Annotated in this window: 91 protein-coding genes, 4 pseudogenes and 1 riboswitch; of the genes and pseudogenes, 43 read left to right on the plus strand and 52 right to left on the minus strand. The window is 65.1% G+C overall.

The window, feature by feature from the left end; all coding sequences use genetic code 11:
- Positions 1-480: 480 nt before the first annotated feature.
- Positions 481-1005: a CAP family protein gene (locus AB0M74_RS28110; RefSeq protein ID WP_366529300.1), complete on the plus strand. Its 525-nt coding sequence runs from the start codon at positions 481-483 to the stop codon at positions 1003-1005.
- A gap of 221 nt (positions 1006-1226) precedes the next feature.
- Here the strand turns inward: AB0M74_RS28110 and AB0M74_RS28115 are convergent, their stop codons facing one another.
- Entirely contained in the window at positions 1227-1643 is a 417-nt protein-coding gene (locus AB0M74_RS28115; protein WP_366529301.1) for a helix-turn-helix domain-containing protein, read from the minus strand.
- Between the two features lie 97 nt (positions 1644-1740).
- Here AB0M74_RS28115 and AB0M74_RS28120 point away from each other — a divergent pair, with 97 nt between their 5' ends.
- Positions 1741-2610, plus strand: a complete 870-nt coding sequence (locus tag AB0M74_RS28120; RefSeq protein WP_366529302.1) for an alpha/beta hydrolase — start codon at positions 1741-1743, stop codon at positions 2608-2610.
- 144 nt (positions 2611-2754) lie between these two features.
- Here the strand turns inward: AB0M74_RS28120 and AB0M74_RS28125 are convergent, their stop codons facing one another.
- From AB0M74_RS28125 to AB0M74_RS28135, 3 genes are all read right to left on the minus strand, one after another.
- On the minus strand, positions 2755-4026 hold the full coding sequence (locus AB0M74_RS28125) for a hypothetical protein (protein ID WP_366529303.1): 1272 nt from the start codon (positions 4024-4026) through the stop codon (positions 2755-2757).
- A gap of 64 nt (positions 4027-4090) precedes the next feature.
- Positions 4091-4155, plus strand: a riboswitch (guanidine-III (ykkC-III) riboswitch).
- Positions 4156-4291: 136 nt separating this feature from the next.
- Positions 4292-4483 (minus strand): hypothetical protein, encoded by a 192-nt coding sequence (locus tag AB0M74_RS28130; protein WP_366529304.1) that lies wholly within the window; start codon positions 4481-4483, stop codon positions 4292-4294.
- A gap of 76 nt (positions 4484-4559) precedes the next feature.
- A complete protein-coding gene (locus AB0M74_RS28135) occupies positions 4560-5237 on the minus strand; it encodes a hypothetical protein (RefSeq protein ID WP_366529305.1) in 678 nt (225 codons plus the stop codon).
- Between the two features lie 1059 nt (positions 5238-6296).
- Here AB0M74_RS28135 and AB0M74_RS28140 point away from each other — a divergent pair.
- Positions 6297-6542 (plus strand): hypothetical protein, encoded by a 246-nt coding sequence (locus AB0M74_RS28140; RefSeq protein ID WP_366529306.1) that lies wholly within the window; start codon positions 6297-6299, stop codon positions 6540-6542.
- Positions 6543-7011: 469 nt separating this feature from the next.
- Here the strand turns inward: AB0M74_RS28140 and AB0M74_RS28145 are convergent, their stop codons facing one another.
- The 4 genes from AB0M74_RS28145 to AB0M74_RS28160 form a co-directional block, all read right to left on the minus strand.
- Positions 7012-7158, minus strand: a complete 147-nt coding sequence (locus tag AB0M74_RS28145; protein ID WP_366529307.1) for a hypothetical protein — start codon at positions 7156-7158, stop codon at positions 7012-7014.
- A 315-nt stretch (positions 7159-7473) separates the two neighbouring features.
- Positions 7474-8253 carry a WYL domain-containing protein gene (locus AB0M74_RS28150; protein ID WP_366529308.1) on the minus strand — a complete coding sequence of 260 codons (780 nt, stop codon included), beginning with the start codon at positions 8251-8253 and terminating at the stop codon, positions 7474-7476.
- 23 nt (positions 8254-8276) lie between these two features.
- Positions 8277-8534, minus strand: a complete 258-nt coding sequence (locus AB0M74_RS28155; protein ID WP_366529309.1) for a hypothetical protein — start codon at positions 8532-8534, stop codon at positions 8277-8279.
- Positions 8535-9170: 636 nt separating this feature from the next.
- Complete coding sequence (locus AB0M74_RS28160; RefSeq protein ID WP_366529310.1) at positions 9171-10073, minus strand: LysR family transcriptional regulator; 903 nt, start codon at positions 10071-10073, stop codon at positions 9171-9173.
- 150 nt (positions 10074-10223) lie between these two features.
- Here AB0M74_RS28160 and AB0M74_RS28165 point away from each other — a divergent pair, with 150 nt between their 5' ends.
- Positions 10224-10535 (plus strand): EthD family reductase, encoded by a 312-nt coding sequence (locus tag AB0M74_RS28165; RefSeq protein ID WP_366529311.1) that lies wholly within the window; start codon positions 10224-10226, stop codon positions 10533-10535.
- Positions 10536-10728: 193 nt separating this feature from the next.
- Here AB0M74_RS28165 and AB0M74_RS28170 read toward each other — a convergent pair whose 3' ends face one another.
- The 4 genes from AB0M74_RS28170 to AB0M74_RS28185 all read right to left on the minus strand — a co-directional run bounded on the left by AB0M74_RS28170 (position 10729) and on the right by AB0M74_RS28185 (position 13213).
- Positions 10729-11400, minus strand: a complete 672-nt coding sequence (locus tag AB0M74_RS28170; RefSeq protein ID WP_366529312.1) for an NAD(P)H-binding protein — start codon at positions 11398-11400, stop codon at positions 10729-10731.
- Positions 11400-11684, minus strand: a complete 285-nt coding sequence (locus AB0M74_RS28175; protein ID WP_366529313.1) for a hypothetical protein — start codon at positions 11682-11684, stop codon at positions 11400-11402. The genes AB0M74_RS28170 and AB0M74_RS28175 overlap by 1 nt, the downstream gene beginning before the upstream one ends.
- 171 nt (positions 11685-11855) lie before the next feature.
- Complete coding sequence (locus tag AB0M74_RS28180) at positions 11856-12563, minus strand: SDR family NAD(P)-dependent oxidoreductase (protein WP_366529314.1); 708 nt, start codon at positions 12561-12563, stop codon at positions 11856-11858.
- Positions 12564-12571: 8 nt separating this feature from the next.
- On the minus strand, positions 12572-13213 hold the full coding sequence (locus tag AB0M74_RS28185; RefSeq protein WP_366529315.1) for an SgcJ/EcaC family oxidoreductase: 642 nt from the start codon (positions 13211-13213) through the stop codon (positions 12572-12574).
- Positions 13214-13370: 157 nt separating this feature from the next.
- On the opposite strand from AB0M74_RS28185, the gene AB0M74_RS28190 reads away from it, so the two are divergent.
- Both AB0M74_RS28190 and AB0M74_RS28195 read left to right on the plus strand, forming a co-directional pair.
- On the plus strand, positions 13371-13628 hold the full coding sequence (locus tag AB0M74_RS28190) for a MarR family transcriptional regulator (RefSeq protein ID WP_366529316.1): 258 nt from the start codon (positions 13371-13373) through the stop codon (positions 13626-13628).
- On the plus strand, positions 13622-13750 hold the full coding sequence (locus AB0M74_RS28195; RefSeq protein WP_366529387.1) for a hypothetical protein: 129 nt from the start codon (positions 13622-13624) through the stop codon (positions 13748-13750). The genes AB0M74_RS28190 and AB0M74_RS28195 overlap by 7 nt, the downstream gene beginning before the upstream one ends.
- On the opposite strand, the pseudogene AB0M74_RS28200 reads toward AB0M74_RS28195, so the two are convergent.
- A pseudogene (locus tag AB0M74_RS28200) lies at positions 13737-13921 on the minus strand (IS256 family transposase); the annotation flags it as partial. The gene AB0M74_RS28195 and the pseudogene AB0M74_RS28200 overlap by 14 nt on opposite strands.
- 101 nt (positions 13922-14022) lie before the next feature.
- Here AB0M74_RS28200 and AB0M74_RS28205 point away from each other — a divergent pair.
- Entirely contained in the window at positions 14023-14757 is a 735-nt protein-coding gene (locus AB0M74_RS28205) for a hypothetical protein (protein ID WP_366529317.1), read from the plus strand.
- A 122-nt stretch (positions 14758-14879) separates the two neighbouring features.
- Here AB0M74_RS28205 and AB0M74_RS28210 read toward each other — a convergent pair whose 3' ends face one another.
- Complete coding sequence (locus tag AB0M74_RS28210; protein ID WP_366529388.1) at positions 14880-15020, minus strand: hypothetical protein; 141 nt, start codon at positions 15018-15020, stop codon at positions 14880-14882.
- Between the two features lie 133 nt (positions 15021-15153).
- On the opposite strand from AB0M74_RS28210, the gene AB0M74_RS28215 reads away from it, so the two are divergent.
- Positions 15154-15288, plus strand: coding sequence for a hypothetical protein (locus tag AB0M74_RS28215; RefSeq protein ID WP_366529389.1), 135 nt, complete (start codon positions 15154-15156; stop codon positions 15286-15288).
- 28 nt (positions 15289-15316) lie between these two features.
- Here AB0M74_RS28215 and AB0M74_RS28220 read toward each other — a convergent pair whose 3' ends face one another.
- Entirely contained in the window at positions 15317-16177 is an 861-nt protein-coding gene (locus tag AB0M74_RS28220) for a LysR substrate-binding domain-containing protein (RefSeq protein ID WP_366529318.1), read from the minus strand.
- Between the two features lie 108 nt (positions 16178-16285).
- Here AB0M74_RS28220 and AB0M74_RS28225 point away from each other — a divergent pair, with 108 nt between their 5' ends.
- From AB0M74_RS28225 to AB0M74_RS28250, 6 genes are all read left to right on the plus strand, one after another.
- Positions 16286-17203: an MBL fold metallo-hydrolase gene (locus AB0M74_RS28225; protein ID WP_366529319.1), complete on the plus strand. Its 918-nt coding sequence runs from the start codon at positions 16286-16288 to the stop codon at positions 17201-17203.
- A gap of 326 nt (positions 17204-17529) precedes the next feature.
- Positions 17530-18261 (plus strand): cutinase family protein, encoded by a 732-nt coding sequence (locus AB0M74_RS28230; protein WP_366529320.1) that lies wholly within the window; start codon positions 17530-17532, stop codon positions 18259-18261.
- 729 nt (positions 18262-18990) lie between these two features.
- Positions 18991-19395: a phosphopantetheine-binding protein gene (locus AB0M74_RS28235; RefSeq protein WP_366529321.1), complete on the plus strand. Its 405-nt coding sequence runs from the start codon at positions 18991-18993 to the stop codon at positions 19393-19395.
- A 613-nt stretch (positions 19396-20008) separates the two neighbouring features.
- Positions 20009-21064: a DUF4185 domain-containing protein gene (locus AB0M74_RS28240; RefSeq protein WP_366529322.1), complete on the plus strand. Its 1056-nt coding sequence runs from the start codon at positions 20009-20011 to the stop codon at positions 21062-21064.
- Positions 21065-21116: 52 nt separating this feature from the next.
- Entirely contained in the window at positions 21117-21836 is a 720-nt protein-coding gene (locus AB0M74_RS28245; RefSeq protein ID WP_366529323.1) for a PAS and ANTAR domain-containing protein, read from the plus strand.
- Between the two features lie 139 nt (positions 21837-21975).
- Positions 21976-23412 (plus strand): CYTH and CHAD domain-containing protein, encoded by a 1437-nt coding sequence (locus tag AB0M74_RS28250; protein ID WP_366529324.1) that lies wholly within the window; start codon positions 21976-21978, stop codon positions 23410-23412.
- A 186-nt stretch (positions 23413-23598) separates the two neighbouring features.
- Here the strand turns inward: AB0M74_RS28250 and AB0M74_RS28255 are convergent, their stop codons facing one another.
- A complete protein-coding gene (locus tag AB0M74_RS28255) occupies positions 23599-23772 on the minus strand; it encodes a hypothetical protein (protein WP_366529325.1) in 174 nt (57 codons plus the stop codon).
- Between AB0M74_RS28255 and AB0M74_RS28260 the strand changes: the two genes are divergently transcribed.
- Complete coding sequence (locus AB0M74_RS28260) at positions 23771-23977, plus strand: hypothetical protein (RefSeq protein ID WP_366529326.1); 207 nt, start codon at positions 23771-23773, stop codon at positions 23975-23977. The genes AB0M74_RS28255 and AB0M74_RS28260 overlap by 2 nt on opposite strands.
- 225 nt (positions 23978-24202) lie before the next feature.
- Here AB0M74_RS28260 and AB0M74_RS28265 read toward each other — a convergent pair whose 3' ends face one another.
- The 11 genes from AB0M74_RS28265 to AB0M74_RS28315 all read right to left on the minus strand — a co-directional run bounded on the left by AB0M74_RS28265 (position 24203) and on the right by AB0M74_RS28315 (position 30243).
- On the minus strand, positions 24203-24508 hold the full coding sequence (locus AB0M74_RS28265; RefSeq protein ID WP_366529327.1) for a gas vesicle protein K: 306 nt from the start codon (positions 24506-24508) through the stop codon (positions 24203-24205).
- Positions 24501-24731, minus strand: a complete 231-nt coding sequence (locus AB0M74_RS28270) for a gas vesicle protein (RefSeq protein ID WP_366529328.1) — start codon at positions 24729-24731, stop codon at positions 24501-24503. The genes AB0M74_RS28265 and AB0M74_RS28270 overlap by 8 nt, the downstream gene beginning before the upstream one ends.
- Positions 24728-25522, minus strand: coding sequence for a GvpL/GvpF family gas vesicle protein (locus AB0M74_RS28275; RefSeq protein WP_366529329.1), 795 nt, complete (start codon positions 25520-25522; stop codon positions 24728-24730). Before AB0M74_RS28275 ends, AB0M74_RS28270 begins: the two co-directional genes overlap by 4 nt.
- Positions 25519-25905: a gas vesicle protein gene (locus AB0M74_RS28280; RefSeq protein ID WP_366529330.1), complete on the minus strand. Its 387-nt coding sequence runs from the start codon at positions 25903-25905 to the stop codon at positions 25519-25521. Before AB0M74_RS28280 ends, AB0M74_RS28275 begins: the two co-directional genes overlap by 4 nt.
- Positions 25905-26237 (minus strand): gas vesicle protein, encoded by a 333-nt coding sequence (locus AB0M74_RS28285; RefSeq protein ID WP_366529331.1) that lies wholly within the window; start codon positions 26235-26237, stop codon positions 25905-25907. Before AB0M74_RS28285 ends, AB0M74_RS28280 begins: the two co-directional genes overlap by 1 nt.
- Positions 26238-26242: 5 nt before the next feature.
- Positions 26243-26497, minus strand: a complete 255-nt coding sequence (locus AB0M74_RS28290) for a gas vesicle protein GvpG (RefSeq protein WP_366529332.1) — start codon at positions 26495-26497, stop codon at positions 26243-26245.
- Between the two features lie 3 nt (positions 26498-26500).
- Positions 26501-27262 (minus strand): GvpL/GvpF family gas vesicle protein, encoded by a 762-nt coding sequence (locus AB0M74_RS28295; protein ID WP_366529333.1) that lies wholly within the window; start codon positions 27260-27262, stop codon positions 26501-26503.
- Positions 27262-27669 (minus strand): gas vesicle protein GvpJ, encoded by a 408-nt coding sequence (gene gvpJ / locus AB0M74_RS28300; protein WP_366529334.1) that lies wholly within the window; start codon positions 27667-27669, stop codon positions 27262-27264. The genes AB0M74_RS28295 and gvpJ overlap by 1 nt, the downstream gene beginning before the upstream one ends.
- Positions 27666-28826, minus strand: coding sequence for an SRPBCC family protein (locus AB0M74_RS28305; protein WP_366529335.1), 1161 nt, complete (start codon positions 28824-28826; stop codon positions 27666-27668). The genes gvpJ and AB0M74_RS28305 overlap by 4 nt, the downstream gene beginning before the upstream one ends.
- A 5-nt stretch (positions 28827-28831) precedes the next feature.
- A complete protein-coding gene (locus AB0M74_RS28310; RefSeq protein ID WP_366529336.1) occupies positions 28832-29479 on the minus strand; it encodes a hypothetical protein in 648 nt (215 codons plus the stop codon).
- Positions 29480-29736: 257 nt separating this feature from the next.
- Positions 29737-30243: a DUF6328 family protein gene (locus AB0M74_RS28315; RefSeq protein WP_366529337.1), complete on the minus strand. Its 507-nt coding sequence runs from the start codon at positions 30241-30243 to the stop codon at positions 29737-29739.
- A 758-nt stretch (positions 30244-31001) separates the two neighbouring features.
- Here AB0M74_RS28315 and AB0M74_RS28320 point away from each other — a divergent pair.
- On the plus strand, positions 31002-31571 hold the full coding sequence (locus AB0M74_RS28320; protein ID WP_366529338.1) for a hemerythrin domain-containing protein: 570 nt from the start codon (positions 31002-31004) through the stop codon (positions 31569-31571).
- A gap of 383 nt (positions 31572-31954) precedes the next feature.
- On the opposite strand, the gene AB0M74_RS28325 is transcribed toward AB0M74_RS28320, so the two are convergent.
- Together AB0M74_RS28325 and AB0M74_RS28330 are read right to left on the minus strand one after the other, a co-directional pair.
- Entirely contained in the window at positions 31955-32965 is a 1011-nt protein-coding gene (locus AB0M74_RS28325; RefSeq protein ID WP_366529339.1) for a hypothetical protein, read from the minus strand.
- Positions 32966-33076: 111 nt separating this feature from the next.
- On the minus strand, positions 33077-33844 hold the full coding sequence (locus AB0M74_RS28330) for an IPT/TIG domain-containing protein (RefSeq protein ID WP_366529381.1): 768 nt from the start codon (positions 33842-33844) through the stop codon (positions 33077-33079).
- Between the two features lie 733 nt (positions 33845-34577).
- Between AB0M74_RS28330 and AB0M74_RS28335 the strand changes: the two genes are divergently transcribed.
- From AB0M74_RS28335 to AB0M74_RS28365, 7 genes are all read left to right on the plus strand, one after another.
- Positions 34578-40061 (plus strand): IPT/TIG domain-containing protein, encoded by a 5484-nt coding sequence (locus AB0M74_RS28335; RefSeq protein ID WP_366529340.1) that lies wholly within the window; start codon positions 34578-34580, stop codon positions 40059-40061.
- Positions 40062-40330: 269 nt separating this feature from the next.
- A complete protein-coding gene (locus tag AB0M74_RS28340; RefSeq protein ID WP_366529341.1) occupies positions 40331-41191 on the plus strand; it encodes a LysR family transcriptional regulator in 861 nt (286 codons plus the stop codon).
- 69 nt (positions 41192-41260) lie between these two features.
- Positions 41261-41545, plus strand: a complete 285-nt coding sequence (locus tag AB0M74_RS28345; RefSeq protein ID WP_366529342.1) for a YciI family protein — start codon at positions 41261-41263, stop codon at positions 41543-41545.
- Positions 41546-41742: 197 nt separating this feature from the next.
- On the plus strand, positions 41743-42717 hold the full coding sequence (locus tag AB0M74_RS28350; protein WP_366529343.1) for a 4Fe-4S binding protein: 975 nt from the start codon (positions 41743-41745) through the stop codon (positions 42715-42717).
- Entirely contained in the window at positions 42714-43829 is a 1116-nt protein-coding gene (locus AB0M74_RS28355) for a 4Fe-4S binding protein (protein WP_366529344.1), read from the plus strand. Before AB0M74_RS28350 ends, AB0M74_RS28355 begins: the two co-directional genes overlap by 4 nt.
- On the plus strand, positions 43819-44415 hold the full coding sequence (locus AB0M74_RS28360) for a cupin domain-containing protein (protein ID WP_366529345.1): 597 nt from the start codon (positions 43819-43821) through the stop codon (positions 44413-44415). Before AB0M74_RS28355 ends, AB0M74_RS28360 begins: the two co-directional genes overlap by 11 nt.
- A gap of 475 nt (positions 44416-44890) precedes the next feature.
- Positions 44891-46324, plus strand: a complete 1434-nt coding sequence (locus AB0M74_RS28365; protein WP_366529346.1) for an alpha/beta fold hydrolase — start codon at positions 44891-44893, stop codon at positions 46322-46324.
- 333 nt (positions 46325-46657) lie between these two features.
- Here the strand turns inward: AB0M74_RS28365 and AB0M74_RS28370 are convergent, their stop codons facing one another.
- Positions 46658-47476 (minus strand): class I SAM-dependent methyltransferase, encoded by an 819-nt coding sequence (locus AB0M74_RS28370; protein WP_366529347.1) that lies wholly within the window; start codon positions 47474-47476, stop codon positions 46658-46660.
- A 219-nt stretch (positions 47477-47695) separates the two neighbouring features.
- Positions 47696-47875 carry a hypothetical protein gene (locus AB0M74_RS28375; protein WP_366529348.1) on the minus strand — a complete coding sequence of 60 codons (180 nt, stop codon included), beginning with the start codon at positions 47873-47875 and terminating at the stop codon, positions 47696-47698.
- Positions 47876-48344: 469 nt separating this feature from the next.
- Between AB0M74_RS28375 and AB0M74_RS28380 the strand changes: the two genes are divergently transcribed.
- Positions 48345-50159, plus strand: coding sequence for an ATP-binding cassette domain-containing protein (locus tag AB0M74_RS28380; protein ID WP_366529349.1), 1815 nt, complete (start codon positions 48345-48347; stop codon positions 50157-50159).
- Positions 50160-50236: 77 nt separating this feature from the next.
- Here the strand turns inward: AB0M74_RS28380 and AB0M74_RS28385 are convergent, their stop codons facing one another.
- Complete coding sequence (locus AB0M74_RS28385; RefSeq protein WP_366529382.1) at positions 50237-51829, minus strand: HD domain-containing phosphohydrolase; 1593 nt, start codon at positions 51827-51829, stop codon at positions 50237-50239.
- 703 nt (positions 51830-52532) lie between these two features.
- On the opposite strand from AB0M74_RS28385, the gene AB0M74_RS28390 reads away from it, so the two are divergent.
- The gene (locus AB0M74_RS28390) at positions 52533-52931 is read left to right on the plus strand and encodes a low affinity iron permease family protein (protein ID WP_366529350.1); all 399 of its coding nucleotides are present in this window, start codon (positions 52533-52535) and stop codon (positions 52929-52931) included.
- A gap of 1 nt (position 52932) precedes the next feature.
- Here the strand turns inward: AB0M74_RS28390 and AB0M74_RS28395 are convergent.
- A pseudogene (locus AB0M74_RS28395) lies at positions 52933-53335 on the minus strand (IS481 family transposase); the annotation flags it as partial.
- A gap of 337 nt (positions 53336-53672) precedes the next feature.
- Here AB0M74_RS28395 and idsB point away from each other — a divergent pair.
- The 6 genes from idsB (at position 53673) to AB0M74_RS28425 (ending at position 61000) form a co-directional block, all read left to right on the plus strand.
- Complete coding sequence (gene idsB, locus AB0M74_RS28400) at positions 53673-54725, plus strand: geranylgeranyl diphosphate synthase IdsB (protein ID WP_366529351.1); 1053 nt, start codon at positions 53673-53675, stop codon at positions 54723-54725.
- Between the two features lie 6 nt (positions 54726-54731).
- Positions 54732-55715 (plus strand): hypothetical protein, encoded by a 984-nt coding sequence (locus tag AB0M74_RS28405; protein WP_366529352.1) that lies wholly within the window; start codon positions 54732-54734, stop codon positions 55713-55715.
- A complete protein-coding gene (locus tag AB0M74_RS28410) occupies positions 55712-57091 on the plus strand; it encodes an FAD-dependent oxidoreductase (protein WP_366529353.1) in 1380 nt (459 codons plus the stop codon). Before AB0M74_RS28405 ends, AB0M74_RS28410 begins: the two co-directional genes overlap by 4 nt.
- Positions 57088-58689 (plus strand): prenyltransferase/squalene oxidase repeat-containing protein, encoded by a 1602-nt coding sequence (locus tag AB0M74_RS28415; protein WP_366529354.1) that lies wholly within the window; start codon positions 57088-57090, stop codon positions 58687-58689. Before AB0M74_RS28410 ends, AB0M74_RS28415 begins: the two co-directional genes overlap by 4 nt.
- Before the next feature lie 116 nt (positions 58690-58805).
- Positions 58806-60227 carry an aldehyde dehydrogenase family protein gene (locus tag AB0M74_RS28420; RefSeq protein WP_366529355.1) on the plus strand — a complete coding sequence of 474 codons (1422 nt, stop codon included), beginning with the start codon at positions 58806-58808 and terminating at the stop codon, positions 60225-60227.
- The gene (locus AB0M74_RS28425; RefSeq protein ID WP_366529356.1) at positions 60227-61000 is read left to right on the plus strand and encodes an SDR family oxidoreductase; all 774 of its coding nucleotides are present in this window, start codon (positions 60227-60229) and stop codon (positions 60998-61000) included. The genes AB0M74_RS28420 and AB0M74_RS28425 overlap by 1 nt, the downstream gene beginning before the upstream one ends.
- A gap of 244 nt (positions 61001-61244) precedes the next feature.
- Here AB0M74_RS28425 and AB0M74_RS28430 read toward each other — a convergent pair whose 3' ends face one another.
- Positions 61245-61631, minus strand: coding sequence for a hypothetical protein (locus AB0M74_RS28430; RefSeq protein ID WP_366529383.1), 387 nt, complete (start codon positions 61629-61631; stop codon positions 61245-61247).
- Positions 61632-61977: 346 nt separating this feature from the next.
- Between AB0M74_RS28430 and AB0M74_RS28435 the strand changes: the two genes are divergently transcribed.
- The gene (locus tag AB0M74_RS28435; protein WP_366529357.1) at positions 61978-62847 is read left to right on the plus strand and encodes a serine/threonine-protein kinase; all 870 of its coding nucleotides are present in this window, start codon (positions 61978-61980) and stop codon (positions 62845-62847) included.
- A gap of 678 nt (positions 62848-63525) precedes the next feature.
- On the opposite strand, the gene AB0M74_RS28440 is transcribed toward AB0M74_RS28435, so the two are convergent.
- From AB0M74_RS28440 to AB0M74_RS28470, 7 genes are read right to left on the minus strand one after another with little or no spacing between them, the layout of a single operon-like run.
- On the minus strand, positions 63526-64320 hold the full coding sequence (locus AB0M74_RS28440) for an acyltransferase domain-containing protein (RefSeq protein ID WP_366529358.1): 795 nt from the start codon (positions 64318-64320) through the stop codon (positions 63526-63528).
- Entirely contained in the window at positions 64314-65186 is an 873-nt protein-coding gene (locus AB0M74_RS28445; protein ID WP_366529359.1) for a class I SAM-dependent methyltransferase, read from the minus strand. The genes AB0M74_RS28440 and AB0M74_RS28445 overlap by 7 nt, the downstream gene beginning before the upstream one ends.
- Positions 65183-65443 carry an acyl carrier protein gene (locus AB0M74_RS28450; RefSeq protein WP_366529360.1) on the minus strand — a complete coding sequence of 87 codons (261 nt, stop codon included), beginning with the start codon at positions 65441-65443 and terminating at the stop codon, positions 65183-65185. The genes AB0M74_RS28445 and AB0M74_RS28450 overlap by 4 nt, the downstream gene beginning before the upstream one ends.
- A 22-nt stretch (positions 65444-65465) precedes the next feature.
- Positions 65466-66308 (minus strand): acyl-ACP desaturase, encoded by an 843-nt coding sequence (locus AB0M74_RS28455; protein WP_366529361.1) that lies wholly within the window; start codon positions 66306-66308, stop codon positions 65466-65468.
- A complete protein-coding gene (locus tag AB0M74_RS28460; protein ID WP_366529362.1) occupies positions 66305-68857 on the minus strand; it encodes an AMP-binding protein in 2553 nt (850 codons plus the stop codon). Before AB0M74_RS28460 ends, AB0M74_RS28455 begins: the two co-directional genes overlap by 4 nt.
- Entirely contained in the window at positions 68847-69605 is a 759-nt protein-coding gene (locus tag AB0M74_RS28465) for a DUF1365 domain-containing protein (protein WP_366529363.1), read from the minus strand. The genes AB0M74_RS28460 and AB0M74_RS28465 overlap by 11 nt, the downstream gene beginning before the upstream one ends.
- Before the next feature lie 6 nt (positions 69606-69611).
- Positions 69612-70865 carry an FAD-dependent oxidoreductase gene (locus AB0M74_RS28470; protein ID WP_366529364.1) on the minus strand — a complete coding sequence of 418 codons (1254 nt, stop codon included), beginning with the start codon at positions 70863-70865 and terminating at the stop codon, positions 69612-69614.
- Positions 70866-71376: 511 nt separating this feature from the next.
- On the opposite strand from AB0M74_RS28470, the pseudogene AB0M74_RS28475 reads away from it, so the two are divergent.
- The 5 genes and pseudogenes from AB0M74_RS28475 to AB0M74_RS28495 form a co-directional block, all read left to right on the plus strand.
- Positions 71377-71646 (plus strand): annotated as a pseudogene (locus AB0M74_RS28475) (SDR family NAD(P)-dependent oxidoreductase); the annotation flags it as partial.
- Between the two features lie 44 nt (positions 71647-71690).
- The gene (locus AB0M74_RS28480) at positions 71691-71813 is read left to right on the plus strand and encodes a hypothetical protein (protein ID WP_366529390.1); all 123 of its coding nucleotides are present in this window, start codon (positions 71691-71693) and stop codon (positions 71811-71813) included.
- 82 nt (positions 71814-71895) lie between these two features.
- Positions 71896-72180, plus strand: coding sequence for a hypothetical protein (locus AB0M74_RS28485; protein ID WP_366529365.1), 285 nt, complete (start codon positions 71896-71898; stop codon positions 72178-72180).
- 341 nt (positions 72181-72521) lie between these two features.
- Positions 72522-73064 (plus strand): hypothetical protein, encoded by a 543-nt coding sequence (locus AB0M74_RS28490; protein WP_366529384.1) that lies wholly within the window; start codon positions 72522-72524, stop codon positions 73062-73064.
- Positions 73061-74038 (plus strand): HAD family hydrolase, encoded by a 978-nt coding sequence (locus tag AB0M74_RS28495; RefSeq protein WP_366529366.1) that lies wholly within the window; start codon positions 73061-73063, stop codon positions 74036-74038. Before AB0M74_RS28490 ends, AB0M74_RS28495 begins: the two co-directional genes overlap by 4 nt.
- A gap of 242 nt (positions 74039-74280) precedes the next feature.
- Here AB0M74_RS28495 and AB0M74_RS28500 read toward each other — a convergent pair whose 3' ends face one another.
- From AB0M74_RS28500 to AB0M74_RS28525, 6 genes are all read right to left on the minus strand, one after another.
- A complete protein-coding gene (locus AB0M74_RS28500; RefSeq protein WP_366529367.1) occupies positions 74281-75576 on the minus strand; it encodes a hypothetical protein in 1296 nt (431 codons plus the stop codon).
- Positions 75577-75891: 315 nt separating this feature from the next.
- Positions 75892-77181 (minus strand): discoidin domain-containing protein, encoded by a 1290-nt coding sequence (locus tag AB0M74_RS28505; RefSeq protein ID WP_366529368.1) that lies wholly within the window; start codon positions 77179-77181, stop codon positions 75892-75894.
- A gap of 114 nt (positions 77182-77295) precedes the next feature.
- A complete protein-coding gene (locus AB0M74_RS28510; RefSeq protein WP_366529369.1) occupies positions 77296-80745 on the minus strand; it encodes a hypothetical protein in 3450 nt (1149 codons plus the stop codon).
- Between the two features lie 31 nt (positions 80746-80776).
- The gene (locus AB0M74_RS28515; RefSeq protein WP_366529370.1) at positions 80777-82891 is read right to left on the minus strand and encodes a hypothetical protein; all 2115 of its coding nucleotides are present in this window, start codon (positions 82889-82891) and stop codon (positions 80777-80779) included.
- Positions 82892-82936: 45 nt separating this feature from the next.
- Positions 82937-84739: a DUF6603 domain-containing protein gene (locus AB0M74_RS28520; protein WP_366529385.1), complete on the minus strand. Its 1803-nt coding sequence runs from the start codon at positions 84737-84739 to the stop codon at positions 82937-82939.
- Positions 84646-85746, minus strand: coding sequence for a hypothetical protein (locus AB0M74_RS28525; RefSeq protein ID WP_366529371.1), 1101 nt, complete (start codon positions 85744-85746; stop codon positions 84646-84648). Before AB0M74_RS28525 ends, AB0M74_RS28520 begins: the two co-directional genes overlap by 94 nt.
- Positions 85747-86283: 537 nt before the next feature.
- Between AB0M74_RS28525 and AB0M74_RS28530 the strand changes: the two genes are divergently transcribed.
- From AB0M74_RS28530 to AB0M74_RS28555, 6 genes are all read left to right on the plus strand, one after another.
- Positions 86284-86628, plus strand: a complete 345-nt coding sequence (locus AB0M74_RS28530) for a TetR-like C-terminal domain-containing protein (protein WP_366529386.1) — start codon at positions 86284-86286, stop codon at positions 86626-86628.
- 1645 nt (positions 86629-88273) lie between these two features.
- On the plus strand, positions 88274-89011 hold the full coding sequence (locus AB0M74_RS28535) for a hypothetical protein (RefSeq protein WP_366529372.1): 738 nt from the start codon (positions 88274-88276) through the stop codon (positions 89009-89011).
- Positions 89012-89026: 15 nt separating this feature from the next.
- Complete coding sequence (locus AB0M74_RS28540) at positions 89027-89491, plus strand: hypothetical protein (protein ID WP_366529373.1); 465 nt, start codon at positions 89027-89029, stop codon at positions 89489-89491.
- Between the two features lie 49 nt (positions 89492-89540).
- The gene (locus AB0M74_RS28545) at positions 89541-89801 is read left to right on the plus strand and encodes a hypothetical protein (protein ID WP_366529374.1); all 261 of its coding nucleotides are present in this window, start codon (positions 89541-89543) and stop codon (positions 89799-89801) included.
- Positions 89802-89856: 55 nt separating this feature from the next.
- Positions 89857-91251, plus strand: coding sequence for a HAMP domain-containing sensor histidine kinase (locus AB0M74_RS28550; RefSeq protein WP_366529375.1), 1395 nt, complete (start codon positions 89857-89859; stop codon positions 91249-91251).
- 225 nt (positions 91252-91476) lie between these two features.
- A complete protein-coding gene (locus tag AB0M74_RS28555; protein ID WP_366529376.1) occupies positions 91477-92112 on the plus strand; it encodes a histidine phosphatase family protein in 636 nt (211 codons plus the stop codon).
- A gap of 400 nt (positions 92113-92512) precedes the next feature.
- On the opposite strand, the pseudogene AB0M74_RS28560 reads toward AB0M74_RS28555, so the two are convergent.
- From AB0M74_RS28560 to AB0M74_RS28580, 5 genes and pseudogenes are all read right to left on the minus strand, one after another.
- Positions 92513-92761 (minus strand): annotated as a pseudogene (locus AB0M74_RS28560) (alanine dehydrogenase); the annotation flags it as partial.
- 749 nt (positions 92762-93510) lie between these two features.
- Complete coding sequence (locus AB0M74_RS28565) at positions 93511-94290, minus strand: enoyl-CoA hydratase-related protein (RefSeq protein WP_366529377.1); 780 nt, start codon at positions 94288-94290, stop codon at positions 93511-93513.
- Positions 94291-94456: 166 nt separating this feature from the next.
- Positions 94457-95059 carry an ABC transporter permease gene (locus AB0M74_RS28570; protein WP_366529378.1) on the minus strand — a complete coding sequence of 201 codons (603 nt, stop codon included), beginning with the start codon at positions 95057-95059 and terminating at the stop codon, positions 94457-94459.
- A 110-nt stretch (positions 95060-95169) separates the two neighbouring features.
- Complete coding sequence (locus AB0M74_RS28575; protein ID WP_366529379.1) at positions 95170-96204, minus strand: medium chain dehydrogenase/reductase family protein; 1035 nt, start codon at positions 96202-96204, stop codon at positions 95170-95172.
- Positions 96205-96281: 77 nt separating this feature from the next.
- Entirely contained in the window at positions 96282-96851 is a 570-nt protein-coding gene (locus AB0M74_RS28580) for a TetR/AcrR family transcriptional regulator (RefSeq protein ID WP_366529380.1), read from the minus strand.
- Positions 96852-97476 lie beyond the last annotated feature (625 nt).

The following is a 97476-nucleotide window of genomic DNA, read 5'->3' on the forward strand; positions in this document are numbered from 1 at the left end:
AAACTCACCCCGATCGAGTACGAGACAATAAACCGGCCCGCGCTCGCGGCCTGAAAGACCACACCCGCGAGTCAACCGAACTCGGGGCAGTCCCAGGCTTCATGCTGTACTGGCGCGCAATGGGCCATCTGAGCCCCTCGACTGCCGGTGCGGTCGGTTTGACCGAAGCGATCGTGGCATCGGTCATCGTCGGTGTAGTGGACAGTCACAGATCTCGTTGCCAATTCTGGTGGGCGGAGTCTTCGTTGCTGCAGCAGTCTTGCTCGACGCCGACAACCGGGCGTCCATCACGGAATCCAGGGTTGGCCATGGGGGAGTCCTCGCGCCGAAGCCAGCAGCGACGGTAGGTTGATCGCCGAACATCTCAGTGCCCCTGCCGGATTCACCGGTGGGGTCTCTGGTTCGTCGTTGGCTTCCTGCTCGTCTTGCCTACCCCCCTGGGAGATCGATATGCGTCGTGGACGGTTTTTGTCGGCTTGTGTGGCTGTGCTGATGGCCGCGGCCTTCGGCGGGGCGGGTGAGGCCACCGCCGGAGTGGACTCCACGTGTGGCGGGGCAACGTTCGCCCAGGACATGCTCGATGCCCACAACCAGTACCGGGCAAAACACGGCTCGCCGGAAATGGTGCTCGATCCGGCGGTGTCGGCTTCGGCCCAGAAGTGGGCCGATAATCTGGCCGACACCGAGAGTTTCGTTCACTCGAAGGGCTCGGGCAACGGCGAGAACCTCGCTGCTATATGGGGCGACCGGCACACCGGCTTCTCGGCGACGAAAGCGTGGTACGACGAGATCAAGGACTACAACTTCGACACACCGACCGGGTTCTCCAGCCAGACCGGGCATTTCACACAGGTGGTCTGGAAGGCAAGCACGAAGCTCGGGGTCGGGGTCGCCTGCAACACCGGCGGAAGAGGTGGGCAATACGTTGTTGCCCAGTACAACCCGGCGGGCAACATGATGGGCAACAACAACCAGTACTTCCGGGAGAACGTGCAGCGCGGGTAGCCGTCCGGCCCGGGCGGGGCCCGGCAGCGTTTCGGCCTCACCTCCAGCGCGGCTTCGGTTATCTGTTCTCTCGATGGCCAGAACGCTCGGACTATCGGCGGCGCTGGTTCGGGCTGTCTCGCTCGGATATCGCTCGCCTCGCGCACCAGTCACGGCGTTCGCCACAGACGCCCGTCCCGCGCGGGTCGCGGCATGAGCGTGCAATGGGAAACGGGCAGCGGCTATTCGCTGGCGACGGGGTCGGCTTGTGCGTCGTGGACGGCGTTGGCGTGGTCGATCTCGGCCATGTGGTCCTCCGCCCAGGTCCGCAGTGCCGCCAACGGAGCCTCCAGAGACAAGCCCAGTTCGGTGAGCCGGTAGTGCACTCGTGGTGGCACTGTCGGCTCCACTCGGCGGACGACCAGACCGTCCCGGACCAGGTTGTGCAGAGTCACTGACAGCATCTTCTGGGACACACCGGGCATTCGCCGTCGCAGCTCGGCGAACCGAACCTCATCCGGGCCGGCCTGTGCGAGGACCTTGACCGCCATCGACGTCCATTTCGTGCCGATGCGGTCCAGCAATTGACGTGTCGGGCATCGGCAATCGAACAGATCACCGCGATCGGCGGCCTTCGCGTGCGCTGATCGAGTAGTCACCTGGACCTCACCACCTGTAGCCAAAGTGCCGTCTTGGCAGCACAACTGCGGTTACCTAACGTTCTCTGGTAACAAATCGTAACTGCCAGGAGGTTCTATGTCCTGCACGCCGCCTCATGCCGCGCCGATCGAGCTGCGCCGGATCGAGACCAACGGCATCTGCGCCAATGTCGCCGTTGCCGGCGCCGGCCCGGCCGTCGTTCTGCTGCACGGATTTCCGCACACCTGGCGACTGTGGAGCGAGATCATCGGGCCGTTGTCCGCGCACTACCAGGTCATCGCCCCGGACCTCCGCGGAATCGGCGACACCACCCGTGCGCTGGACGGCTACGACGCCGGCACACTGGCCGCCGATACAGCCGGGATCCTCGATGCCCTCGGCGCACCCGCCGCGGACGTGATCGCGATCGATGCCGGTACTCCGGTCGCGGTCCTGCTTGCCCTGCAGCACCCCGACCGAGTGCGACGGTTGGTGGTCATGGAAGCAGTGCTGGGCACACTTCCCGGCGCCGAGGACTTCCTCGCCGCGGGCCGGCCGTGGTGGTTCGGATTCCATGCGGTCCCAGGCCTCGCCGAAACGGTCCTACTCGGCCAAGAGGCACGGTATATCGAATGGTTTCTGACCACCGGGACCCGCGGTCGGGGCGTGCGAGCCGATATCCACGACGCGTTCGTCGACGCCTACACCGGACACGAATCCCTACGCTGCGCCTTCTCCTATTACCGTGCGCTACCGACCAGCGCCCACCAGATCGACCACGCCGCGGCGACCGGCAGGCTCACCACACCCACCCTGGCGATCGGCGCCCACCCCGTCGGCAACGCGCTCGAGCGACAGCTACGCCCCATCGCCGAAGACCTCACCGCGCACGTCATTCCCGATTGCGGTCACATCATCCCGTTGGACCAGCCCCAGGAACTGCTCAACCTCATAATGCCCTTCCTCGCCGCCGAGCGACCCGCCTGATCATGCAATCGCAAAGCCCCGTCATACGACACCCCCGCTCGGCATTATGGTGTGCTCCGGGAGCTCGAGTGACCTCAGCCCGTTGACCTTCGACTGCACCAAGTCGACGGCTTCACACGAGATTGCGCGGCCCGGGGATCGTCCTTATCGCGACACCTCGAGTCCCGGATTCAGGGCGATCTCCTCCAGCACCGCGAACGGCAGAGGCTCATCGGAGGCATCGGTGGAGCTGACCTGGATCTTGACCCCGGACCGGCGAGTGACGGTGACGGTCCGCGACGGCGGGCCTCGCCGGTCGCTGGACTCGACCACCGCCCCGTCCGGCAGCCGCCGCGTCGCGTCGTCGTATGAGGAAGTAGCGTGCCCCTGCGGCAGGGGTTGGTCGGTGCTGATCACGACGGTCAACCGCGATTGCAGGCCGGGCGTGGTTACTCGAACCGCCTGGCACACGCCGCGGCCCAATTCCCCTGGCAGCAGCACCCCCAATGGCCGGTCCAGGGTCACACCGTCGAGCGGAATCTGCGCCAGCACCTCGTCCCATCGACGAGCTTGGGCCTGATCGATCACCGCGCCGGATTTCGAGAAGCGAAGGCAGAGCTCGGGCGGGTTGGGCGTTCCGGGCGGTACCGGCGCGCTGATGCGTAGTTCGGGGTCGGTCACGAGCGCGACGAGCTCGTCGATGGCCAGGGGGACGGCTCGGGTACGGTCGCCGCCGTCAGCGGTTTGATCAGTGGCGTTCGCGTAGGCGACGGATCCGTCGGGCAGATAAGCGGTGGCGTCGCGCGAAAGGGTGCGAACCCCATTCCTTTCCGACCAGGTGTCATCGGTATCGACGATTGTGCCGTCGGGGAGGTGCCGCCGTTCGTCGAGTTCGCCGGCGACGCACGGTGGAATCGGCTTGGTGGCTTTGTATACGGTCACCGCCAGCGCGCCCGCTCGATCACCGCGCAGCAGCGTGGCGTTCGCCCTGGTCCAACCGCCGAGTCCCTTGTTCTGCGTGGGATCGCCCAGGATCGGCTGGAACACCAGCGAGTCGCGCAGCGAGTCGAATGCGATCTCGATATCACCGGGTAGCGCATCCTGCAGTGCCTGCGTCATCGCGACGGCCTTGGGGCCGGAGAACCATGGATAGGACGGATTGTCGTATCTGTCCGTGTCGGAGTAAACCATCCCGAATGATTGCCCTTTCCGCGGAGGCTCTACGACATCACAACCCGGGATCCGCACCGGAAACGTGACCGGCGGGGTGACATAGGAGTTCTCGGCCCGAGCCGTGGGCTCCGACGGCTCCGGCTCGTGCACCAGCCAGGCGATGAGGTAGCCGGTCGCGACGATCGCGGCGCAGGTCAAGCCCACCGTCCATCTGTTCACAGCCGGGGAGGGCTGGGGCGTGTCCTTGTCATCACCGTTTTCCATGTTCTGCATTGTGTCTGCCGGTACCGACAAGCTGCCGCGGCATTCCTGAATTTGCTGTGATGGAGGTCGGTCTCTCGATGGGACTCCGGATGAGGGAGCTGTACCCGGTGCGCGACAAGACGGCCCTGGAATCGGTTTCGGCGTCCCGTGACCAGGCGCAGGTCGGGGCGTTGGTCGGGTTGGCCGAGGAGTTGGCGTAGGCGTTTGGGGCGCCAGCGTAGTTCTTTGGCGTCGCCGAAAACCAACGAAGTTCTCGTGTTCCTGGTCAGGCGCGGTGCTGCTTGGGGGTCGTCTTGTTCAGGTTGCGGTAGAGGCCTGGGCGGCGGTGGGTGCGGGGCTTGGCGCCTTTGGATTTCACCGGGGCACTGCGGCTGGTCAGGTTGAGGTCTTCGATGTTGATTTGCGGCAGTTCGTCTGTGCGGGAGCAGGTTTCGCAGAGTATCCGCCACAGGGTCATCTCGCGGATGTCGATGTCACGGCGGGCGATGTGTCAGTGGCCATCGCAGGCTGACTGGTTGACCATTGATGCGGGCCTACTGCATGAGTTGGATGTGGGGGTGATCGGGTGAGGTTGGGCAGACGCGAAGGATCAGTTTGTAACCACGAGCAATGGTGATGTCGGGTCCTACGGTCGTGCTGTAATCATTTGCGAGGGCCTGATCTTCGTAGGGTATCCAGCTGCGGGTTCCGGCGTCCCATTCGCACGAGGCGACGGTGAGCAGCGGTTCGGTCTCGGTACCGCAGGTGGGGCATGGCTGCGGAAACGGGTCCGTGGTGCCCCACCGGATATGGCCGCCGACCTTCCACCCAGGTGCAACGCATATGTTGTCGACGAACCAGACCTCGATGTCATCCGGATCGATCTCGGTTTGCCGCTGGCTCGCCCACTGTCGCATTTGTTCCAGCGGCTCGCTGCTGAGCTTTTCGAAATCGCTCGGGTATTCGATGATGCGTTCCGGCTCGACCGTGCACGGCAAGGGTATGTAGTTGTAGTCGTATTCCACCGCTGCCGGTATCGGTGGGGTATTCAGGATGTCGGTGACGTCGGCGGCGGTGCGCCACACCAGCGCGGTCTCGGGCATGGCGTCGGCGTTGTCCACCGGGCACCAGAGTATTTGCAGCAGATCCTTGCCCGGCGGCGGACGTAACCCGGGGACGTCCCGCGTATACAGTTGCGCCACCGGCAACATGGCATTCGGTACATCGGCCATCTGGTGCCACCGTGCGGGATTGTGTTGCGTCAGCTTGGCATCCACTAACGACTGTAGTGGGTTGAGCCCGTGGGGATTCCATGCTTCGGTTAAGAAGTCCCGGTTGTGAGGCCCGTGACAGTGTGGCCACGGTTCGTCGGCGGGCCATAGCAAAGGGCCGCCGATCGAACTGTCGTATACCGATGGTGTGCCGCTGCGTGGGTGTAGCCGGGTCGCGGGACGAGCCAGGGGCGCCAGTGCGGGACACGCGGCTGTGACATCGACAGATCGGGGTGGCGTGGTGCGGGTCATCGACAAACCTCTTCGGATTCGGGGTGTTCGAACTGTAGTTCTGAGTATGTCGAATCCCACGGTTGGGAAAGTCTGGCCGGACGTCCCTCCGCGCCCAAGAGCCGCAGGCACGCGACCACTGTGGGGTCGAGGAACATCGGCGCGAAATGTTCCGGTAGCGCACGATCGGTCGTCGGGGAGGAGCAACAATCGAGCCTGAATCGCACTACCGCGCATATTTTCGAGAGTCGATCCGTGGGCAGAGTCGGATTCGCCGGCACGGCAGCCGAATTGCCGCACATAGTGCGCGGCTAGCTGCGGCAACTCGCTACCGTGACTTTTCTCGTGGATGTTCCCCGACCCCCTAGGCGGCCAGTTGGTGCAGTCCGGCACTTTGCCAGCACCTACTGTGAATGCCCTGTAGCGCCGAGGTGTCTGCGTAGTACCTACCTGCGGCCGAACTCGGGGCGAGGGCTCCTCGCATTGATACGCATTGTGATTGTCCAACATCCGGTGATCTCGCTTCCGAGCGCGTGATGATTAGACCGGTGAATTTCGGGACCGGTTCCAGGTGAATTTGAGCGTCACCTGGTGCAGCGAGTGGCAGTTTGTGCAGACGAAAAATGACACCGCTTCGGGTGGTGGCTGAGCGGTCTGGTTGGGTCGTGCCGCTGGCCGGATGTGCTGCTGCCGGTTGTTGGAATCAGCTGTCCTGTGCCGGGTTCAGCTGTGTGTGTTTGGGGAATTAGTCGCTGTGGATAATGAACCTCCGTGATAGGAGGCGGACCCGTGAGCGAATACTCGTGGCCGGAGGACGGCCGGCAGCTTGGAGAACTGGCCCGTCAAGCATGGCCTGCGACGGTGCAGGCATTGCCTGTAGGAACTCGTGTGACAGGTGTGGTCATTTTCCGACAGCCCTTTGGGGTCTTCATCCGCATCGACGGCATACCCGATGCGGTGGGCTTGGCCGAGGTCACCGCAATGCCGCGGGATATGGCACTCCTGCGAACGGCGGCAGCATCGTCGGCGAGGTGATCTGGCACGCTGAGCACAATTACCAGGTCAAGATCCGACTCATTCCCGCGTGACTGCTCGGGTTGGAAGCTGTCATGGGACATCAGCAGTCGGGCTTGAGATCTGAGGCAAGCTCGGGCGCGGCGGGGCTGGCGAGGATGACGGCGGTGAAGCGGTAGAGGTCTGCGCGCAGGGGCTGGGCGGCGTAGGCGCGGCCGGCGAAGCGGTCCAGCGAGATGCGGGCGTTCTGGTCTGTAGCGAGCCAGTCGTTGATGAACTAGAGCAGTTCGGCGAGTTCGATGGTATCGGCATCGCCGATCTGGATGCTGTTGTCGGACATCTGGATAACCCCGAATCATGGTTTAACCAGGTAGTCCAGACGAATTCCGGCATCACCTGGGGGCCGGTAGGCGGTCAGGACTGGGGTTCGAGCGAAGATCCGCGGCACCGTATGCCGCTGCTTGCGTGGCGCATCCAGATCGGCCCGGAGTCACTCGTCGATGATCGGCTTGAACTCATCGAGCTTGGATGCCCGCAGCGGATACTTCGTGCGCTCGGCAGGCCACACCGAAGCCAGCGCCGCGCGGACCGTGCGATTGGAGACGTTGTAGTTGCCCTGCAGCTCCCGGCCCGACATACCGTCCGTGAATCCCGCAGGATCGCGGCACGCAGCTCCACCTTGGACTGACGAGGCGGCAACGACGGCTTCTACACGATAGGTCCTGGCCTGGTAGCGAGCACACAGAACGTTGCGCCACAACCTACCACCATCGAACCGTGATGGTGTCAAAATTCTTCTGCACCAATATCTTCAGATCACGACCGGTGCCGAGATTCCCCGGTAAGTGGTGTCACAGATGACCTGCACAACCACGCGTGACGACCGTTCGCTGATCGGTTCGCCGCTCAACGTCTTTGGAACCGAGTCTGGCGATGGGCGGATGTTGGTGGGTCAGATGGTCGCTGCGTCGGCGTAGCGCCGGGCCAGCCGTGTGCAGGCCCTTTTGAGTTCGGGTGGCCCGATGACCTCGATGTCGGCATCGAACCTGCCGATCGCGGAGGCCAGGCCGGGCCATGACCATGAGCCCAGGGTGAGTCGGCAGCGGTTCGGGCCGAGTTCCTGCACGATGCCATCGCGGCTGTAGGGGACCACCGCAGCTGCGAGGAGATCGAGGATCACCTCGCCGCGGCAGGGCCAGTCGCCGGAGCCGTCGGAGCCCCGGAACCTGCTGGTCACGAAGGCGGCCACATTCCCGCCGGGTAGGTCGCGTGGAGTGAAGCGGGGTCCGGTGGGGGTTCGCGGGGTGATCCGGTCGGCGCGGAAGGTGCGCCAGTCGTCGCGGTCGAGGTCCCAGGCGACGAGGTACCAGCGACCGCGCCACGTGACGAGGTGGTGTGGCTGCACCCGGCGCGGCGCGGTACCAGCGGAGTTATTATCGCCTGCTCCTGCCGGGGACGCGGGGGCATAGTCGAAGCGCAGCACTTCGTCGGCGTGGATGGCGGCGCTGAGTGTGATCAGGACGCTGCTGTCGGCTTGGGGGTTCGGCCGGGTCGTCGGCGGCTGGATGGCGGCGAGCTGGAGGGTGTCGATCCGGTGGCGCAGCCGTGCGGGCATGACCTGCCGGACGGTGGTCAGCGCACGCGCCGCCGCTTCCTCGATACCCGCACCGGTGGTGGTGGCGATCTGGAGTGCGACGGCCAGAGCGACGGCCTGCTCGTCGTCGAACAGCAACGGCGGCAGCTCAGTGCCGGCACCTAGTCGAGGTGACCGATGCGGACCGGTGTCGGGATCTGGATCTGCTGGGCACTCGCTGTCGACCCGGGCCGCGCTCCGGGCCTCAGCGCGAGCGCCGATTCGGCGCGCTCGATGATGTTCCGCCACCCGCGTCGGCTGTAGTGACGACGCAGGCGCTCGTCGATGCAGGAGTCCGAGAAGGCGTTCCGATCGGACGGGATGTTCAGTCGCTCAGCAGGATTCGTCTTGGACAAGGTCCGGTTTGCCCTACCGAACATCGGGTGCTTGATGATCTCGATGCGGTTGAGGTGCCCTCGACGGGGCCGCTACTCCAGGGCAGCGTCAAGCCCGCGGTGACCGCATCGAGGTCACGACGCAGGCCGCGGGGACCAACGGTCCAGGGGATCTACGCGATCGGTCTGAGCATTGATCGCCGGGACGTACACGGCGCGACGTGGGCGGGTGACCCGACCGGATCGGACGAGACCGGCAGGTGTGGACGTCGTCGTTCGGGAACGCGGTCTCGATACGTACTGCCGAGATTCCTTCGGGATGTCGACCGATCAGCTCAGCGACTTGCGACATGAGGCTGTCCGGCCGATAGTGCCGGGATCGACACGCCCCTCGGCTGGCATCCACTCGACCAGCCCATCATTATCGGCTTTCGTGATCTGGCGAAGTTGCTTGCCGCCGATCCGCCGCTGTCCGTTCGGGCGGTTCGCCGGGACCGCGGCATCGTAGAGGATGGCTACCTCCTCTGCTGTGGATGTCACCTTTGCCGGTGGCGACCTCGTGCTCCCCAACTCACCCACTCCCGCGGTGCCGGGCGACAGACGGGGCGTATCCGGACCTGGCCGACTTCACCATCGATGACACCGGGCGGCCGAGGTCCGTCTCGCGTGACCTGCTGCGTGTCAGTCCGGTAGCCAGTGCAGCTCGTGTGCCAGGGTTTTGGCGACGGTGCGGATGCGGCGGTGTAGTGGTGACTGCACGCGCGGCAGGACCAGGTGGATCGTCAAGGTGGGTGCGCCCCGCAGCGGTCGCCACGTGAGACCGGCCGGTTGTGTTGTGACCGCGGCTTCACCGGCCGGGGCGAGGGTGAGCCCGTCGCGTAGGTCGCGTTGAGACATGTCGAAAGAGACTGCGGGCGTGTGGAATCGGGGTCTTGGTTGGGTGTCGCGGAACAGTGCGGAGAGCTGATCGTGGATCACGGGGTTGGCCGTACGGTCGGGCAGTCGCAGCGGATACGCCGCCGCATCGGCGATCTCGATCTCCGGGTGTTCGGCCAGCGGATGATGCTGTGCCAATTGGACCCCGACGCGCTCGCGTCGCAGCAGGAACCGGCGCACGCCACGGCCCGGCTGTTCACCGCGGGTGATCCCCGCATCGATGCGGCCGTCGGCGACCGCGGGGGAGATCTCCGGTGTCGCCATGGGGACCGCGCCGACCTGGAGTCCTGGGCTGCTGTGCATGAGCCTGTCCACCAGGGTCGGTGCCGTCTCGGCTCCGGTGCTGAGGCTGTATCCGATGCGCAGTGTGCCCAGTTCACCGGCCCCCGCATTCCGGGCGGTGTCCCATGCCCGGTCCAGCGCCGCCAGCGCGGGCGGCGCGGACTCCGCCAAGGCAGCACCGGCTGTGGTCAATACGACGCTACGCGTGTTGCGAACAAGCAGGCTCGTACCGAGTTCCGCCTCCAATCGGCGCATCCTGGCGCTGAGTGCGGGCTGCGCGATCCCGATCCGTGCGGCCGCACGGGTGAAGTTCAACTCCTGCGCCAGCACCAGAAAGTAGCGCAGGCTCACCGTATCCGGCGCCACATGCCCTCCCTGTCGATTGATAACGATCCGTTCTGAGTCTATCGCGTCCCGGTCTTTCTCTCGACCACACATCAAGCCCTAACCTGCGCATATGACGATTCAACCGACCGCGGTACCGGACACCGCACTCACACACACCGCGAGGCAGTCATGCATAAGTTGCTAGTCCTGTATCCCGAGCCCGCCGACCCTGACCACTTCCGCGAGTACTACGTGACCAACCACCTACCACTGGTCATGAATTGGCCCGGCCTGCTTGCGTGCCGCTACAGCTTCGACGTGGCGGCGACCAACGCAGAAGCGCCGTATTTCGCGGTCTTCGAAGCCGACTTCGCCGACGCCGCCGCCATGGCCGCGGCGCGGTCGTCGCCGCAAGGCCGGCGGGTGTCCGCCGATGTCGTCAACTACGCCACCGGCGGTGTGGTCGTCATCGACTATCCGGTGCAGGACGGCACCAGCTGAGGCAGGACGGTACGCTCCGGGGCGCGTTCGGCCGGCCGTTGCGGTCAGGTCCGGCTATCGGCGGAACGCGGTTCCCAGTTGCCGTTTCGTAGATCGTCTTCCGTGACAACGTCACTCAGGAGTTGGACTACGCAGACCGGGAACAGCCTGGAGTTCGGTCAGGACCGCAGGAACCGGCTCAGACCAGCACCTCTCATCGACTCGTTGACCTGCAGACCGTCGTGGCGCTGCGGAGGGCCGGCCCCGACGAGACCGAAACCGCAACGTGGTGGGTGTGTGGGTCGTCGACGGCGTCGAGTAAGTAGGCGCCGAGGTCGGTGCGCGAGATCTGCGGACCGACTTTCGACATGGCGCCCAATGAGACTCGGGGGATGGTGGCGCCGGGTTTGTCGGTGAGCCGGGTCGGGCGTACAGCGGTCCAGCGCAGCGCACTCTCGGTGAGTAATTGCTCCATCCGCGCCATGTCGGCGTAGGTATGGCACATGATCCGGTGCAGTGCGGCGGCCAGCACTCTGCTCGCCGGCCCGGCATCGGCCGGAACATCCAGTCCTGCAGAGGAGATGACGAGGAGTCGACCGCCGGGCGGCATGGCGGCGATGATCTCGGTGATGCTCGCGGAGTAGACGAGGGTAGGGGAGCGGTCGGCGGCGCCGAGTGCGGAGATCACCGCATCGTGTCCGACAAGTAGTCCGTGGAGGGACCCCGGGATTGTCGGATCGGCGATGACCTCACGCAATCCCGTTGCGGGTGAGAAACTTCCGGGCCGCCGGACGATCGCGGTCACCCGATGCCCACGGGCCAGGGCCTGCTCGACGACGATCCGGCCGGTGCGCCCACTCGCGCCGATCACGGCGATGCTGGTCATCAGCGGGCGGCGGGACGAGTTGCGGGCTGGAACGTGAACGAAATGGCCTCCATCAAGGGCTTGTGCTGGGTCTTCTGGACGGCCGCGATGCGCCAGCCGCAGGTGTCCCGAACAACGATGTAGGTGGCCAGCTTTCCGAGCTTCTTCGGCTCGCCCTTGGAGGATTCGCCGCGAGTCAGCACGACGGCGGTGTCGGCGCCGTAGGCCGTGCCGTCGCCACGGTTCCAGGCGTCCTGGCTGCGTTCGATCAGGGCGCGGATGGCGGTGGTGTCGTCGGTGGTCATGGTGAGCTCCCTAAGTTTGTAGGTGTCTGGGGTTGATGCCCTGGATGCCTAGGACGGTGGGGTGTGGCTAATGGGCTTGCGGTGTTTGTGGCTCCGAAGGACTGTCCCGCCGTGCTGGACGCTCCGGCTACTGATTGAGATCTGATGCAGGAGTCGGTGATGGGTGGGGAATCAGTGCGCGAGGGCGGGCAGGGCGACCCGGCGCGGCAGCAGGCGCAGCACGGCAACGAACATCCGATTGGTCCGGCTGGTGAAGGTGACCGGACCGGTGTTGCCGGACAGAGCTTTCCGGGCAGCGTGCACGACCTGCTCGGGCGACTGGACCAGCCAGGACGGCACATCCTCGACGGAATTCGCGCCGGTCGCGGTGACACCGGGACACAGCGCGAGCACCTTGACGCCGCGCGATTTCTGTTCGTGCCACAGTGTTTCGGAGAAGGTGGTGACGAAAGCTTTCGATGCGCTGTAGACGCTCATGCCCGGCTTCGGGGTGTGTCCGAGGGTCGAAGAGACGTTCACCAGCGCGCTGCCGGGCGCCGCTTCGGCGAGGAAGGCGTGGGCCAGCACTACCACTGCTCGGCAGTTGAGATCCAGTGTGGTCAGCGCTGATTCGAGGGGAATGTCGGTGAAGCTGCCATGTGTGGCGGTGCCTGCGTTGTTCACCAGCAGTGTGTATTCGCCGGCGCGTAGTGCCGCCACAACGACCTGCAGCCCGTCCTCGGTCGCGAGGTCCGCGACCAGCTTGTTGTGTCCGTCGCCGAGTTCGGTCATCAGCTCCGCGAGCGCATCCTTCCCGCGCGCCACGGCTGTCACCGAGTACCCTGCGGCGGCCAGCGTGGTCGCGAATGCCCGCCCTATGCCTGCGCTCGCGCCGGTCACCAGCGCTTTCACCGCTCAGCCAGCGGCTTGGTCGCCGGGTCGAAGAGGAAGGAGACACGTTCCATCACGGGGTTGCGCTTGGTGTTCTGGAACGCCGCGATCCGCCATTGACCATCCTGTTCACGCACCAACGTGTAGGTCTGGGTCTTGGACAACTCGGCGGGTCTGTCGTCAGAGTATCGGTCGCCCCGGCTGGTGACGATGGCGACGGTGCCGCCGTAGAACCGGGCGTCGAGGTAGGAGTCCGCGAGCTTGGTGCCCTTCAGGAAACCGTCGAACAGTGCGCGGTGCGCCTCGGTCAGGTCGCCGCGGCCCTGGTAGTGGGTGCCGAGAAAGGTTGTGTAGGTGGCGTTCTCGGTGAAGGTCGCGCCGTAGGCGTCGGCGTCGTTGCGGCCCCAGGCCGCGGTCATCGTGCTCAGCGTGGTGCAGACCGCCCGCAGGTCGGTGTCGGAGCCGCCGTCGGGGACGACGCTGGTGCACTCGGTGACGCCGGTGTTGCGCACCTCGGAGGTGCGGTCCAGCCAAAGGTAGCCACCCGCGGCGATCACCCCGAGTGTGAGGGTGGTGGCGCCCAGTGCTCGCACGATGGTGCGGCGCCGCGACTTGATCGGGGCTGTTGGGGTGGCTGGGTCGGTGTCGATGGTCGTCATAGCGTGAGCCTCTCGTATATTCTTCTGCCTAGAAGATGTTTCTTCAGTGAAGATGTGTCTTCGTTGAGGAAGAGATTATGAGAAAGGCTGACCCTTGTCAACACCTCGGCACGGAAGCGATCCGGGCACGACTTTTCGCCGGTATCCGAGTTCCGCTGTGCTGCATGCTCAAGCGGGCGCCAAAGCCGTCGACCTCGGCGCGGCCGACCTCTATGCGCTCAACATCCTCGAGCTGACCGGACCGATGACGCCTGGCGAGCCTGGTGCACGCACCGGCCTGACCACCGGCCCGACCACGCGGCTCATCGACCGCCTCGAACACGCCGGCTATGTGCGCCGCAGCGGCGATCCCGGCGACCGGCGCAAGGTCATCGTCGAACCGTCAATCAGCCCGCCGACCTGGACGAGGTGCTGACTCCGGCCCGGCGTCGGATCGGCGACCTCATCGCGAGCTACACCCCGGAACAGCGCGAGGTGCTGTTCGACTACTTCGCCGCTGAGGCGTTCCAGCTACCACCAGAGCGAGCGAACGAGTGACCAGGTAGAGACATTTCAACGCGGCCTGCTCGGCCGGAAATGTCCTCGACCTTGATCGCACGCCGGTAGATGGCGGTGAGCGACCGTCGAGCACATGACCCGCCGGATCTCGATGTCACAGGCCAGGGACGAGATGGACTGCTCCCACGCGTTCTCCCAAAGCCGCTGGACGCGATCGAACGAGAAGATGATGCCCAGCTGAGAGAACTGGCAGAATTGCATACAGCACGCATCCGCCGCCTCGTTGCCCAACGTTTGGAGCTCCGTGATCGATGAAGGAGACCGATAGCTTTCCGGCCCCGGTGACCGTCGAGTCGCTCGCTTCTGCCGTCGCAAGACTGGCCGACGAGGTCTACCTGTCGCTGGCAACCATCGGGACCGCGCTGACGACCCTGTGGGATGGTCTGCCGGGGTCCGCTCCTCGGTCGACTGATCTAGCACCGCTGCGCGAGACCATTGTCGGAGAGCTCGAGCGGCGTGGGAATCTGTTCGACGGCGCAGGCGTTGTGCTGGCCGACGGCCTTCTCGTGGATCAGCCCCGGCATCTGGAATGGTGGCTTCTGGACGTGCAACGCGGACCGCGACGCCTGATGCTCGAATTGAATCCGCAGAGTGAATACTTCTACGACTACACCGGAATGGACTGGTTCGTGATCCCGCGCGACCAGGGTAAGCGGTGGGTGGACGGGCCGCACCGCGATTACGCGTGCACCAATCGGTGCGTGTGTACGTTCGCGATACCGGTCACGACCACATCGGGAGTCTTCCTCGGAATCGCCGGTGCCGATGTTTCGGCTGCCTCGATCGAGGAGGTCCTGCTTCCGCGTTTCCAGCTATTCGGTCAGCGGCTAGTGCTGGTTAACAGCGAAGGCTGCGTTATTATGGGGACCGATTCCGAATTCACGACCGGGTCCGAGACGAGCCGGACGAACCGATCTGCTGCGGCAGTGCCGATCGAGGCGATGCCCTGGTTGTTGCAGCCGCTGGGATCCATGCCGCCCCACTGACGCGCAGCACACTACCTACCGAGGTCGCGGCGATCTCGCCGCGACTGGCGCTGATGGTAGCCGGGGAAAGTCACTGTCGGAGCCCGCCGGCACCTGACCGCGGCACCGGAGACTTCGACCGGCTAGGGGCTCGACCGTGGGCGGACCGCGCGCACCTCGAACTGCTCGACCAGGGCGGACTTGCCGAGCTGTTCGATGAGGAGGAGAACGTCCGCCGACGTGACATCCGCCCGAAGCGCCCCTGCCTCGTGCGCGCGTGGCATCAGCGCGCATGCCGACCCCTCGGACCTGGTGAATTTTCGGCCAGTGTTGGAACAGTTCGTTTTCGGTGCGGTACCGCCGGTAGCGGCTGGCGATGCCGACTCCGGCGCGGGCCGCGATCGCCGCCACTGAGGTATGCGCGCCGTCCACGGCGAGGACCCGCTCGGCTGCCTCCAGGAGGGCGTGGTCATTGCCTTCCGCTTGGGCGTCGCGGCGCTCGATATACCCGACCACCTGATCGAGGTCACGGCTACCGCGATCCTGGACTGAAGCCGCGTTGCTCGGCTGGTGGTCCGGTTCATGTCGGCGCGGCTCGGCGGTAGAGCGCGGCCGCGGTGTGTGCGAGTGCTTCGGTCAATGGGTTGCGGTCGTTGGTTTTCCAGGCGAGGACGAGGTCGCAGCGAGGCGCATCGGCGAGGGGGACGGTGACCAGGCCTTCGGTCTGGGTGTGGCCGAGCGGGGTCAGGCCGACCGTGCCATTCCAGAGGACAGCCTGGAGGCATTCGCTCACGGTGCGCACCACCGGGCCCTCGGGCCCGGAATTCGGTGGCGTCCAGAATGACCGCCAGACCGGATCGGTGTCTTCCGGCAGGCGGAACCAGCGGCGGGTACGCAGGTCGTCGGTGCGCAGGACAGTGTGGCCGGCCAGTGGGTCGTCGGCGCGCAGCACTACTCCGAGCGGCTCGGACCGCAATACCCGCACGGTGAGACCCGTCAGGTCGAATGGCGACCGGGTGAGGGCCACGTCCACCATGCCGCGGCGCAGACCAGCGGTCGGGTCGGTGAAATCGGCTTCCCGGATCTGGATCCGTACACCGGAGTGCTGCCGGCGGTAGGCGTCAGCGAGGCTGCCGACCTCGCCGCTGTCGGCGAGGGTGCCGATGCTGAGCGTATGCGTGCCTGCCGCGGTCTGGGCTCTCGTGCGCGCCTGCTCGGCCGTGGCGAGCAGCTGCTTCGCATCGTCGTACAGCGACAATCCGGCGGTGGTCAGGACCGCTCCCGACGGCGATCGGCGCAGCAACTCGCAGCCGAGCTCGAGCTCGAGCTGTCTGATGGCCCGGCTCAGCGGCGGCTGGGTCATGTTCAGGCGTGCCGCCGCCCGGCCGAAATGCTGTTCCTCGGCTACCGCCACGAAGTAGCGCAGTGTCCGCAGCTCCACCACACGCACGATACCCAAAAGGCATGGGGCGCACAGGATTGGTCTTGGACCACCCGCCCCACCCGGCGCTGGAATGGACTCGACAGTTCCAACCGTGAAGGAGTCCACATGACCGACCCGCTACGTCTGCCCGATCCGGTGGTCGAGCTCACCGAAATCCATGAGCTCGCCGACGAATTGATTGTCATCGGCGACCGTCGGGTGGAGTTGGTGCCGAACGTGGGCATCATCGGCGGACGCGACGCGGTCCTGGTGATCGACACTGGCATGGGTCCGGCCAACGCCGAAACCGTGCTCGGGTTCGCCACCGAATTCGCCAACGGCCGTAAGCTTTACCTGACCACGACACATTTTCACCCCGAACACGCCTTCGGTGCCAACACCTTCCACGGCGCCGCGACATACCTGGTGAACCGCGCCCAGGCCGATGACCTGGAACACAAAGGCACCAGGTACCTCTCCTGGTTTCGCGAGTTCGGCAGCGCCGTTGCCGCGCGCCTCGACGGCGTCGTGCTCCCGGAACCGGACATGGTTTACCACGACAACTACGAACTCGACCTGGGTGGCCGGATCGTGCGGATGCGCGGCACCGGTCGCGCGCACAGCAAGGGCGACCAGGTCGTCGAAGTCCCCGACGCGGGCGTGCTGTTCACCGGCGACCTGGTGGAAGCCGCACATTTCGCTATCTTCCCCTGGTTTCCGCCGCACGACACCGACGCCTCCGGGCTACGGTGGATCGAGGTGATAGAGCGGCTCGCGGCCTTCCCGCCCCGCACCGTAGTGCCAGGCCACGGTGACATCGGCGGTCCGCAACTGCTCGCCGACGTCGCCGACTACCTACGGCTGCTGCGCGATGAAACCTGGATCCGGCGCGACTGCGCGATGACCGAAGACACGATCGCTGAGGAGCTTACGGCGCTGATGGTCCAGCGACACCCGGATTGGGCCGGGCGCGAATGGATCCGCAACGGCGTCGGCTGCCTGTGTGCCGAACACACGATTCACCGCACGCCGCACCGTTCCTAGCATCGAACGCGGGGGCGTTGACCCCGTTGTGATCCGGACGTCACGACGAGTAAGCCGTCCCCGCCCATGGCGACTCGGACCGACATCGCAGTCCAGAGGTCCCCGGTAGCGGGCGCCTAGGCCGGATCGTGCGGTCACCCCGATACGACCATCGTCACAGGCCAGTGATGTCAACAGAACCTAGACCCACGTCAGCCGTCCGGTTCGAACAGCGCGAAATGCGGCAATTCAGGGCATTCCGTGCTCACTTCTGCGAGGCAGAGCCACACGGAACTCTCATTGATGTGCCAGACGGAAGGCTTAGTTTGCGCACTACGGTTCGATACATGCACAAAGTAGTGACGCGGTCCGCGACGACGTTCCGATTCTTCGCCGGGGCTGCCGCGGCCGTCGCGGCCATCTCGGCAGTCGCCCAGATCGGCGTCCCCTCGGCGGTGGCCCAGCCCGCCGACTCCGGCGGATGCGCCGACGTCCAGATCATCAAGGTTCGAGGCACCAATGAACCCCAGTCCGGCAGTTTCCTACTGACCCCCCTGGCGTCGCAGATCGCCCGCGACGGTACAAATCGGGCGACAGTCGAGCTCGAATACCCCGCAACGCGCGCCGCCGAGAGCGTCAGCAAAGGCGTGGACAACCTCGTTCTGCTGTTGAACACCCTCGGCGCAACCTGCCCGAACCAGCAAGTGGTGCTCCTCGGCTACTCGCAAGGCGCCCGAGTAATCACTGAGGTGCTCGGGTCCACCCGCGTCTCGAACGACGCGGCTGCCCGCATCGAGGGCATCGCCCTCTTCGGTGACCCCACATTCACCGGCACCGACCCGTACAACCGCGGAGACTTCGACCCGAAGCTTTCCGGCCTCCATCCGCGCCCGGAAGGCTCACTCGCGACCTACGCCGACCGACTTCGTGACTACTGCAACGCCGGTGACAAGGTCTGTCAGGGCGGTGATCCGAACGCCACCCAATTCGAGAATGGGCTGAGCTCAGGCCATCTCATGTACTTCGTCAACGACACACGCAACAAGGCGGTGACCTTCCTTCGGGGCCGCCTCTGGTAATCAAGCGGGTCTCGTAGCAGGGCCTGCGCTGAGCAGCATCGTCGGCTGCCCCAATATTGACCGTGCATAAGGGCATCACCGAAGGCTGACGATTCTTAGTGACCACCTGTGGGTTTACAGTGGCTGCCTTTCGAGGCCGAACTCGATCACCCATGTAGTGGTCGATGATTTCACCGACGCCGAAGCCCACCGCACCCTCACCGGCGACCTGACCTGCGCTGTGGCCCGCACCGCGCCGCCGAGAGGCGACATGACGGTGCGGTGACCCGGCCGAGCCGCGGTCTCATCCCCTGACGGGCTCTCCAGATAGTTGATTCCAAGGGGTGCGGTGCAAGCCTGGCGCCGCTGGAGGCAAGCAGCAACGACCCCGATGTTCGGTGCCCTGCGATTGTCAGCATGACGGATTCCGTCATATCGACAGCGCAATTGTCGATTTCCGGCGGATGCCCGGCAGCAAGGTGTGCGGTGTGCGGAGTGAGCTCACAGTCGGTCTCATCGGTTCCAAGAAGGAGTGAGAGATGGATGATATCGACGCCTTCTTGTAGACAATCATCGAACCACGCCGAGTACGAGAGCGATATCCGCGACATCGGGATTCCGGGCCACTACCCGGACCGCCCCGAACGTCGCGGGAACAGATCTGCTCATCGTCTACGCTCGCCGGCTATCTGCGGATATTCCGTCGCGCAACGGGTCTGGACGCCTCGATGCGCGTCGGCCCGACATGAGATGGGCGCTCCGGCAGCCCTGACCGCGACGTTGCGCCGGTACCTGGCAGACCGCCTCCCGGAGTTCATGGTGCCGGCCGCGGTCATGCTGCTCGACCGGTTCCCGTTGACCCCCAATGGAAAGCTCGACCGTAGGGCCCTGCCCCAGCCCGAATTCGTATCCGGGATAACGTATCTGGCTCCGCGGACCGAGCGTGAACGAATCCTGATTCGCTTATTCGCGGACGTGCTGCGTGTCGATGCCGAGCGGGTAGGGGTCGAGGACGACTTCTTTGCCCTGGGCGGACATTCACTGCTGGCGACACGACTTATCAACAAGATCGGCACTGAACTCGGTATAGAGATCCCCATTAGAGTCCTGTTCGACGCGCCTACTGCTTGGAGCATTGGCGTCGCGTCTTACTGATGGCGGACCTGTTGATGACCGTGCTCCAGGTGGGATTTGAGAACTTCCGGCAGTGGGGTTCCACGAAGGTGTATCGATTCTTCAGGGGGCCTTGGCTGCGCCCGGACGGTCGTCTCCGTCCTGAAACCGGCAGCATTGGCTCGATCCGAGCCCATGCCTGATCCGTCAACTCGCCCCGACCGACCACTCCATGCCCGCCGGACGGCGACCGGGCTACGTTGCGGCATCGCCGATTACGACGCGGTCACAGTAGTGCGCTACTCCTGACGTCGCGGCCGTGGCATCGGAAAATCGGTAGCTACCAAGACAATTCCGGTCCTCGCCAAGGGGCCGTTCGATCTTCTCGAAGGGTAGTCATGGTTGATTCCCTTTTCGCCGACCTATCCGACTTCCAAGTACCGGTCGACGACCGACAACTCCAGTCGAGCCAGGTCATGGACCCGATTCGTCCTCGCTGAATTCAGAGCGGACGAAACCTGACCAGCCGTGGGCGATTTCGCGGCACCGTCCCATCCGACGCGCCAGCGTCGACGCCGGCCGTTGGCCCGTGGCAATGATCGCTCGCCAGGGACACCAGTAACGAACGAACGCATGAGCAGGGAGGACCTCGGCGATGTCGCAACATTGGGGCACGGCGATCAACGGGTACAGCGCCAGTACCGCGCAGCAGTTCAGGGTAGGCGGAGCCGACCTCGGCATCCCGTATGATCGCAGCCACTTCGGACCAGGCCGGTCCGGATTCGTGTTCGGCGATACGTTCACCGGCAACAGCCAAGGCTCCGGCACCTGGCTCGGCTCGCCGATCCTGCTGTTCAGCCCCAACATCCCGGACGCCACCACCACTTTCACCGGGGCCTCCGGCGGGGCGCAGGCGAAACAGGTCCTCTCCTACACCCACAACGCCGACAACGGCTATGGGATCGAGGTCACCCGCATCCCCAATGACGCCTTCGTCGACTTGAACGGGCGCACCTGGTTGACCTACACCACCGTCCACGACTGGAACGCCGCCGACGACCAGTACGGCGCGCTGTTCTGCGGGCTCGCCTACTCCGACGACGACGGCACCACCTGGACGGATTACGCAGCGGTGTGGCGCAACGACGGCAGCGACGGCTACGACGGCTGGAGCCCGTTCATGATGCAGTCCTTCGCGGGTATCGGCAACAACAACAGCGACGGCTACCTGTACATCGTGTCCAAGGAATGGGGGCGCGCCCACAACCAGGACGGGCCGATCCTGATGCGCGTGCCGTGGCAGCAGATCGCCACCCGCGCCGACTACCAGTATTGGGGCTACAACGGCTCGGCCTGGCAGTGGGGCAATCCGACCCCCACCCCGTTGTTCGCGGGAATGGGACCCATCGGGGAGCTGAGTGTGAAAAACATTGCGGGTACCTGGGTCATGTCCTACTTCGACGTCGACGGCTACTGCATCTCGACCCGCACCGCAGCGGCTATCGACCAGGTATGGACCAATCCGAGGCAGCAGATCCGCGGCGCCGTACCGTGGTGGCAATTCTGGGTTCGCTCCTTCCCGCAACTCTACGGCGGCTACATCCACCCCCGCTCCATCTCACCCACCGACGTGACCCTGTATGTCTCGCAATGGAACACCAGCACCAACAACCCCTACTGGGTCATGCAATTCGACGGCATCACCCCATAGCCGTGGCCGTGTCCCTGTCCGTTCTGTGGCGGTCGTAGGCGACAATAGGGGCGTGACAGGAGCCGTCGACCCAGACTCGGTCCCGGCCCGGGAGCCGGATGGCCACACCGGGGCGTATCACCATCTCGCGGGAGCGGGTGGGCCCGGGTTCGGCAGCTTCCGGTTCTGGTTCGCCACGCAACGCTGGGAGTGGTCATCGGAGGTGTACCTCACGCACGGCTACGCTCCCGGCGAGGTCGAACCCACCACCGAACTACTGCTGTCACACAAGCATCCCGACGACCGCGACCAGGTCGCCGAATCCATTACCCGATCCCTGCGTCAGGGCGAACCGTTCTCCAGCCGCCACCGCTTCCTCGACACCGCAGGACATACTCATCACGTCATGGTGGTCTCCGACCGCATCCTCGACGACACCGGCGCCGCGGTGGGCACGGCTGGTTACTACCTCGACCTGGGGGACACCCTCGCCAGCGCCGAACGCGACGCCCTCAAAACGGTGATGCCCGAGATCATCGAGGCCCGCGCGGTGATCGAGCAGGCCAAGGGCGTGCTGATGCGCATGTACTCCCTCAATGCCGACCAGGCGTTCAAGGTGCTCAAATGGCGTTCGCAGGAGACCAACATCAAGTTGCGCGACTTCGCCGAAGCGCTGATCGCCGCGCTGCCGCGGATCCCACCGGCCGCGCCGAACACCATAGCCGCCTTCGATCACCTGCTGCTGACGATCCACGAGCAGATTCCTGACGACAGCTCGGATCGCGAGATCTGAGAGCACCGACAACGTCGGCTCATGGGGCGGGGGCGGCCCGGTGGCATGGCGGCCGGAGGCATGGGGACGGCGCGATCAGCGGGCCACCGAGATCGCTTTTCCCTGTTTGACGTGCGTTTTGCAGGGAATGCGCTAACACATGAAGGACGTACTCGAACGTGAAAGCAAATGGGCGGTCGACCGGGACTTCACTCTTCCAAGGCTCGACGACCTCGTCGCGAACAGCCGCATCGAGGAGGTGCTGGTCGAGCTGACCAGTACCTATTTCGACACCGCCGAGCGCGACCTGCTCGCCCACGACCTGACGTTGCGTCGCCGTGAGGGAGACGACGAATCCGGCTGGCAGCTGAAGATTCCCCACTCGGGCGGTCGCGTCGAAGTAACCGCCCAGCTGTCGGACGAGCTGCCGCACGACCTCGCCGAGGTCGTCAACGGCGCAGCGCTGGGTAGGCCGTTGAACGCGGTCGCCAGGGTTCATACCTTGCGCCGCCGTCACCGCATCCTCGGATCGGAGGGCGAACTGATCGTCGAGATCGATGACGACACTGTGGATTCGACGGTAGCTGACCGGCCTGCGGAACTGGTCGCCTGGCGTGAGATCGAGGTCGAGCTCGGCCCGCACACGAACAGAATCCCAGCGATATTGCGCGACCGGCTCGCCGAAGCAGGCGCACGCGTGTCCAGCTATCCCTCCAAGCTGTCTCATGTATTGCCGGAGCGATCCGGACCGGCCGCTGCCAATTCGCGGGCGGAACACGCCATGCAGAAATACTTGACCACGCAGATCGACCTGATCTTCGCTGGCGACGTCGGGCTACGACGAGGCGAGGAACCTATCCATGACACCCGTGTCGCGACGCGGCGGCTGCGCAGCACGCTCCGTGTGTTCGGCACGCTGCTGGACCGTCACGCCGTCGGCGAGATCGACAACGAGCTGAAATGGTATGCAGCGCTGCTCGGCGACATACGCGATTGCCACGTCCAACGCCGACGCCTCGCCGATGAACTCAACGCCCTGCCGCCCGAACTCATCTTGGGTCCCGTCGCTGCGCGGATTGATGCGACGCTGCTGGCCCGGCAGTTGCCCAGCCGCAATGCTCTCGCCGAGGCAATGAACTCGCCCCGATACCTGCGTCTGCTCGCGACCCTGCAGACCTGGAAATCACAGCCGCCGTTCGAGCGACGGATCCGGCGGCGCCAACTCGTGACACGAGCCCGCCGGGCCGCGGCCAAAGCCGACCGCCGGTTAGTGACCGCACTGCACAACAAGCGCCACGAATCTCTGCACCGCGCGCGTAAAGCCGCCAAACGCGCACGCTACGCCGCCGAATTACACAAACCCGTTCGAAACCCGGCGCGCGCAAAGTCGAACATCAAGTACTACAAGAAGATTCAGCGCCTCCTGGGCGACTACAACGACAGCGTCGTGTCGACCGAGTTCTTGTGGCGAACCGCTACCGCGGCGGGCACGGCAGGCGATGAGAACGGTTTCACCTACGGCCTGCTGTACGCGAACGAGGTGTATGCGGGCGAGGGCGCGTGCCAGAGTGTCGCGGCAGTTGCCGCAGGCGAATAGGTGCGGCCTCCCGCTGCACCGGAGGCCAGAGTGGTCGAGTCGACCCGCAGCGCGGTGCCGATGTCGCCCACCGATCCGCTGCTGCGGGCTGGAGGCCGAACCGGCGCTTGCCGAGGAGTACAAGGGTTTACCTATTCGCAGAGCATGTGCGGAAGCTGGCACGCCGGACACCCAGGCACAACCCGTCTAGTCGTCGTTCTCGCCTACGTGGCCGGTGCGGTGGCCCGCGAAGCTTTCGACGTCCCCGTGCTCCATGGTTTCGCCGAAGTCCTGTGGCCGCAGACCCACCGGCCGGTCAGGGCGCGGGCAGGTGCGCACCAAGTGGAAAGAGCGCAGAATGGAAAACAGAAAGGTCGTCATGCGAGCGATACAGGGCCTGCTCAATCTGGTGGTAGGGATCGTGACGGCCGTGCTCGGCACGGTGGTCGGGTTGCTCGCGACAGTGGTGTGGCTTCTCGGTGCGGTCTTGTGCGCGACGATCCTTCTGATTCCGCTGGGACTTCCTGTCATCAAGCTCGGTAGCCGTCTGTTCGGCCTGGCTCGACAGCTGATGCATCTTCCATGACACGCCTCCCGACGTCTCAGCACGACTCGCAGGCAATCCGGTAGCGCCACCGGTGCTTGCGAATCGCCTTTTGATCCTCGTGCGCAACACGATCGCATCGGTTGACATGGACGTTCCTCGTCTGGCCGCACTCGGGGCTAACCTTTGTCGTTCCCGGCTACGTAGTCGCCGAGACTGTCACCGACGCAACGATGCACTGTGCACTTCGCGGACCTGCTGCCTGAGTCAGCGGTCGGTAGAGTCACGCGGAAGAAGTGTGCCGAGGGGGCCGAGGTCGATGTTGAGGTCCTCTGGGGTGAGGCCAAAGTGGTCGCGCAACTCGTCCATACGCTGTTCGAGCAGCATCAAGGTGGTGCCGATGCGTTCGATCTGGGTGTCGGTGAGGTCGCCCGCGTCGACGCGGCGCAGCGCTTGGCGCTCCATCAGTTGTCGCAATAGCTCCACCAGGGTGAGTACCAGGGCGACCAGACCACGCTCGACAGATTCCGGTTCGGTGTCGATACGCGGTGGGATGCCGCCGAATTCAGTCATCGCCGGGCGGTTCCAGCGCGGTGCGCATCGCGGACCCGACCGGCGCCGACAGCGTGCTGATCGAGGAGATGAGGGCGCGCAACGAGATCTGGACGAGGTCGACGTCGGCGATGGCGAGTTTGATGTCGCCGGAAATCACCACCCCACCGGCCAGCACCCGATCCAACAGGTCGACCAGCGCGACGCGGCGCTCGCCGTCGACATTGCGGTCGACCTGGCTCATCCCGGCTCTTGTTCCACGCCGGCGAACGAATACGGCGGCCACGGGCCGGTGAGTTCGAGCCGGACGCCGCGGAATTCGGCGCCCAGCGCCGTGATGGCCGCGGTGAAGTCGTCGGTGCGATCGTCGTCCACGAGATAGGTCCCATTGAGCACCATCCAGTCCCGGCGGCCACTCACCGCTGGATCGGTCAGCGCCTGCCGTCGTCCGGCCGCGGCGTGGCGAACCAAGCGCGTGTGGATCTCCTCGGCGCGTTCTGCCGCGTCACGTTCCACGGTCTCCTGCGCGGACAGTTGCGCGCGCCGCCGAGCCAGATACGCGGCCCCCGCACCTGTCGCGCTGCCTTGGTTCGCCGCCCGGGCCTCGGCCACCGCAGTGGTCAGGGCAGCGCGATCACCGTAGGCTTTGACGCCCCACTCGGTGCGGCCGCTCACCAGGGCCAAAGCCGTATCGAAGTCCGCTCGCCGCTCGTCGAGCAGTTCGCGTACCCGGTTGTCGTCGCGGAAGACGGTGGCCAGTCGCAGTGGGACGGTCGAACCTCGGCGCACCAAGGCCGACACGACGGCGTCATGCGCCCGGGCTGTCGCCTCGAGCCAGTCGAGATCCTCCAAGTGCTTGTGTAGTGGTTGCTCCCCGAAAACCGCTAGTGGCACCGAGCCGACAACTGCCGTCAGATCGTCCGAGACCACCGTCCGCACCGGCTCACCAGCGACTCCGGTCAGCTCGCTCAGTTCCGCAACGCCGTCACGGCTGGACGTCACCGCGTACAGCCAGACCCCGAGACCCCCGGTCACGATCGTTCTTCCTTCGGCTCGCGGCCGCGCTCGAGGGGTTGACGGCGTTCGTTGCTCGCCTCCAGTTGGGCGATCCGGTCCCGAAGTTCGCGGTTCTCAAGTTCGAGGTCTCGGTCCTGTCGTTCCAGCGAGCGGGCCTTGCTGTTGAGCCAGGGATCGGTCTCCCACCAGTCGATGCCCACCGACTTAGCCGTCTCCAGGGACGCGATCACCAAGCGCAGCTTGATCGTGAGCAGTTCGATGTCGAGCAGGTTCACCTGGATGTCGCCCGCGATCACCAGGCCCTTGTCGAGGACCCGCTCCAGGATGTCGGCGAGATTCGTGGACTGATGCCCGCCTCCATAGGGCTGCGGGACGGACGATCCCCCTCCGACCACCGTCATCAGCGCTCGCTTCCGCCGATGTTGGTGTTGCCGCGCCCATAGCGCTTGGTTCTGCGATAGGCCAGCAGATTCCCGTCGAGGTCGATCTCCGCCTCGTAGAGCGCCAGGATGTCCGCGGACGAGGGGATGCGCCGATCCTCGAGCACCTCGATCTCCACCAACCAGCCATCCTCCGTCGGTTCCATGCAGGTGACGCCCTGCACGTGTTTCGAGGTCAGTTCCACGAGGTGTTCGATCGCTATCGCGGCAGCTTGCGCCGCGGTCAGGGGAGGCTGTTCGTTCGACGCCGAATGAATGTCCTCGGAATTGTCGGAAGTGGTCTTGCGGGCCACGCGCGTCACTCCTTCCGGTTCCCGGTCACGTCAGCCGCAGCGCCGGTCATGCGATCCAGGACCGCCTGCTGCGCTTGCTTCTGTTCTTCTTCGGACAGGGCACCGGCCGCCGCGGCACGATCGATCTCCTCGAGCTCGGCCCGCAGCGCCACGGGATTATGGAGCTGCTGCTCGACTTGGTCCTGGATCAGTTCGCCCAGCCACATCACGCCGCGAACCGGCGCGAGAGGCAACGACACTATCGCTGAGAGCAGACCCATGCCTCACTCCTCGGGGGCTCGCTTCGTCACGAAGTCGTAGGCCGCCATCGGTCCGAGCAGGTTCAGCTCCACCCGGCCGTCCCAATGCTCGCTGAGCTGCCGCAAGGTTTCCTCCAGCTCTGCTTGCCGGGCCAACTCGACCAGCACTGCGATGTGGACGGCATCCTCCTCGTGGCTGGGCTCGCGTTGGTTGACCAGTGGTTCGAACTTCTCGAGTTCGGAAATCACCGTGCGGGTATCTTCGGCTCGCTTGGCCTCGATGGCCTGATTGATCAGCTCGCCCAGCGCGATCCGGGCATTACGGGTGGCGTCCTCCGATTTATCGCGGATCTCCTCGCGGAGTCGGGCGGCCTCGGCGTTCTCGTCGAGCAGTTCCTGCAGGATGGCGTTCTCGACGTAGCGTCCCCTGATCACGAACTGCGCACGGCCCTCGAGTTCCTGCAGTGCGGCGCGGAATTCGTCCGCGTTCGCCTCGAGCAGTTCGTTCTCCACCGCCTCCGTGTCGGTCATGACCGCACCGAATCGCAGTGGCAGCACCGGAGCGACAGTGGCCGACCCGTCCAGCAGTTCGGCATGGGCGGTGAGGTCCTCGGGTGTGCCCAGTGGGCGATCGGACTCGAGCGTGCTGATCAACGCGGCGATTTCACCGTGCCGCACCACCGAGACCTCACCTGGCGGATCGCCCACGCCGGTGGCGTGCGGCTCGGGCTCGACGTCGGCGGGAACGATGCCGTAGACGTAAACGGTGGTTGCGTCGGCAGCCATTACTCCTCCTCGCGCTTGGATGCCCTGTGCACTGTCCGACGCTTCTCCTGCACGTCGCCGAGGAAGTCCGAGACCTTCTCGCCGGCCGCTTCCAGCGCGCCCTTCGTCTTGTGCTTCGCCGCGCCCTCGGTGACGTCGCCGACGATATCGGTCAGCCCCTTCGGTTCGCTGCTCGAGATCTCCAGCCGGTTGACCGCTTCGGCGAATCGCAGATAGGTGTCGACACTGGCCACCACGACGCGCGCGTCGATGGTCACCAGTTCGATGCCGACCAGTGAGACTCGCGCGAAAGCATCGATGACCAGTCCCTTGTCGAGAATCGTGTCTATGACATCAGCCAGGCTGGAGGAGTTCGGGCGCGCGAGCGTGCCGGCTGCGCCACCGCCTCCTGCGGGTTCGATGGTCATCGGCTTGCTCCCTCACTCTTACGCGACCGGCGAGTCACCGAGCTCTTGCGGCGGGCGGCCGGACGACCGCGACGCGGCTTCGGTGCTTCTTCCTCGTCCGGATCTCGTTGGTCGCCCTCTTGCTCGTCGGCCTCGTCTTCTTCGTCGCCTTCGTCTTCGTTTTCGTCGGGCTCTTCGTTGTCCGCGAGATCGTCTTCGGCGTTTTCTTCTTCGTTCTCTTCTTCCTCGCGTGCGGTCTCGTCGTCTTTGACGACCTCGCTGTCGTGGATCTCGCCGTGCCAGCCCACGATGTCGTCGCTGTGCAGCACCGCCTCGGTCATGACCTGCCGCTGGAAGTGCTTGAGTTCCAGGCGGCACCGGCGACCCGCCGCGCGCCACAGATTGGCGGTCTTCTCGAACAGTCCCTTGGGGTGGTACTCGAGCACCACGAGGATGCGGGTGAGCCCCGGGGTGATCTCGTGGAAGGTGACCGCGCCGTCGATGTAGCCTTTGGCGCCCTTGGAACGCCAGACGATTCGCTCGAACGGCACCTGCTCGAGGATCGTGGATTCCCAGGTCCGTCTCGACCAGAACACTTTGCCGGTCCAGCTGAGCTTCTCGTCGGCGACCTGTTCGACCTGCTCGACCTTCTTCATGAACTTCGGAAAATCCGCGAACTGGGTCCACTGGTCGTAGACCAAATCGACCGGAACCCCCACGTCGATCTGCTCGACGATATTGGTTACCTTCAGCTTCTTGCCGCCGCCTTTGCCCTTGCCGCCGGTCAGTGACTCCTTCACCGCCTCGAAATTCTCGCGGACCGAGTGCCCGAGCTTGCTGACGCCTCCGCTCAAGGCCGCTCGCAACGGCGAGGCACCTCCGGCCAGCTTCTCCACGCCGGTCACCGCCGCCAGCAGGTTTCCCCCGTTACCCTCGGCGTAGTCGTTCAGCCGGCCGGCGGTCTTCGACATCCGGTCCGACAGCCCGGACACCGCGCGTTCGGCCAGGTTTCCGGCGAGGTTCTGCACAGATTGCTGCAGGAGTCCTGTCGGGGTGGGGTTTTCAGCGGTTTTCCGGGCCGTCGACCCTGCCTTGGTCGCAGTTTTGGTGACCCGGCCGACAGTGCCGGTGGCCGCCTTGCCGACCCCAGCCGTCGTGTCGCGCAACGTCTTCGCCATCGACCTCACCTCCTCGTGCGTCGCACGGGCGCTTTGTCGGCGTCGGACCGACTACGGCGTCGGGCGGACGAAGTCGGCTTGCGATCCCCGGACCCGGACTCCGACCGGGACCCAGACCTACGCACCGAGGTCCGGGAGTCAGTTTTCCGCCCGCTGGCGGACCCCGTCCGGCGTGTCCGTGTTCGCGCGGTGGATTGCCCGGTGTCCTCCTCCTCGTCCTCCGCTTCGTCGTCCTCGAGGTCTTCGTCTTCGTCCTCGTCGGCGGCCGCTCGCTCGTGCCGTGTCGGTTCGTCGTCGTACTCGTCCTCGTCGGATTCCGTTTCTCGCGACTCGTCTCGATCCTCCTCGCCCGTCAGGAGCGTCGAGCCCTGCTCCAACCGGGCGTTGAACGCGTCGATGCGGTTGCTCGCTGCGGTGACCGCGGCCGACCGCACCGCGCCCAGTAACTCGCCGCGAACAGTGTCGGTGAGCTGGGTCAGCTGCGGCGACGATTTGAGCAACGAAGTCCCCTGTTTCAGCAGCTCCGCGGGCACTCCCGAGGACCGCCTGGACATTGCGGCACCGGCCATCATCAACGCAAAGCGCATTTTGTGCGTGCGGCCAAGCAGGTACCCGATGCCCACCCCTATCGCAATTCTTGTTCCACCCTTCATGCTCACTCCTTGCTCGCTCGACTGCCACCGGTGCGGCCCAGGTCGGAGCTGTGACACCCCTAGGAGTGGGTGAGGCCACATTTAATGGCTGCATCTCAGCGTATGCCTAGTTATCAGATGGGTCGATGGCTTCCGTCTGCGAAGACCCGTGCATGTTCGGCATCCGAGTCGTCATCCAGCGACCAGTGGGCCGGGGTCGAGGCGGCAGGCGGCCAACGCCCGAACGCACTGACGTCGACCCGGCGTAAAAGGTCCGATCACGGCCGAAACTGGTATTCGATGCTCCCCTTTCGCCATCGCCACGGTGCGACGACCCAGGCCGCGGCGAACAGGACCACGACAACCACGCCCGCAATCGCGCCCTCGGTGGTGTCCTCGACGACGTCGACCACCAAGACCACCGCGCCGATCAGCGACACACCGAACAGGGCGATACCAGCCATAGCACATCGATGCGCCGCCTCGACCACATTGCCCATACGGTGCCGCCGGAACAGAATCCGATGCCAGGACACCGGTGCGACAAGGGAAATCATCGCCGTGACAGCGGCGGCAACAGTGGCCAGATAGAGCAGCCGCAGCGGGTGCGACAGTGTGGCGAACCCGGTCTGGAACGGCAGAATCAGCAGCGCCCCGATGAGGAACTGCACGCCGGTTTGGACCACACGCAATTCCTGGATCAGAGATTCCCAATTCCGGTCCAGCTGCTGGCTCTCGGTTTCTCCGCGTGGATTTCGATCCGAGGTGTGATCTTGTGCGGTCACGAACAGCGTCCTTCCGCTACCGTCCGCTTACCCCGGTTCCAAACACATACACCCTCCGGTGCTGGTGATCGGCAAACGCGTGGACTCCGTATACCGAGTAGGCCGCGCGCGGTCTTGGCGCGACCTTTCCTGTCGGGCCACCGAAGTGCTCGTGGTCGGTATCCAGCCGCGCCAGCAGCGACGTGTTCGGACCAATCGCCGCCCCCGATCCCGACGGTCGGCTGATGCTGCCAGTTGGAGTAGGGATCGCGGTTCAGCGACTCCGCGCGCAGTGCGCTGCACCAGAGCTCCTTGCCCCTGGCTACTACGCACCGCCGGTCGCCGTCACGATTTTGTCGTCGATCGCAGCCACCGCACGCTGGGTCCTTCCGCACCTGGTCGGCGAGGTCGCCTATCGGGAATGCACCGGCTCCAGCCTGCATCGTCCAAGCTGGCGCGGGCTCAGGTTCGACCGCTGTCCCATCGAGGTCAACTGCCGGGTCCAGAGGGAGAGAGACCCGCTGAAATGTCTCGATGTGCAGCGTGTCGATTGGTTGGGTAAGACGGATCGGTCGCACTGGTCGACACGCGCAGCTGCTGACCGGCCCAAGTACGCTTCAGAGATGTCCGACAATACCGCTGGGCGCTCGACCCCGGGACTTCTGGAAAGGTGAAGCGGACGCAGGTGGCTCGGCAGTGCGTCATCTTCGGCTCCCGAAGCGACCCGCCAGCTAATGGCCGTTCAGTGTTGACCTGAAGTGCAGTATCAGGGAGGAACCGTGGACATTACCGAGCTGATCCTTGATGACCACCATGAGCAGCGGCGGCTGTTCGCGATCCTGGAGCAAATCGATCGCGCGGAGACCGGTGTGCTTTCCGCGATCTGGGACAGGCTGGCGGCTTTCCTCGAGCTGCACGCGCAGGCGGAGGAGGAGATCTTCTACCCCGCACTGCTGCAGGCCGGTATCGCAGCCCGGCGCACGGGCGGGGTGGAGGACGAGACCCTCGACGCCATCCACGACCACAACGAGATCAGGGACGCGATCGCCGAAGCGGCGCGTCATCAGGTCGGCACCGATGACTGGTTCACGGCCGTCGCGGCGACGAACTCGGCCAACAGCGATCACATGGCCGAGGAAGAACGCGAGGGCCTCACCGACTTCCGCCGCCTGACCGGGGTGCCGCGCCGCCACCAGCTGGCCGTCGCCTTCGCCGCCTATGAAGCGCGGAACTACGCCGGCGTCCAGCCCGTCGACAAGGATCCCGTCAGCTATGTCCGCGCGGCAGAGAGGAAGTTGTGGACCGCTACGAGCGGATCGCTGAGTGTTGGCAGCCTGAAACGGAACTGACCCGGCGGACACCCGCCGTTCGAGCGATGGATCGCGGCACCAACTCGTGACGCGAGCCCGCCAGGCCGCGGCCAAAGCCTCGGTCGGTCGGCGTTGATCAATGCCGTATGGAGTTGCTCGTCGCCGCCGGTAAGGCCCCCGCGTTCAAGGGCTGTTCAGCCATAACGGGACACCGCGCCTTCATCGCCCGCCGCCGACAGCTGCGCCCAGCGAGGATACCGCCGACCCACCGATGCCGAATGGGACGAATTCCTCGGCCACTTCGAACGCCGCACACTCGCCCTCGGCGACTGCGGACGAGCATACGGAAACCAGCCGCATCCGGTTTTCCCTACGGCATCGGCGATGTCGGCGGTGGTCGGCCCAGCGACTACGAAGCCAACTCACGCACTCTCGTGCGACTTCATCAGCAAATTCTCCAAGCTGACCATCTGGTCGGAGTACGTGCGGACGCCGATGACCGCTACGAACTCACGATCACCGGCACGTTGCTGGAGGGAACTCCAATAGTTGGCAAGAAACCAACCCGCACCGGAGGTGCCTCGCGGGCCCATGCCCGCGCAAATTATCCAGTATCGGTCGGGGTGTAGATCCGGGCTCGGTCGTACCCGCGCGATGATCCCGATGTTGCGGTCGTCGCTCGATTCATACCGGCTTCCATCAGCCAGCTCCAGATGCTCCAGGTAGGGGCTGTCCTCAGCAGGACTGTCGCTGATGGTGAACAGCGGGCGCTGGACGCTTGCGAGATACACATGGGTGCAGTCGTTGCTGCTCAGTCCGAAACTGATGTACGGGCGGTCGCAGTGCGCGACGATGTCACGGTCGCTCTGGAAGTCGATCGCAATGTTGGTGTGGCGCTGAAGCAGGGAGAACACGTACAGTAATCCGCGAATATCGTTCTCCGTCACCATGACCGTGACGTCGACGTGATGTCGAGCCGAGAACGCACTGGCCTTCCTCTCGAATATGCGCTGACGGGGAATCTTCGCCGCCTGGAGTGCGTCCACAGACCGGCTCGTCAGCTCGAAGGCCGGGTAAACCAATGTCGTTCCGTTAGCGACCATCTCAGGCCCGAGGAACGCCTCGAGATCGATGTCGGTGGCCGGAAGACCTACCTCGTGCGATCGATTGCCTGCTGGCGCGGAGTTGGCCATCTGAAACAATCCTTCGACCGTCCAGCCCGGGAACATCTTGGCCAGTACCCGGCAGTGATAGTCGCGGGGAAGTCCGATCATCCGGCCCGATAGCCATTGGTAGTACTGAGCTTTCGCCGGCCCGTGCCCCGGGGGAATGATCGGGTCCAGTTGCGCGGCGCATCTATCGTATGCGGCCAGAAAATCCGGATGACTCTTGAGATGCCGCTCCGCCAGCAGCATCTTCAGTACCGTCGCCAATGAAAACCCCCTCTGCCCCTGCAACCTCCGTCTATGGTGTGACGGATTCTGCGCTATCCGCTCAACTTCGCCGCGACTGGGCCTGTCGGCAACACCCCATCGACGGCCCAGTCACGTCAGCGGTCGGACGTAGGTGTAGGGGACGCCATTGCTGGCTCCACCCGCTGTCGTGGCGGTGACCGACACAGTTCCGATCCCTACCGGGGCGACCGCCGTCAGCTGTACAGCCGAGTCGACCGTAAACGACGTCGCCGTCGTGCCACCGAAAGTGACCGCAGTAGTCCCGGACATGTTCGTCCCGGTCAGGACGACCGTCGTCCCACCCGCGACCGGCCCCACATTCGGAACCCCGTTGCTGGTGCCAACCAAGGTGGTGACGGTGACGTGCACGATCCCCGTCCCAGGAGGAGTGACGGCCGTGATCTGCGTGTCCGAGTCGACGGTGAACGAAGTCGTCGCTGTAGCACCGACACTGACCGCGGTGACTCCCGTCAGGGCCGTCCCGGTGAGGATGACCGTCGTCCCAGCCGAGGTAGATCCTTGGCTGGGACTGACGCTGCTCGAAGCGGGAACCGCGAGATAGGTGTAGGAGATCCCGTTGCTGATTGCTCCCGAATTGGTGACGGTGACCTGCACCGAACCGACCGACCCGCCGGGGGCGATGGCGGTGATCTGCGTATCGGAGTCGAGAGTGAAAGTGATGGCGGTGGTGCCGAATCGCACGGTTGTAGGACCGGTGAACCCGGTGCCGGCAATCGTGACACTGGTACCCCCCCGTCGTGGGACCCGAGGTTGCGCAGAGGAAGGTGATGGCAGGCATGGTGGTGCCTCCTTCGTTTCGGGTGGTGAGGGTTCCTCTGCACCAGGGGGTGCCCGAATCTCCTAGTGGCCCGGCTCTTTCCATTAACGCCCCTGGACCGGTACCTGGGCAATGAGACGCCCGATCCGGTTTCGTCCGTTTTCGGATTGTCGCCGGGACGTTGCGGGTGCTGACGCTTCGGGCAGACAGGCCCTGTCAGGCATTTGCCGCAGCGAGTTTTCGTCGGTGCGGTGGCGCCGTCGGTGTGGTGGCGCCGGAGGTCGGTCGCCGATGACTTCGGTAACCGCGGAGCGAGCGGCGACCTCGCCGAGGATCTTCCATCGCAGACTCGAGCCCGAGGCTCGCGTCACCATTCGTCATGTTGAGTGCCCTGCCTGTGCAGAGCCCCTCACACCCGCGTACCAGGATGTGCGCCTGTCGATCCCGCGTGGTCCCCGGCACGATCCGGCAAGTGCCGTATCGCGGTACTGGTTCTGCCGGCCACCGCCCGGTATCCGGTGATGGTGGCGATGCTCGTCAACGGGTCGATCAGCTCGCTCGGCCGCGGCGATATCGCCGCCGCCCTGTCCGCCCGCATAGCCCGCCAGCAAACACCAGCGCCGTCTACTGCACCCACCGAACGGGCGACCGGCCGAAGCCGAAAACGGATACAAACCGGACGAAAACGGACCTGGGATGCATTGCCGAAGTGCCGCCGCTGGTGGGTTACTGGGGATAGGCGGTTGTAACAGCTAGGGCCTGTGCTCCTGCGGGAGAACACTTTTCACTAATCACTGGTTAGAAGGTAAGAAGATGGCACCTGTAATCACCTCGCTGACACCCTCGTCCGGCCCTGCAGCGGGTCTCAACTCTGTAATAATCACTGGCTCCGGATTCAGTGGTGTGGGTCCCTTGGCTGTCCGGTTCGGCACGACGGCAACAACATTCACCATCGACTCCAATACTCGGATCACCGCCATCGCTCCGCCTGGAACCGGCACGGTGAACGTCACCGTACAAGCACTGCTGGATGGCACGAGCGGCCCGCTGCCCTACACCTATGCTGGGGTTCCTACCTTGACCAGCATCAGTCCGGCTTCGGGGTCGGCGGCTGGTGGGACGACGGTTGTGCTGACCGGGACGAATCTGACGGGTGCGACGGCGGTGAGTTTCGGTGGTACCCCTGCGACTTCGTTCACTGTGAACTCGTCGACGCAGATCACGGCGGTGGCGCCTGCCCATTCGGTCGGGACGGTGTTGGTCAAGGTCACCACCGCCGGCGGAACGAGTAACGGTGTTTCCTTCACCTACGTCGCGGTGCCCACCCTCACCACGGTGGTGCCCAACGCCGGTCCGGTCACCGGCGGCACCACGGTCGTGCTCACCGGCACGAATCTGACCGGTGCGACCGCGGTGAGTTTCGGTGGTACCCCGGCGACTTCGTTCACCGTGAACTCGTCGACGCAGATCACGGCGGTGGCGCCTGCCCATTCGGTCGGGACGGTGTTGGTCACCGTCACCACCGCCGGCGGAACGAGTAACGGTGTTTCCTTCACCTACGTCGCGGTGCCGACGCTGACTGCCATCGCCCCGAATGCTGGTCCGGTGACCGGTGGGACGACGGTTGTGCTGACCGGAACAGGTCTGACGGGTGCGACGGCGGTGAGTTTCGGTGGTACCCCGGCGACTTCGTTCACGGTCAACTCGTCGACGCAGATCACGGCGGTGGCGCCTGCCCATTCGGTCGGGACGGTGTTGGTCACCGTCACCACCGCCGGCGGAACGAGTAACGGTGTTTCCTTCACCTACGTCGCGGTGCCGACGCTGACTGCCATCGCCCCGAATGCTGGTCCGGTGACCGGTGGGACGACGGTTGTGCTGACCGGCACGAATCTGACCGGTGCGACCGCGGTGAGTTTCGGTGCTACGCCAGCGACTTCGTTCACCGTGAACTCGTCGACGCAGATCACCGCCGTCGCCCCCGCAGGTGCGGCCGGAACGGTGTCGGTCACGGCTACCACCGTGGGTGGCACGAGTAACGGTGTCTCCTTCACCTATGTTGCGGTGCCGACACTGACTGCCATCGCCCCGACCGCTGGTCCGGTGACCGGTGGGACGACGGTTGTGCTGACCGGAACAGGTCTGACGGGTGCGACGGCGGTGAGTTTCGGTGCTACGCCGGCGACGTCGTTCGTCGTGGACTCCGACATCCAGATCACGGCTGTCGCCCCTGCCGGGACGGCTGGGACGATATTGGTCACCGTCACCACGGCCGGTGGCACGAGTAACGGTGTTTCCTTCACCTATGTCGCGGTGCCCACCCTCACCACGGTGGTGCCCAACGTGGGTCCGGTGGCTGGTGGGACGACGGTTGTGCTGACCGGAACAGGTCTGACGGGTGCGACGGCGGTGAGTTTCGGTGCTACGCCGGCGACGTCGTTCGTCGTGGACTCCGACACCCAGATCACGGCGGTCACACCGGCAGGTGCGGCCGGGACGATACTCGTCACCGTCACCACTGTGGGAGGAACCAGCAACGGTGTTTCCTTCACCTATGTTGCCGTGCCGACACTGACTGCCATCGCCCCGACCGCTGGTCCGGTGACCGGCGGCACCACGGTCGTACTGACCGGCACGAATCTGACCGGTGCGACCGCGGTGAGTTTCGGTGGCAACCCGGCGACGTCGTTCACCGTGAACTCGTCGACGCAGATCACCGCCGTCGCCCCCGCAGGCTCGGCCGGGACGATACTGGTCACCGTCACCACTGCCGGTGGCACCAGTAACGGTGTCGCCTACACCTATGTCGCGGTGCCTACCCTGACCGCGGTGGTGCCCAACGCCGGTCCGGTCACCGGCGGCACCACGGTCGTGCTCACCGGCACGAACCTGACGGGTGCGACGGCGGTGAGTTTCGGTGGCAACCCGGCGACTTCGTTCACCGTCGACTCGTCGACGCAGATCACCGCGGTCGCCCCCGCAGGTGCGGCCGGAACGGTGTCGGTCACGGTTACCACCACCGGTGGCACGAGTAACGGTGTCTCCTACACCTATGTTGCGGTGCCTACCCTGACCACGGTGGTGCCCAACGTGGGTCCGGTGGCTGGTGGGACGACGGTCGTGTTGACCGGAACGGGTCTGACGGGTGCGACGGCGGTGAGTTTCGGTGCTACGCCGGCGACGTCGTTCGTCGTGGACTCCGACATCCAGATCACGGCTGTCGCCCCTGCCGGGACGGCTGGGACGATATTGGTCACCGTCACCACGGCCGGTGGCACGAGTAACGGTGTTTCCTTCACCTATGTCGCGGTGCCTACCCTGACCACGGTGGTGCCCAACGCCGGTCCGGTCACCGGCGGCACCACGGTCGTGCTCACCGGCACGAACCTGACCGGCGCGACGGCGGTGAGTTTCGGTGCTACGCCGGCGACGTCGTTCACTGTCGACTCCGACACCCAGATCACCGCCGTCGCACCCGCAGGTGCGGCCGGAACGGTGTCGGTCACGGTCACCACCGCGGGTGGCACCAGTAACGGTGTTTCCTTCACCTATGTCGCGGTGCCTACCCTGACCACGGTGGTGCCCAACGTGGGTTCGGTGACCGGTGGGACGACGGTTGTGCTGACCGGAACGGGTCTGACGGGTGCGACGGCGGTGAGTTTCGGTGGTACCCCGGCGACGTCGTTCACCGTCGACTCGTCGACGCAGATCACCGCCGTCGTCCCCGCAGGTGCGGCCGGAACGGTGTCGGTCACGGTTACCACCGTGGGTGGCACGAGTAACGGTGTTTCCTTCACCTATGTTGCGGTACCCACCCTCACCACGGTGGTGCCCAACGCCGGTCCGGTGACCGGCGGCACCACGGTTGTGCTGACCGGAACAGGTCTGACGGGTGCGACCGCGGTGAGTTTCGGTGGCAACCCGGCGACGTCGTTCGTCGTGGACTCCGACATCCAGATCACGGCGGTCGCACCCGCAGGTGCGGCTGGAACGGTGTCGGTCACGGTTACCACCGTCGGTGGCACGAGTAACGGTGTTTCCTTCACCTATGTTGCGGTACCCACCCTCACCGCCATCGCCCCGACCGCTGGTCCAGTGACCGGCGGCACCACGGTTGTGCTGACCGGAACAGGTCTGACGGGTGCGACCGCGGTGAGTTTCGGTGGCAACCCGGCGACGTCGTTCGTCGTGGACTCCGACATCCAGATCACGGCGGTCGCCCCCGCAGGTGCGGCCGGAACGGTGTCGGTCACGGTTACCACCGTAGGTGGCACGAGTAACGGTGTTTCCTTCACCTATGTCGTGGTGCCTACCCTGACCACGGTGGTGCCCAACGTGGGTTCGGTGACCGGTGGGACGACGGTTGTGCTCACCGGAACAGGTCTGACGGGTGCGACGGCGGTGAGTTTCGGTGCTACGCCGGCGACGTCGTTCGTCGTGGACTCCGACACCCAGATCACCGCGGTCACCCCCGCAGGTGCGGCTGGAACTGTCTCGGTCACTGTCACCACCGCGGGAGGAACCAGTAACGGTGTTTCCTTCACCTATGTTGCGGTACCCACCCTCACCGCCATCGCCCCGACCGCCGGTCCGGTGGCCGGCGGGACGACGGTCGTACTGACCGGAACAGGTCTGACGGGTGCGACCGCGGTGAGTTTCGGTGGCAACCCGGCGACGTCGTTCACCGTGGACTCCGACACCCAGATCACCGCCGTCGCACCCGCAGGTGCGGCCGGGACGGTGTCGGTCACGGTCACCACCGTCGGTGGCACCAGTAACGGAGTCTCCTACACCTACGCGGCGGTACCCACCCTCACCGCCATCGCCCCGACCGCTGGTCCAGTGACCGGCGGCACCACGGTTGTGCTGACCGGAACAGGTCTGACGGGTGCGACCGCGGTGAGTTTCGGTGGCAACCCGGCGACGTCGTTCGTCGTGGACTCCGACATCCAGATCACGGCGGTCACCCCCGCAGGTGCGGCTGGAACGGTGTCGGTCACGGTCACTACCGCGGGTGGCACGAGTAACGGTGTTTCCTTCACCTATGTTGCGGTGCCCACCCTTACCACGGTCGTGCCCAACGCCGGTCCGGCAGCAGGCGGGACCACGGTCACCATCACCGGGACGAATCTGACGGGTGCGACGGCGGTGAGTTTCGGTGGCAACCCGGCGACCTCGTTCACGATCGACTCCGCCACCCAGATCACGGCCATCGCCCCCGCAGGTGCGGCCGGGACGATACTGGTCACCGTCACCACCACCGGTGGCACGAGTAACGGGGTCTCCTACACCTATGTCGCGGTGCCCACCCTCACCACTATCGCCCCGAACGCCGGTCCGGTGGCCGGTGGGACGACGGTCGTGTTGACCGGAACAGGTCTGACGGGTGCGACGGCGGTGAGTTTCGGTGCTACGCCGGCGACGTCGTTCGTCGTGGACTCCGACACCCAGATCACGGCGGTCACCCCGGCAGGTGCGGCCGGGACGATACTGGTCACCGTCACCACCACCGGTGGCACCAGCAACGGTGTCGCCTACACCTACGCGGCGGTGCCGACGCTGACCACGGTGGTGCCCAACGCCGGTCCGGTGACCGGCGGGACGACGGTCGTGCTGACCGGGACGAATCTGACCGGTGCGACGGCGGTGAGTTTCGGTGGCACCCCGGCGACTTCGTTCAGTGTCGACTCCGGCACCCAGATCACGGCGATCGCCCCAGCTGGGTCGGCAGGGACGATATCGGTCACTGTCACCACCGCGGGAGGAACCAGTAACGGCGTCTCCTACACCTACGTCGTCGTTCCCACCCTCACCACTATCGCCCCGAACGCCGGTCCGGTAGCAGGCGGGACGACGGTCGTGCTCACCGGAACAGGTCTGACCGGTGCGACCGCGCTGAATTTCGGTGCTACGCCGGCAACCTCGTTCGTCGTGGACTCCGACACCCAGATCACGGCGGTCACCCCTGCCGGGACGGCTGGGACGATATTGGTCACCGTCACCACCGCGGGAGGAACCGTCGACGGAATCTCTTACACCTACGCGGCGGTGCCCACCCTGAGCGTGGTCAGTCCGACTTCGGGCACGGCGGCAGGCGGGACCACGGTCACCATCACCGGGACGGCATTGACCGGTGCGACCGCGGTGAGTTTCGGTGGCACCCCGGCGACTTCGTTCAGTGTCGACTCCGTCACCCAGGTCACCGCCATCGCCCCCGCCGGCACGGTCGGAACGATATCGGTCACCGTCACCACCCCGGGAGGAACCAGCAACGGGGTCTCCTACACCTATCTCTGACGGCTGGTGTGGCTGGGCCGTCGGTGGGCAATTGCCTGCCGACGGCCCAATCATGTTGCGGTCCAAGGTGTGGGGCCGCGCCCCGCCTTTCCTGCGCGGCGAAACCGACTACACCGCCGAGCAGTTGGAAGCCCGATCGGACCCTCCATCGAGTCGTCATATCCCGAGGTTCATCGCAAACAGGGGAACGGCACCCTCATCTTGTAACTCGTCGAGTTCCGCGCATCGCCGCTGAGTGCGGGAGGGAATGGTCGTGGTTACCTGGTGGGGTGGAATTGCGACAGCTCCGGTATTTCTGTGCGGTGGCCGCGACAGGCAATCTGACCCGTGCCGCGCAGGGGCTGGGATTGCGTTCACCGTCGTTGAGTCAGCAGATCCGGGGGTTGGAGCAGGAACTGGGAGTGGAGTTGTTCCACCGGTCGGCGGCAGGGATGACGCTGACGGCGGCGGGTCGGGCGTTGCTTCCTGAGGCGCGGGTGGTGCTGGCGGCGGTGGATCGGGGATTGCGTGCGGTCGCTGCGGCATCGGCGAACCCGATGCTGTCGATTGGGGTGCCTGCGGGAGTCGTCGAGGATCTTCCGACGCGGATCGTCGCGGCCGCCCGTCGAGCTGGTGCCGGGGTGGAGCTGCGGGACCTGGAGACCGATGCGCAGGTGGAGTTGCTGAGGAAGAGGGTACTCGACGCCGGGATCGTGTCGCTGCCGGTCGAGGCCCAGCACATGGCCGTGACGGTGGTGTCCGAGGAGCCGTTGGGAGTGCTGGTGGGTGCCGAGCACCGACTGGCGGCCGCCGGTGCCGTGGAATGGCCGGATCTGGTGAGCGAGGACCTGTTGTGGTTCCGGCGGGAGCTGGCCTCGGGATATCACGACGCGGTGCTGCAAGTGTGTCACCGCAACGGCTGGTATCCGCGGTTGCGGATCGCCACGGCGCGACGGTCGATCACGCTGGCAGAGCTGGCTGGTGATCCCGGTCTGGTGGCGTTGCGCCCGCGACGCGACGGCGCGCACGAGTCGGGTTTGGTGTGGCGGCCGCTGTCTTCGGACGCGCCGAAGTTACGGCTGGGTCTGGTATTTCCGCGTGATACGCGTCACCAGGCGTTGCCGCGGCTGGCCACTGACCTGAGCCCTTAGTCAACGCATAACCCGTGTAAGGCGTTGCCTCGTGGACGCCTATGGTGCGTGCGGAGTGTGCTGTGCGGCATGTTCATTCTCGACTTGACCTATCGGGACGGCGCGCTCGATGAACTCGACGCCTGGATTCCCGAGCACTATGCCTACATCGACCGCCACCTGGCTGCCGGGACGTTCCTGATGTCCGGACGCAAGGTGCCCCGCACCGGCGGTGTAATCCTCGCCCAGGCTCCTGACCGCGCCGATCTGGACGCCGTGATCGCCGAGGACCCTTTCCTGCGTGCGGGCCTGGCCGACTACACGGTCACCGAGATTCAACCGACACGGTCGGTCATCGCCCAGATTGCCACCTAACCGAGCGAATCACGCCGTCGCCGCAGCAGCCGTCAGACTTGCCGATCTCGGGTGCTCGGGAAACCGGACCTCCGCTGCCGGAGTAATACTCCCGGATGAGCCGATGCGCGCTGTTGGTCGAGAGCTCCGCCGATGATCTCGGGTCCCACCGATGATTTTTCGTGCCAGGCGGTGTCTATATCTCTGGGAGGTATGACGTGACTGGAATATTGGATGCGACCGAACTGCGGCAGGTCTGCCTGGACGCCGGAGCTGACGACGTCGGCTTCGTGGCACTGGACACGCCTGGCCTGGAGGGGGAGGTCGACTATGTGCGCGAAGCGCTTCCGAGCACCCGCTCGCTGATCGCGGTGTGTGTGCGGCTGGCGCGGGACAACTTTCGCAGCCGGGCGGCCAGCATGGTCAATACTGAGATCGATACCGCGATACCGGTGCTCGACCGGATCGGCCACAAGATCAGTATCGCGTTGCAGGACCGTGGATTTCGTGCCATGTACCCGTCTGTGACGTTTCCCGTCGAAGCGCACCGACTACCGAGCCGTGGCTGGACGGTGTCGCACAAGCCGGTGGCGGTGGCTGCGGGGTTGGGCCACATGGGAATTCATCGCTGCGTGATCCATCCGAAGTTCGGCAGCTTCATCGGGCTGGGCACCGTGCTGACCGACGCGCGGATCGCACCGTATTCCCGGCCGCTGGACTGGAATCCGTGCCTGGGCTGCAATCTGTGCGTGGCCGCGTGCCCGGTGGGCGCGATACACACCGACGGCAGTTTCGACTTCAACAGTTGCTACACCCACACCTACAACCAGTTCGTGAACAACTTCGCCGACTGGGTCGAAACCATGGCCGACAGCATCGACGCCGACGATTACGGCCAGCGCATGAGCCCGGGCGAAACCACCATGCAGTCACGCCGCCAGTATCGTTCCGGCTACTGCGTCGCGGTGTGCCCGGCTGGTGAGGACGTGATCGGGCCGTATCTGGCCGACCGTAAGGGTCACCTGCAGCTGGTGCTGCGCCCGGTACAGCGCAAACCCGAGAACGTCTACGTCAGCGCCGGATCGAACGCGGAAGCCCACGCGCGCAAGCTGTACAAGCAGAAGACAGTGCGCTACGTGGAAACCGGGATCATGCCGCCCGATGGCATCGACGCAGCACCGGAGCCGAAATGAACGACGCCGAGCGGCTGTGGAATCCGCTGCACGTCCCGGTCGAGCGGGTCTCGCGCGAGCGGCCGCATCCGACGGTCGCGGCCGCGCTGGCCCGAGCCGAGCAGGTGCCCGCCGGTGAGCCCGCGGACCTCGATGCCGATTGGCTGCGCGAGATGTGCCTGGCCGCGGGCGTCGACGACGTCGGCTTCACGGCACTGGCAACGCCCGGCCTCGAGGGCGAACGTGACTACGTCCTCGAGGCACTGCCGGGCACCTGCACCCTGATCGGATTCTGCCTGCGAACCAGTCGCGACAACCTGCAGAGCAGATCGACAAGCGCCGCCAACCGCGATGTCGCCACCACCCAGGAGTTGGCGCACGAGGCCGCCCGGCGCATCTGCCTGGAACTGCAGCGCCGCGGCGTGCGTGCGCTGTATCCGGCATCCGGATTCCCGGCCGAGATCCACCGATTCCCCAACCGGAGCTGGGTGGTCTCGCACAAGCTGGTGGCGGTGGCCGCCGGGCTGGGACAGATGGGGTTGCACCGCAACGTCATTCATCCGAAGTTCGGGACCTTCATCGTGCTGGGCACGATTCTGATCGACCGGCCGGTCTCCCGGTACTCGCAACCGGTCCTGTCGAATCCGTGCATCGACTGCGGGTTGTGCGTGACCACCTGCCCGGTCGGCGCGATCCATGCCGACGGGGGATTCGACTTCGACGCCTGCTACACGCACAACAATCATCACGAACTGTCGAACTTCGCGGGCTGGGTCGAGGAGGTGGTGGACAGCGCGGACGCGGCCGACTACCGGCGGCGGGTAACACCCAGCGAGACCTTGTCGGTGTGGCAGAGCCTGTCGTTCCAACCACAGTTCCGCGCCGGATACTGTGTCGCGGTGTGCCCGGCCGGTACCGACGTGCTCGGCAACTTCCTCACCGACCCGGACGGTCACGCTCGCGACGTGGTGGTGCCTCTGATGCGGAAACCGGAGTATGTCTACGTCGACACCGGCTCGGCCGCCGAGTCACATGTCCAGTCCAGGTTTCCGCACAAGACGGTCCGTCATCCCCGCCGGATGACGGTGCCGGAACCCGAGATCGACCCGGTGCCGGAGCGTCATGACCAGTGACGGTGACCTGCGCCGGGATCTGCCGATCTTCGAGATCTATGTCGGCCGGGGCGGTGCGCGGCTCGAGATTCATCCCTGGTTCTTCGTCGCCGGACGGCAGTATCTGGGCATGACCCGGGTGCTGCCGCCGGGAACCGGCCGCGCCCCGACGCACGTCCACACCGGCGTCGTCCAACGTTCGTTCCTGCTCGCCGGTGCGCAGGCCGGCTATCGGAATGGCGGGCGTACCCGCACGCTGTCACCCGGCGACGACATGATCATCGAACCCGGTGTGCCCCACACCGATCCGTACAACGACACCGACGCGCCCATCGTCGTCCGCAGCCTCTACTCGCCGGGACCGGTGTGGTTACTGTCGTTCGCCAGAACCCTCGGGCAGGCGCTGCGGGACGGAAAGGTGAACTCGCAGCAGGAACTTCACCTGCCGCATCTGCTGATGATGCTGGGGACGCCGGGTTCGGTAACGTTCGCGGCGGGAATTCCGCTCGGTGTGCAGCGGCGGATCCTGCTGCCCGCTGCCACCCGTTTCGCAAAGCACCGAGGTCATGCCCCGGCAGCGGGCTTGCGCGCCCACATCTTCCGTTGACCGGCGGTAGTCGCGGCGCGGTTCGACCCAAGACCGGTCGGTTCCCAACCATGCGTGTGCGTACACAACCGCCCGGATAGGCCGGGGCTCCGGAAATCGCCTCGCCGCGGGCCGATGCTTCGAATCTGGGAGCGGAAGGCCGGCAGGGCCTGCTGGTCCTCGACCTTGCCGCGGGCTTGCTTTGTGCAATGGTTGAACGCTTCGACATCCTTCGATCGGGTTGGTGGGAAGTTCCACTACGGGTTGGACCGTGTTCTGGACGTACTCGATGCGCCCCGAAATGCTTGACTCATCCTGAGTGGGTGTGGGTTACCACAACTGAACCCCCGTCTCGGCTACGGTTCACGTCGCACCAACCTGCGTGATTCCTCATGTCGAGAGGTGAATGTTGTCGGTGAACCTGTTCTGGCGTTCGATGTCTGTAGTGGCGATGTCCTTGCTGATGGTTGTGCCGGCGTTGAGCCAGGCTGACCCGGTGGCCGACGCGCGACCGATCGGGTTGGACCGGTTCTATCACCAGCGGCTCGAATGGCAGCCTTGCGGCGTGGCGAATATCGACAGGGCCGGTGGCGAGTGCGCGGATGTACTGGTGCCGCTCGACTACGGAAATCCCGACGGTCGCACGATGACCGTGGCGATTTCGCGGGTGAAGGCCGGCGATCCGGTGCGGCGGCGGGGAATTCTGCTGTCCAATCCGGGCGGTCCCGGTGGGGAGGGTCTGGACAGTCTGGATCTGCTCGGTGATGTGCTCTCGCCGGAGGTCTTGGCGAGTTACGACCTGATCGGCATGGATCCGCGCGGGGTCGGCGAATCCGGTCGGAGTCTACGGTGCGGGTGGCCGGTAGGTGAGATGATTCGGTCGGCGGGTCTGGATCCGCTCGGATTCGTGCACGACACCGTTCAGTCCGCGGGGATGGCCGCGACCTGCCTGATTCGTGATCCGAACAAGCTGAGGCAGTTCACCACTCGCAACACCGCGCGTGACATGGACGTTGTGCGAGGCGCCCTGGGTGAGGAGAAGGCCAACTTCTATGGCGTGTCCTACGGCACCTACCTCGGGGCCGTGTTCACGCAGATGTTCCCCGAGAGGAGTGACCGCATCGTGCTCGATAGCACGATCGACCCGGACCGGTATTGGGAGGGCCTGGTTCAGGATTGGGGTCCGGCAGACGAGATCGCGCTGGACGACTGGGCCGGCTGGGTTTCCGGTCGGGATGACGAGTTCCGGCTAGGTGCGACTCCACAGCAGGTTCGGGCGAAGATCGAGGAGCTCGTTCGTATCGCCGCGCGCCAACCGATTGTCATCGATGGGTTTGCCATCGACGATCACTGGCTTCCGTTCATCATGCACGGATTGCTGATGAACTTCCGGCTGAACGAAGCGATGGCCGCCACTGTGCGGGAGATTGCCGATGCCGCAAGTGGTCCGCCCACTACATCGCGAACACCTCGGCTTCGTGCCATCGTGGAGGCGCTGCGCGACAATGAGAATTCGGTGCTTGCGCAAATCGCCTGCGGCGATGTCGGGGCACCGATTGATCCGACCTGGTACTGGCGCAACATCGAAGAGACCCGTGCTACGCAGCCGGTTTTCGGCGCGCTGGCGAACAATATCCAGCCGTGCGCCTTCTGGCCTCGCCCGGTCGAGTTTCCGACTGTCGTCCGGAATTCGGTGCCCGCGCTCATCCTGCAGGCAACGGGAGATCCCCGAACTCCTTATGCCCACGGCGTCCGATTGCATCAGGACATGGCCCAGTCGCGGATGGTGACGCTGCAGGATGTCCGTATCCACATGACATTCCGGCCCGAACTCAGCGGCTGCGTAAACCATGCGATCAACACATACTTCAGCGTGGGAACCATGCCGGACACCGACATCACCTGCTACGCGGATCATTCCACGCCATAGCCCGCACCGTTGCCCCAGGATGATCGAAGAGAAGTGCCGCCGACACGGTGGACAGCGCCGAGAAGGTGGATTCGTCCGTCATCGCGGCCTGTTGGCCGCCCGCAACTGTGCCCGAGACGTGGAACGGACTCGGGAGACCGCCGCGGTTTATCGCGGGCTGTCTATTGGCGGCCGGGCATAGGTCACGCGAAGCGAAACCCCCTGGCCTACGTCACCGACTACGCGAGTGCCGGCTGCTCCGTGCTCATGCTGCTCATAGGTAGCCGGTGTGGGCCGCTCTCGGATCGGCCACGGTGCCTGTCCGACTGTCCGAGCAACTGCATATGACCCAGTTCAGGCCGATCGGCGCGCGGTGACCAAGAGGTACTCCCACTCCATCCGCCCGTTGCCCAGATCGTGTTGGGAAGCGAGATCCGCGAGTTCCCGGTCCAACCGCGCGATCCGGTCGGGTTCCGCGGCAATGGCCTTGTACACGGCGACCGTCGGTCCGTAGTAGGCCTTGAAGAAGTCGCGGAACTCGGCGCCGTCGGCGAAACGATCGATGACCGCGTTTTCGCGTCGCAACCCCAGGTCGGCGACGCGATCGCCCAAAAGCGACCGGACATGTGTCTCGTCGCCCCACATCGGGGGCGGCAGCGCACCCGGCGGGGGCGGCGGCGCGAACGGTTTCATGGTGGCGAACATCTGCCCAATGAATCCGGTGGGTGTCCAGTTGATGAGCCCGATCGTGCCGCCCGGCTTGGTGACCCGCACCAGTTCGTCCGCGGCAGCCTGGTGGAACGGCGCGAACATGATGCCTACGCACGAGATCACGGCGTCGAACTCGGCATCGGCGTAGGGCAATGCCTCGGCGTCGGCTTCCTGCCACTGCAGATCGACGCCCCGGGCGGCGGCGAGACGCTGGCCCGCGTCGAACAGCTCCGGTGTGAGGTCGCTCGCGACGACGTCCGCACCGGTCTCGGCGGCGGGGATCGCCGCATTCCCGGATCCGGCCGCGATGTCCAGCACGCGCTGACCCGGGCCGATACGGCAGACCTCGACGAGACGCCGACCCAGCCCAGGGATGACTTCGGTGGCGACGGCCGGGTAGTCGCCCAGTGCCCACATTGCACGATGTCGCGTCTTGAGATCAGCGGGGCCGGATTCGGTCATCTGATGCTCCCTCTGTAATCGGGCCGGCGGAGGCCGCCGAACCTGATCGATGGACAACAAGTCGCGAAGTCGACTGTTGTGCAGGACAACTGCGGCTGAACGGTGAGCGTGGTGTACCAGGGAAAGGCCGCTGTCGGAGCGGCCGATGTGCGCGGGCTGACACGACCGCCATTCCGGCCTGTGCAGGCCCGGTGGTGCGCTGCGGGCAGCGGGTTCTGCTCATGCTCTTTCGATGCGGTACCACGATCGCCAGTCGCCGAGGTCCGCAGGCTCGATATGATCAGCACCCGGTTCGATCGAACCCAACCGTTCTGCTGGCAAGCCGGTGAAAACGCGCCGGTACGGCCGCAGCTTGTCGTCGGGATCGAATGTGTCCATCTCGATACCGGTAATCTCCATGGCGATATGATCCTCCACCAGGCCCTCGAACAGCGGTAGGTTGATGTGCACCGTGTTGCGGCTCGGCTTGTCTGATATGTGGTAGTGCCCTTCTCGGACAATCGAGGCTGACCCCATCTGTGCTGTCGCCGAGTCGATTCCGAGCTGTGTGCGGACGACGTTCGACTCCAGTCCATCCGGACGCGGCCCGAAACGGTTGCGCCGTGACGAGCACCGAGCGGACTCGCCACCTATACGGCGACCCGATCCTCGAGCACCCGCGTACCTCCCGGTTGATCGGCGGCTGGTGGGTGGTGGCGAGATGAGCGATCGGGAGATCGTTATCGTCGGGTTCGTGGCTGCTGCTCGTGGCCACGCTCGCCACGGTTGTGGCCACGCATGGCCGCCGGGATCTGATCGTGCCCGTGGGTGCGACAGCCGCGTATCTCACCCGCACGTCTTGGTGCGCGCGATTTGAGGCAAACGCCTCATGCGACCACGGAGGTCGCGGACCGATGATCAGGGCATGACGAAGCGAGTTCAGGAACCACGGAGATCACCGGTCATGACCGAATGGACATTCGAACCACCGACCATCGAGCGGTTCGGTACGCGCACTTCAGATCACGCACCTGGAGTGCCGGACGGTGGGCGAGTCGATGCAGTCGACGTGAGCAGGCGTGTCGGGGCGCGGCAGATTCTCCAGGAGCTGTCGTTGTCGGTCGAACCAGGCGAATTGGTTGCCATTGCCGGCGGCAGTGGAGCAGGAAAGAGCACATTGCTGGAGATCCTCGCGGGGCTGCGACCACCGTCTGCCGGGGAGGTTCGGCATGACGGCGTCGTTCGCGGGGCCCGAGTCAGCGCCGATTCCCGTATCGGCTACGTGCCCCAGGAGGACATCATCCACCTCGAGATGCCCCTGCGCCGCACGCTGCGCTACGCGGCGCGGCTGCGGCTGCCCGCAGGCACCTCGGCGGCCGAGGCGGAGCGGGTAGTCGAAGAGACCATGCATGACCTCGACCTGGCTGATCGGGCCGAGGTGCCGGTCCGTGCGCTCTCCGGCGGCCAGCGCAAGCGGGCCAGTATCGCCGTGGAGCTACTGACCCGGCCGCACCTCTTCTTCCTCGACGAACCCACCTCCGGGCTCGATCCGTCGACCGCAGCCGACGTGATGCGCCTGCTGCGCCGACTCAGCCAGCGCGGGGTCACAGTCGTCCTCACGACGCATGAGCCGACCGGCATCGACCGGTGTGACCGGGTGGTATTCCTGGCGCGCGATGGCCACCTGGCCTTCACCGGCAGCCCGACCGAGGCTCGGCGCTACTTCGGCGTCGAGGATCTCGCCGAGGTGTACGACAGGCTGGCGCGTGAGCACACCCCTCAGATCTGGGCGGAGCGATTCGCAGACAGCGGTGGGAAGTCGAAAACCCGGCCTGGCTCGGCTCTACTGCCCATCCCTGCCGCCCGTTCAGACCTCGAGCGCACAGACATAGTCCGGCAATGGTGGCTACTTACACGACGCAATGTCGATGTTCTCCTTCGCAACCGGCTGACCCTGGCGGTCCTGCTCGGCTCGCCGGTGCTGGTCACCGCGATGATGGCGACACTGTTCAAGCGAGACGCGTTCGATCCGCGTAACCAAGCCGGCCTCGGCCCGGTCCAGATCGTGTTCTGGATCGCATTCGCAGGCTTCTTCTTCGGCCTGACCTATGGCCTGCTCCAGATCGTCGGGGAGATGGCCGTCTTCCGCCGGGAGCGCCTGGCAGGGCTCAGCGTGGGCGCCTACGTCGCATCCAAGGTGACAGCGCTGCTGCCGGTGCTGGCTGGAGTGAGCGCGGTGCTCCTCGGTGTGCTGCGGGCGCTCGGTCGGCTCCCCGCCGTTGGATGGGACGTGTCCGCCTTCTTGTTTGTGACGATTGTGATCGAGGCGACCTCGGCATTGGCCCTCGGGTTGCTCGCCTCGGCCGCGGTCTCCAACGCCGCGCAAGCCGCCCTCGCCCTGCCGATGCTCTGCTTCCCTCAGGTTCTGTTCGGTGGCGCCATAGTCCCCGTTGACGAGATGGCCCTCCCGGGACGCCTGATGAGTCTCGGCCTATCCAACCGCCACGCATTCGAGGCGCTGGGTCGCGACCTGGATCTCGAGCGGTGCACCGCCACGCTGCCGGCCATGTCCGCCTACGGCGACACCTTCCACGGAGGCACCGGCGCCAGTCTCATCGCGCTCGCCTCGTTTGCCGTTGGTCTCATGCTGGCCACGATATGGGTCTTGGACCGGCGGTCCCGGCCCGGCGCATCCCGGCGATGAAGGCCCCGCGCAGTCGGCCCCGCTGTCGGCTCGGTCAGCGTGGTTGCCGAGCTGAGGTACCCGGCGCAGCGGATGCGTCAATTTCCGACGGCGGCATTGGCCGGGAACCCCGCCAGACCCCGATCGATCGCGGCGAGACTGGCCTGCGTGCGGTTGTTGACGCCGAGCTTGGCGTAGACACGTTCGACGTGGTTGCGGGCCGTCTTCTCGGCGATGAACAGTTCGGCGGCGATTTCTCGGTTCGATCGGCCCTGCGCGACGAGTCGCAGGATCTCGACCTCGCGGTTGGTCAGCCCGGCCGGCCAGGGCGTCCGCCGCGAGATCCGCGGACCGGCCACCGCAAGTACGGCCGCTGCCGACTCGGCGTCGAAGCGTCCGGCGCGCGCCTGCTTTCGTAACTGATCGGCAGCGCCGTGAGGATCGAGCGGCGGCCGGTGGGGACGCGGCTCGAGCAGTCGTTGATAAGCCTCCGCTGTGGCAAGCAGCCGGTCCTGCGCGGTCAACTCCGCGCCGGTGATCCCTCGGGGAAAGCCGGACCCGTCGATCCGTTCCCGGTGCTTCACCGCGATGGGCACCACCGACTCCAAGCCGTTGACTCGACTCAGTATTCGGCCGGTCAGATCCGGATACATCCGTACCCGTTCCCATTCAGCCGTAGTGAGCGGCCCCGTCTTCTCCCAGATCCGGTTGGACACTCCCATTTTGCCAAGGCCGTGCACTAGGCCGGCACGGTAGAGATGCGTGATGTCCGATGGCGACATGCCCAGGTGTCGGGCTGCCCCGGCCACCAGGTTCGCGACGCCACGCGAATGCCCCAGAGTGAAAGGAGATTTGAGATCGGCGAAATCAGCCATGGCCTCGAGTAACTCGTCGCTCTCCTCGGCCGACAGGGTTCGGTCACGATCCGGTGCTTGGGCCAACGCTGCTGTCCAGACGTCGATTTCGAGCAACCCGTCCACGATCGCCGCCGCGTCGCGATCGAACACCGCCGCCACCGCTGGGCTGAACTGACTGCCGCGCCGAGAACGGACAACATCCTTCGCGTACTCGAGCCCACCCGTCCGCAGGTGCACCTCGACGACGTCTGCGACGTGAGCGATGTGGATCTCGACCGGGATATCGTTTCCGCGGGAACCGTTGGGCAACCCCCGGCCGTCCCAGCGTTCGAAGGAGTGGGCCAGTGCCTTTCCGACCTGCTCGTCCAAGCCCATCCGATCGGAGAGAACCCCGGCGGAACTGCAATGCGACTGGATCAGTGTGGCGACCTGGCTGCGAGCCGTGACCAGAAAGGCAGTGGCACGGAGGCCCCGCTGCCAGCCCGGCAATCCGTGGCCGACATGACTCATCATCAGCCGCAGAAACGGCAGGCCGGTCATGTCCACCGTGTAGGTGTCGGCCCGGAAGGCGATGTCGTCGCCGAAGAGCGCCGAGAGTTCGTGGGAGTCGGCGTGACAACCGATCCACCCGACCAGATTGGAGTAGTACACGGTCGCCCGCTGTTGCAGGTCGAGCCTCATCCGCTCGGCGATCCGTGTCGCGATCAAGGACGACCGAAGCATGTGTTCCATCGGCTGACCCAGACCGAGGTCGATCGCCAGCGATATCGCGGCGAGCAGTTCGGCTCTGCTCAGACCCTCTCCCGAGCCGGGCAGCGTCCTGTGCAGGTGCATCTTCCCATTGTCCACCCGTGACAACGGCCATCTCCGCGTGCATCTCGAGCAGCTCGACGACGCGATCACGACGATGGCGAAATTCGGCGCCGCCGTCGTCCAGCTGCGCACTGCCACCGACCAGCGCGAGCACGACGTGTCCTGGGCGGGGACGTCGCCCGCCTCTCGTCGCGTCGAGGCGACGATGACATGGGTGACCGAAATCCCTGACGTCGTCACGGCGAGCCCGAGGTCAGCGGTGATGTTTCCGATCAACGGTGAGTGTCGTCTCCGGCCATAGCGAATGCTCCTTGGGGCCGCTCCGGCCAGGAAATGCAGATACCGCTCGGTTGCGGCGGTGTGCTTGCGCCACAAGGACTTACCGAGGACAGTTTCGTGCTTCGCCACGATCATCGCCGTGACGATCACCCAGCCCCGCGCAGTCCTCGCGGCATCGATGGCCTTGAACAGCGCTTCGTGGATGCCTCCGATGCCCAGGATGTGCAGCACTTGTGCAAATCGGCGTCATCGAGTCCTCGAGCGATGGACTCGGTCACGGAAACAGCGACCAGGTTTTCGCGCCGAGGGCCGGGAAATGCCGCGGAAGCTGCGCGGCGGCCGATGGCTACTGTGCATGTCGCGAATGAAATGCGGTTGCCGGCGATGCGCGTCAGCGAGCGTGATTGTCCGGATGTGGTGGGGTGATGCGACTAAAATTCCGGTGATGGAGCGACGCAGCGAGGCCGCACGAAGCCGTGGCGTAGGTGATCATCGGTCGCCGTTCGACCGGTTCGTCGAGCACGCCGAGCTGCGAGTTAGTCAGGCTCCGTTCTTCTTCGTCTGTGTGGGGATCGTCGTGGCGTGGCTGATCAGCCTGCCATGGTGGACCGACCTCAAGACCTGGCAAGTTGCCATTCATACCGTTGCGAGCGTTTTCACGCTGCTGTTGGTGGTGCTGCTGGAGAACGCCGGTCGCCGCGCAAGCGAGGCCTCGCAAGAGAAACTCAATGTCATCGCCGAGGCGCTGGCGGCGCTGCTGGCGTCATCCGCGTTCAACGATTCCGAGCTTCGAACGGCCGCGGAGCGGCTGCGGGAAGCTGTTGGACTCGAAGAGCGCCACTGAGAGCTTTCTCGTCGTCGCGGATCTCGACGTAGGCGAGGCGGGAGGGACGTCGATTACGATGTGGCAGAACGCTGTTCGGAGTGCGGGCGTGGCGATCGGGGCTCCACTGTCCGGTGCGTCGGGAGTCGCGGACGATTCTTCCTGCCTTGCGCCCTGCCGAGGTAGCGCCAACCACCGCCCTCGGGGATGTTGCCGAACTTGGTGACATCGACATGGATCAGCGAGCCGGGATGATCGTGTTCGAAACGGCGCAACGGCTCGCCGCTCACCCGGTCGATTCGGCAGCGCCGGTTGATCCGACAGCCCACCAGCACCGCGTGCACGGTCGAGGTCACCGGTCCCAGCCGCGCGGCACTCTGGGCCCGGCCCAGCCGGTGCCGCCACCGCAGCTGGATCACCTGCCGTACCCCGCGTTGGCCAACCACTTCCGCACGTCCGTAGACCACGTCGCCGAACTGGTCGCTATCCGGCGCTCAGTGAATATCGCTGTCCAGCAACTGGATTGCGTGATCCTTCGCATCTGGGTGGCGGTGCTCGCGCCGTAGATCGCCGGATTGCGGCAACGAGGTGTGTGGGCTGCGTATCTACCGAAATTTCTCACGGTATTCACCCACGGTGCTTGTTGCGGGAGGTCCCACCGATGTGGTGAGCGCATCTGCCGACTTCTTATCACCAGTAGTGGGAATGCTGACACGTCATAGATGGATATTGTCCGGTTGTTCGATGACGGAGATGGTGCCGATGAGTACGACTTCTACGCCGAATGCGACAGGCATCGCAGTTGGCAACCGCAGTGCTGAAGACCTTTTGGCGCAGGCACGTATGTTGTGCGATCCGCCTTTGCGGGCGTCGATCGAGTCATTGCCCAATCCGTTACGCCACATGGCCGGCTACCACTTCGGATGGTGGGATGCGGCGGGAAACCAGACCCGAGCAGACTCGGGCAAAGCGGTGCGGCCTGCCTTGACTATGTGTGCCGCGACTGCGTGCGGTGGCAACTGGGCCGACGCTATGTGGGCTGCCGTCGCTGTGGAACTGGTCCACAATTTCACTCTCATACACGACGACATCATGGACGCCGATGCCACCCGACGGGGCCGACCTGCGGTGTGGAAAGTATGGGGCGTCGCCGACGCGGTCTTACTCGGCGACGCTCTGCACGCTTTGGCCATCCGAGTGTTGGCGAGCGAAGCTCTGCCGGAAGGACTTGCCGCAGCGGCGATCTACCGGTTGGAGACCGCGGTTGTCGAGATGTGTCGTGGCCAGTCCGAAGACTGTTCGTTCGAGACCCGGTACGACGTCGACACCGCCGAATATATCGAGATGGTGATGGGCAAGACCGGAGCATTGATGGGGTGTGCCTGCGCATTGGGTGCCCTGAGTGCCGGAGCCGACTCCAAGGCAGTGTCGGCGATGGACAGCTTCGGTCGCGAGCTCGGATTGGCCTTTCAATTCGCTGATGACGTGATCGGAATCTGGGGTGATCCACGCGTTACCGGAAAACCCGCCGGGAATGACCTTGCTCGCCGTAAGCGCTCGTTGCCGGTGATCGCCGCATTGGAGTCGAACACCTCGGCGGCAACTGAACTGGCGGCGCTGTACCGTTCCGACGCTCCGATGACCGCACAGGACATCCTGCATGCCACAGCCTTGATCGAAGCCGCCGCAGGCCGTCATGGCGCATTGAGCTTGGCCGATCACAGTGCGCGCAAAGCCGTCGGCATGCTGCGTGAATGGCACACGGCCGGCGACCTCATGACATTGACCGGCGTCATCGCGCACCGGGACCGGTGATCGGTCATGCCCATTTCCGTCGCACCGACCTTGCCGTTCCCCGCTCGAATCAACCCTCACGTGGATGTTCTGAAGCGGCATCTGGATTCGTGGGTGGCCGAGCTGAACATCCTTCCGGACGATGCGGTAACCGCGTGGTCCGATGGTCGATACGAACGGCTGGTAGCTCGCATGTATCCCCTTGGGGATACGCCATTGCTGGAGCTCAGTGGCGAAGTGGTGTTGTGGTTGTTCCTCTACGACGATGCCCTCGACCCCGGCGGCTCCGGGGGCAATCCGCAGTACGCGCGGGCGACCGGTACCTCTGCCATCGAGATTCTCGACGGTCGCTCGCCGACCCCACCGGAAGACCCCTTGCTCCTGGTCCTGTGGCAGCTGCGGGAACGGCTGCTTCCGCTGTGCGGCCCGGCCTGGTGGCAGCGCCTGATCACGGACGTGCGTGGTTTCACCGAAAGTCTGTACCGGGAAGTCGAAGCGCGCGTGAACAATACGCTGCCGGACATCCATGAGTATCTGGCAGCGCGTCGGTTCACCTCCGGGTGGCCGATCCTTACCGACCTGGTCGAGCTCACGGCGCGGGCGGAGGTACCGGCAGAGCTCCGGCGGTCGGCGGCGTATGCGGACGTGCGGTGCACTTCGGGAGACGTCGCCTGCGCCATCAACGACATCCTGTCCTTGCGCAAGGAGATCGCGGCCGGCGAACGGCACAACCTCGTTCTGATTCTGCAGGATCTGCACAGCTGCGGTCTCGACGAGGCGATGGACCTGGCGCTGCGGCGGATGGCGGACCGCCTGGGCGACTACCTGGACGCGCGAGGGCGATTCCTGGCACACGATGCCGCCGCCGATGCGCGGACTCGGGAAACCATGACCCGTTACGTGAGCGGGCTGGAAAGTCTCATGCGCGGCAGCCTCGATTGGAGCCTCGAGACCGGACGCTACCGAACGGCGTCCTCCGCCCGCGCTGTTTCGACAGAGGAGATTTCATGACACACCGTGCCCTCGACAAACAGCGTGTCATCGTCGTGGGTGGCGGCATCGCCGGTTTGACCGCAGCGTTCCGGCTGCAGCAGGCCGGTTGCTCGGTCAAGGTGCTGGAACGCTCAGGTCCAGAGCTCATCGGAGGCCGTATGAGCACCGTCCAGCGGGGTGGCTTCCATATAGATGTCGGCGCCACGCTGCTGCTGTCCTCCTACCATGCCATGCTCGAGCTCATTGCCGATGCGGGTTTGTTGGACCGGATCAGGCCCGCCGGCGAGATTTCCGGCATGCTCCGCGACGGCGAGGTCCAGCGGATGCGCAGCGGATTGGGTCTGCACCTGGTTCGGAGCCCGCTCCTGCGGGGCCTGCCCGCCTCCGATCTACTCAAGGTGGTCGCGGACTTCCTGCGCACCCGCCGGTTGCTGAACTGGGACGATATGTCCTCGGTTGCGCCCGCCGATTTCGAGTCCGTTCGCGACTACGCGATCCGTCGCGGCCTGCGCCCCGACACCCTGGAGTACCTGCTGGGTCCGTTCGTCGCGGGCCCAGCGCTGGCTGTTCCCGAGGAAGCCGCCGTGGTCAGCGCCTTCTTCTTCTTCAATACCCTCATTGCCAGTGGCGGCACGTTCACATCGGCCGAAGGGGTCGGATTCCTTCCCCAAGGGCTTGCCCGCCAGCTCACTGTCGAATACGAGGCCGAGGCTACCTCCGTCGAAGAGTCCGGTGATGGCGTCACCGTCACCTGGACGCGACCGGGGGAGGCCGAACACCGCGAGTCGGCCGAGGCCTGCGTGATCGCGGTCCCGACACCCCGGCTGCTCGACATCTACCCTCAGCTCACCGCGGAGCAGCGGGACTACTTCCAGCAGGTCGACTACTCCAGCAGCGTCCACGTCGCCTTCGGGCTGGACAAGCCGACGAAAGAATCGTCGCTGCTGCTCCAAGTGCCTCGAATCGAGCACCGAGACGTCGCCGCGTATGTGCTCGAGCACAACCAGTCCGCCGACCGGGTACCAGCAGGCAAAGGATTGGTGATGGCCCACTTCCGCGGCGATTGGTCAACCGCGAACTGGGACTTGGACGACTCCGCAGTGGTGGACTACGCGAGGGCCGAAACCCGGCGCCTCGGAGTACTGCCGGAACTGGAGCATGGCACGACGATGGCGGAAGTGTTCCGAGTCAGCCCATGCACCGTCCGGCGTCGGCCCGGTGAATACCGGGCAATCGCCCGGATCGCGGCAACCCTGCACCCGGACTCACGGGTGCGGCTGGCGAGCGGTGACTACCTGGCTCATTCGACGACCAACAGCAGTGTGTGCAGCGGTCAACGTGCCGCCGAGCGCATCATCGACATCCTCAGCACGACCAGAAGCAGGAATTCATGAGAGTACAAGCCACCCCGCTGCACCTGACGCTCTGGCCGAGGACCGACTTCCCGCCTCTTCTCGATGAGGCGGCTGAGCGACTGAGTGCCCGTGTCCTGGCGCGGCTCGACAACTTCGGCGCGATGCGCGAGCCCTGCCACAGCCGCGTGCTGGAGTCGGCGCTCGCACTGAGACTGCTGGAGCGCTTCGATGAAGCCGACGAGAGCCGCCGCAGACTGCGGGATTACCTTCGCACACACCACGATTCCGACGATTCGCTCGACCGCCTGCTTGTCGAGGTGGCGCTGCGACAACCGGGCGACACAGCGATGTCACAGGCGAACTTCGATGAGTTCGTGGCCCGTGCCCCAGCTTTCACCGCCGCACGCAAGCAGATGCTGATCGACGCGGTTCTGGTGCTCTTCGATGTGCCACCCAGTGCGCAGTACGACTTGGCCGAGGTCGCCACGATCGGCCTGCACTCGTGGGCCGCAGTCCAGGTGACCGCCCTCAAAGTCATCCTGGCCGCGGCGACCGGCAGGCGGGACTTGATCCGGACCGGAGACGTCGCCTTGCTCCTGTCCACCCAACGCGAGCCGGGGATCTGGGAGGCGAACGTTCTGATTCACCTGTCAGTCTTGCACGCACTGGCCCTCTTGCCCGACACCGAGGAGGTGATCGCGGCCGGCATCGGCAAACTCCTGACAGAGTTGCGTTCCGACGGCGGCCTGCCCTTCATCTCCGACACCGACACGTGGTGCAGCGCGACCGCGGGCGTAGCCCTCAGCGCGATCGGGGCTCCCCGTGATCGGCTACTCCCTTTGGCACAGCACCTCGCAGCCCAGCAATTGCCCAACGGGGGGTGGTCATTCACCGACGGCGTGCTGCAGTCCGATGTCGACGACACCTCGGTGGCCATCGAATTCCTGCACAGCGTCGATGCCGAGACTTACCGGACCGAGATACGCCAGGGAATGCGGTCCCTGTTGAGCGTGCGCGGAGCCGACGGCGGCTTTCCTACGTACGTGGCCGGGTCCCCGTCGGAGGCATGTATGACCGCCGCGGCGGTCAACGCCCTGAGCACACAGCCCGCGAATCACCGTGATGCGATGGATTCAGGGCTCACCTTCCTTGCCGCTCAACAACATTCCGACGGATCCTTCGCCCCCGATTGGAGTGCCAGCCGGTTTCATACCCTCTTCCGAGTGATGCTCGCCTGCGGGCAGCTACGGGCCGACAGTCCCTCGTCGCACCACCATATGGCCGCCGGCGCGCTCCGTGCGATTCGATCGGGGCAGAACTCCGACGGCGGCTGGGGGCAACAACCCGGCGACCCCAGCGATGCGCTGAGCACCTCCTACGCGCTGATCGCGCTCAGCGGGCAAGAAGACCACCGTGCGGTGATCCGCGGTGTCGACTACCTTATGAGCAACCAACTCGAAGATGGTGGAATCAGTACTGTTCCGGACTCGATTGGTCCCCGCCCGTTCATATTCACCATCCCCCTGCTCGCCGACACATTCGCCCTGATGGCGTTCGGCCACCTCTTCAACCGTCTCGAGCCTGCGGGCGTCGGACCTGATCTCCGCAGCGTGGTCGAGAACGTGGGTCAGCTGTGAAAACGCAACCAACGGAATCGAACAGCACGCCCGATGCCGTTGACAGGTGGAGCCCAGGTGCGGCGCTGGAGCTACAGCGACGTGCGCATCGTCGTGACGGACCACCCTCTGCCGCGGTGCGTCGCGATCGATTGGATCGACTGGTTCTGCTGCTCACCGACAACGCCGCCGCCTTCTCCGAGGCTCTCGACGCCGACTTCGGCAACCGGCCGCAAGTCGTCAACTACCTGTCCGACATCGCGGGCATTCTGCCCGACATCGCGTTCACTCGCGCCCGCCTCGGCACCTGGATGAAGCCGCGGCGGGTGCTCCCGGGGGCCGCACTCGCAGGCCTCGATACGGTCGTGGAGAAGAAGCCGCTCGGCGTGGTCGGCATTATCGGGCCCTGGAATTTCCCCATTGGGTTGATTGCCCAGCCTGCGGCGTCCGCGTTCGCGGCAGGCAATCGGGTGATGCTCAAATTCTCGGAGGTAACCCCGCGCACTGCGGAACTGTTCGCGGCGCGTGCCGCTCAGTACTTCACTCCCGAGGAGTTGGTCGTCGTCACCGGCGGCGCGGACGTGGGAGCCGAGTTCAGCGCGCTCCCCTTCGACCACCTGTTCTTCACCGGATCACCAGCCGTCGGTGCGCTGGTCGCGAGCGCGGCAGGGGCAAACCTCGTGCCGGTGACGTTGGAACTGGGCGGCAAGAATCCCGCGGTGATCGGACCCGACGCAGACATAGCGCGCAGCGCCGACCGACTGATGTCGGCGCGGCTGGTCAATGGCGGTCAACTCTGTCTGTGCCCGGAATACGTGTTTGTGCCACGCGCGGCCACGCACGAATTCATCGACGAGGCATTGAAGATCGCGCGCCGGATCCTCACGTCGACCGACGGCGTCGGCCTCGTCAGCATGGTCAATGACAAGAACTTCGACCGCGTTGTCGCGCTGATCGACGATGCGGAGGCCAAGGGAGCGGCCGTTTTTCACGCTAATTCGACGAGCGGCGAGTTCGCGGATCGGGTGGCCCGCAGGATCGATCCGACGATCCTGCTCGGGGTGACCGATGACATGACGATCGCGCACAACGAGGTGTTCGGCCCGGTGCTCGCGATCCACCCGTACGACACTGTGGACGAGATCATCGACTATGTGGTCGCCCGACCGTCGCCCCTGGCCGCGTACTGGTTCGGCCGCAAAGACCGGAATTTTCAGAAGTTCCGTTCACTCGCGACCAGCGGAGGCATGACCGTGAACGACTGCCTCGCCCATTGCGTGATGATGACCGCGCCATTCGGAGGTGTCGGTCGCAGCGGCTTCGGCGCCTACCACGGCAAGGCCGGTTTCGACACCTTCACCCATCACCGCACGATCACGACGAACAGATTGCCGCTCAGCTTCGCCACAATGCTTGTCCCGCCGTTCTCGGGTCGCTACACAAGTGCCATCGGCAAATACATTCTGTACACACAGAAAAAGGCCCTTTCCCGGCGGCGCCGAGCAGCGCAGCGGACCCCACGCGCGGTCGTTCCCGTTTCGACCAGAGGAGAACTGTGATGACCGGCAAACCGATTGCGTTGGTTACCGGCGGCGCCAGCGGGATCGGCTTGGCGAGCGTCCGCCGGCTGATCGAACGTGGTTACCACGTCGTCATCATCGACGTCGGACCGGAGGCGATCGACGCGGCCGGCAACGAACTGGGCGCGGACATAACCAGTTACCGAGTGGACGTTGCCGACCCTGTAGCTCTACAAGCGGTGGTAGACGAAGTCGAACAGACACTCGGCCCACTGGAATATGTGCTCGGATCGGCGGGAATCGCACGGGTCGGACCAACCCTCGAGGTGGCGCGGTCCGATATCGATCTGATGATGAGCGTCAACTACGGCGGAATAGTCAACCTGATCCAGTCCGCGCTGCCACCGATGCTCGAGCGTGGGCACGGCGAGTTCGCGGTAATCGCTTCGCTCACCGGCCTGTTGCCCCCCAAGAAGATGGCGGCCTACGGCGCGACCAAGGCAGCGATAGTGTCGTATATGCAGAGCTTGCGCTATGAGCACGACGGCAAGGGTGTGACGCTTGCGTGTGTATGCCCGGCGGCGGTCAGCACGCCGATGGCCGCCGACTTCTTCGCCGATCCGGCCAAGCGAGCGAAGTCGATGGCAACCACTCCCGAAACGATCGTCGCGGCGATCGAAAAGGGACTGCGCAAGAAGCAATTCCTTATCCTCCCCGGACCACTGGCTCGCTCGATCGCCCTCATCAGTCGCCTGACCCCCGGCCTCGCACGCCTCGTGCAGTCCCGGGGTCGTTTCAGCGACCTCGTGTGAACAACCCAGCGCGCCTTCGGTAAACACTGTTCGATCCTGCTGCGCGACGCACAGTCACAACCACAGCAGTGCTCGGTGTCGAGGTCGTCATACCGTCAGTGGTGATCACTGACTGCCAGCACACCGGACGGGTACGCGCATCTGCAGAGGGGGCGGACGGACTATCCAGCGTTGATCTGTCGGCCGCAGCCAGTACGTCGTTCGTTTCAACTCGATGCACCAGTGGTCGGAGTCCTGGTGTCAACTACGGTGCGGCCACGATGGCCAGGCCGATTAGCGTGAGAACCTTCATCGATTCCAGGCCGATGTACCAGAAGTGGGCATGCGAGCGCGGCAAGTGCTCGCCGGCCAGCACACGATCGGAGCGTCGGCTCAATGGCGGACGGATCACCAGGATCTGCATCATCAGGATCGCGGCAGCTGCGCCGAGCCAGACCCACGTCGCACTGTCGACTCCGACGATGAGACCGGCCACGATCAACGCAGCGGCCAACACGGTCTCGACACTATTGAGCGCACGAAAGACCAATCGGCCGATGCCCAGCCCGAGCCCCAGCGTGATCCCCGGCGCCCGGAACTTCAACGGTGCCTCCAGAAATGAGATCGCCAGCACCATGCCCAGCCACAGCATCGGCAAGAACCATAGAAGATGTTGCGCAACGGTCTCCACACGACGGACCCTACCGGCGATCGCATAGGCCGCGGCGAAGAAGTCCAGGTGCTGACGAACCGTGAAGGCATCGTTGAGCACCACCTGCTGCGGGCAGTAACCGAAGCGCCACGGTGTCGGACCACCCCACGGTCCGAAGTACCCCCGGCGCTAAACGCGTTGCACCCGAAGGTGACTCGTCTGCCGGACGAGTGGCAACGCTCGAAGTCGTCTGCACAAGTGGGCAAACCGCGGCATGCATCGGACGCCTGCGAACTATGGTGAGGCAGTGATGCTCCAGCCAGGTGACCGGTTTGCAGGGTTAGTTGTGAAGGCCCGGCTGGGTCATGGCGGCAGCAGCGAGGTGTATCTGGCCGAGGATCCGGAGCGGTCGCGGCCTGTCTCACTGAAGATTCTGGGACCGGACGACAGTCGGTCACCCGAGGCGCGTGCGCGATTTGTGCACGAGTTCGACATCCTGTCCGCGCTGCGGCACCCCAACATCGTGCGGATGTACACGCACGGTGAAACCGACGGCAGGCTGTGGTCGGCACGCGAGTACGTGGCAGGCGCGACAGGGTCGAGGTTGGTGCGGATGCCGCGCCAACACCCGGATCTGCGGCAGGTGCTCGCTGTGCTGACCCATGTCGCGGCAGGGTTGGATTTCGCACACACCAACGGTGTGGTCCATCTCGACGTGAAACCGGCGAACGTGTTGGTCGGCGCGGACGAGCCTGCGACGGTGAAAATCTCGGACTTCGATCAGGCCCGGTGGCTGCACCGGCCCGAACCGCCGCTGGCCACCAACGGTTTCGTTGTCCTGTCGGTGCCGTATGCCGCGCCGGAACTGCTGACGGCAGGTGCTGTGTCTCCCGCGACGGACCAGTACGCGCTGGCCTGCTCGGCCATCGAGCTGCTCACCGGCCGAACGCCGTTCCCTCGCGCGAACCTCATGGCCACCGCAGAGGCTCAACTGCACGACCCACCTCCTGAGATCTCCGAGCGCCAACACTGGATCCCGCCCGAGGTAGACACGATCCTGCACCGGTCACTCGCAAAAGACCCCAGTGCCCGCTACGACTCGTGCACCGAACCCATCGACCTGCTCACCGAGGCCCTCCACGACATCGATCCCCGCCCCCTCGCCCCCTTCCTGCACCGTCTGAGAGTGGCATTCACCCGACATGGAAGTCCATGACCGTGCAGCCGCCGTCGATGACCAGTTATTGCGATTCCTTGTCGGCGGCTTTGATTTTGCGGTCGATCATCTCGAGATCCCCGATCGACTCGACGGCGAGTCGATCGGGAACGCGGACCTCCGGTGCGGCTACAGCCGACACTGACACAGGGACTCTCGGTGACGACTGGATGGTGTGGTAACCCCAGTCGTACCGGGAGGCCCTCTACATACCAGCCATCACGCGCCGACCACGCTGCCCGTTCGAAGCTCATGACGGGGACGGATCTGGCGGCATGCCCATTCGCCAACCGGCCGCTTATCGTCTTGCCCCCATTGCAGCGCCCGGACACGCCACCCAGCGCCAGGCAGCGCAGCGACCACCCGCTCGACATGCTCGACATCGTCCCCCGCGCTCACCACGCAGCCCTCACCAGTCCTGGGATCGGCTCGCACCAGAACACACAGCAAACTCAGCTCAGCACCCACGGAACTTCAGACTGCGCCGGTGCCCCTGACCGTCAGCAGCGAACACCACCCCCACCGACCACACCTGGACATCGCCAACTATCCCGAACAGGACATAGGCCTCGAGTTCTCAGATGCGCCCTCAGACTGCGACTCGTTCCCGGGTCAGGGCCAGGCGAGTGTTCATATTCGCTTCAGGATTCCGGGGCTGAGACTGTGGGGTGGTGACCATTATCGCGGGTGGACATACCAACATGGCGCGACCGAATCTGTTCGATGGACCGGAAGGCGCTCCGCTCCCGGCAAGGACAGTCGCACCAGCTTGACGAGAAGGGGGTCGGGTCCGCATTCGACGTACCTGGCCGCTCCGAGGCTGTCCATATGCAGGACGGCGTCCTCGAATCGCACCGGTAGGACCAGCGCTTCGACCATTGCGGTCAGCAAATCGTCATCGTCGGAGCAGAACTGGTGCGTGGTGGCCGAATAGACCGGTGCGCGTAACCGATGCTGCGGTATGCGATCCAGTTCGGCGCGCAGGGGAGCAACCACGCCGTTCAACATGGGGCTGTGATAGGCAACGTCGATGGGGAGCCGAACGCAAACCACATCCTGCTGCTCGGCGTGCTCGGCGACTCGACGCAACGCTGCCACCGGCCCCGAGAGCACGGTCCGATCGGGTGCGTTGATACATGCCACCGTCAGACCGGGATCACCTACCTCGGCCGCCATCTTCGCGGCAGCGGCCTCGTCCAGCTCCAGGGTCACCATGCCGCCTTCCGGTTGCCCGTACCGGCGGACGGCTTGTTCCTGGGCACGAATGATGTGGTGCCCGTCGTCGACCGTGAACGCTCCAGCGCAGACCAGCGCGGCGAGGAAACCGAGGCTGTGCCCCAGTAGCGCGAGCGGACGGCCGTCGGCCACCGCGCAGCGGTAGCGGACGATCGCGTCCTCCATGAGCTGCTCACCAGTCGTGCCGTGCGCGCGCCCGAAGCCGGGAAAGAGAAAGACCTCCGTCGATGTCACCATGACTCGGGAGTGCCCATACGGGACCGGATAGCGCCCACCGCGTAGAGCTTGGATGTGTGGCCCCAACTGGCTCTCGCTGTGTCGAAGTAGCGGTCCAGTTCGGCGGCGAAACCCGGTTCCACTGCCTCTATAGCCTTCTGGTTGGCCATGATTCGCTGCTGCCAGTGGTCCATGGTCCGGTCATAGTGCGAGGTGGTATCGATCACCGATGCGATGCTGAACCCCGCATCCGAGATCTCGGCCACGAGCTGCGACAATGGCACCATCGCGGTGAATCCGAACAGGCCGAGCGCATGCATACTGGCAGGACGGGTAGCGAACTCGTCCGCATGCGCGGTGCTGCGATAGCAGAACGCCGAAATGAACAGCCGCCCGTCACGTTTGAGCAGCCGGTAGGCCTTACGCAAGGGTTCACGGTGCTCCGGCAAATGCTCGACCACCTCGACCATCGCCACGGCGTCGAACCGGCGATCGTTCAGATCGGCCGACTGGAACGGCCCGACGACGACTTCCACCAGATCGGCCACTCCGGCAGCGCGCGCCCGAGCGCGAATGAACTCCGCCTGCACGGCCGAGGGGGTGACTCCCACCACATGACAACCGAATTCACGGGCCAGGTACAGGGTGAGGCTGCCCCACCCGCATCCGATATCCAGGACCTGTTCGCCGCCGCGCAGCCGTAGCGACGCGGCGATCAGCGCCAGGCTCGCCTGCTGCGCCTCATCCAAGGATTCGGTACCGGTAGCAAACAGGCCACAGGTGTATTTCACATCGTCGCCGAGAAAGGCGGCGAACGCCTCCGCGGACCGTTCATAGTGCAGATTGGTTGCCGTGGCCGCCGCCTCGACCTCCGGCGTCGTGGTCATGCGGAACCATCCATGGCTGTGCGCACGAGGTCGGCGAGGTCCGCGACCGTTCGGGCGTCGCGGATCTCCTTGTCGTCCAGCTCGATGTCGAAGTGGCGTTCGAGCTGGCTGACCACGCGCATGAGACGCACGGAATCGGCTCCTGGCAACAGGTCGAGCTGGTCATCGGGCTCGATCGGTTCTTCGCCCATCCGGAGGCTCTCACGGAGTACGTCTTGGACGGTGGTGAGAACGGCCGCCCGAGTATCTTCGTTCATTTCTGTTGGTTTCCTTAACTTCTCAGGGGAGGGTGCGCAGGCTTCTGGTCAGATCGAGCAGTTCGCCGAGCTCATCGCCGGGACTGTCCACGAACTGGCGGATCATGCGTTCGAGTGCGGTGTATGCCTCGGTGTGGTCGTAGCCGGCAGTCTCGGCCACGGAGTACGACCACCGGCGATAGTTGGGGAGGGTGTCCGACAGTGGCATACGGAATGTGCGGAGCACATGCTTGAGATGCGGCGCGGCGGCAGCCGGATCACGTCGCAGATAGGTCTCCACCAGATGCGCGTAGAGCGCGAAATGCCGTGCTTCGTCGCGGGCCATGCGCAGCAGTAGGTCCCGCAGGACCGGTTCGGTGACGACATCGCGGAACCGCAGATAGAACAGCTGGGTCGCCTTCTCCTGAAGCATTGTGTACGCGAAGGCCTCGAGCGGCTCCGGATAGGGGAGGTCGAAATGTTTGCGTCCTTCCTCGGCCAGTTCCAGCCGCAGGGCCTCAGCGGTGTTGATACCCGCGGCCTCCTGATATCGGGTCAGCGCGGCGGCGTGGCGTTCCTCGTCGTAGGACCAGGCGACGAAGAACCGGAAGTATTCGCGGTGCACGGCAACAATCGGGATCGACAGATCCGCACCATCGATCGGGAAGGTCCGAAGTAGCCAGTTCATATAGCCGGGCAGATGGTCCTCGATGTAGGTGATGAATCGGACTACGGACCGGTCGGCGTCGGTGAGCCGGTCCGGCCGCACCTCCTCCCAGTCCAGGTCCCGCAGACTCCAGAGTTTGTCCGCACCGCGTTGCACGACGGGCTCGACAGCGTTGCGGACCTCGGTGAGAGTCAGGCTGGGCAGCCAGGTCTCGGTCATCGTGGGAGCTCCGTCGACCCGTGCCGTGACCGGGTCGCGGTGATCCCGTAGTGCTTGGTCGTGTAGCCCCACCCTGCGTTCGTGGTCTCGAGGTAGCGTATGAGCTCGCTGCTCATGCCGGGATGTACGTCATCGATAGCTTCTGCGGCGCTGCGGATTCCGGTCAGCCAGTCGTCAATTGTCTTGTGGTAGTGCCAGGTCAGGTCTCGGACTCCGACCAGACTCAGCCCGGCATCCTCCATTGCGGCCAGCAGCTCGGACGGTGGGCGCAGTACGGCGTAGCCGAAGATCTGCTCGGCGACATGCCGGCTCCCCGGTCGGTCGGAGTATTCGCCGAACAGTTCGTCGTTGCGAAAACAGCTGGCCGACACGTACATTCGACCACCTCGCCGGATGGCCCCGGTCATGATGTCGATGGCGCGCCTGTGGTCCGGGAGATGTTCGACGACTCCGACGAGCGCGGTGGCGTCGAAGGTTCCGGACGGGATATCGAGGTCGTACACGGACTGTTCGAGGACCGTCAGCCGGTCGGTGAGGCCGCGTTCGGCGGCGCGTTCGCAAACCCACCTGGCCTGCACAGCCGACGGCGTCACAGCGGTGACCGTGCAGCCGACTTCCTCGACGAGGTAGAAGGCCAGGGCTCCCCATCCTGTTCCGATATCGAGCACCGACTCGCCGCCGTGTAGGGCGAGGCGCTCGGCGATGAAACGGAGCTTGGCGTCCTGAGCCGCATCGAGACTCTCGGTGACGCTGTCGTAGATACCGCAGGTGTATTTCATCCGCCGACCGAGAAATCTCTTGAACACCTCCGGCGGCAGGTCGTAGTGCCGGTTGGTCGCGGTCAGCGCGTGATCGACTGCTGTAGTTTCCATGCCTTCTTCCCCTGTTCGTGCTTTCGTCCTCTGATCGGCGAGCCGGGCGGCGGCATGCAACCGCTGCCACTTACCGCTGGTGGTACGGGTCAGCCAGCGCGGTGGCACCGTATGTACGCGAACATGCGGCATGCCGATGGCGGTGACAATTCGTCGCCGTATCTCGTTTTCCAGCGCGGCCCGAGGCACTCCTTCGAGCGTGGTTTCGGCGATCACTCCGAGGAATTCGCCATCGCTCCCATCGTTTTCGGCAACGGCCACACAGTGGCCGCGGTGCACGCCCGGCACTGTCCTTGCCACGATTTCGGCGTCGTCAGGGAAGTAGTTCTGCCCGTGGACGATGATCATCTCTTTGCGCCGCCCGGCGATGAAATAGTCGTCGTCGAGCCGGAAGCCCAGATCGCCGGTGCGTAACCAGGAACCGTCGAATACGGCGGCCGTGGCCGGTGCGTCGTCGAGGTATCCGGTGGTGACGGCATCACCACGGATCTGGAGTTCGCCGAGTCGTCCGGGACCGAGCGTGCCCCCGTGCTCATCGACCAGCCGCACCTCGACGCCGAGCACCGCAGCGCCGACCGAGACCACAACCTTTGCGCGCGAGTCGCTTTCGGGCACCTCCCGGACCTGCCCTGTGGCCCTCAGCTCGTCGCGGTCGACGCAGACCATGCGCGGCAGGGTGCCCGGCTGCGGGAAAGCGACGGCCAGCGTGGCTTCGGCCATGCCGTACACCGGATACATCACTGTGGGAGCCGCCCCAGCACGGGCGAAGACGTCTGCGAAGGCTCGGACCGTGACGGCGGACACGGGTTCGGCGCCGTTGAATGCCAGTCGCCATGACGACAGGTCGAGGTCGCGCAACAGCTCCGGTGTGGCCGCCCACAACAGTAGGTCATATGAGAAATTCGGTCCGGTCAGCACTGTGCCCCGGCATGCGGCGAAGTAACGCAGCATCTCATCGGGATGCCGCAGGAAGGCCGTTGGTTCGAACACATGCGATTCGATCCCATTGAGCACTTGCGCCAGATGTCCGAACAGTCCCAGGTCATGATGGTACGGAACCCACTGCACGAAGACGTCGCTCTGACCGAAGCCACCGCTTATGGCGATTGCGCGCAGACCCGCCAAGACCGCCCGGTGGCTCAGGGTGACTCCCCGCGGCTGCGCCGTACTGCCCGACGTGAACTGCACCACCGCGATGTCCTCCGGTGCGACAGTGGGCAACTCGGCCACCGCCCGCGACTCGGCGCGCAGGAGCCGCAGACCGGTGCAACTGTCAGCGAGATGGCCGGCGAGTTCCGCGGTGTGCGGGTCGACGAGCATATGCCGCATATGCGCCGCCCGGACGATGGCAGACGTGCGATCCAATCGACGGTGATCGGCGCCCAGACCCTGCGGCTCCGGCAGTACGGTGGCGGCGGCGCCCGCCATGACGATCCCGAAGAGCCCGGCCAGCAGTTCCGGACCGGACGTACCGATCAACCCGACAATCTCACCCCGGCGCACCCCGGCCGTGACCAGCGATCGCGCGATGGTCTCGGCATCGGCCAGCAGATCCTTGACTGCGGTCTCGCCGTTGCGCTGTGGGTAGACGAGGCGGGTAAGCGGTGCCGCCCCAACGATATTGCGCAGGGCCTCATCGAGCGTGGATCCGCTCAGCAAGGGGTGGTCATTCACCATGAGAACTCCGAATCGGGGTGACGCCGAGTTGGGGTTGATGCGGGAGTCTGCGCGCGGATGTGAGACCCCGCCGACGAAGCCGCCGCGCATGCCAATGGATCAGCGCGATAGTGCGATAGGGGGACAGCAGCAGCCGCGGTGACATGATGACCGCGGGTATGCGTACCTTTTTCCCGACCAGCGTGGCGGTCAACGCAGTAACAGGAGCCGAACGGTTACGTAGGGCGCGATTCAGTGCGAACACGATTCGTACGCTGTCCGGGTTCAGTACGAACCGTGTGCGATACCGACCGTCGACGGGAAAGTATGGAGAGACATAGAACTCTTTGCCGACATCCGAATTCCCGGCGGCATCGGGGGTGATGAGATAGCAGTGGCGTTCCCCGAACGTGTTGCGGACCTCGGCGATCACGACCGCCATGGAGTCGTCCGCGTGATAGCAGAAGAAGAAACTGACCGGATCGAACGCGTATCCGGCGCTGCGCGGCTGGGCGAGCATCAGTATCCGGCCACCCGCCAGGCTGATCCCATTGCAGGACAAGAAGGTTTCGACGTTCGCTCGGATGCTGCGAGTCGGGTCGCCGAGATGGTCGGCGGCATGGAACCGCACCAGCGGACGCACCGGCTCGGCCAGTGCGTCGACATCGACGAGCCACATGTACAGGGTGTGGGTGAACCGATAGGTGAATGGATGATGCCGTATATGGATGAGGCGGCACCGAAACAGTGTGGGCGATTGTATTGTCATCGACGGTCACCATCCGACCCCGAAGCCGCGTGCTGCCTCGACGCCCGACCGACATCCGTCCTCATGGAAACCCCAGCCGTGATAGGCACCGGCGTACGCGAGGGTCGGTGACGCGAGATCAGGCAGCCGTCGCCGGGCCTCGTCACTCTCCGGTGTGTACACCGGATGCTCATAGTCCATCCGGGCCAGTACTTTCCGCGGATCGACGGCAGCTTCCGGTCCGAGTGTCACCAGATAGTCGGTATTCGAGTCGATGTTCTCCAGCCGGTTCAGGTAGTAGCTCATGAGCATCTCGTCCGGGTTGGGATGACAGGTATTCTGCCGATAGTTCCATGAGCAGCGATGCTCGGCGGCCCGCGGCAGCACTGACGCATCGGTGTGCAGCAGCGCCCGATTCCGCACATATGGCAACGCGCCGAGGACGCTGTGCTCGACCGGTGTCGGATCGGCAAGCAGCGCAAGCGCTTCCCCCGGGTGAACGGCGAGGATGACGCGATCGAAACGGCGTGTGCCACCGGCAGCATCGGTGACGGCGATCCCATCGGCATCGCGGCGCACCGACCGGACCGGCGTCTCGGTAAGGACCTCATCGAGCGTCGCGGCTATTCGAGACACGTAGTCCGCCGATCGTGAGCTCAGTGTGCGCCAGCGTGTAGCCGCACTGCCGCGCAACATGCCGTGGTTGTTGAGGAAGGCCAGCAATGCAGCCACCGGATACAGTCCCGCGGTCCGCGGATCGCAGGACCACACAATGGAAACCAGCGGCAGCACAACATGTTGTGCGAAATAGTCGGAGAACCCGTGGTCGGCCAGCATCTTGTGCAGGGTGACCCCGTGATCTTCGGGTGTGGCGAGGATCTGTTCGCAGACGCGGTTGAATTCCAGCATCTCTATGAGCAAATCCGGGTTCGCCGACTGGAGTTCGTGCGGCAACGTGCGAAGTCCGCTCCCCGCAGAGTAGTTCAGCCCGCAACCGTCACAGACCACGCTCATCGACATCTCCGATGCGACGCTGCGGACTCCCAGCTCGTGCAGGAGTCGCGTGAAGAGCGGGTAGTGCGCCACGTTGTAGACGATGAACCCGGTGTCCAGATGCTGTACCGAACCATCGGTCGAAGAAATCGAATGAGTATGAGCATGCCCGCCCAGCCGAGAATCGGCCTCATATAATGTTACTCGCGAAACTCGCCGCATCAGGAATGCGGCCGTCAGCCCGGATATGCCCGAGCCGATAACGGCCGTCGTCGGTTCCGAGGCCATTGACACTCTCCCACATCATTTACTTCGCCGAAGCTAGCCGGCGCGCACAGACCACTGGATTCGGGAGACCCACCCGCTGGCCTTGTACCGTCCAAAAACTCGATGTATGTAACATCGGCCAGGGCGGAAAAGGCTTGCGGTGCTTCTTCAAATCGTGAGCGTACCGGTCGGTTTGCCGGGGCGCAACGGCTACGCGCAGGTTGTTGTACTCGACTTGCTCGGAGGTTTCAGGGCCGGTCGGATCGGTTCGACGACGAGCATCGCGGTCGCTTTTCGATGGGGGGGTGATTATTGCCGATTGCAATTACTTTTGATGATCGAAACTGTCACAGGCTTCGGTGGGTTATCCGACCTGATGCCGCCCTTGAAGTGAAGGGCAAACCTTCACGGAAGTTCACCGGTTCGGCCATTGGTCGATCTATCGTTTTTCTCCGTCGATCACCCTCGGTCGACTTATCGAATATTTTGTCACCGTGACACATCTGCATGACTTGGATGAGGCATAGCGGTTGTGAAGGCGCAAAGGCCGAGCGCGCGGACGCGCAGACCGGCGTGGTGGCGGATCGATCGCATCATCGGATCCGCCAATGCGTACTATCCCGACCTCGGGATCTACGACTACCTTGCGACCGAGGTCGCCGTCACCAACTTCGGCAAGGCGTTGTCAAAGGAATTGGGGTCGAAGAACATTCGCGTCAATTCGATCAGCCTCGGATCTGTGCCGACCGGGCTGTGGCTGGATGTCGGCGGAGCGGCCGACACAATTGCCGCCGCCGGCGGCCGAACCCCGAAGAGGTCAGGTCCGCGACCGCTGGTGCCACCTCGATGGCCCGGTTCGCCACTCCGGGGCAGGTTGCCGACCTGGTCGTATTCCCGGTCGGTGACCGGTCCGCCAGCATCACCGGATCCGACCTGAGGATCGACGGCGGCTTCGTCACCACGATGTGAGGTAGCCGATCAGTCGCAGGCGTCATCCGTGCGGTTGGCGGGATCGGGTCGCGGGCGTGCCGTCGAGTGTTTCCATACGGCGGTGACTCCGGCGCAACCCGTCGGTCAGGTCGTGCTCGTCGGGGAGGCGGGGCCGGCTGGCCGGTACGGCCACCGACTCGGCACATTGCCAGGAGTTGCCGACATCGGTGAGCGCCGTGACAACCTCGCAGCGGCCTGCCAGAAGCACAGCTACACCCCCGAACGCGTGGCCCGCAATATCCTTCGCGCAGTCGACCGTGGCCGCGCCGTGGCTCGGTCGTCGAGCGCGGCAACGCTGCACGACGGTTCTTTCGCTCCCGAGGAGGTGTTTCTCCGAGCGAATTGAATCATGTTGTGCTGCAACGAGCTATAGGTCAGACGCGGAGTGTGCGATGAGTTTCGAACACTTTGATAACGAAATCAATTGTGGCTCAGTACTATTCGGCAGATCATTTGACCGTTCATGTTGTTTCGACAGGCGATCGACTGTGCCCGTCTGCCGGTGCACCTTCTACAAACGGAAATGCCGGACGCGGCGATCGCAGCGGGTCTCGGTAGAGAATTCGCCGATCGGCGGGCGTGCGCTGGATGCGGTCCGAGGAAGATGGTTATCGCGTCATTCGATGTTAAGTCACATCTGTCGATAGCTGGATATACGCTTGTCGTGTGGTGGCAGTGCCGGCGCCGATGCTGGCCGTCGCAGGGCGGCCACCGGACACGGCTGTCTGGGTCATCGGGATGAAATGGGATGGCATCCGCGCCGTCGTGGTCTGCGGTGGCGGATCGTGCCGCGTGTACAGCAGAAACGAGCGTGAGATCACCGGCTCCTGCCCGGAGCTCGCCGCTGCGCCGGCCGAGTCGGTGCGAGGCCGGTCATTGATTCTGGACGGTGAGGCGATTGCGCAGACCGCCTCGGGTGCACCGTCGTTCGGTTTGCTACAACATCGCCTGAATGGGATTCGACAAACTGCGCAGCTGACCGCATCGGTGCCGGTCCAGTTCTACGGGTTCGATGTGCTGCACATCGACGACGAGGACGTCACCACATTGCCGTATCTGACCCGCCGCGCGTACGCAGCTGCCTGGCCGGTTGGTGAGCGTCCTGCCCGACTGGCTGGAAGTGGCCGCCGATCGAATGCTCGAGGTCGCGCTTCGCAGTCACAAGAACCTCGCCGAGGTGACTCTCCGGGGATGTCAGGGCCGTTGAGGATCGAAGGAGCAGCGCCATGACCGAAAGACGCGATTCCGGAACGCATGCCGCCGAGATCGAGCGAAAGAGCGCTGGCCCCGCCGAAGCTCCGCTTCCGAGCTGGCGCGACGGCGCCGCCAAGGCGGCCATCGTGGGTTTCGTCGAGCGGGTGAGGTCCAACGAGGTCCCGCCCGAGGACCGGGTCGCGGTTTTCGACAACGACGGCACGCTGTGGTGTGAGAAACCGATGCCCATTCAGCTCGACTTCATCCTGCGCCGTCTCGTCGCGATGGCCGAGCAGGATCGTGGTCTGCGCACCCGTCAGCCCTGGGAGGCCGCCTACGCGCAGGACTATCGCTGGTTCAACGACGTGATCATCCGGCACTACCACGGCGACGACAGCGGGGTGGAGGTGCTCGCCGCTGGTGTGCTGATCGCGTTCGCCGAGGTGACTGTGGAGCAGTTCGAGGTCCAGGCGGATCAGTTCCTGCGCGCCGCACGGCATCCCACCCTCGACCGGGACTACCTGGAGTGCAGTTACACACCGATGTGCGAGCTGCTCGACTACCTGGCCGTAAACGGGTTTCGCAACTACATCGTCTCCGGCGGCGGCCGCGACTTCATGCGGCCCATCAGCCAGGACGTGTACGGCATTCCACGCCAACGGGTGATCGGCAGCGGCGTGTCGCTGGCATGGAAGGACGACGGCGGCAGCGGCGCGATCGTCCGCAAACCCGAGGCGGACGTCCTCGACGACGGTCCCGAGAAGCCGGTGCGCATCTGGAACCGTATCGGCAGGCGGCCGCTGCTGGCGGCCGGGAACAGCAACGGGGACATCCCGATGCTGCAGTTCTCGCAGCAGCCGGACCGGCCTTCGTTACGGCTGCTGCTGCGCCACGACGACGCTGCCCGCGAGTTCGACTACGCCGCTGGCGCCGAGCGGGCGCTCGAACTGGCGGCCGCACACGCCTGGACCGTGGTCAGCATCAGGGACGATTGGACGACCGTGTTCTGATCACGCGCGCGGGATCGGTGATCCGTCAGTCGATTTGTTGGACGACAGAATCCCGCACCGGTCAGGGGGTCGATCTCGGTGGCAACGATTGCCTCTCGGCCGGAATGGACGTCGCCCGAGCTCACTGGTTGGATAGAACGCGTTTCGGGGTGCCTGCAGCGATCGACCGAGGCGTGGCCCGGGTTTCGTGGCAAGACCGGGCCACGGTCTGGTCGGCCGAACGACCACTGGAGTAAGTACTGTCAGACTTCGGTGATTCCTCGCCGTGCGGTAACCGGAACATCGAAGAGGGCGCCGTCGGGGGTGACTTCCAGCTTCGGCCATGGGTACGGCGATACACGCATCGATCGAATGGCTAGGTTGGTCGTCGAGGTTTCCACGAATGTCAGCCGAATGAATTGCGCCAGAAGGCGCGTCGTCGGGGTCCAGTGCAGCTCGCGTTGCCCAGGGACTATCTCGGCCACACGAATCCATATCCCGAGTATGAAAATCCACATCGCCCCACTCGGTGGCAGGTTTCCACCGTCTGGGTCGCCGAAATACACGTCGATGGTGTTGATCTCCGCAGGAGCGTGGAGGTCGAGCTCGACTCTGTCATCGGCCTGGACCGGCGCGTTGCTGAGATAGTAGGTTTCGAGATTTTCGTTCAGCAAGTTCTTCAAGGGATGTCTCTCGTCGACACCGAGCTGCGGTGTCACGGTGACCATCGGCAGTCGCGAGGCAATAGTGAAGTCACCGTGCACCCTGAGATTGCCGACCTCGAGGTCGGGGATGCGGACAGTGACGGTCGTGGTCAGAGTGCGCTCGACGGTGTTGTTGCCGACTTGGACGGTCGCGCGCAGGTAGAACACGGTGGTGTGGGTGACGTTGTTGACCGGGTAGGTGGTCAGGTTCAGGACGTTGATGTCGGCGGCGTCGTAGAGCAGCCGCAGCGAGGAGACGCCGCTGGCTTCCCAGTCGAGTTCGACCGCGCCGTTGTTGTCGATGATCAGTGGTTCGGCGATGAAGTTGGCCAGGTGGAAGTTCGGGGGGAACTTGCCGATGTCGAATATGGTGGTACCGGTCTGCCAGGGGTCGTTGTGGCCGGCTTCACGCCATTCGAGGTCCATACGTAGTGGTGCGCTACCGATTTCGGTGTTGATGCGCATGCCCATCAACTGCACGGTGACGCCTTGGTCGCGGCCGATCTCGGCGTGGCCGGAGGTGGGGGTGAAGGTGATGGTCTTGGTGGCGGTGTTGGTTTCCGGAGTCCAGTCCGGCAGGCTGATCTGCGCTGCGGCGCTGGTGAGGTCTGTGGTGAGGTCGGGTGAGTTGTTGCCGGTGGGGACGGTGAGGGTGATCTTGCGGCATTCGATGGCCGAGGCGGATCGACGGCTGCCCACCAGAACGAAATCCGCGCGTTGGGTGTCGCCGTTGGAGGGTGAGATCCGCACCGGGTCTGGGTTGGTGTTGAGGTCGAAATGCAGCGGGGAGGTATTGGTCACCGCGCCGTCGGTGGTGAAGGTGTTGGCGGTGTATCGCGGGATGGTGCTGGTCACCGGTGGGCTCCTGACTCGTTGTGCCGCTAGAGGGTAAGTCGGCTCGACTACGCGGCATTCGACCCGCACTGCCTACAAATGCTGCAACGCGGTCGAGCGTGCCCGCAGCAAGGCAAACAGTGGCGAGCCGTCGCCACCAGGTACGACAAGCTCGCGCCGGCCGGCTACCCGGACTCGTCTCGGCCCTTGTCGTCGAAGGGCTGAAACAATGGGACGCAACCCAGTGCGGCATCGGTGAATCACCGTCGGGGCGAGCACCGGCCGGACGCGGCCGGCCGGCCGAGCTCGGGTGAGCCGCGCGGGAAGATCTGTTCGTCATCCTTCGGTGAGGCCCCGGTGCGCGGTGACCGGGACATCGAAGCCGGCCTCGGCGGGGCCGACATGCAGTCTCGGTCTCCCGACTTGGAATTGTCGGATGGCGATGCGGCCGCCATAACGCTGGTGGACGTACACCTGCACGAAGCGCATCATTATCTCTTCATCCGACGACCAGTGCGCCTCGGGCTTGCCGGGAGTGGCCGGGATCAGGAAATGGGGTTGCTCGCCATCGAGGGAATAGGCCAGATTGAATGTGGTGGGTAGATTCCTGCCGTCGGGGCTTCCGAAATAGACGTGGATGTCGCGTATCGGTCGCGGAGTGCCATAGTCGATTTTCACCAGGCCGCCGTACTCGGCGCTACCTCCTGATTGGCTCAGGTAGTAGGTTTCGAGATTCCCGTCGAGCACGTTCCGCAAGGGATATGCCGAGTCTTCACCGATCACTACTCCCGCGGTGATCTGAATGGGCCAATCCACCATGAGCGAGCCGACTACTCTGAGGTTTTCGACTTCGAGGTCGGGCACTCGAACGGTGACCGTTGTCGACAACACGCGTTCGACGGTGTTATTGCCGACCTGCACGGTCGCCCGCAGGTAGAACACGGTGGTCCTGGCGAGATGGTTGACCGTGAACGTGGTCAGGTTCATGACGTTGATGTCGGCGACGTCGTAGAGCAGCCGCAACGAGGAAACCCCTTGTGCCTCCCAGTTGAATTCGACCGAGCCGCCGTTGTCGATGACCGATTGTTCGGCGATGAAATCGACCAGGTCGAACCCGGCCGGAAATTTGCCGATGTCGAAGGTCGAAGTACCGGTCTCCCACTGGTCGTCGGATCCGGCTTCGCGCCACTCGACTTCCAGACGCAGTAGGGCGGTCCCGACGACGCTGTTGATGCGCATTCCCATGAGCTGCACGGTGACGCCTTCGTCGCGCCCGATCTCGGCGGAACCGGAGGTCGGAGTAAAGGTAATGGTCTTGGCGGCAGGGTTGGTGGTCGGAGTCCAGTCCGGCAGGCTGATCGCGGCCGAGGCGCTGGTGAGGTCCGGGGTCAGGTCGGGGGAGTTCTCGCCGGTGGGGACCACAACGGTGATCCTGCGGCATTCGATGGCGTCCGAGCTGCGGCGGCTGCCCACCAGAACGAAATCGGCGCGCTGCGCGTCACCGGAAGCCGGTGAGACCCGAACCGGGTCAGGAGCGGTGTTGAGGTCGAAGGTCAGCGGCGGGTCGTTGCTGACCGAGCTGCCGGTTGTTGCTGTGGTCGCGGTGTACTGCGGGATCGTGGTCATCAACAGCTCCTCGCTTGTCGAAGTGGTGAGCATCGGCTGCGTTGCATGCTGTCGCGGTGGCGCGCGGCCGAAGCGATCCGTTTTCGATGGCGTAGTACTGCGGGACGGTCGCGGTCAGCGTGCTCCCTGTTGGTTGGTGGGGGTGCGGCTGTGTTCGGCGGCGTCGCTCAACACCAGGAATCCCGAACGGATTTCGTGGTCGGCGCCGATCGGGAGCGAGGCAGGGTCGGGCGCCGTGATCGGCATCTGTGCCCACTCGGTGCCGACCTGTTCGGCCCACGACCAGGTGCCGGTCACGGTGGCCGGCTGCGGCAGGATGGCGGCGCCCTGATCGGTGGTGCCGATCAACAGCGGCCCGGCACGGAAGGCCACCGCCATCTCCGCCAGTGCGGCATCGGTGAATCGCTGTGGGATGAACACCGATTCGACCGGAAGGATGTCGGTCGTAGCGTGTACTGCGGCGCGTGGATCGGCGAGCACGGTGAGGGTGGCCGTGCTGTCGGTGGCGAAGGCGAGTTTGATGCGGTCGCCGTCGCCGATGGGGCGCAGGTAGCCGCCGTGGTTGCCGCTCGGGGTGACCACTGTCTCGAAATGGTCGTAGTTCTCGTTGAGGATGTAGCCGACCAGGCCGTCGTCGGTTTGCAACGCCTCGCCGAGGCGGACGTTCCAGCGGTAGTCCGGCATTTTCGGGGTCGGTGGTCTGAGTACCTGCTGCCAGGTGACGTCGGTGCGCACCGGACCGTACAACCGCAGGTCGAGGCGGGCCCGGACCAAGGCCAGTGGGCGGCCGAGTAGGACGCCGAGGCTTTTATCCTCTGGGCCGTCCGGGTCGATGAGGGTGATGGTGTCGTCGATCAGCTTGCGCACGGCATCGAACACCGCTGGTCCGCGTTGTTTGATCGCGGCCAGGAAGCGGTGTGCGTGTTGGTGATTCGTGGCGAGCTGGTCGAATTCCAGGACCGATGATTCGGGCAGCGCGGTCCATTCGACGACCTTGTGCCCCTGGGGGGACAGCACGACTCGCAGATCACCCAGCACCTTGCCTTCCGGGTCGTAACACGCCAGCGCGCGATCGAGGCGGTTGTGCACCAGCCACGCGCAGATCGGGTTGGCGCCTGCGCTGAGTTCGACGTCGGAGTCGGCGGTGGCGGAGAGAAAGTCGAACCGCAGCTTGGCCGGCTGCAGCAGGCGCGGACCGAGTTCGACGTAGCGGTCGGTCTGGATTTCGCCGACGGCGTGGTCGGGGGTCATGGACTGGGGTTTGCGCAGCCTGCCGAAATGCAGTGGGTTGTCGATGAGGTTGACCGCGCGGCCGAACCGGTCGACCACCGACAGTCGGGTGAACATCAGGTGCCCGGAACGGAGTTCCTGGAAGTCCGAGTCCTCCCAGTCGTCCCATTCGAATACCGGCTGGGGCCCGGGATCCGGGGTCGGGCCGACGCCGGAGCCGATCAGGTCGCCGATGGCACCGCCGGGTGTGCGGTTGCCTCGGGACATTCGCTGGCCAACGGTGGCGCTGAGCCCATCGAGGCGTTGGGACAGCTGGTCGAGGTTGTGCAATTGCTCGCGCAGTCCGCGCAGCAGCGGTTCGGGCAGGTCGTCGCGGCCGTTGGTGTAGCTGTCGAGCTTGCCTTCCTGATCGTAGCCGCTGAGGGGCGCCAGCATTTGGCGGCCGCTGACGGTGACCGCTGCCTTCAGTGTTCCCTCGCCCTGCCAGCGGTAGCGGGTGCCGTCGAAGCGCCAGCGTTCGGCGGTCTCCTCCACGAACGGGATCGCGGTGTATTCGGCTTCCCACATGAGATACAGCGGCTGCCAGGGCTGACGCCATGGGGCGGTGCCGTATTCGGGCAGTGTCCCAGTGGCGTTGCCGAGGCCGACGCCGGTTTTGCGGGCCTGGTCGATGATGAAGAACTCGGTGACCAGGGCGCGCATCGGACCGGGCAGGTCGGTGACGTTCACCTTGTTCACGTCCGCGGCCACCGTCGTGGCGGTGATCGATCCGATGGCGGTGATCAGGCGTTCGGCCACCCGGCACGGCAGGTCCGAGCCGCGGCTCAGCGGGGCACTCAGGTTGGCGCCTGCCAGCATCAGCACCGGGTCGGCGTGCTGCTCGAACGGCTCCTGCGGGGAACGTTGCAGTTCCAGGGCCGCCCGCAAGCCATGCCGAGCGGCGTAGTCGGCGGCGCGAGCAGACAGCTTGTCTGCCGTTGTCGCCCAAGGAATTTCGTCGCGCAGGGCTTCTACCTCGGCCTTCTTGGCTGCGGTCAGGCCCGCCGCGCCCTCGGCGTTGTCCGTCCGCAGTTCATCGGCGATGCGGCTGGCGAAGGAACTCGGCTGATTCGGCTCCTGCGACAGCGACCACAGAATGTGCAGGCGCTGTCGGAGATCGGCAAGTTCGCGTTCCTTCTCGTCGAGTTCGCGTTGGGCAGTGTTGAGTTCGGCGACGACATCGGCGGCGCGGGCCTTTTCGGTGGAGCGTTCGTCGGCCGACAGCGCGGCACGCGCCTCCTCGCCGCCGCGGTCGACCACCCGCCAGGTGAAACCACCTGGGACGGGGCCGAATCCGGAGCGGTGCGCGGCACGGCCGGGGAACAGGTCGCCGTCGGCGCGGTCGTACTCGTTCAGTACGCCGAGGGTGAATGCGCTGTAGAGCCGGGCCGAGTCGTCGCTGAGTGAGTTGGTGCCGCCCGTCTGCTCTTGGAGCACACCGGCCGCCTCGGCGGTGCTGTTGCCGATGGCCACGGCGATCTGGGCGGCGTGCGGACTGTCGGATGGGTAGACACCGCCGTTCGGGCGCCAGTCGATGCCAAGGGCGCCACCGGAGTACACCGAGCGGCGGGGGGAGCCGAAGGTCGCGGCCAGGCTCCACTCCAGCCTCGACATCAGTTGGGGGAAGGAAGTTTCCGCGTTCTCTCCGGCGACGAGGATGTCGGCGTCGGGGTCGGAATACCAGCCGGCGACGTGGTAGCTGAGCCTGTCGTCGCCGTCGATATCGGCGAGGGCGTCGTGGATGGAGAGGACGTTCTTGTTGTAGGGCTGGAACACCGAGAACGTGAGCAGCCCGGGCCCGAGCGCGGTGAGGAACTGAATGCCGCCCGGCTCCTGCCACGGGCTGCCGGTGGAGAGTTCGACCAATGTGCCGATCTTGGTCGCGGTGGCGGTCTGGGCGTGTGGGTCCAGATAGGATACCGACCCCTGCTGCGGGTGCAGGAAGTCGCTGTGCACGATCCAGGCGCGCACACCGCCATTGGAGCGCCGGGTCACCAGCCAGCGGTTGGGTACCAGCGGGAAATCGCCGATCTCGCCGGTGGTTTCGTCCTGGCGGCCCTGCGTGAGAGCCTCGGGCAGCTGCCATTGCAGGTACACACCGAGCCTGGAGGCATCGCCGCCCCACGGCTCGGTACCGGAGAACGGCTGTGGTTCGGGTGCGGCGTTGGCGTCGACGAACGGCACGAAATTGGCGATCCAGCGTTGTATGACGTAGGTGCCGTCGGTGTCACGGGTCTGCGCGTTGACCGCGAACGCCGCGACCTCGACCGGGACGACGAGCGTGTCGTTGGGCATGCGGTACCCCTTCGGGAGGATCGGGATCGGGTCAGGAACGATCGAAAGTCTGGATCTGCGGGGCTCGGATCATCTGCAGCGCGAATTGGGCAGGTGACAGCGTCGACAGGCCATGCGCGGCGGCCAGTTCGGGCAGTAGTTTGTTCTCGATGTCGAGCACGTCGCCGGACGGGCGCAGGAACCGTCCGAACCCAGCAGGGTCCGGGAACTCCCCGTCCTTCACGGGCGAGCCGATGTTCCCAGTCAGCCAACGCAGTTGGATGGTGCCGACGTCGCCGATGCCGAAGTACAGGCCTTGCGGCGGTTCCGCGATGGTGAAGGTGTCGATGACCTGTGGGTAGAGCAACAGTAAGACGCTGTTGCCGAAGTTCGCCTGTCGACTAGGTGCGATTTGTTGCTCGCCGCGGAAGGCGCTGTAGATGGTGCGCGGCCAGTTCGGGACGAGGGTGGATCGGATCAGTACCCCACACGCGGGAGCCGCCCTGACCTCGGTCGCGAGTGCGTTGAGGTCGGCGTCGAGGGCGTGACCGACGCCGACGCTGAGTGCGCCGTTCATCGCGGCCGATACCCAACTGTTGTCGACGTAGAAGAAGCGGATGCTTTCCGGTGGCAGCATGCGGGGGTCGGGCACCAGATGCTCGAAAGGCAGCATCTCCAGCGCGACAAGCCGATTCAGCCATTCCTGCACCGGATCGAGTTCCTCGGCGACGGCGGCGCGCAACACCGCGCGGGTTTCGGCCTGTGCGACAGTGGCGCGCAACCCGACGGCGGTCAGCGCGCCGTTGCGGCGGGTCGCCCGTGCTGCTGGGCGGATCGGGGCGGCGGCCAGGTCGGCGCCGCTGCGGCCCAGTGCACCGGGAAGGTGTGCCGCGAGCAACTGGTCGAAGGCGTGGCGTGCCTGGTTCTCGAGTACCGCGCGGCCTGCGGCTTCGACGCTGCGTCCGGCGATCAGGTCGGGGTGCGCACTGATCCGGCGGGCGGCGCGGCGCGCGGCTTTGCGGAATTCCAGCAGCCGATCCCGGAACGGGGCATCAGCCAGCGCGAGGGTACGGCCGAGGCTGAAGGCGCTGGCGTAGCCGGTGTCGAAGATCCCCCACTGCTTCAGGTAGGTGAGGGCTTCCCCCGCCGAGTCGAGGCGGGGCGCGGCTGGGGCGGGCAGGCGCTGGGCGGGGTCGGCGGTGAATGGGCCGCGGTAGAAGCTGACGCTGCGTTCACCGGATTCCAGACGCTGCGCCAGGGCGGTGGCACCGGAACGCAGTCGTTGGATCGCGTCGCCGTCGGCGGTTGCGCCGGCCAGCGGAACCCGCAGCGCCAGATCGGGTTCGGCGGCAAGGTGCTGCACGAGGTCGCCGAATCCGATACCGGTATCGTTCAGCGTCTCGAATGCCCACGTGTGCAGGGTTACCAGGCGCAGGCCCTCGCTCGGTGGGGTGCCGGTGAGGTGCTGAGGCAATCCTTCCAGTGAAACCAGGTGCGCGACATGCCTACCCGCGGTCGCGGTCGGGAATCGGCTGCTGACGACAGTGGCGTTGAGGTCGGTGAGTTGCGGTTCGGGGTCGGTGCCGCGCACGTGATCGGCGTCGGGCGGCCCACCCTCCCGGATGTGGGCGAGCAGCGCGAGTTCGGCGACTGTCGGGCGGATCGTGGCAAACACGTTCGCGGGCACGAGGATACTGCTGCAGGCCATTTCGGCCTCGCCCTCCATCAGTGACTCGTCGGTGATCGTCGGCGGTTTTCCGGGCCCGGCGGCACGGTCGAGCAGTTGCCGGACCGTGGAAACAGTCACTTCGCCGACTGCCTGCGGGTCCTCGGGCAGTTCACCTTCCCTGAACAACAGCAGCGCCACCCAGGGGACGCCGTCGCCGAACGAACCGAGTAGCCGAGCCCAAGGCAGTCCGGCGGCGTCGAGGGTGATGTGCGGCAGGATCTGGCTGTACTTTCCGACGGCTCCCGCAACCGGGTAGCAGCCGTGGATTTCGGAGCTGCCCAGGGAGAATCGCGGCCCGCGCACGCCGAAGTTCTGTTGCCGGGTGGTCAGGGTGGCGACGGTCTCGATGTTCTGTTCGACGCCGATCTGGTATTGGCCTGCGTAGAGCGACGGAATGCGGTGGTCCAAGAATCGGGTGCGATGGCTGGTTGTCGGCATGACGAAGGTTCCCCTGTTCTCGGCGGGCGCTGGAGGCGGGCGGATTCAGTTGGCGGACACCAGCATCGGTTCGGCGGTGAATGCCGTCTGGCAGGCCCGGGCGTAGCCGGACAGGTTGTTGTCGAGGGCGCCGAGGTCGAAGCCGAGCGCGGTGAGCTGCCCGGCCAGGCGCTGGCGCGCGGCCGTCTGCTCGGTGGCCGCGACCGTGGCGGCGATGGTGGCGATGACACCGTCCGGGCGTGCGGGAATCGCGCCGACTGGGCCGGCGTTCGGGTCGAGAGGCTGCGCGCCGTCGGGAGTGACCGGGTCGAATGCGATCGCTTCCTGATCGATGAATCCGGTGGAGGTGCCGTGTCGCGGTGCCGGGGAGGTCATTGCGGCGCCCAGCAGCTGATCGGGCACTACGTGGTTGCCGTTGCTGGGCAAGCTGTCGGTATTGCGCGAGCCCCACAGTTCGGCGGCGACGGTGGCGGTGCGTGTGGCCCGTGACCATTCGCCGAGGTCGCGGGCGGCGCCATCGAGGGTGAGTTTCACCCGCTGGTTACTGGTGACGCCGCGCCACCGGGTGGGGCGCAGGTTCACTGTGCTACCCGATTCTGCGGGTGTTGTCGCGGTGCCGAGGAATATCTTGGTCAGCGGTACTGTGGTGTCGGTGGTGAAGGTGAATCCGCTTGCCGATACCTCCCAGTAGTCGTTCGCGAGGGTGCGGGTAGCGGGGTGTTTCTCGACGAGCAGACCCGCGCCCGGCAGCACCCGCACGTTGTTCTCCGCCGGCGGCAGCAGGGCGCTGAACCCGGGCCAGTCCAGCTCGTTGCCAGCCCCTGCGCGGCCGTTGCCGAAGTTGATGGTGAAGGAGATGAACCACAGCTTGACCTTCGCCTTGCCGCCGGTCGGTGGACCCCAGACTTCCAGTTGCACACCGATTTCCACGGTGATGGTGATGCGGACGAAGATGATCTTCACCGACGCGGACACACCGACGGACACCTTCATGCCTACGTCGAAGTAGAACGGCTTCCACTGGATCAGCGCATCGACCTGTGCCGTGCACCAAGCCCGCACGACGCCGGAGTGGAACCGGATGGCCAGCCCGCCGCCTGCCATGGCCGCGCCCGCAGTGATGGCCAGATAGGCGTTGCCGGAGATGGTCACCGAACCGGTCAGGTCCCAATCGAAGCCGACCCGCGGCTGGGCCGGATACTGTTTCGGCGCACGGTAGTTCGGATGGAAGCCGCCGACCGAGAAGACGAAGTCTCCCGCATACGGGCTGGGTCCGAACCAGGTCCGCAGCGAGATCCCGCCACGCAACCGGCAATTCGGGTCGAGCAGGTACGAGTCGCCGGTGAGACCCGCGTCGAAGGCCAGTTCACCCTGCTTCGGTTTGATCACCGCGCTCAGGCCGACCCCGATCCGGGCGTACTTGCGCTCGCCTCCCTTGGGCAGGTCGGCGGCGCCGGTGCCCATCAGGGCGATGGTCAGCTCCTCGCCGGTCTGCACCAGGGCAACCAGCCGACCCTCGATCAACTCGGCGAGGGTGAATCCCAGCCCGGCCGCCACCCACAGCTCGTCGTCCTGCGCGGTGATCCACGGATTGCTGGTGAGGGTGAGGGTGCGCAGGACCTCGACCGGATCCTCGGTCTCGCCGCCGATCGCGGCAGGGTCGCTGAGCGCCTTGACGAACGGGAAGTCGTCGAGCTCGGTGACCGCGGGAATCCGGATACGGCTGTTCCAGCCGAAACCGACTGCCACACCGTTCAATCGGATGGCGGGGATACCGATGCCCGGATCGCCACCGATCCCGGCGTAGCCGAAGAACGACGGCTTCGCCGCCCCGGACTCCGGCACCACGTACGCGCCCGCGCCGGTGCCGTACAGCCCCCTCTTTGCGCCCTTGAACGAGAACACAGGACGCCGCCGATGATCGTCTTGTACGGCGACTGGGCTTTCAGCAGCCCGAGCGCCCCGCTGATCATCAGCGGGTTGTAGTCATAGGTGACATCGGCGACCGCGCCGTCCTCGCCGATGGTCAGCGCCCAGCGGCCGTTGCCGCGCTCGGAGCCGGAACTGGTGCCCGCGAGCAGGGCGAACCCAGCGGCGGTAGCGACCGCCCGGACCGGCGGGTGCATGAACCCGCTGCGGTGTGCCCGGGGCTGCGTGACCGGCAGCGCCCTCCCGAGGCCGTCTACCCGGCAGGGATCGAGTACGACCTCCCCGCGAGGCGCAGCCAGCGGCACCAGCATCCGGCGGGGGCGGGTCGGCGTGGCAGGCAGCAATAGCCAGCTACCCGGTGGCAGCTCGGTGCCGAGCGGGTCGGGCAGCACACCGCGCCCGACCTCAATAGAGCCCAGCTCCGCCAGCCGGGTCAGTGGCACCGGCGTGCGGGTACACACGACATGCCAGCTACCCGCCTCGACCGTGAACACCCGCTGATCGTTCGCATGCATCCGCACGACCGCCCCGGCGCCACTGGCCTTCAGCGATGCACCGGCGGCCCCGTCGAGCCGGATCTCGACGTGCTCCAGCACCGGACACGGCAGCACGGGCAGCTCGAAGCCGAAGCATCGAGCCAGCAGATGCGCGGGTGCCCCCGGTCCGGGCAGGCGCAGCTCCAGCGCAGCCGAGCTGTCGTCCGGGGCGATCTGGAGGGTCAGTGCGGCGGCGGTCTCACAGAAAGGGACCCGCGCGGTGCCCACCGCTTCGCGGGTTGCCGCACCGTTGTGCCCGAGGCGCAGCATCTCGTCCGGGAACAGGACCCGCAGCCCGTCACCGAAACCGAAAGCATCGATGGGAACTTCGGCCGCGGCACCATCGGCCTCATCGAGAAGTTTACGTAGCCAACCGATCTGGACGGTCACAGCGGTCCTCCTCCGTGTGCAACAAACTACGAAAACGCCCGCACAGACTCATCCGACGGCACACGCAAACAGGCCATCGGTGAGGGCATCGTCGAGATGATCAGCGGTTCTCACAGCCCGGTCTCCGCGATCACCGGACCGGGCAAGTCACACAAATCCGACGGTAAGCCACAACGCGGCCCGGCACAGCGGTTTCCGGTCGGCGCGGCCCCCGCGCTCGCGTGTGGCGAATTTTGCTTTCCGCTCCGGCCGGCAAATGTGACACCGCCGCCGCCGGATTCAACATGAAGGTGCACTGCGCTGGCTGCGAGGGTCGGTGGTGGGGCTGATCGGTGTACATCGCCGAAGTGACACCGGGACGTGGGTACTTGCTGCTGCGCTGCTCGATCGGTGACCCGACTCGGGACCGTCTGCTACGTCTGATGGGGCGCGCAGGCGTGGTGGAGTGGACGTGGATTACGCGCTCCAGTCCCGGACCTCGGTCGGATGTCAGCTTTCGACTAAGCCTCGAGCGCGCTCACAGGAATGTCGAACCTGATGGAAGGCAGAGCGTCCGGATCGCAACCATGCCGATCGGCATGGTCGCAATTCAGGGGGTTCTCGAAAAGCGATGTGCTGGAACCTGTTCCGCCTCTCGCACGGCTGGTCGGCACAACCATCGCCCTCTCGGCCGACCCAGTGGTAGCCGAGACGCGCCACCGCTTCTGGAACGATCGATGCGAGCGAACCTCCCAGGTCATCGACAGAGCTGTCGAGCGTGGCGAACTATCCGAAGGCGCGAACCCTCGCGAGGTCATCGAAACCCTTTCCGTGACAATGTATTTCCGGCTACTCGTTGGTGACGAGGTGAGACGAGGCCTTCATCGCCCGCTGCATCGATAGCACTCTTACCCTCCAGTGCAAAGTCGCCTGACCAGGCCACGCGGGCACGATCACGGCCGGTGTGCGGCCCGGATCCCCTGTGGGACGGGCCGCACACCGGATGTCAGCGGGCGATCAAGGAACTCGAACGAGGAGTCCGAGATCTGAAGGAGGCTAACCAGATTTTGAAAGCGGGCCCGATTTTCTTCGCACCGGAGATCGGTCTGTGTCGCCGTTGATCTGTGAGTTCATCGATCAGATGCGTGCTGAGGGTTACCGGGTCGATCCGATCTGTCGCGTGCTCGCCGAGCAGGGCGTGCAGCTCGCCGGACGGTACCTATCGCAACTGGAAAGCCGCGCCTGCGTCGTCGCGGACGGTGACCGACACACATTTGACGCCGCGCCTGCTTGCCGCCATCGGCACGCCCGAAGGTATGGGCGCAAGATGGCCCCGTATCTGCAGCGCCAGGGCCAGCGGGTCAGGATCGGCACCGTCGACCGACCATGCGCGACGAGGGCATGTCGGGCGTGATCCGCGGTGGCAAACACCGCACACAAATGAACTCCCAGGTACGGCATGTGATCTCAGCAATCACTGCTCTACCAGGAGTTCACTCGAATCTCGAGCGTCACACGCCCAACACCGGAGTTCTCACGCTCGCTCAGATGCACCAGACGACACTACCGAGGGGGAAGCACCACGTAGCTGATCCGAATGATCCGTCGACCGGGGCGATGGTGGATGACGAAGGCGCTGCGGCAGTCGAATCGGCAGAGGCTGCCGGCGCTGCGAGGATGAGCAGGGGTGCGGCCATAACAGTCGCGGCTAGGGTTTTGACGATCTTGCTGGACATTTTGCTTCCTTACGACGAGCTTTATCGTGTCCGCGTCGTAGGCCGCGCTGCCCGAGCTACCGGACTTGGGCAGCGAGTGCATGCCGAATCGACTTTGCGACACGCGATTCGCTACTTGGTGAAGTACATAGTGCGTCCCGATAGGAACGCACATTAAGGCCGGCGTCAGCTGCAGTATCGACCGGACCGAACAAGACGTCATGGGGTACCGCAGAAGGCGTCAATAACAGCTTACCTCTGGCTACCAGACCATTCGATCGGAAAGGGAACATTCAGAAGATAGCTCTCCTGTCCGAGTGGGCGTCTGAGAACGGTGCCAGGTGTGGGCGAGTCCGGCGTGACATGAGGCGCTCATGGCCATGTAGACGATGGTTTCGAGGTGGTCGGGTCGGGTTCGGCAAAACTGGCGGTTCGATACGCCACGAACGGCCCCCGCACGCCGGTCTCGGAGGCGCGAACCTTGCGCTCGCCGGCGCCGTGCGCGCGGAAGGGGTGAGATTGCTCGATGTCGGTGGAAAGTGATGTCGCGCACTCCGGCAGACGCCCGAACTATCACTCGGAGGACAAGATTCGACGTTTCGCGAGTCTGCGGAGCCCGCTGGTGGCCGTGCGCCGAGAGCACTCCGGACGGTTGCTGAGCGGCCCGGGCAACGCGGGGGCCGTTGCGGAGTCGATGGTGTTCGAGAGCATCGCCGTGTATTCCTTGATCGAGTGGGCCGCGCTCGCATTGGTCCGGGGCCTGCCGATGGGCGGCCATCCACCGGAACCACAGCGCGATGACATCCCGGATCATCCTCCTGCTAGGAACGACCTTGACCCAAGCTCGCTTCTTCCAACGACAACTCGCCGACTATCGGGAGATCCTGGTCGATCCACAGGTCCGGACGATCCTGTCGGCCTCGGTACTGAACACCTTCGGAACCGGACTATATGGGGCGACCTTCGTCTTGTGGGTGCTGCGCGGTGGTGTCACGGCGACGACGCTCACGCTGGTTCTGAGCACGGGCGCGTTCCTGGCGCTGTTCCTCGCGCCGGTCGGCGCCGTGGTGGCGGAACGATGGGGCGCACGGAATGTGTGTGTGGCGCTGAGCGCGGCACGCGGCGGGCTCAATGTCGTTCTGGCGCTGTCGGTACCGCCCACCGTCCTCGCGAGTGTCTTGCTTGGCGTGCTCGTCCTGGACCGGCTCGCGTTCCCCGCTAGCCAGGCCGTGGTCCAACGAGTCAGCGCCGGGACGATGCAATCGTCGGTGCTCGCCGCACGGCAGCTCACGCAGACACTCGGCCACGCCGCCGGTGCGCTGGCTGCCGCGTTGTTCCAACTGGCGGTGCCCGAGACCTGGTTCGGGTCGCTGATCGCACTGAACGGCATGTCCTTCTTCGTGAACGCGATCCTCTTCGCTCGACTCCCCGTTGATGGCGCCCTGCGGCCGCAGAAGTTGCCTTGGACCGAGGGCTGGCCGCGCGGGCGGGTCGCGCTCTTTCTCGTCGCTCTCGCGATCGTGGATATCGCGGGTTCCGCGACCGGACTGGGTTTGCCGATATACCTCTAGGCGCAGCACAGCGCGATGATCGGTTGGGTCGGTGTGGCGGTAGCCGTGACGACGTGGATCGGGACCGCGATGACCTTCTTCTCCGGCAGGCTGTTCGCGGCTCCCGGCGCCGGCCGTCGATATCTGATCCTCGGAACAGCACTGGTGGGTGTGGCCTGCGGAGTGATCGGCCTGGCGCCGGTGTCCGGTGGCGCCGGTGTCATGACGATCATGCTGTTCGCTGCGGCGGTCGGTGGCGGTGCCGCACTGGCCTCGTTCGCCGGCTACTACCACGTCGTGGGCATCGCGGAGCAGGGGTACCGCGAGCGAGTGCTGGCGAGCTATGGCCTCTCCGGATCTCTCCAGCGATTGATCGCGCCGGTGGTCCTCGGCGCGTGTGTGTACAACTACCGTCGCCCGCTGCTACCGGGCACCACCCTCCAGCGACCCGGCCCCGCACCGGTACCAATTCAGCTGGACCGCACCGCAGATGGTGGCTGAGCTGGCCTTCTCAGTCACCTCTCAGCCACTATGGGGCAGAGTGGAGGGCATGCGCATTCTGGTAGTCGACGACCGTGCGTTCCGAGAACCGCTGCGTCGCTCGACAGGTCTCAACGACTACGTCGCCGGCCTCGGTCGCTCTGGCTCGGATGGCGACGAGGTGGACCGCCGGCCGCGCGGCGCGAGGAGCGATGTGCCGACTCTCAAACTCATGGAACAAGATTCGGACTTCGAGCGAGTGGCCGGGGTTGATGTCACCGTCGGCAACTATCTGCTGGGAGCTCACCCGCAGCCGCCTTCTCGTGGGTAGGACTGTTTCCCGGAGGCCTGTGATCAAGGGGCTCGACCAATCTCCGGAGCCCGATATGAGTCCGCCGATGCCGCTGACACACTCGGTGTCGCTGCGTCGGAGGGTGACACTGCTGGCCGCGTCGGTGGTGGCCGTTGCCGTTGCCTTCACATCCATTGCCGCGTATGCGACGGTAGCGCGCTCGCTGTATGCGGAGGTCGATGATCAACTGCGGACCCGCGCCGCGGTCATGATCGCCAACAACGTCGACAGCATGAACTATTTGCAAGCACTCGCCCTCGGCAGCTTGTTTTCGACAGACATCGGGGTTGCCCTTGTCTATCCCGATGGCAAGTCGGGGGGCTACATGGTCGGGCAAGACGCTGCGCCGCCGATCGGCGGTCCGGAAATGGCTGTGGCGCGTGGTGAAGTCGAGTTCTCGCTGCGCACGGGCGGTGATCAACGTGTGTATGCGCAACGAACGTACGCCGGATCGACGCTGGTACTTTCGCAGCGACTGCAACCGACCCGTGAAGTGCTGCATCGGCTGGCGTGGTTGCTGTTTGTGGTGGGTGGCTGCGGCGTAGTGGTTGCCGCCGCGGCCGGCACTGCGGTGGGGCGCACCGGGTTGCGACCCATAGCGCGCCTGACCGCAGCCACCGAGCGGATAGCGCGGACCGATGATCTGGCCCCCATTCCGGTCACCGGGGACGACGAACTAGCAAGACTCACCGAAAGCCTCAACCTCATGTTGCGCGCTCTTGCCGAATCCAGGGACAGGCAGCGGCGGCTGGTGGCCGACGCCGGTCACGAGTTGCGCACCCCGCTCACTTCGCTGCGCACCAATATGGAGCTGCTGATCGCCTCGAACCGGGCGGGGGCTCCACAGATTCCGGAAGCGGACATGGCGGAGTTGCGTTCGGACGTCATTGCTCAGATCGAGGAGTTGTCCAACCTGGTTGGGGACTTGGTGGACCTAGCTCGTGAAGATGCCCCCGACACGGTGTACGAGCGGGTGGACGTCGGTGATGTGGCCGAACGGGCGTTGGAACGAGTCCGGAGACGACGGGCTGGTATCGAATTCGCTGCCGGTCTGCAACCGTGGCTGGTGTACGGGCACGAGGCCAGTTTGGAGCGTGCGCTGATCAATGTCCTCGACAACGCTGCCAAATGGAGCCCAGAGGGCGAACAGGTGCAGGTCAGGATGGGCGAAACCGCTTCGGGTTTGCTGGAGTTCGCAGTGGATGACGCAGGCCCCGGAATCCCTTTCGCGGAACGCGATCTGGTGTTCGAGAGGTTCTACCGAGCAACGGCCGCGAGGTCTATGCCGGGTTCCGGGCTAGGTCTGGCGATCGTCAAGCAGGTAGTGATGAAACATGGTGGAACGATTGCGGTCGAGACATCCGAACGCGGCGGCACGCTGATTCGCATTGTCCTGCCAGGCGAATACGACCATCGCTCTGTCGAATGAGATCATCGGATCGCCCCTTCTCAGGCTCGACCTCGGGGCGTCGAAATACCAGCTGCCCGTGGAGCATTCCCTTTGCACTACGGCTGAGCCTTACCTGTGTCCATCCACCGAAAGGCGCTTGGCGACACAAGTTTCGACTCGTCATCGCCGTCCGCACGCTCGGCCGCCGCAAGCCCGATCGACCCCCTTCGGGCGCAGTACCGACCAGTCGAATCAGGAGAGTTCATGCAGGATGTCTACGTGGTGAGCCACCCACACGCGGAGCACACCCGACTCGATCTTGTCGGCGGGTGGCACGACTCGCAACTGACTGCGCGCGGCCGACGCGATGCGCACCTGGTTGCCGAAGAATTGAACCGCCGCCGCGACACGTCACGGCCGATCCGCATCACAACATCCGATCTTGCCCGATGCGCAGAAACCGCCACGATTGTCGCCACAACACTCGCCGCCCCCGTCACCACGGACCCCAGGCTTCGCGAGATCAGCTTCGGTGAGGCCGAAGGCCGACCGAACGACTGGCTCGCACAGCGGCAGGTGCCCGCACCCGAGGACAACCGGCTCGACCACCGCGGCCCCATCCTCGGCGCCGAGACCCGGCGCGAAGTCGCAACCCGGGTCGGGGCATGCATACGCGAACTGATGACCGACACGGTTCATGACCACGTCGTGGTCACTCACGGATACGCGCTGACGTTCGTCATCACCGCATGGATGCAGATCTCCGTCGACGCAGTCGGATTCGCGTCCTTCGCGACAACACCGGGCGCGATCACCCACCTGCGCCGGGACGACTACTGGCGCAACCGGGCCCTGCTCAGCCTCGCCGACACTTCCCACCTGAACACCGATCAGACCTGAACGGCGACGAAACAGGCTGATCACCCGAGGCCGTTGAGGTTTCGATCAGGGCCGGCGCGCCAACGCTGCGGCGTGCATCGCCCTGGTCTCGTCACGCTCGGTCCCGTCGGGGTGAGAGTTGTTCGCGTTATGGGTATCGATTCAGGGCTCCAGGTACAGGCGTTCATTGGGCAAGCGTGGGTATATGCGGCTGTCATCAGGAATCACTGCGAGATGTTTCGGATAGCGGCGGTCCCGGCAATCTTGTATGAACAACAAAGCCGCAGTGACGCACGCTGTGAAATCGAGGCGCACATTGCCGAGTTGCACTGCAAGGTGCACATCCGCTTCCTTCGGGTGCGGAGACATCTGGCTGCCCATGTCAGGATCGAGCCGTGCTGGGCACCGGGAAGAAACGCGCGTGGCGATCCTCGGCGATCGGTTCCTTGACCTCGAATAGCAGTTCCGCTGTACCCCACACGTTGTCGGGGGAGTCCATGATTGTCGCGCCCGCCCGCAAGTAGTCCGCGTCCTCGCACGACGACCCGCGGCAGCTGCCGGATTCGGCGAACGCTTCGTGTCCGTGGGAGATCAGTTCGTGGACCCCTGCTGAGGTCATCGCTACGCAGTACTCGTGGTTCTTGATTTCACTGGGGATTCCGATTTTCACAGGCAAATCTCCTGAACGTGCGTATCGAGGCTTGTGCAACAGCGCCGCAGTTGTCGGTTGGTGAGTACAACACCAGTTGACCGATTTCCAAGTATGAGGATTCGTCATCTATATACCCATACTGCTGCGGATAATTCTGATATTGCCCCAAACTTCTGCTGTATGTTCAGCCAGATTGCTCGATCTGGGTTCGCCACCGAGGGATCTTCGGTACGTGAGCGATGAGCCCGCCCGTGCGGCTCGATGTCGTCAGTGATGCGGCGCCAGGCACCCGTGACGCCCGCCAAAGCTGGCGGGCCACCGATCGGGCTGATTCATGAACGCTGATCGAGCGTTGAACCAGCCGGCGCGGCGGAGCTCGGGGTTTGAACACCCTCGCGGTCTCCTACGGCCTTCCGCGAGCCCGGCGGCTGGAGCGAAGCCACTCGGTATCGGATTTGTTGTTGAGCTGATGTGGTTTTCGGGGCTGCGCGCCCGATGCGGTCGATACCAGGGGCTCCTTCCGTGATCCGGTGCCACAACCCGGTTGCGCGGTCGGCGGTCGGACGGGTCGACACGATGGGCCCGTTGATGGGGGCATCGCCGCGGAGTGGGGGATAACCATCGGCGAAATTGTTCGGCGGCGCGGCCAGACGCGTTGCGGAATTCGGGCAATGGGTGCGGAATGGGTGAGCGACCAGCGGGGCACGGCCGAGCAACCACGAACCGTGACCCAGGGGCGCGGTATCGAGAAGAGTCTCGTGGTGGCGCTAATCGGGCCAGACGGGTGGGCGCTTCGCCAGGAAGGCCGCGATCCCTTCGCGAGCGCCGGGAAGTTGAGCGGCCGCAGCCATGACCTCCAGGGCGAGGGTGTAGGCATCCGCTTCAGGGCGGTCGAGCTGGCCGTAGAGAGTGCGCTTGCCGAGTGCCTTGCTGGCCCGGCTGCCTCGGGTGGCGCGGGCGAGCAGCTCCTCCACGGCGGTGTCCAGCTCGGCGTCGGGCACCGCTCGGTTGATCAGGCCCCACTGTTCGGCGGTGCGGGCATCGATCGGGTCGCCGGTGAGAGCCAGTTCCATCAGGCGTTTACGGCCGACGGCGCGGGCCACCGGCACCGCGGGGGTGTGGCAGAACCAGCCACCTTTGCCGCCGGGAAGTGCGAAACCGGCCGAATCGGCGGCGACAGCCAGATCGCAGGAGGCCACCAGCTGGCAGCCGGCGGCCGTGGCCAGGCCGTGCACCCGGGCGATCACCACCTGCGGTACCGACTCGATGGTCGACATGAGCTCGGTGCACAGCGTGAGCAGTTCCCGCACGCCGAGCAGGTCGCGCGCGGCGACGTCGGCGAAATCATGTCCTGCGGAGAACACCGGACCGCGCGCTCCGAGAACTATCCCGGTGGCGTCGGTCTCGCCGGCGGCCCGGAATGCGGCGAGCAGTTCGGCCAGATGCTCGCCCGACAGCGCGTTGCGCCGCTCCGGTCGGTTCATGGTGATGCGCACCGTGTCGCCGTCCCGTGCGACCAGCAAAGGGCGATGCTCCAAGGCGGTCATATCTCCACCGTAGATCTTTGCCGGCAACGACACGACACCTTGCGGCCGACTCGGTCGTATGTAGTCGCCGAAAGTGACCACCTCCCACACCGTTGTCGGCGCACTTGTGGGGGATGCGGGCCGGTGCCCGCCCGGCGGAGCCGAGCGGGCAGTGGGGGTGCCATTTTCAGGCGGCCGGCGCGGCGGCGCGGCGACGGGGTTCGAGGGCGGCGGCGACCAGGTAGCTGCCACCGCCTGCGAGGGCAAGCACCCAGTAGGGGCTCGCGCCGTCGAGAAGAAGTGCGGCCGACGAGGTGAGGGCGAGCCATGCGCCGAGCGTGTATTGCAACACATCGCGGTAGGCGGCTCCCCCTGCGAGATAGAGCAATCCGACGATCAAGCCGGAGCCGGTCGGCCAGAGCAGCATCTTCAGGTCGTCCTGGCTCAGCGCCGAACCCAGTGCGGTGATGATGAAGAACAGTCCGCTGAATCCGACCAGCCAGGAGACGGCGAGAAGTTTGCCGACGACCGCGTCCTTTCCGGTCGCGGAACGCTGGGCCCGCATGGACACGATGCTGGTGATGATCATCGCGGTCAGCAGTCCGCTGATCAGCAGGATGCTCGGCACCGCGGATGGGAGCCGCAGGACGGGATCGTCGCCGCGGGACAGGGCGTACGCACCGTGGCCGAGCAGCCACGCCGTGCCGAAGCTCAGGTAGGACGGCCTGTTGTCGAGGATGGCTCGCAGCGTGGATGGGTGGGACTCGGGGTTCGAATTATGCTGAGACATCACGGATCTCCTGTGCGGAATGCTCCGGGGCCGGTGAGCTCGACCCCGGAGGTGGGCGGCAAAAGTGGGGGAGGTGGATCGGACAGGTATTCGCGGCGGTGGAAACTGGTTCAGGCCCGGGCGTCGGCAACGATGACGACCTTGCCGACGACGGTGCTGGACTCGGCGAGTTCCAAGGCGCGGGCGGCTTCGGTCAGCGGGATGCGTGCGGCGACTCGAGCGCGCAGTGCGCCCTGGGCGGCGAGGTCGAACACCTTGCCCATGTCCTCGGTGATGCGGTTGCGAAAGCGGGTGAGATTGCGCTTACCCGCCCACAGGTTGAAGAAGTGTGCGTTTCGCTTGTTGGGCAGTGCATTCCACACCAGAAGCTGGGCGAACAGCTTCAGCACTGGCAGTCGTGAATTGCCCTCGTCGTTCTTGGTGGCAGCGGTGCCGTAGGAGACCAGGGTGCCGTGTGGGGCGAGCAGCTCGAACGAGTCGTTGATGCCGGGGCCGCCGATGTGATCGAACACGGCGTCCACACCCTCCGGTGCCAGCGCTCGAACCTGTTGTGGCACATCACCGCGGTAGTCGATCCAGGTCGCGCCGAGTTCTTCGACGGCTTCGGCATTGCGGGCGGATGCGGTGCCGATGACGCGAATGCCATTGGCGCGGGCCAGCTGAACGAGCGTCGAGCCGACGCCGCCGTTCGCGCCGTGCACCACGATGGTCTGTCCTGGCTGCACCTTCGCGGTTCGGTAGAGCATCTGCCAGGCTGTAATCCCGTTGACGACAAAGGTTTCCGCCTCGGCCGCATCGAGGGAGGCCGGTACTCGCACCAAGTCGGCGGCATCGAGCAGGGCGTGGCTGGTCCAGCCGCCGATCTTGGTCAGTGCGGCGACACGCCTGCCGACCAAGGTCGGATCGACATCGGCACCGACCGCGGTGACGGTGCCGACCAAGTCGTATCCAGGCACGAACGGGAAGGCGGGCTGGTCGTAGTACTTGCCGCGCCGCATCTGCTGCTCGGCGAAGGAGACACCGCTCGCCTCGACCTGGACCAGGGCTTGGCCGGAGCCGGGAGCGGAGAGCTCGCGCTGGGTGACCAGCAGGCCGTGCGGCTCGACGCGGCCGGGCAGGACGATTTCGGTGGCCGTGATGGACATGTTCTTCTCCTAGTGTGTGACTGATCAATCACTCGATGGGCAAATAAACGCCCCCCCAAGGGGGCGGTTTGTCGAAATCAGTGGGGGTTGGGGTGGCGAATGCCCGCGGTGAGGATGGTGGCCCAGGGGCTGTTGTCGCCGTCCAGGCCGAGGGTGGTGATCAGATGGCAGAGTTGCCCGAAGGCGATGAACCGCTGCACTTGCTCGTCCTCGGCGCCGGACCGCTGTTTGGCGAGGTCGGTCACGCGGCCCAGGCCTTGGCGCAACGCATTGCCGATTTCCGGGACCTCCGCGACGGACTGGGCGTGCACCTGCAACATGAGCAGGCTCCTGTCGCCGATGAGTTCGGCGTAGGCGCCGCCCATGTCGTACAGGATCTGCTCCGGGCTCGCACCGTCGGCGCGGGCGGCGACGGATGACATTGCGCGCTCGATCAGTTCGAAGCAGCGGTCGAGCGCGGCGACGAAGAGTGCGACCTTGCCGGGGAACAGTTTGAAGACGTAAGCCGGTGAGATCTGCGCCGTCGCCGCCACCGTGCTGATCGGTGTGCCGTGATAGCCGGTCCGGGCGAACTCGGTGATCGCGGCGTCGACGACGGTGTCGCGTCGTACATCCGATCGGGAGAGGGTGACTCCGCTCTTGCTCATGTGAGTGACTGTACACTCACTTTTTTAGGTGGGTCAACACCTGCACGGTTGCCGACATCACCGTCGACAACTGCTGTCGGCGAATGTGACCGGCGCGGGCTATGGCGAGCCGCGGCGGCGATCTCCGCAGCTGCTGCGATGGTTGTTCGATGCGAGGCAGGGGCGTCGAGGGGCCCGAGCGGGACGCCGCTTGGGAGATCGTCGACCGGATCTCGACCGAATGCAGCGGCGCTCTACTCACGCGGCGAGGGTTGGGTCGTTGCTCTCATCGGGCTCGACCGGCAGATCATCGGCTGAGACAAATGAGGTTCGAGCGCACTTCGCTTCAGGGGTGACTCGAGATCAGGCGTTGATGTCGAGATCATCGACATGATGCCATCCGGTGTAGACCCCGATATTGAGCCGGAAGCGGACGCGGCCGGGACGTTGGCGGCCAACCATCAACGGGGGCGCCACGCAGATAGATTGTCCGCGCAGTGGAATCGCAGGATCCCCTGAGCCGCAGCGGTTTCGGGCCGTGTGAGTGGCGGCGGGTCGGCTGGTGTGTTGCTGGCCGATCGTGGTGTCAGTGGAGGTGTCAGGTGTGTGTCAGGTCGGTGTCAGTCGGTCCGGCGAGGGTGTGTAC

The sequence above is a fragment of the Nocardia sp. NPDC051463 genome (assembly GCF_040681975.1).
Classification (GTDB): domain Bacteria; phylum Actinomycetota; class Actinomycetes; order Mycobacteriales; family Mycobacteriaceae; genus Nocardia.

Excerpts from the sequence above, each read along its gene's own strand:
- AB0M74_RS28225 (WP_366529319.1), top strand. The coding sequence starts at position 16,286 with ATGACCGACCCGCTACGTCTGCCCGATCCGGTGGTCGAGCTCACCGAA.
- AB0M74_RS28460 (WP_366529362.1), bottom strand. The coding sequence starts at position 68,857 with ATGGTGAATGACCACCCCTTGCTGAGCGGATCCACGCTCGATGAGGCC.
- AB0M74_RS28305 (WP_366529335.1), bottom strand. The coding sequence starts at position 28,826 with ATGGCGAAGACGTTGCGCGACACGACGGCTGGGGTCGGCAAGGCGGCC.
- AB0M74_RS28370 (WP_366529347.1), bottom strand. The coding sequence starts at position 47,476 with ATGACCGAATCCGGCCCCGCTGATCTCAAGACGCGACATCGTGCAATG.
- AB0M74_RS28295 (WP_366529333.1), bottom strand. The coding sequence starts at position 27,262 with ATGGCTGCCGACGCAACCACCGTTTACGTCTACGGCATCGTTCCCGCC.
- AB0M74_RS28410 (WP_366529353.1), top strand. The coding sequence starts at position 55,712 with ATGACACACCGTGCCCTCGACAAACAGCGTGTCATCGTCGTGGGTGGC.
- AB0M74_RS28310 (WP_366529336.1), bottom strand. The coding sequence starts at position 29,479 with ATGAAGGGTGGAACAAGAATTGCGATAGGGGTGGGCATCGGGTACCTG.
- AB0M74_RS28465 (WP_366529363.1), bottom strand. The coding sequence starts at position 69,605 with ATGACAATACAATCGCCCACACTGTTTCGGTGCCGCCTCATCCATATA.
- AB0M74_RS28215 (WP_366529389.1), top strand. The coding sequence starts at position 15,154 with ATGCGCGCCGTCCACGGCGAGGACCCGCTCGGCTGCCTCCAGGAGGGC.
- AB0M74_RS28335 (WP_366529340.1), top strand. The coding sequence starts at position 34,578 with ATGGCACCTGTAATCACCTCGCTGACACCCTCGTCCGGCCCTGCAGCG.
- AB0M74_RS28250 (WP_366529324.1), top strand. The coding sequence starts at position 21,976 with ATGAAGGACGTACTCGAACGTGAAAGCAAATGGGCGGTCGACCGGGAC.
- AB0M74_RS28125 (WP_366529303.1), bottom strand. The coding sequence starts at position 4,026 with ATGGAAAACGGTGATGACAAGGACACGCCCCAGCCCTCCCCGGCTGTG.
- AB0M74_RS28145 (WP_366529307.1), bottom strand. The coding sequence starts at position 7,158 with ATGTCGGGCCGGGAGCTGCAGGGCAACTACAACGTCTCCAATCGCACG.
- AB0M74_RS28470 (WP_366529364.1), bottom strand. The coding sequence starts at position 70,865 with ATGGCCTCGGAACCGACGACGGCCGTTATCGGCTCGGGCATATCCGGG.
- AB0M74_RS28255 (WP_366529325.1), bottom strand. The coding sequence starts at position 23,772 with ATGACGACCTTTCTGTTTTCCATTCTGCGCTCTTTCCACTTGGTGCGC.
- AB0M74_RS28155 (WP_366529309.1), bottom strand. The coding sequence starts at position 8,534 with ATGTTCGGTAGGGCAAACCGGACCTTGTCCAAGACGAATCCTGCTGAG.
- AB0M74_RS28210 (WP_366529388.1), bottom strand. The coding sequence starts at position 15,020 with ATGCCACGCGCGCACGAGGCAGGGGCGCTTCGGGCGGATGTCACGTCG.
- AB0M74_RS28550 (WP_366529375.1), top strand. The coding sequence starts at position 89,857 with ATGAGTCCGCCGATGCCGCTGACACACTCGGTGTCGCTGCGTCGGAGG.
- AB0M74_RS28405 (WP_366529352.1), top strand. The coding sequence starts at position 54,732 with ATGCCCATTTCCGTCGCACCGACCTTGCCGTTCCCCGCTCGAATCAAC.
- AB0M74_RS28120 (WP_366529302.1), top strand. The coding sequence starts at position 1,741 with ATGTCCTGCACGCCGCCTCATGCCGCGCCGATCGAGCTGCGCCGGATC.
- AB0M74_RS28555 (WP_366529376.1), top strand. The coding sequence starts at position 91,477 with ATGCAGGATGTCTACGTGGTGAGCCACCCACACGCGGAGCACACCCGA.
- AB0M74_RS28490 (WP_366529384.1), top strand. The coding sequence starts at position 72,522 with ATGCTGGCCGTCGCAGGGCGGCCACCGGACACGGCTGTCTGGGTCATC.
- idsB (WP_366529351.1), top strand. The coding sequence starts at position 53,673 with ATGAGTACGACTTCTACGCCGAATGCGACAGGCATCGCAGTTGGCAAC.
- AB0M74_RS28175 (WP_366529313.1), bottom strand. The coding sequence starts at position 11,684 with ATGACCACCGACGACACCACCGCCATCCGCGCCCTGATCGAACGCAGC.
- AB0M74_RS28205 (WP_366529317.1), top strand. The coding sequence starts at position 14,023 with ATGAAGGAGACCGATAGCTTTCCGGCCCCGGTGACCGTCGAGTCGCTC.
- AB0M74_RS28375 (WP_366529348.1), bottom strand. The coding sequence starts at position 47,875 with ATGGAGATTACCGGTATCGAGATGGACACATTCGATCCCGACGACAAG.
- AB0M74_RS28165 (WP_366529311.1), top strand. The coding sequence starts at position 10,224 with ATGCATAAGTTGCTAGTCCTGTATCCCGAGCCCGCCGACCCTGACCAC.
- AB0M74_RS28390 (WP_366529350.1), top strand. The coding sequence starts at position 52,533 with ATGGAGCGACGCAGCGAGGCCGCACGAAGCCGTGGCGTAGGTGATCAT.
- AB0M74_RS28580 (WP_366529380.1), bottom strand. The coding sequence starts at position 96,851 with ATGAGCAAGAGCGGAGTCACCCTCTCCCGATCGGATGTACGACGCGAC.
- AB0M74_RS28240 (WP_366529322.1), top strand. The coding sequence starts at position 20,009 with ATGTCGCAACATTGGGGCACGGCGATCAACGGGTACAGCGCCAGTACC.
- AB0M74_RS28450 (WP_366529360.1), bottom strand. The coding sequence starts at position 65,443 with ATGAACGAAGATACTCGGGCGGCCGTTCTCACCACCGTCCAAGACGTA.
- AB0M74_RS28345 (WP_366529342.1), top strand. The coding sequence starts at position 41,261 with ATGTTCATTCTCGACTTGACCTATCGGGACGGCGCGCTCGATGAACTC.
- AB0M74_RS28440 (WP_366529358.1), bottom strand. The coding sequence starts at position 64,320 with ATGGTGACATCGACGGAGGTCTTTCTCTTTCCCGGCTTCGGGCGCGCG.
- AB0M74_RS28270 (WP_366529328.1), bottom strand. The coding sequence starts at position 24,731 with ATGAGCCAGGTCGACCGCAATGTCGACGGCGAGCGCCGCGTCGCGCTG.
- AB0M74_RS28565 (WP_366529377.1), bottom strand. The coding sequence starts at position 94,290 with ATGACCGCCTTGGAGCATCGCCCTTTGCTGGTCGCACGGGACGGCGAC.
- AB0M74_RS28380 (WP_366529349.1), top strand. The coding sequence starts at position 48,345 with ATGCGACCACGGAGGTCGCGGACCGATGATCAGGGCATGACGAAGCGA.
- AB0M74_RS28545 (WP_366529374.1), top strand. The coding sequence starts at position 89,541 with ATGCGCATTCTGGTAGTCGACGACCGTGCGTTCCGAGAACCGCTGCGT.
- AB0M74_RS28385 (WP_366529382.1), bottom strand. The coding sequence starts at position 51,829 with ATGCACCTGCACAGGACGCTGCCCGGCTCGGGAGAGGGTCTGAGCAGA.
- AB0M74_RS28530 (WP_366529386.1), top strand. The coding sequence starts at position 86,284 with ATGGAAGGCAGAGCGTCCGGATCGCAACCATGCCGATCGGCATGGTCG.
- AB0M74_RS28430 (WP_366529383.1), bottom strand. The coding sequence starts at position 61,631 with ATGCTGTGGCTGGGCATGGTGCTGGCGATCTCATTTCTGGAGGCACCG.
- AB0M74_RS28280 (WP_366529330.1), bottom strand. The coding sequence starts at position 25,905 with ATGACGGTGGTCGGAGGGGGATCGTCCGTCCCGCAGCCCTATGGAGGC.
- AB0M74_RS28235 (WP_366529321.1), top strand. The coding sequence starts at position 18,991 with ATGGGCGCTCCGGCAGCCCTGACCGCGACGTTGCGCCGGTACCTGGCA.
- AB0M74_RS28445 (WP_366529359.1), bottom strand. The coding sequence starts at position 65,186 with ATGACCACGACGCCGGAGGTCGAGGCGGCGGCCACGGCAACCAATCTG.
- AB0M74_RS28135 (WP_366529305.1), bottom strand. The coding sequence starts at position 5,237 with ATGGCCGATGTACCGAATGCCATGTTGCCGGTGGCGCAACTGTATACG.
- AB0M74_RS28455 (WP_366529361.1), bottom strand. The coding sequence starts at position 66,308 with ATGACCGAGACCTGGCTGCCCAGCCTGACTCTCACCGAGGTCCGCAAC.
- AB0M74_RS28480 (WP_366529390.1), top strand. The coding sequence starts at position 71,691 with ATGGCCCGGTTCGCCACTCCGGGGCAGGTTGCCGACCTGGTCGTATTC.
- AB0M74_RS28515 (WP_366529370.1), bottom strand. The coding sequence starts at position 82,891 with ATGCCGACAACCAGCCATCGCACCCGATTCTTGGACCACCGCATTCCG.
- AB0M74_RS28505 (WP_366529368.1), bottom strand. The coding sequence starts at position 77,181 with ATGACCACGATCCCGCAGTACACCGCGACCACAGCAACAACCGGCAGC.
- AB0M74_RS28130 (WP_366529304.1), bottom strand. The coding sequence starts at position 4,483 with ATGACCCTGTGGCGGATACTCTGCGAAACCTGCTCCCGCACAGACGAA.
- AB0M74_RS28265 (WP_366529327.1), bottom strand. The coding sequence starts at position 24,508 with ATGACTGAATTCGGCGGCATCCCACCGCGTATCGACACCGAACCGGAA.
- AB0M74_RS28570 (WP_366529378.1), bottom strand. The coding sequence starts at position 95,059 with ATGTCTCAGCATAATTCGAACCCCGAGTCCCACCCATCCACGCTGCGA.
- AB0M74_RS28290 (WP_366529332.1), bottom strand. The coding sequence starts at position 26,497 with ATGGGTCTGCTCTCAGCGATAGTGTCGTTGCCTCTCGCGCCGGTTCGC.
- AB0M74_RS28540 (WP_366529373.1), top strand. The coding sequence starts at position 89,027 with ATGATCGGTTGGGTCGGTGTGGCGGTAGCCGTGACGACGTGGATCGGG.
- AB0M74_RS28360 (WP_366529345.1), top strand. The coding sequence starts at position 43,819 with ATGACCAGTGACGGTGACCTGCGCCGGGATCTGCCGATCTTCGAGATC.
- AB0M74_RS28170 (WP_366529312.1), bottom strand. The coding sequence starts at position 11,400 with ATGACCAGCATCGCCGTGATCGGCGCGAGTGGGCGCACCGGCCGGATC.
- AB0M74_RS28425 (WP_366529356.1), top strand. The coding sequence starts at position 60,227 with ATGACCGGCAAACCGATTGCGTTGGTTACCGGCGGCGCCAGCGGGATC.
- gvpJ (WP_366529334.1), bottom strand. The coding sequence starts at position 27,669 with ATGACCATCGAACCCGCAGGAGGCGGTGGCGCAGCCGGCACGCTCGCG.
- AB0M74_RS28355 (WP_366529344.1), top strand. The coding sequence starts at position 42,714 with ATGAACGACGCCGAGCGGCTGTGGAATCCGCTGCACGTCCCGGTCGAG.
- AB0M74_RS28575 (WP_366529379.1), bottom strand. The coding sequence starts at position 96,204 with ATGTCCATCACGGCCACCGAAATCGTCCTGCCCGGCCGCGTCGAGCCG.
- AB0M74_RS28185 (WP_366529315.1), bottom strand. The coding sequence starts at position 13,213 with ATGACGACCATCGACACCGACCCAGCCACCCCAACAGCCCCGATCAAG.
- AB0M74_RS28415 (WP_366529354.1), top strand. The coding sequence starts at position 57,088 with ATGAGAGTACAAGCCACCCCGCTGCACCTGACGCTCTGGCCGAGGACC.
- AB0M74_RS28495 (WP_366529366.1), top strand. The coding sequence starts at position 73,061 with ATGACCGAAAGACGCGATTCCGGAACGCATGCCGCCGAGATCGAGCGA.
- AB0M74_RS28230 (WP_366529320.1), top strand. The coding sequence starts at position 17,530 with ATGCACAAAGTAGTGACGCGGTCCGCGACGACGTTCCGATTCTTCGCC.
- AB0M74_RS28510 (WP_366529369.1), bottom strand. The coding sequence starts at position 80,745 with ATGCCCAACGACACGCTCGTCGTCCCGGTCGAGGTCGCGGCGTTCGCG.
- AB0M74_RS28260 (WP_366529326.1), top strand. The coding sequence starts at position 23,771 with ATGCGAGCGATACAGGGCCTGCTCAATCTGGTGGTAGGGATCGTGACG.